The sequence below is a fragment of the Enterococcus larvae genome, from assembly GCF_017830045.1.
In the GTDB taxonomy this organism is placed as follows: domain Bacteria; phylum Bacillota; class Bacilli; order Lactobacillales; family Enterococcaceae; genus Enterococcus_L; species Enterococcus_L larvae.
The window spans coordinates 173015-288357 of record NZ_JAEDXU010000002.1; the positions used below are offsets into that span (position 1 = coordinate 173015).

The 115343-nt window shown below is 39.7% G+C and carries 122 protein-coding genes, 1 pseudogene and 2 riboswitches (2 of these 125 running past the window's edge); of the genes and pseudogenes, 94 read left to right on the forward strand and 29 right to left on the reverse strand.

The features are described from left to right. A protein-coding gene (locus I6N96_RS04845; RefSeq protein WP_209556386.1) for an Mbeg1-like protein crosses the window boundary here: on the forward strand, positions 1-896 show its 3' portion. 709 nt of this gene lie to the left of the window's left edge; only the last 896 of its 1605 coding nucleotides appear in the window; the start codon falls outside the window, past its left edge; it ends in the stop codon at positions 894-896. Positions 897-978: 82 nt separating this feature from the next. Here I6N96_RS04845 and hisC read toward each other — a convergent pair whose 3' ends face one another. Continuing rightward, positions 979-2025 (reverse strand): histidinol-phosphate transaminase, encoded by a 1047-nt coding sequence (gene hisC / locus I6N96_RS04850; RefSeq protein ID WP_209556387.1) that lies wholly within the window; start codon positions 2023-2025, stop codon positions 979-981. A gap of 470 nt (positions 2026-2495) precedes the next feature. Between hisC and I6N96_RS04855 the strand changes: the two genes are divergently transcribed. The 3 genes from I6N96_RS04855 (at position 2496) to I6N96_RS04865 (ending at position 5868) form a co-directional block, all read left to right on the forward strand. Then, a complete protein-coding gene (locus I6N96_RS04855) occupies positions 2496-3662 on the forward strand; it encodes a pyridoxal phosphate-dependent aminotransferase (protein WP_209556388.1) in 1167 nt (388 codons plus the stop codon). A 234-nt stretch (positions 3663-3896) separates the two neighbouring features. Further along, a complete protein-coding gene (locus tag I6N96_RS04860) occupies positions 3897-4784 on the forward strand; it encodes a phosphate ABC transporter substrate-binding protein PstS family protein (protein ID WP_209556389.1) in 888 nt (295 codons plus the stop codon). A 259-nt stretch (positions 4785-5043) separates the two neighbouring features. Further along, positions 5044-5868 carry a YwqG family protein gene (locus I6N96_RS04865; protein WP_209556390.1) on the forward strand — a complete coding sequence of 275 codons (825 nt, stop codon included), beginning with the start codon at positions 5044-5046 and terminating at the stop codon, positions 5866-5868. Positions 5869-5936: 68 nt separating this feature from the next. Here the strand turns inward: I6N96_RS04865 and I6N96_RS04870 are convergent, their stop codons facing one another. Together I6N96_RS04870 and I6N96_RS04875 are read right to left on the reverse strand one after the other, a co-directional pair. Next, the gene (locus tag I6N96_RS04870; RefSeq protein WP_209556391.1) at positions 5937-7697 is read right to left on the reverse strand and encodes a sensor histidine kinase; all 1761 of its coding nucleotides are present in this window, start codon (positions 7695-7697) and stop codon (positions 5937-5939) included. Continuing rightward, positions 7694-8407 carry a response regulator transcription factor gene (locus I6N96_RS04875; protein WP_209556392.1) on the reverse strand — a complete coding sequence of 238 codons (714 nt, stop codon included), beginning with the start codon at positions 8405-8407 and terminating at the stop codon, positions 7694-7696. The genes I6N96_RS04870 and I6N96_RS04875 overlap by 4 nt, the downstream gene beginning before the upstream one ends. A 524-nt stretch (positions 8408-8931) precedes the next feature. Here I6N96_RS04875 and I6N96_RS04880 point away from each other — a divergent pair. From I6N96_RS04880 to I6N96_RS04910, 7 genes are all read left to right on the forward strand, one after another. Continuing rightward, positions 8932-9393, forward strand: coding sequence for a 2-thiouracil desulfurase family protein (locus tag I6N96_RS04880; protein WP_209556393.1), 462 nt, complete (start codon positions 8932-8934; stop codon positions 9391-9393). A 7-nt stretch (positions 9394-9400) separates the two neighbouring features. Continuing rightward, the gene (locus I6N96_RS04885) at positions 9401-10045 is read left to right on the forward strand and encodes an NUDIX hydrolase (RefSeq protein WP_209556394.1); all 645 of its coding nucleotides are present in this window, start codon (positions 9401-9403) and stop codon (positions 10043-10045) included. A gap of 48 nt (positions 10046-10093) precedes the next feature. Continuing rightward, on the forward strand, positions 10094-10432 hold the full coding sequence (locus I6N96_RS04890; protein ID WP_209556395.1) for a putative DNA-binding protein: 339 nt from the start codon (positions 10094-10096) through the stop codon (positions 10430-10432). Between the two features lie 4 nt (positions 10433-10436). After that, positions 10437-11858, forward strand: a complete 1422-nt coding sequence (gene ffh / locus I6N96_RS04895; RefSeq protein WP_209556396.1) for a signal recognition particle protein — start codon at positions 10437-10439, stop codon at positions 11856-11858. Between the two features lie 70 nt (positions 11859-11928). Next, on the forward strand, positions 11929-12708 hold the full coding sequence (locus I6N96_RS04900; RefSeq protein WP_209556397.1) for a MurR/RpiR family transcriptional regulator: 780 nt from the start codon (positions 11929-11931) through the stop codon (positions 12706-12708). Positions 12709-12860: 152 nt separating this feature from the next. Continuing rightward, entirely contained in the window at positions 12861-14132 is a 1272-nt protein-coding gene (locus I6N96_RS04905; RefSeq protein WP_209556398.1) for a PTS sugar transporter subunit IIC, read from the forward strand. Between the two features lie 144 nt (positions 14133-14276). Then, complete coding sequence (locus I6N96_RS04910) at positions 14277-15716, forward strand: glycoside hydrolase family 1 protein (protein WP_209556399.1); 1440 nt, start codon at positions 14277-14279, stop codon at positions 15714-15716. Between the two features lie 204 nt (positions 15717-15920). On the opposite strand, the gene I6N96_RS04915 is transcribed toward I6N96_RS04910, so the two are convergent. Beyond that, complete coding sequence (locus tag I6N96_RS04915) at positions 15921-17219, reverse strand: MFS transporter (RefSeq protein WP_209556400.1); 1299 nt, start codon at positions 17217-17219, stop codon at positions 15921-15923. A 122-nt stretch (positions 17220-17341) separates the two neighbouring features. Between I6N96_RS04915 and I6N96_RS04920 the strand changes: the two genes are divergently transcribed. From I6N96_RS04920 to I6N96_RS04930, 3 genes are all read left to right on the forward strand, one after another. After that, complete coding sequence (locus tag I6N96_RS04920; protein ID WP_209556401.1) at positions 17342-18319, forward strand: Rgg/GadR/MutR family transcriptional regulator; 978 nt, start codon at positions 17342-17344, stop codon at positions 18317-18319. 52 nt (positions 18320-18371) lie between these two features. Next, entirely contained in the window at positions 18372-18932 is a 561-nt protein-coding gene (locus I6N96_RS04925) for a DNA-3-methyladenine glycosylase I (RefSeq protein WP_209556402.1), read from the forward strand. A 78-nt stretch (positions 18933-19010) separates the two neighbouring features. Then, a riboswitch (Fluoride riboswitch) is annotated at positions 19011-19089 on the forward strand. 42 nt (positions 19090-19131) lie between these two features. Beyond that, positions 19132-20325, forward strand: coding sequence for a cation:proton antiporter (locus I6N96_RS04930; RefSeq protein ID WP_209556403.1), 1194 nt, complete (start codon positions 19132-19134; stop codon positions 20323-20325). A gap of 210 nt (positions 20326-20535) precedes the next feature. Here I6N96_RS04930 and I6N96_RS04935 read toward each other — a convergent pair whose 3' ends face one another. Continuing rightward, complete coding sequence (locus I6N96_RS04935) at positions 20536-21093, reverse strand: NADPH-dependent FMN reductase (protein WP_209556404.1); 558 nt, start codon at positions 21091-21093, stop codon at positions 20536-20538. A 211-nt stretch (positions 21094-21304) separates the two neighbouring features. On the opposite strand from I6N96_RS04935, the gene I6N96_RS04940 reads away from it, so the two are divergent. The 5 genes from I6N96_RS04940 to I6N96_RS04960 all read left to right on the forward strand — a co-directional run bounded on the left by I6N96_RS04940 (position 21305) and on the right by I6N96_RS04960 (position 24580). After that, complete coding sequence (locus tag I6N96_RS04940; protein WP_209556405.1) at positions 21305-22111, forward strand: GNAT family N-acetyltransferase; 807 nt, start codon at positions 21305-21307, stop codon at positions 22109-22111. Positions 22112-22357: 246 nt separating this feature from the next. Then, the gene (locus I6N96_RS04945) at positions 22358-23257 is read left to right on the forward strand and encodes a metallophosphoesterase (protein ID WP_209556406.1); all 900 of its coding nucleotides are present in this window, start codon (positions 22358-22360) and stop codon (positions 23255-23257) included. A 150-nt stretch (positions 23258-23407) separates the two neighbouring features. After that, complete coding sequence (gene rpsP / locus I6N96_RS04950) at positions 23408-23683, forward strand: 30S ribosomal protein S16 (RefSeq protein WP_202057522.1); 276 nt, start codon at positions 23408-23410, stop codon at positions 23681-23683. 11 nt (positions 23684-23694) lie between these two features. Next, the gene (locus tag I6N96_RS04955; protein ID WP_202057524.1) at positions 23695-23940 is read left to right on the forward strand and encodes a KH domain-containing protein; all 246 of its coding nucleotides are present in this window, start codon (positions 23695-23697) and stop codon (positions 23938-23940) included. Between the two features lie 88 nt (positions 23941-24028). Beyond that, positions 24029-24580 carry a TIGR01440 family protein gene (locus I6N96_RS04960; RefSeq protein ID WP_209556407.1) on the forward strand — a complete coding sequence of 184 codons (552 nt, stop codon included), beginning with the start codon at positions 24029-24031 and terminating at the stop codon, positions 24578-24580. 131 nt (positions 24581-24711) lie between these two features. Here the strand turns inward: I6N96_RS04960 and I6N96_RS04965 are convergent, their stop codons facing one another. Together I6N96_RS04965 and I6N96_RS04970 are read right to left on the reverse strand one after the other, a co-directional pair. Beyond that, on the reverse strand, positions 24712-25050 hold the full coding sequence (locus I6N96_RS04965) for a hypothetical protein (RefSeq protein ID WP_209556408.1): 339 nt from the start codon (positions 25048-25050) through the stop codon (positions 24712-24714). Further along, the gene (locus I6N96_RS04970; protein ID WP_209556754.1) at positions 25016-26350 is read right to left on the reverse strand and encodes a DUF1576 domain-containing protein; all 1335 of its coding nucleotides are present in this window, start codon (positions 26348-26350) and stop codon (positions 25016-25018) included. The genes I6N96_RS04965 and I6N96_RS04970 overlap by 35 nt, the downstream gene beginning before the upstream one ends. Before the next feature lie 202 nt (positions 26351-26552). Between I6N96_RS04970 and I6N96_RS04975 the strand changes: the two genes are divergently transcribed. Together I6N96_RS04975 and I6N96_RS04980 are read left to right on the forward strand one after the other, a co-directional pair. Continuing rightward, entirely contained in the window at positions 26553-27101 is a 549-nt protein-coding gene (locus I6N96_RS04975; protein ID WP_209556409.1) for a TetR/AcrR family transcriptional regulator, read from the forward strand. Between the two features lie 99 nt (positions 27102-27200). Then, positions 27201-27683: a type II toxin-antitoxin system death-on-curing family toxin gene (locus tag I6N96_RS04980; protein WP_245186861.1), complete on the forward strand. Its 483-nt coding sequence runs from the start codon at positions 27201-27203 to the stop codon at positions 27681-27683. A 64-nt stretch (positions 27684-27747) separates the two neighbouring features. Here the strand turns inward: I6N96_RS04980 and I6N96_RS04985 are convergent, their stop codons facing one another. After that, positions 27748-28491: a peptidylprolyl isomerase gene (locus tag I6N96_RS04985; protein WP_209556411.1), complete on the reverse strand. Its 744-nt coding sequence runs from the start codon at positions 28489-28491 to the stop codon at positions 27748-27750. A 282-nt stretch (positions 28492-28773) separates the two neighbouring features. Here I6N96_RS04985 and I6N96_RS04990 point away from each other — a divergent pair, with 282 nt between their 5' ends. The 10 genes from I6N96_RS04990 to I6N96_RS05035 all read left to right on the forward strand — a co-directional run bounded on the left by I6N96_RS04990 (position 28774) and on the right by I6N96_RS05035 (position 36830). Further along, the gene (locus I6N96_RS04990; RefSeq protein ID WP_209556412.1) at positions 28774-29865 is read left to right on the forward strand and encodes a DUF871 domain-containing protein; all 1092 of its coding nucleotides are present in this window, start codon (positions 28774-28776) and stop codon (positions 29863-29865) included. 144 nt (positions 29866-30009) lie between these two features. Then, on the forward strand, positions 30010-30642 hold the full coding sequence (locus I6N96_RS04995) for an NUDIX hydrolase N-terminal domain-containing protein (protein ID WP_209556413.1): 633 nt from the start codon (positions 30010-30012) through the stop codon (positions 30640-30642). Positions 30643-30672: 30 nt separating this feature from the next. After that, on the forward strand, positions 30673-31596 hold the full coding sequence (locus tag I6N96_RS05000) for an alpha/beta hydrolase (protein ID WP_209556755.1): 924 nt from the start codon (positions 30673-30675) through the stop codon (positions 31594-31596). 105 nt (positions 31597-31701) lie between these two features. Beyond that, the gene (gene xerD / locus I6N96_RS05005; RefSeq protein WP_209556414.1) at positions 31702-32595 is read left to right on the forward strand and encodes a site-specific tyrosine recombinase XerD; all 894 of its coding nucleotides are present in this window, start codon (positions 31702-31704) and stop codon (positions 32593-32595) included. A gap of 16 nt (positions 32596-32611) precedes the next feature. Then, positions 32612-32980, forward strand: a complete 369-nt coding sequence (locus I6N96_RS05010) for a GNAT family N-acetyltransferase (protein WP_209556415.1) — start codon at positions 32612-32614, stop codon at positions 32978-32980. A gap of 19 nt (positions 32981-32999) precedes the next feature. Then, positions 33000-33779 (forward strand): segregation/condensation protein A, encoded by a 780-nt coding sequence (locus I6N96_RS05015; protein ID WP_209556416.1) that lies wholly within the window; start codon positions 33000-33002, stop codon positions 33777-33779. Beyond that, complete coding sequence (gene scpB / locus I6N96_RS05020) at positions 33776-34393, forward strand: SMC-Scp complex subunit ScpB (RefSeq protein WP_209556417.1); 618 nt, start codon at positions 33776-33778, stop codon at positions 34391-34393. Before I6N96_RS05015 ends, scpB begins: the two co-directional genes overlap by 4 nt. Continuing rightward, the gene (locus tag I6N96_RS05025; protein WP_209556418.1) at positions 34394-35110 is read left to right on the forward strand and encodes a pseudouridine synthase; all 717 of its coding nucleotides are present in this window, start codon (positions 34394-34396) and stop codon (positions 35108-35110) included. 31 nt (positions 35111-35141) lie between these two features. After that, positions 35142-35792 (forward strand): GNAT family N-acetyltransferase, encoded by a 651-nt coding sequence (locus I6N96_RS05030; protein ID WP_209556419.1) that lies wholly within the window; start codon positions 35142-35144, stop codon positions 35790-35792. A gap of 133 nt (positions 35793-35925) precedes the next feature. Next, positions 35926-36049, forward strand: a riboswitch (FMN riboswitch). A 184-nt stretch (positions 36050-36233) separates the two neighbouring features. Continuing rightward, positions 36234-36830 carry an ECF transporter S component gene (locus I6N96_RS05035; protein WP_209556420.1) on the forward strand — a complete coding sequence of 199 codons (597 nt, stop codon included), beginning with the start codon at positions 36234-36236 and terminating at the stop codon, positions 36828-36830. 90 nt (positions 36831-36920) lie between these two features. Here the strand turns inward: I6N96_RS05035 and I6N96_RS05040 are convergent, their stop codons facing one another. After that, entirely contained in the window at positions 36921-37745 is an 825-nt protein-coding gene (locus tag I6N96_RS05040; protein WP_209556421.1) for an Fpg/Nei family DNA glycosylase, read from the reverse strand. A gap of 274 nt (positions 37746-38019) precedes the next feature. On the opposite strand from I6N96_RS05040, the gene I6N96_RS05045 reads away from it, so the two are divergent. Both I6N96_RS05045 and I6N96_RS05050 read left to right on the forward strand, forming a co-directional pair. Next, a complete protein-coding gene (locus I6N96_RS05045) occupies positions 38020-38454 on the forward strand; it encodes a GNAT family N-acetyltransferase (protein ID WP_209556422.1) in 435 nt (144 codons plus the stop codon). 82 nt (positions 38455-38536) lie between these two features. After that, positions 38537-39265 (forward strand): alpha/beta hydrolase, encoded by a 729-nt coding sequence (locus I6N96_RS05050; protein ID WP_209556423.1) that lies wholly within the window; start codon positions 38537-38539, stop codon positions 39263-39265. Here the strand turns inward: I6N96_RS05050 and I6N96_RS05055 are convergent. From I6N96_RS05055 to I6N96_RS05105, 11 genes are all read right to left on the reverse strand, one after another. Further along, a complete protein-coding gene (locus I6N96_RS05055; protein ID WP_209556424.1) occupies positions 39250-39477 on the reverse strand; it encodes a ferredoxin in 228 nt (75 codons plus the stop codon). The genes I6N96_RS05050 and I6N96_RS05055 overlap by 16 nt on opposite strands. 92 nt (positions 39478-39569) lie before the next feature. Beyond that, positions 39570-41276 (reverse strand): recombinase family protein, encoded by a 1707-nt coding sequence (locus I6N96_RS05060; RefSeq protein WP_209556425.1) that lies wholly within the window; start codon positions 41274-41276, stop codon positions 39570-39572. 251 nt (positions 41277-41527) lie between these two features. Continuing rightward, a complete protein-coding gene (locus I6N96_RS05065) occupies positions 41528-42373 on the reverse strand; it encodes a replication-relaxation family protein (RefSeq protein WP_209556426.1) in 846 nt (281 codons plus the stop codon). Positions 42374-42523: 150 nt separating this feature from the next. Then, the gene (locus tag I6N96_RS05070; RefSeq protein ID WP_209556427.1) at positions 42524-44749 is read right to left on the reverse strand and encodes a type IV secretory system conjugative DNA transfer family protein; all 2226 of its coding nucleotides are present in this window, start codon (positions 44747-44749) and stop codon (positions 42524-42526) included. Position 44750: 1 nt separating this feature from the next. Then, the gene (locus tag I6N96_RS05075) at positions 44751-44963 is read right to left on the reverse strand and encodes a hypothetical protein (protein WP_209556428.1); all 213 of its coding nucleotides are present in this window, start codon (positions 44961-44963) and stop codon (positions 44751-44753) included. Between the two features lie 218 nt (positions 44964-45181). Further along, entirely contained in the window at positions 45182-45424 is a 243-nt protein-coding gene (locus tag I6N96_RS05080; protein WP_209556429.1) for a hypothetical protein, read from the reverse strand. Position 45425: 1 nt separating this feature from the next. Further along, the gene (locus I6N96_RS05085) at positions 45426-45737 is read right to left on the reverse strand and encodes a hypothetical protein (protein ID WP_209556430.1); all 312 of its coding nucleotides are present in this window, start codon (positions 45735-45737) and stop codon (positions 45426-45428) included. Positions 45738-45908: 171 nt separating this feature from the next. Beyond that, entirely contained in the window at positions 45909-46853 is a 945-nt protein-coding gene (locus tag I6N96_RS05090; protein WP_209556431.1) for a hypothetical protein, read from the reverse strand. 42 nt (positions 46854-46895) lie between these two features. After that, a complete protein-coding gene (locus I6N96_RS05095; RefSeq protein ID WP_209556432.1) occupies positions 46896-48179 on the reverse strand; it encodes a Ppx/GppA phosphatase family protein in 1284 nt (427 codons plus the stop codon). Beyond that, positions 48179-49432, reverse strand: coding sequence for a hypothetical protein (locus I6N96_RS05100; protein WP_209556433.1), 1254 nt, complete (start codon positions 49430-49432; stop codon positions 48179-48181). The genes I6N96_RS05095 and I6N96_RS05100 overlap by 1 nt, the downstream gene beginning before the upstream one ends. 15 nt (positions 49433-49447) lie before the next feature. After that, complete coding sequence (locus tag I6N96_RS05105) at positions 49448-50206, reverse strand: hypothetical protein (RefSeq protein WP_209556434.1); 759 nt, start codon at positions 50204-50206, stop codon at positions 49448-49450. Positions 50207-50429: 223 nt separating this feature from the next. On the opposite strand from I6N96_RS05105, the gene I6N96_RS05110 reads away from it, so the two are divergent. The 7 genes from I6N96_RS05110 to rpsA all read left to right on the forward strand — a co-directional run bounded on the left by I6N96_RS05110 (position 50430) and on the right by rpsA (position 56530). Further along, on the forward strand, positions 50430-50672 hold the full coding sequence (locus I6N96_RS05110) for a type II toxin-antitoxin system RelB/DinJ family antitoxin (RefSeq protein WP_209556435.1): 243 nt from the start codon (positions 50430-50432) through the stop codon (positions 50670-50672). Next, positions 50665-51015 (forward strand): hypothetical protein, encoded by a 351-nt coding sequence (locus I6N96_RS05115; RefSeq protein ID WP_209556436.1) that lies wholly within the window; start codon positions 50665-50667, stop codon positions 51013-51015. Before I6N96_RS05110 ends, I6N96_RS05115 begins: the two co-directional genes overlap by 8 nt. 212 nt (positions 51016-51227) lie before the next feature. Continuing rightward, the gene (locus I6N96_RS05120) at positions 51228-52265 is read left to right on the forward strand and encodes a helix-turn-helix domain-containing protein (RefSeq protein ID WP_209556437.1); all 1038 of its coding nucleotides are present in this window, start codon (positions 51228-51230) and stop codon (positions 52263-52265) included. 1 nt (position 52266) lies between these two features. Further along, the gene (locus I6N96_RS05125; RefSeq protein ID WP_209556438.1) at positions 52267-53700 is read left to right on the forward strand and encodes a RecQ family ATP-dependent DNA helicase; all 1434 of its coding nucleotides are present in this window, start codon (positions 52267-52269) and stop codon (positions 53698-53700) included. Between the two features lie 74 nt (positions 53701-53774). Continuing rightward, entirely contained in the window at positions 53775-54302 is a 528-nt protein-coding gene (locus tag I6N96_RS05130; RefSeq protein WP_209556439.1) for an SAG1386/EF1546 family surface-associated protein, read from the forward strand. Positions 54303-54525: 223 nt separating this feature from the next. Next, complete coding sequence (gene cmk / locus I6N96_RS05135; protein ID WP_209556440.1) at positions 54526-55203, forward strand: (d)CMP kinase; 678 nt, start codon at positions 54526-54528, stop codon at positions 55201-55203. Positions 55204-55318: 115 nt separating this feature from the next. Beyond that, a complete protein-coding gene (rpsA, locus tag I6N96_RS05140) occupies positions 55319-56530 on the forward strand; it encodes a 30S ribosomal protein S1 (RefSeq protein ID WP_209556441.1) in 1212 nt (403 codons plus the stop codon). Between the two features lie 221 nt (positions 56531-56751). Here the strand turns inward: rpsA and I6N96_RS05145 are convergent, their stop codons facing one another. Beyond that, entirely contained in the window at positions 56752-57198 is a 447-nt protein-coding gene (locus tag I6N96_RS05145) for a hypothetical protein (protein ID WP_209556442.1), read from the reverse strand. A 187-nt stretch (positions 57199-57385) separates the two neighbouring features. On the opposite strand from I6N96_RS05145, the gene I6N96_RS05150 reads away from it, so the two are divergent. The 4 genes from I6N96_RS05150 to I6N96_RS05165 all read left to right on the forward strand — a co-directional run bounded on the left by I6N96_RS05150 (position 57386) and on the right by I6N96_RS05165 (position 61284). Continuing rightward, entirely contained in the window at positions 57386-58897 is a 1512-nt protein-coding gene (locus I6N96_RS05150) for a helix-turn-helix domain-containing protein (protein WP_209556443.1), read from the forward strand. 3 nt (positions 58898-58900) lie between these two features. Beyond that, on the forward strand, positions 58901-59368 hold the full coding sequence (locus I6N96_RS05155) for a GNAT family N-acetyltransferase (RefSeq protein ID WP_209556444.1): 468 nt from the start codon (positions 58901-58903) through the stop codon (positions 59366-59368). A gap of 91 nt (positions 59369-59459) precedes the next feature. Continuing rightward, positions 59460-60770, forward strand: a complete 1311-nt coding sequence (gene der, locus I6N96_RS05160; protein ID WP_209556445.1) for a ribosome biogenesis GTPase Der — start codon at positions 59460-59462, stop codon at positions 60768-60770. Positions 60771-61008: 238 nt separating this feature from the next. Beyond that, positions 61009-61284, forward strand: coding sequence for an HU family DNA-binding protein (locus I6N96_RS05165; protein WP_202057569.1), 276 nt, complete (start codon positions 61009-61011; stop codon positions 61282-61284). Between the two features lie 246 nt (positions 61285-61530). Here the strand turns inward: I6N96_RS05165 and I6N96_RS05170 are convergent, their stop codons facing one another. After that, the gene (locus tag I6N96_RS05170) at positions 61531-61848 is read right to left on the reverse strand and encodes a hypothetical protein (RefSeq protein WP_209556446.1); all 318 of its coding nucleotides are present in this window, start codon (positions 61846-61848) and stop codon (positions 61531-61533) included. Positions 61849-62179: 331 nt separating this feature from the next. Here I6N96_RS05170 and I6N96_RS05175 point away from each other — a divergent pair, with 331 nt between their 5' ends. The 5 genes from I6N96_RS05175 to I6N96_RS05195 all read left to right on the forward strand — a co-directional run bounded on the left by I6N96_RS05175 (position 62180) and on the right by I6N96_RS05195 (position 67391). Beyond that, positions 62180-62695, forward strand: a complete 516-nt coding sequence (locus I6N96_RS05175) for an RNA polymerase sigma factor (RefSeq protein ID WP_209556447.1) — start codon at positions 62180-62182, stop codon at positions 62693-62695. Beyond that, on the forward strand, positions 62673-63944 hold the full coding sequence (locus I6N96_RS05180; RefSeq protein WP_209556448.1) for a hypothetical protein: 1272 nt from the start codon (positions 62673-62675) through the stop codon (positions 63942-63944). Before I6N96_RS05175 ends, I6N96_RS05180 begins: the two co-directional genes overlap by 23 nt. Before the next feature lie 585 nt (positions 63945-64529). Then, complete coding sequence (locus I6N96_RS05185; RefSeq protein WP_209556449.1) at positions 64530-65582, forward strand: hypothetical protein; 1053 nt, start codon at positions 64530-64532, stop codon at positions 65580-65582. Between the two features lie 4 nt (positions 65583-65586). Next, on the forward strand, positions 65587-66843 hold the full coding sequence (locus tag I6N96_RS05190; protein WP_209556450.1) for a tetratricopeptide repeat protein: 1257 nt from the start codon (positions 65587-65589) through the stop codon (positions 66841-66843). Positions 66844-66851: 8 nt separating this feature from the next. After that, complete coding sequence (locus I6N96_RS05195) at positions 66852-67391, forward strand: ReoY family proteolytic degradation factor (RefSeq protein WP_209556451.1); 540 nt, start codon at positions 66852-66854, stop codon at positions 67389-67391. A gap of 112 nt (positions 67392-67503) precedes the next feature. Here I6N96_RS05195 and I6N96_RS05200 read toward each other — a convergent pair whose 3' ends face one another. Continuing rightward, positions 67504-68394 (reverse strand): YitT family protein, encoded by an 891-nt coding sequence (locus I6N96_RS05200; protein WP_209556452.1) that lies wholly within the window; start codon positions 68392-68394, stop codon positions 67504-67506. 114 nt (positions 68395-68508) lie between these two features. On the opposite strand from I6N96_RS05200, the gene I6N96_RS05205 reads away from it, so the two are divergent. The 23 genes and pseudogenes from I6N96_RS05205 (at position 68509) to I6N96_RS05310 (ending at position 89280) form a co-directional block, all read left to right on the forward strand. Next, positions 68509-68853, forward strand: coding sequence for a nucleotide pyrophosphohydrolase (locus I6N96_RS05205; protein ID WP_430650120.1), 345 nt, complete (start codon positions 68509-68511; stop codon positions 68851-68853). Then, positions 68846-69631, forward strand: coding sequence for a 4-hydroxy-tetrahydrodipicolinate reductase (dapB, locus tag I6N96_RS05210; protein WP_209556454.1), 786 nt, complete (start codon positions 68846-68848; stop codon positions 69629-69631). Before I6N96_RS05205 ends, dapB begins: the two co-directional genes overlap by 8 nt. Continuing rightward, the gene (locus tag I6N96_RS05215; protein ID WP_209556455.1) at positions 69628-70839 is read left to right on the forward strand and encodes a CCA tRNA nucleotidyltransferase; all 1212 of its coding nucleotides are present in this window, start codon (positions 69628-69630) and stop codon (positions 70837-70839) included. Before dapB ends, I6N96_RS05215 begins: the two co-directional genes overlap by 4 nt. 5 nt (positions 70840-70844) lie before the next feature. Then, on the forward strand, positions 70845-71204 hold the full coding sequence (locus I6N96_RS05220) for a thioesterase family protein (protein ID WP_209556456.1): 360 nt from the start codon (positions 70845-70847) through the stop codon (positions 71202-71204). Positions 71205-71288: 84 nt separating this feature from the next. Continuing rightward, the gene (locus tag I6N96_RS05225; RefSeq protein ID WP_209556457.1) at positions 71289-71741 is read left to right on the forward strand and encodes a hypothetical protein; all 453 of its coding nucleotides are present in this window, start codon (positions 71289-71291) and stop codon (positions 71739-71741) included. Between the two features lie 270 nt (positions 71742-72011). Further along, positions 72012-72695 (forward strand): hypothetical protein, encoded by a 684-nt coding sequence (locus tag I6N96_RS05230; protein ID WP_209556458.1) that lies wholly within the window; start codon positions 72012-72014, stop codon positions 72693-72695. Positions 72696-73161: 466 nt separating this feature from the next. Further along, positions 73162-74031 (forward strand): shikimate dehydrogenase, encoded by an 870-nt coding sequence (gene aroE, locus I6N96_RS05235; protein WP_209556459.1) that lies wholly within the window; start codon positions 73162-73164, stop codon positions 74029-74031. A gap of 72 nt (positions 74032-74103) precedes the next feature. After that, a complete protein-coding gene (gene aroF, locus I6N96_RS05240) occupies positions 74104-75123 on the forward strand; it encodes a 3-deoxy-7-phosphoheptulonate synthase (protein ID WP_209556460.1) in 1020 nt (339 codons plus the stop codon). A 5-nt stretch (positions 75124-75128) separates the two neighbouring features. Continuing rightward, positions 75129-75542, forward strand: a pseudogene (locus I6N96_RS19860) (GNAT family N-acetyltransferase); the annotation flags it as partial. Positions 75543-75608: 66 nt separating this feature from the next. Beyond that, positions 75609-76673, forward strand: coding sequence for a 3-dehydroquinate synthase (aroB, locus tag I6N96_RS05245; protein ID WP_245186865.1), 1065 nt, complete (start codon positions 75609-75611; stop codon positions 76671-76673). Between the two features lie 5 nt (positions 76674-76678). After that, positions 76679-77845: a chorismate synthase gene (gene aroC / locus I6N96_RS05250; RefSeq protein WP_209556462.1), complete on the forward strand. Its 1167-nt coding sequence runs from the start codon at positions 76679-76681 to the stop codon at positions 77843-77845. 27 nt (positions 77846-77872) lie between these two features. After that, the gene (locus tag I6N96_RS05255; RefSeq protein WP_209556463.1) at positions 77873-78970 is read left to right on the forward strand and encodes a prephenate dehydrogenase; all 1098 of its coding nucleotides are present in this window, start codon (positions 77873-77875) and stop codon (positions 78968-78970) included. Positions 78971-79093: 123 nt separating this feature from the next. After that, positions 79094-80386 carry a 3-phosphoshikimate 1-carboxyvinyltransferase gene (gene aroA / locus I6N96_RS05260; protein ID WP_209556464.1) on the forward strand — a complete coding sequence of 431 codons (1293 nt, stop codon included), beginning with the start codon at positions 79094-79096 and terminating at the stop codon, positions 80384-80386. Further along, a complete protein-coding gene (locus I6N96_RS05265) occupies positions 80387-80887 on the forward strand; it encodes a shikimate kinase (protein ID WP_209556465.1) in 501 nt (166 codons plus the stop codon). Positions 80888-80900: 13 nt separating this feature from the next. Beyond that, a complete protein-coding gene (gene pheA, locus I6N96_RS05270; protein ID WP_209556466.1) occupies positions 80901-81752 on the forward strand; it encodes a prephenate dehydratase in 852 nt (283 codons plus the stop codon). A gap of 112 nt (positions 81753-81864) precedes the next feature. Continuing rightward, the gene (locus I6N96_RS05275) at positions 81865-82995 is read left to right on the forward strand and encodes an LCP family protein (RefSeq protein WP_209556467.1); all 1131 of its coding nucleotides are present in this window, start codon (positions 81865-81867) and stop codon (positions 82993-82995) included. An 80-nt stretch (positions 82996-83075) separates the two neighbouring features. Beyond that, complete coding sequence (locus I6N96_RS05280; RefSeq protein WP_209556468.1) at positions 83076-83924, forward strand: DegV family protein; 849 nt, start codon at positions 83076-83078, stop codon at positions 83922-83924. Between the two features lie 225 nt (positions 83925-84149). Beyond that, positions 84150-84359: a hypothetical protein gene (locus I6N96_RS05285; RefSeq protein WP_209556469.1), complete on the forward strand. Its 210-nt coding sequence runs from the start codon at positions 84150-84152 to the stop codon at positions 84357-84359. A 39-nt stretch (positions 84360-84398) separates the two neighbouring features. Next, on the forward strand, positions 84399-84869 hold the full coding sequence (locus tag I6N96_RS05290; RefSeq protein WP_209556470.1) for a hypothetical protein: 471 nt from the start codon (positions 84399-84401) through the stop codon (positions 84867-84869). A gap of 202 nt (positions 84870-85071) precedes the next feature. Beyond that, a complete protein-coding gene (locus I6N96_RS05295) occupies positions 85072-86958 on the forward strand; it encodes an ABC-F family ATP-binding cassette domain-containing protein (RefSeq protein ID WP_209556471.1) in 1887 nt (628 codons plus the stop codon). Positions 86959-86972: 14 nt separating this feature from the next. Beyond that, entirely contained in the window at positions 86973-87920 is a 948-nt protein-coding gene (locus I6N96_RS05300; RefSeq protein WP_209556472.1) for a thymidylate synthase, read from the forward strand. 22 nt (positions 87921-87942) lie between these two features. Further along, positions 87943-88437 (forward strand): dihydrofolate reductase, encoded by a 495-nt coding sequence (locus I6N96_RS05305; protein ID WP_209556473.1) that lies wholly within the window; start codon positions 87943-87945, stop codon positions 88435-88437. A 30-nt stretch (positions 88438-88467) separates the two neighbouring features. Then, a complete protein-coding gene (locus I6N96_RS05310; protein ID WP_209556474.1) occupies positions 88468-89280 on the forward strand; it encodes an alpha/beta fold hydrolase in 813 nt (270 codons plus the stop codon). A 182-nt stretch (positions 89281-89462) separates the two neighbouring features. Here I6N96_RS05310 and lexA read toward each other — a convergent pair whose 3' ends face one another. Further along, positions 89463-90083 (reverse strand): transcriptional repressor LexA, encoded by a 621-nt coding sequence (lexA, locus tag I6N96_RS05315; protein WP_209556475.1) that lies wholly within the window; start codon positions 90081-90083, stop codon positions 89463-89465. 252 nt (positions 90084-90335) lie between these two features. Here lexA and I6N96_RS05320 point away from each other — a divergent pair, with 252 nt between their 5' ends. The 3 genes from I6N96_RS05320 to I6N96_RS05330 all read left to right on the forward strand — a co-directional run bounded on the left by I6N96_RS05320 (position 90336) and on the right by I6N96_RS05330 (position 93821). Beyond that, positions 90336-90578: a DUF896 family protein gene (locus I6N96_RS05320; protein ID WP_209556476.1), complete on the forward strand. Its 243-nt coding sequence runs from the start codon at positions 90336-90338 to the stop codon at positions 90576-90578. A gap of 98 nt (positions 90579-90676) precedes the next feature. Beyond that, positions 90677-92671, forward strand: a complete 1995-nt coding sequence (gene tkt, locus I6N96_RS05325) for a transketolase (RefSeq protein WP_209556477.1) — start codon at positions 90677-90679, stop codon at positions 92669-92671. A 295-nt stretch (positions 92672-92966) separates the two neighbouring features. Further along, complete coding sequence (locus tag I6N96_RS05330) at positions 92967-93821, forward strand: glucosaminidase domain-containing protein (protein ID WP_209556478.1); 855 nt, start codon at positions 92967-92969, stop codon at positions 93819-93821. Positions 93822-93868: 47 nt separating this feature from the next. On the opposite strand, the gene I6N96_RS05335 is transcribed toward I6N96_RS05330, so the two are convergent. Further along, the gene (locus tag I6N96_RS05335; protein WP_209556479.1) at positions 93869-94867 is read right to left on the reverse strand and encodes a 4-hydroxy-3-methylbut-2-enyl diphosphate reductase; all 999 of its coding nucleotides are present in this window, start codon (positions 94865-94867) and stop codon (positions 93869-93871) included. A 162-nt stretch (positions 94868-95029) separates the two neighbouring features. Between I6N96_RS05335 and cysK the strand changes: the two genes are divergently transcribed. Then, the gene (cysK, locus tag I6N96_RS05340; RefSeq protein ID WP_209556480.1) at positions 95030-95959 is read left to right on the forward strand and encodes a cysteine synthase A; all 930 of its coding nucleotides are present in this window, start codon (positions 95030-95032) and stop codon (positions 95957-95959) included. Between the two features lie 176 nt (positions 95960-96135). Beyond that, complete coding sequence (locus I6N96_RS05345; RefSeq protein ID WP_209556481.1) at positions 96136-96783, forward strand: phage head-tail adapter protein; 648 nt, start codon at positions 96136-96138, stop codon at positions 96781-96783. Positions 96784-96899: 116 nt separating this feature from the next. Here the strand turns inward: I6N96_RS05345 and I6N96_RS05350 are convergent, their stop codons facing one another. Beyond that, positions 96900-97544, reverse strand: coding sequence for a DUF2238 domain-containing protein (locus I6N96_RS05350; protein ID WP_209556482.1), 645 nt, complete (start codon positions 97542-97544; stop codon positions 96900-96902). A gap of 414 nt (positions 97545-97958) precedes the next feature. Between I6N96_RS05350 and perR the strand changes: the two genes are divergently transcribed. The 9 genes from perR (at position 97959) to I6N96_RS05395 (ending at position 105881) form a co-directional block, all read left to right on the forward strand. Then, a complete protein-coding gene (gene perR, locus I6N96_RS05355; protein ID WP_209556483.1) occupies positions 97959-98399 on the forward strand; it encodes a peroxide-responsive transcriptional repressor PerR in 441 nt (146 codons plus the stop codon). A gap of 4 nt (positions 98400-98403) precedes the next feature. Next, a complete protein-coding gene (locus I6N96_RS05360) occupies positions 98404-98787 on the forward strand; it encodes a RidA family protein (RefSeq protein WP_209556484.1) in 384 nt (127 codons plus the stop codon). Between the two features lie 468 nt (positions 98788-99255). Next, positions 99256-100605: an NADH oxidase gene (locus tag I6N96_RS05365; RefSeq protein WP_209556485.1), complete on the forward strand. Its 1350-nt coding sequence runs from the start codon at positions 99256-99258 to the stop codon at positions 100603-100605. A gap of 225 nt (positions 100606-100830) precedes the next feature. Continuing rightward, complete coding sequence (locus tag I6N96_RS05370) at positions 100831-101487, forward strand: YczE/YyaS/YitT family protein (RefSeq protein ID WP_209556486.1); 657 nt, start codon at positions 100831-100833, stop codon at positions 101485-101487. A 123-nt stretch (positions 101488-101610) separates the two neighbouring features. After that, complete coding sequence (locus tag I6N96_RS05375) at positions 101611-102663, forward strand: helix-turn-helix domain-containing protein (protein WP_209556487.1); 1053 nt, start codon at positions 101611-101613, stop codon at positions 102661-102663. 220 nt (positions 102664-102883) lie between these two features. Further along, complete coding sequence (locus tag I6N96_RS05380; RefSeq protein ID WP_209556488.1) at positions 102884-103750, forward strand: YitT family protein; 867 nt, start codon at positions 102884-102886, stop codon at positions 103748-103750. A 162-nt stretch (positions 103751-103912) separates the two neighbouring features. Continuing rightward, positions 103913-104407, forward strand: coding sequence for a cysteine hydrolase family protein (locus I6N96_RS05385; protein ID WP_209556489.1), 495 nt, complete (start codon positions 103913-103915; stop codon positions 104405-104407). A gap of 70 nt (positions 104408-104477) precedes the next feature. Continuing rightward, the gene (locus I6N96_RS05390; protein ID WP_209556490.1) at positions 104478-105359 is read left to right on the forward strand and encodes an SPL family radical SAM protein; all 882 of its coding nucleotides are present in this window, start codon (positions 104478-104480) and stop codon (positions 105357-105359) included. 21 nt (positions 105360-105380) lie between these two features. Next, entirely contained in the window at positions 105381-105881 is a 501-nt protein-coding gene (locus I6N96_RS05395; protein WP_209556491.1) for a GNAT family N-acetyltransferase, read from the forward strand. A gap of 17 nt (positions 105882-105898) precedes the next feature. Here I6N96_RS05395 and I6N96_RS05400 read toward each other — a convergent pair whose 3' ends face one another. Beyond that, positions 105899-106441: a LysM peptidoglycan-binding domain-containing protein gene (locus I6N96_RS05400; protein ID WP_209556492.1), complete on the reverse strand. Its 543-nt coding sequence runs from the start codon at positions 106439-106441 to the stop codon at positions 105899-105901. A 289-nt stretch (positions 106442-106730) separates the two neighbouring features. Between I6N96_RS05400 and I6N96_RS05405 the strand changes: the two genes are divergently transcribed. Beyond that, positions 106731-107297: an HD domain-containing protein gene (locus I6N96_RS05405; protein WP_209556493.1), complete on the forward strand. Its 567-nt coding sequence runs from the start codon at positions 106731-106733 to the stop codon at positions 107295-107297. An 81-nt stretch (positions 107298-107378) separates the two neighbouring features. Here the strand turns inward: I6N96_RS05405 and I6N96_RS05410 are convergent, their stop codons facing one another. Next, on the reverse strand, positions 107379-108665 hold the full coding sequence (locus tag I6N96_RS05410) for an MFS transporter (RefSeq protein WP_209556494.1): 1287 nt from the start codon (positions 108663-108665) through the stop codon (positions 107379-107381). 321 nt (positions 108666-108986) lie between these two features. Between I6N96_RS05410 and I6N96_RS05415 the strand changes: the two genes are divergently transcribed. The 5 genes from I6N96_RS05415 (at position 108987) to I6N96_RS05435 (ending at position 113445) form a co-directional block, all read left to right on the forward strand. Next, on the forward strand, positions 108987-109763 hold the full coding sequence (locus tag I6N96_RS05415) for a DUF4097 family beta strand repeat-containing protein (RefSeq protein WP_209556495.1): 777 nt from the start codon (positions 108987-108989) through the stop codon (positions 109761-109763). 234 nt (positions 109764-109997) lie between these two features. After that, the gene (locus I6N96_RS05420; protein WP_209556496.1) at positions 109998-110417 is read left to right on the forward strand and encodes a cupin domain-containing protein; all 420 of its coding nucleotides are present in this window, start codon (positions 109998-110000) and stop codon (positions 110415-110417) included. Between the two features lie 288 nt (positions 110418-110705). Then, the gene (locus tag I6N96_RS05425; protein ID WP_209556497.1) at positions 110706-111680 is read left to right on the forward strand and encodes an ROK family protein; all 975 of its coding nucleotides are present in this window, start codon (positions 110706-110708) and stop codon (positions 111678-111680) included. Continuing rightward, positions 111677-112864: an MFS transporter gene (locus tag I6N96_RS05430; RefSeq protein ID WP_209556498.1), complete on the forward strand. Its 1188-nt coding sequence runs from the start codon at positions 111677-111679 to the stop codon at positions 112862-112864. The genes I6N96_RS05425 and I6N96_RS05430 overlap by 4 nt, the downstream gene beginning before the upstream one ends. Beyond that, positions 112861-113445, forward strand: coding sequence for a DUF1349 domain-containing protein (locus tag I6N96_RS05435; RefSeq protein WP_209556499.1), 585 nt, complete (start codon positions 112861-112863; stop codon positions 113443-113445). Before I6N96_RS05430 ends, I6N96_RS05435 begins: the two co-directional genes overlap by 4 nt. An 86-nt stretch (positions 113446-113531) precedes the next feature. On the opposite strand, the gene I6N96_RS05440 is transcribed toward I6N96_RS05435, so the two are convergent. Then, the gene (locus tag I6N96_RS05440; RefSeq protein ID WP_209556500.1) at positions 113532-113933 is read right to left on the reverse strand and encodes an organic hydroperoxide resistance protein; all 402 of its coding nucleotides are present in this window, start codon (positions 113931-113933) and stop codon (positions 113532-113534) included. A 314-nt stretch (positions 113934-114247) separates the two neighbouring features. Here I6N96_RS05440 and I6N96_RS05445 point away from each other — a divergent pair, with 314 nt between their 5' ends. After that, positions 114248-115027: a phosphotransferase enzyme family protein gene (locus tag I6N96_RS05445; RefSeq protein WP_209556501.1), complete on the forward strand. Its 780-nt coding sequence runs from the start codon at positions 114248-114250 to the stop codon at positions 115025-115027. Next, positions 115027-115343 carry the beginning of an HD domain-containing protein gene (locus I6N96_RS05450; RefSeq protein ID WP_209556502.1) on the forward strand. It continues 682 nt past the right edge of the window, so the window shows 317 of its 999 coding nt (coding positions 1-317); the start codon lies at positions 115027-115029; the stop codon falls past the right edge of the window. Before I6N96_RS05445 ends, I6N96_RS05450 begins: the two co-directional genes overlap by 1 nt.

The following is a 115343-nucleotide window of genomic DNA, read 5'->3' on the forward strand; positions in this document are numbered from 1 at the left end:
GCTGGGGAATCAGTGACGGCAGTTCTTTTGCTCTGAGTAAAAAAGATCAGGAAAAACTGCAGGAAATGGTGTTGAATGGTGCTGATAGTGGAGAGATTCTTCTTATGCTGTTAAAAACGTATGGTGGGAGTATGTTGATGCATAAAGCCGGAGCTTGGCATTCACCGTACTCGATGTTTGCGGTTGGAAAAGAGGGGGTGCTTTCTTTAGATGCTGAGGTTGGTCAAAGTGAGTTGATGAGTGAGGTTCAAGGCTTGTTTGCTCATTATGCCAAGTATATGAGAAAAGAAGACTGGCGGTATCTCTGTTATACATTGATGTCAGTGATGCAGACAGGAGAGATTCCTTACGGTGATGATTATTCTGAGATGCCGGAGGGCTTTACTGATCGACTCATGGCATTGACGAAAGGCTATCTACAAAAGAAAAAAGGCGTGGATGGTCAGGATATATTCTGGTTGGTCAGTTCCCTCTTTGGGTATAATATTCTTGGTCATGGTGTTGGTGCTTCTTTAGGTGTTGGGTATGAAATGGTAAGTGGAGATGGGTATACTGATACGACGCGTGATTTTACACAAGCAACCAAGGACCAGCTTTTAGCATTGGTTGAGGAAGTGGAGAGTGAACCATGGTGGGATGTGACGAAATGGGATGTCTTTTACCGCGTCGATAAATATCTGCTTGGAGGCGTTGATTTTCCTGCTAATAGTTCTGATTTGACTGATTATTATCGGAAGGTGATCGATATGCAGGGAACAAGTGCTTCTGAGATCCATCGCATATTCAATGATGTGTATAGCACGGAATCATCCTTTGCTTCAAAGGCAGCACAGAGAAAAGCCGAGGCCCAAGACCTGCTTCAACTTTTAACAGAAATATCTGAAAGTTTTGCTTAATATAGGCAGTGCTTATCAAGGAAAAAAAGCTGTAAATATATCCGGATTGGAATCAGGATATATCACGGCTTTTTTAGCAGCATTATTTCATGTACTGAGTGATTTTTTCGATGACTGCTTCCATTTCTTCTCGTGTTCCGATAGAGATACGCAGAAATTTGTTCAGACGCTCCGGCTTTGAAAAGTATCGGACGAAAATATTTTCAGAGGCTAGGTATTGATATAGCTCTTCCATGTTCAATTCATTATGTGTTGAAAGAATAAAATTGGTCTGAGAAGGGAGCGAGCGGAAGTCTAGGTCCGCCAATTTTTCACTAAACCAATCTCTTGTTATACAGATTTCATCTGTTATCTTTTGGTAATAGGCTTCATCTTCAACAGCCGCTGTTGCAAGCTGTTCTGCAAGTGTGTCAACTGAATATGGATTGAAGGAGGACTTGATGCTTTCTAGTACAGCAATATACTCAGGTGCACCGATAGCATAGCCCACTCGAAGTCCAGCTAGAGATTGGGATTTTGACAACGTCCGAACGATAATCAGGTTCGGGTGCTGTTCTAGCAGCGGCAGCATTGATTCCTCGGCAAATTCCACATAGGCTTCATCAACAATGACAATCACATCAGCGTGTTTTTGTAAAAATGAATGGATATTCTCGGCTGATTTGAAGAGTCCGGTTGGGGCATTTGGGTTGGCGATCACTATACCGCCATTTAGCTCTTCGTAATCAGAAAAATCAATGTCAAATGTGCTGTTTAAGGGGATTTCTTTAAACGGAATACGGAAAAGATCTGCCCAGACCTTGTAAAATCCATAAGTGATATCTGGAAAAAGGATAGGATCTTCACTGTTAAAAAATGCTAAAAAACTAAAGGCCAGTACTTCATCTGAGCCATTCCCAATCATCAGCTGTTCAGGATGTACATCATGTTTTCGGGCTAAAGCCTTTTTCAAAGCAAGATTATCTAGTGAGCTGTAACGTTTAAGCTGTTCACTATCAAAATTTTTCAACACATCCGCAACACTTGGTGAAGGCGGGTAGGGATTCTCATTTGTATTGATCTTGATCATTCCCGCAGTGCTTGGCTGAATACCGGGAATATAAGGTGCAATTTTTCTAATACCTTTCATACTAGTCCAGACCTTTCTTTGTCGATAATAGGTTTCGTACTTTCCTATAATAGTAGAGAAAGGAGATGTAAAAAGCAAGTGTAAAATGAGAAAATGAAGAGTGAATTCTCTTGTTTTTAAATAGTATTTTCATTTTTGACGAAATTATGATACGATAATGTCCAAGTAAATGAAGAGTCTCAGAAAGGGACAGTCCTATTTTTGGCTGTTTCTCATCAGGATACATAGCCTGAAAAAGATGGTAATGGCTTCTAACTTCTTTGTTATTGAGTTTGGACAAAGGTCACTTTTCGTATGATGAGTCTTTATTAAGGTCTATATGGTTGGAACGTTCAGTGATGAATGCTTTCAAAGATGGTTTAGTGTAGTGTTAATGTATAATTGATCATGAAATGACAGTGTCTGATAGATCGTCAAAGAATCGTACTGGTGATTTTTCAGATCGTTGGAATAGAATTGGAGGAATATGAATGGATTTAACAAACCGTTTCAACAAACAAGTGTATAAAATTGCTGTTTCGATGATTCGCAAATTTGATGAGCAGGTATCAGCGATTCCCGATATTTTGAAGCTGACATTGGGGGAGCCGGATTTCAACACGCCTGAGCATGTGAAAGAAGCTGGGCAAAGGGCAATCAAAGAAAACTTTTCCCATTATTCTGGAATGGCGGGACTGACAGATGTTCGAGAGGCTGCTGCTTATTTTATGAAAGAGAAGTATGGCGTATCTTATGATCCGACTTCTGAAGTTTTAGTAACGATTGGTGCAACAGAAGCAATCTCGGCAAGTTTATTGGCGATGCTTGAAGCTGGCGATAAGGTATTACTGCCTGCACCGATTTATCCGGGATATGAACCAGTCATTACTTTAGCAGGGGCGATCCCTGTCTATATAGATACGACCGAAAACGGCTTTGTCTTGACACCTGAGATGCTTGAAGAAGCAATGGCTAAGCATGGTGATACTGTCAAGGCAGTGATCCTTAACTATCCAAGCAACCCAACAGGGGTGACTTATAATCGAGAAGAGGTTCAGGCAATTGCAGAGGTTCTGAAAAAATATCCGGTTTTTGTTATCAGCGATGAAATATACAGTGAACTGACTTACGAGGAAGCCCATGTTTCACTTGCGGAATTTCTTCCTGAGCAGACGATCGTGATCAATGGCTTGTCGAAATCCCATGCAATGACTGGTTGGCGAATTGGGTTTATTTTTGCAAATAAGCTGTTGACTCGTGAAATCATCAAAGTACATCAATACCTTGTTACTGCAGCGTCAACGATTTCCCAAAAAGCAGCTGTTCGCGCTCTTGTTGAGGGGATCAATGATGGGGTCATCATGAGAGAGGAATACAAAAAACGTCGGGATTTTGTTTATGAAAGTATGTCTGGCTTAGGCTTCGACATCGCCCGCCCAAATGGTGCTTTTTATATCTTTGCGAAAATTCCGAGTGGCTTTGAACAGGACTCAATGAAGTTCTGTCTAGAGCTTGCGAATAAGCAGGCATTGGCAATTATTCCGGGAATTGCCTTTGGTCCTGAAGCAGAGGGTTACGTGCGTATCAGCTATGCAGCCGATATGGAGCGCTTGGAGGAAGCGATGAAGCGTTTGACACTATTTATGGAAGCAAACTAAGAAGAACTACTGAAATTATTCATAATTTGAGGCGTTCGCTCAAAAGAATCAATAAAATCAAAGAGCTTTGGTTGCCTATTTTCTTGATTTTAGGTGTTCGAGGCTCTTTGTTTTGGAAACGAGGGCGAAACAGAATTTTTACACTTCTTTACCAATTATTTACAGGAATTTGGATCAGGCTTAACACTAGGTTGATAAACTGTGCTTGTAACTAATTATGAAGGAAGTGTTGAAATGAAGAAAATGGTTTTGACAACATTAGTAGTCACAGTAGGAGTACTTTTAACTGGCTGCGGAAGCAGTTCAAACAGTAGTGAGGCTTCTGATAAGAAATCAAATGAACAAGTGAAAATAGTCGCTGTGGGATCAACCGCTTTGCAACCTCTTGTAGATGCAGCCAAGGATCAGTTCATTGCTGAAGAGCCGAACTATGCAATCTCTGTTCAAGGTGGCGGTAGCGGTACAGGCCTATCGCAAGTTGCTGATGGAGCAGTTACTATTGGAAATTCCGATGTTTTCGCAGAGGAAAAATCGGGTATTGATGCAGATAAATTAGTTGACCATAAGGTAGCAGTTGTAGGTATGGGACCAGTTGTTAACAAGGATGTAGGCGTGAAAGAAATTACCAAATCTGAGTTGATCGATATCTTCACAGGGAAAATCACGAACTGGAAGGAGATCGGTGGAAAAGATCAGGCAATCGAAGTAATCAATCGTCCTGAAGGCAGCGGAACTAGAGCAACCTTTGAAAAATGGGGACTGGATGGAGCGACTTCAGTGAAATCGCAAGAACAGGATTCATCTGGAACCGTTCGTCAAATCGTTGCTCAAACACCTGGGGCAATCAGCTACCTGGCATTTTCTTATATGGATGATTCCACTGAAGCGTTGAGTGTGGATGGCGTGAAACCAACAGAGGAAAATGTAGCAGATAATTCTTGGCCAATCTGGTCTTACGAGCATATGTACACAAATGGTGAACCAGATGCCGGAGTTAAGAAATTTTTAGACTACATTGTCAGTGATGACGTTCAAAAAGGAATCGTCAAGGAACTGGGCTATTTACCAATCACAGAGATGAAAATCGAGCGAAGCGTAGATGGTACGGTAACGAATAACTAGAACTGCTAGAGTAAATAATAACAAAATCCTAAAAGAGACACATGGAAGTTCATCATTTCCGTGTGTTTTTTTGATTAAAAAAGCTAGGCTCACAGAAAATAGACAAATAGACAAATAGACAAATAGACAAATAGACAAATAGACAAATAGACAAATAGACAAATAGACAAATAAACAAATAGAAATTGAGAAATTTTGTCAGCCGTCTTTACACCCCATAGCTAAAAGGATAAGATTAAATAAAAAGAGGAGGAGAGTAATGGAAGAGAAGCTGAAAGAATTATTGCCTGTTGAATGGCTAGAGCGATTTATAGAAACAAAGACGGAGTGTCTTAGACTATCCTGCAGCAATGAAGGAGAACTTGACTTGACGGCCAATAAGGCTGGTGGAATTGGTTATATTCCATCCACTATGGATTATCCGAGAAATCCTGAAAATGGTGTTCCCTTATTCTTGCTGGCACAGCTCAATTTTTCTGAGCTGCCGGCGCTACCTGATTATCCGGAAACAGGGATTTTAGCGTTTTATGTCGATTATGTTGATGATTTGATGGGGATGGATTTTGATTTACCAACAAAACAAACTGGTTTCAGAGTGTTGTTTTTCAAAGATTCTTCTGTACCCTCCTATACAAGAGAACAACAGCTTGAGCTTCAAGCAGAAATCAAGGATGAGCTGTATAAGGTCGTTGAAGGAGAATTCAAGTTGACTGCGAAAAAAGAAGCTCAATATGTCTGCAGCGACTGCTATGAATTCAAGAGATATTTTGGGAAGAATATGTATGATTGGGTCAATGATGTTTCGGATGACGATGAACAAAGAGAAAAAATCTATAACGGCTTATATGAAATCGCCATGGGCAGTAAAGTAGGAGGTTATCCTTATTTCACTCAGGAAGATCCCCGCATTTATGAGGAAACGACGAAATATGATACGCTTCTATTCCAACTTGATACTGAGAAGGTTGATGCAGATTGGCCAATCATGTGGGGAGATATGGGCGTTGGGAACTTTTTTATTAATAAGGAAGCATTGAAACAAAAAGATTTTACAGATATTCAGTATAATTGGGATTGTGGATAACACATAATAAAGAAAGAACATCCTCTGGTCAAAAGTAGTTTCACTCACTTCTGACTGGAGGATGTTCTTTAGTTTATAGGAATTCTAAGCGTGAAAGAAGAGCCGACACCAGGATAGCTTTCCAGAACCACTGTTCCACCTAAAATTTCTGAATAGTTTTGAACGATTGCAAGCCCCAGACCTGTTCCGCCTGAATAGCGTGCACGTGCTTTGTCTACACGATAAAAGCGTTCAAAAATTCGATTTTGATCTTCTAGAGGAATACCAATGCCATCATCTTTCACAGATAAAATCAATTCATGATTCTCCATTTCAAAATCAACAGTAATATTACCCTCTGCTTTTGAATACTGGACAGCATTTTCAATCAGATTCTTGATGATTGGGTAAAACAACTCGTAAGCTGTGGAGATGATCATTTCTTTATCTCCGTGTACAGATAGTGTCAGTTGTTTTTCATCCATCATTCTCTGATAAGAATGAACCACCTCGTTGATTAGCGGATATAAGGGAACCTGTTGTTTATCATAGGTATTTTTTGAATCTCTGGATAATAGGATGATTTCCTGGATCAGCCGCTGTAGTCGATAGGCGTCCTTTTGAATGATCCCTAAAAATTGTGTGAGGGTCTCCGGATCATCCTTTGCTCCATCCAGCAATGTTTCTGTGAAGCCAATCAAGGAGGTGATTGGTGTTTTTAATTCGTGAGAGACATTACCCACAAAATCCTTCTGCATTTTTTCAAGTCTGTGGACCTGTGTCAAGTCGTAAGCAACACCAAAGATTTGATGGTCGTTGAAATCATTGTTGAAATAATGCAAAGAAAGATCAACGATTCTTTCTTCTACATCTGAATGAAGTGTGATTTCCTGTTGAATAGAGATTTCTTCAGTGATTGCCTGATTGATCAGCTGAATCAGCAATGGATCGTTGATTGTCTGTTGGTAGCTTTCTGTTTGCGTTGGAACTGCATCAATTCCGAGAAACCTGCACATAACTGGGTTGATCAATTCAAGTGCACCATCTTTGTCTACAATAAAAATACCAATCATCAAATCATTCAGTAGGATGTGCAGCTGCTCTTCGGTTGAGAGATACGCTCGATAGGTTTCACTCATTTGACTACTGAGCTCGTTGGCTGTCTCATACAGTTCATGCCACTCAGAAGATTGTTGAATGATTGATCGCCCTTTTTGCGGGTTTTGAATCAATCGTTTCAAGAAGGGAAGTACGGTAAGTAATGGTTTGTTTTTTTGACGAATCATCAAAAGTAGAAAAATCGTGATCACCAAAAACAACAACCCAAAGATGAAGAATAGAAAATTTCGAAAGGCAGAAATACTCCCTGAAAACTTACTAGCTTCTTCTGAAATTCGAAGGACGCCAATCAGCTTTCCGTTTACGTTTACAGGAATGGCTAGATATAATAAATCGACACCAAGTGTACCGCTTGTCCTGTGGTCGGAGCCGTATGCGGCACCGGCAAGAACGGCTTTTATTTCCGGCCGACCCTTTCGAGAATCCGATAGGTTTTCATCATCTGTGTCATAAAAAATGTCACCGTTACTATTAAGCAGGCTGATTCGTTCATCGTTCATGCCTACATAGTCCTGTATAAAATCTTGCTCTGTTTGTGTTAAGCTCTCCTGCTCAAAGGCAGTATCAGAAAGCTGTTCAGCAAGAAAATCAGCCTTTTTCTGCAAATAATTCTCTTGTTGACTCAACAGTTCATTTCTAAAAAAGGAATTGACTGTAAACATACTGATAAAAAATAGGAACAGCATGATCAAGACCGTGATGAAGTATTCAAAACGTTGTCTGGTAATCATTTCTTAGGCTCCTGAAAGCGATAGCCAAAGCCTCTGACGGTCAAAAGGTAGGCTGGTCGTTTTGGATCTCTTTCTATTTTATCTCGTAGATGGCTGACATGAACATCCACGATCCTGCTTTGTCCGGAAAAGTCATATTGCCAGATGCGCTCTAAAAGCGTGTCACGATTGATCACACGATCTTTGCGCTTCATAAAATAGACTAACAGCTCAAACTCTTTTGGTGTAAGTTCAATTTTTTCCCCACGAACAAAGACCTCATAGTTATCTTCATCTACGTGGATTTCTCCAATTATCAACGGTGCTTTTTCTTCATTCTCCAATGTGTCATTAGTTTTCTTGGAGCCTTCAGTTCTTCTGAAAATCGCCTTCATGCGAGCTAGTACTTCTCTGGGGCTGAAGGGTTTTGTCAGGTAATCATCTGCACCAATTTCCAAACCAATGATTTTGTCAACTTGGTCATCTTTAGCAGTAAGTATCAGGATAGGTGTTTCTACTTTTTCTCTGCGGAGTGCTTTTGTTATATCCAGACCGTCCATGCCCGGCAGCATAACATCCAAAATGATAAAATCAAAGGATTGATCTAGAGCAAGCTCATAGGCCTCTATCCCGTTTTCAGCGGTAGTTACTTTATAGCCGTCTTTTTCCAAATTGAATTTCAGTAAGGTCAAAATTGATGGTTCATCATCTACAACTAGTACATGTTTCATGAATTCGCTCCTTTTTATGAGGTTGTGATAAATATCCTCCAAATTTCGAGGATCAGAATGAAAAGAGAATCGCAGATACAGAAGTAATTAAGTTATGAGAGCTTAATCGAGCTGCTGCTGTCGCTTTTTTGTTTAGGTTTTTCCGTGAAGGAGCCTAACTCTAAGTACTGCGGCATTTTAAGTTGATACTGTCGAACGAAGTGGAACAAGCAGTTCTTTTGTGATTGCTTGTCCTACTGGCAAGATGTCAAATCATGCTGAGCTCTTACTTCTAAATCACCGTTTCTTCGTTTTTTAGGAATTCTCCATATGTAAGTTACAACCCCATTCTTGTTTACTGTTTCCATTTTATCACATTTTAAAATTTTCAGAACAGGAATAACCTACAGAGAGCAATTAGAAAGTGGTATAATGGAAAGGCTTGAAGCAGCAAGGATGAACTAAAACGTTTTCATCCAGTCGAATAATCATGAAACATGAAATAAATGAAATTTTACTGAAAGAAAGTACAGGAGGGGATTAGAATGATAGGAATCAGTTCTTGTTTGGGTGGGATTTGCTGTCGGTATGACGGTCAGGCTAAAACAATTCCGCAGCTAGAGGCATTACTTGCGCAGGGAAAGGCTGTTTCTGTCTGTCCCGAGGTTTTAGGCGGACTTTCTGTACCACGTGAGCCAGCGGAGATAATCGGTGGAGACGGCAAAGATGTTTGGGCAAGTCGAGCTAAAGTGCTGACAGCTAGTGGGGAAGATGTATCTGAGGCATTCAAGCTGGGAGCTGTGTTGGCCTGTGAAAAGTTGAAGGAACAGCAGATCACAAAGCTAGTGATGAAGGAAAATAGTCCCTCTTGCGGCAGTCAAATGATTTACGACGGCAGTTTTTCAGGTGTTCGAAAATCCGGCAGTGGTGTGGCTGCTGCTTACTTTGCAGAGAACGGGATTGATGTGATTACAGAAAATGATTGGGCAGTATTATTGGAGGAATAGCTGGAAAATGGCAGAAAATGAGCGATTGAGAATATTCAACAAGAAATATGAGCCAATCGGTACAGCTCAACGGAATGAAGTACATAGTAAGGGGTTATGGCATGAAACGTTTCATTGCTGGTTCTATTCAATAGAGCAAGAGGATGTGACTATTTATTTTCAAAAGAGGTCAATGGAGAAAAAGGATTTTCCCGGACAGCTTGATATTACAGCGGCAGGGCATTTGCTTGAAGAGGAACGAGTAATTGATGGTTTTCGTGAAGTAAAGGAAGAGCTAGGTATTGATGTGCCGATCGATTCAGCAGAGAGCCTAGGTGTTTTTATTGTAGAAATCGATCTGGAGGACTTCTTTGACCATGAATTCACGAATGTCTTTTTAGTTCGAAAGACGCTGGAGGAAGGATCATTTCTGCTGCAAGAAGAAGAGGTAGAGGGGCTATTTCCGGTTCGCTTACAGCAGTTGAAGGAAATCTTCTACGAGCGAACGGAAACACTTACTTTGAAAGGTGTTTGTCAGAGAAACGGCAAACAGTATTCAGACCGTCAAACCTTCAGAAAAGAGGACTTTTGCGCCAACGCTTATACCTACTATGAGCGATTGATTGATTCTTTTGAAAAAATCCTTGAAAAAGAGAGGAAGACTCTTGACTAATGCAAGTGAAATCGGTAACCTAAAAGGGATTGAGATGGAGGAGAAAACATGGAAATAGAAAAGACAAATCGAATGAACGCCTTGTTTGAATTTTACTCCACATTACTGACTGAAAAGCAGATGAACTATATGGAATTGTATTATGCAGACGACTTTTCTCTCGGAGAAATTGCTGAGGAATATGAGGTTAGCCGTCAAGCCGTTTACGATAATATTAAACGGACAGAAAAGATCATTGAAGAATATGAAAGAAAGCTTCACTTATATTCTGATTATATTGTTAGAGGCGAGCTGCTTGATAAGCTCAAAACCTATTCTGCAGAAACATACCCGAAAGATGAAACACTTATCAGTTATATCGAACAAATTCAGGAAATAGAGGAATGATATTATGGCATTTGAGAGTTTGACAGAACGCCTCCAACAGGCGATGAGTAAATTACGCCGAAAAGGAAAGATATCCGAGGCAGATGTAAAAGAAATGATGAGAGAGATTCGTCTGGCTTTATTGGAAGCCGATGTCAATCTCCAAGTAGTAAAAGATTTTACAAAAAGAGTAAGAGAACGAGCTGTCGGGTCAGAGGTATTGGAAAGCCTTTCACCTGCACAACAAATCGTAAAAATCGTTGACGAAGAATTGACGCAGACTTTGGGGACGGAAACAGCTGAGCTGATCAAGTCGCCGAAGATTCCAACTGTTATCATGATGGTGGGTTTGCAAGGGGCTGGTAAAACAACCTTTGCCGGAAAACTAGCGAATCAGTTGATCAAGACTGAAAATGCCCGCCCGCTAATGATTGCAGCCGATGTCTATCGTCCAGCCGCAATCGATCAGTTGAAGGTCTTAGGGCAGCAGTTGGATGTACCTGTTTTCGATATGGGCACAGACACAAACCCTGTTGAAATCGTGAAACAAGGGATGGCGCTTGCAGAAGAGAAGAAGAATGATTATGTACTGATCGATACAGCCGGTCGCTTGCACATCGATGAAGCATTGATGGGCGAGCTGAAGCAGATCAAAGAAGTTGCACAACCAAATGAGATACTACTCGTTGTTGATGCGATGACAGGGCAGGACGCTGTGAATGTGGCAGATAGCTTCAATCAGCAGTTGGGGATCACTGGGGTTGTCATCACGAAGCTTGATGGTGATACTCGTGGTGGTGCGGCGTTGTCTATTCGTGCAGTCACAGGTGCACCGATCAAATTCATCGGTTCCGGTGAAAAACTGACAGACCTTGAAATCTTCCATCCGGATCGTATGTCCAGCCGTATCTTAGGTATGGGTGATATGCTGACGCTGATTGAAAAAGCGCAGCAGGAATATGATGAGAAAAAAGCTGAAGAGCTTGCTCAGAAGATGAAGGAAAACAGCTTTGACTTCAATGATTTCATTGAGCAGATGGATCAGGTAATGGGAATGGGCCCAATCGAGGATTTACTTAAAATGATCCCGGGAATGAGCCAGATGCCTGGCTTGGAAAATGTCCAGATCGATCCTAAGGATGTAGCACGTAAGAAGGCGATGGTACTTTCCATGACGCCTGCTGAGCGGGAAGACCCTGATTTGCTGAATCCAAGCCGCAGACGACGGATTGCTGCCGGATCAGGAAATAGTGTTGTTGAAGTCAACAAAATGATCAAGCAGTTCAAGGAATCTAAAAAAATGATGCAGCAGATGTCCAATGGCAACATGAATATTCCCGGCATGGAGCAAATGATGGGTGGCGGCATCAAAGGAAAACTTGGCAAAATGGCGATGAACCGGATGGTCAAGAAAAACAAAAAGAAAAAGAAGAAAAAGAAAAAATAGATAGCAGAGAGAGCAGTGCGAAGACAAGTAGTTTCGCTGCTCTCTTTTTTGAAAGGAATGGGGTGAAGCTGTGAATTTGCAAGCGAGTCGAGTGTACATACGTTTGACAGAATTCTTGTTTAAATGCGTCAAACAAGATGTTAATTACAGTATTGCCAAGCATTTGATCGATCATATCGATGATTTTCCGGACATCTATATTGAAGAAATCGCCTATTTATCTAATACGACGCCCGCCAGTGTTACAAAGTTCTGCAAACGAATCGGTTACAGCAGCTTCAAGGAGATGCGTACTGATATCGGCACTTATACAGAGGAGCTGTTTCTGGATAAAATCAGCAATGAAGCAGATGTTGGAGCAGCTGTTGCACAGTTTATCGATCAAGACCAATTGATTCAAAAGAAAATATTTTCCTTATTGGACCAAGAACAGTGTCAGCGAATTGCAAATCAGATCAAACCGATGCAGAAAATTGCGGTTCTGGGAAATACATATTCGTTTTCAGGCGTAAACCTATTTCGAGAGCTGTTAAGTCAGCAGGGATACACAGTTTATGAAGTGAATCGACGAGCCGCCAGTGATATTCTGACTGACTCTTTTAATGGAGTGGAAGCTGTATTTGTCATCAGCTTGACTGCTGACTGGGTTGAAAAAAATCAACAGTTCCTGCGAACATGCAACAAGCCATTGTTTATACTGACACAGTCAGAAAGCTTGGAGCCTAATGAATTTTTTGAAGAGATCATTGGTTTTCATCAATATGATTTTCTTCTTTCATCAAATTATTATTCGCAAAAAGTGATTCACTCATGGATCATCCTGTTATCTATTTATCTAAAGCTAATGTGAATGCAGCAATGTATGATCATTTTTTTTCCATAGATAAGCCGCAGCATAAAAATCATTTTCCAAATTTGGAAAATGATTTTTATTGTTTATGGGCATGACAGCGCTTATATTTTAACTAAGAGATCTCTTAAAAAAGAATTAGGAGGAAAAAAATGAATAATATCATGAGTTTTGTCGAAAACAAGGTAATGCCTCCGATGATGAAAGTGTCTAATCAACGACATCTAAGCGCTGTACGTGACGGATTGATTGCAACAATACCGATCACAGTCATCGGATCTATCTTCTTATTGATTCCATATATTCCCTGGCCGCAATCCTACGTTGATTTTATGGGTAGTAATCCGGACTTGGTCAATAAACTGATTTTACCATTCAATATGAGTATGGGACTTTTATCTATTTATTCTTCTTTTGGAATTGGTTCACGGTTGGCTCAAAGCTATGATTTAGATAGTCTGGCTGGTGGTGTTTCAGCAATTTTTACATTCTTTATGACATTGTCTTTTACTGTGACTGATGAAGGCTCATTTATCAGTACAAAATATTTGGGTGGGGAAGGGATGTTCACCAGTATTTTGACGGCGATTCTGGCAGTAGAAATGATGCGTATCTGTAAGAAATACAATATTGGAATACGCTTGCCTGAACAAGTGCCAAGCAATGTGAGCAGTAGTTTTGAAGTGTTGATTCCTGTCTTTTTCTCTATGACGATCGTCTGGCTGATCACGCATGTCTTGGGTTTCAATGTAAATGAGTTGATTGCGGATATCATTACACCGTTATTGAGTGTTTCCTCAAACTCTATTGCAGCTCCTTTGATGTATGTTCTGCTTACCTGTCTGATGTGGCTCTTTGGTATTCATCCTCAGATTTTGGCGACAGTTATGCTGCCGATCTGGTTATTGAATTCAGAGGCAAACATGGCTGCTGCTCAAGCAGGAACAGCCATTCCGAATATCGGTGTTCAACCGTTTATCTTTACTTTTTTATGGATTGGCGGCGGTGGAGGAACCTTAGCATTATGCGGCTTGATGTGTTTCTCAAAATCTAAGTTCTTAAAAAAATTAGGTCGCTTAAGTATTATTCCGGGATTTTTCAATATCAATGAGCCGTTGTTGTTTGGCTTGCCAATCGTATTGAATCCGGCATTGGCAATCCCGTTCGTCTTAGCACCAGTTGTTTGTACATTCATTACTTATTTTGCTTTTACTACAGGTATTGTGCCTGGTATGGGTTATCCGTTGGCAGCTGTTTGGACGGTACCTGGAGTATTTGCCGGAGTGATTGCAACAGCAAGTATTCGCGGCGGGCTACTCGTTGTGTTCAACTTCCTTGTTTATCTCGTGATCTACTATCCGTTTTTCAAGACCTATGAGCGAAAAATGGTACAGCAGGAGTTGGGAGAAGAGTTGGCAAAATAGTGAAATTGGCAAGAGTGACACTTCATAAAGGCATGTATGATGATGGAACATATCTTGTGGAGTGTTGCTGCTGGGCTAACTGCGGTTTTCTATTGCAGGATAGTTGTTTGATTGAATCAATAATTAGGATAGAGGAGCGTAATCATGAAGAAAAATCCAAATGTATTCCCAGAGAATTTCTTTTGGGGTGGTGCTGTAGCGGCAAACCAACTGGAAGGAGCTTATTTAGAAGGCGGTAAAGGATTGAGTGTTGCTGATATCAACCGCTTTAGAGACGATATCGATATTCGCAAAAAGGGAAATAAAGAAATTGCGTTAGAGGATATCGAATTCGCAGTAAATGACGAAGAAGGGATTTATCCCAAGAGAGAAGGGATTGATTTCTATCATACCTTCAAAGAGGATTTGAAGCTTCTCGCTGGTACAGGCATGAATTCCTTTCGAACGTCGATCAGCTGGGCAAGAATTTTTCCAAAGGGTGATGAGCTTGAACCAAATGAAGAAGGCTTGAAATTTTATGACGCCTTGATCGATGAAATTATTGCAAACGGAATGGAACCGCTGATAACACTTTCTCATTATGAGATGCCGTTATATCTGACAACAAAATACAATGGCTGGTATGATCGAAAAATGATTGATTTCTTTACTCGTTTTTCAGAGGTTCTGTTTAAGCGATATAAAGGGAAAGTCACTTACTGGATATTAGTGAACCAGATGAACTTGATTACCCATGAGTCGTTTAACCATTTAGGCATTCCATCAGATCGTGTAGAAAATCTGGTAGAGGCAAAGTATCAAGGGGTGCATAATGAGTTGATTGCTTGCGGACGAGCTGTGAAAATTGCGAAGGAAATCGATCCGTCATTTCAAATTGGGATGATGTCTTACTATGGCAATTCTTATCCGGCAACTTGTAAACCAGAAGATGTACTGGCGGCTTTGAAGAATAATCAGATGGAGTATTTCTATTCTGATGTTCTGGCAAGAGGGTACTATCCTAGCTATGCTTATCGATTCTTTGAAGATAAAGGGATCAACATTACGTTTGGCGAGAAGGATGAGGAGGATTTAAAGAATACAGTAGATTTTGTGACCTTCTCTTATTATTACACAAGAATCATTGATGCTGAAAGCAGTAAAAAGGAAGACCCAAGCTACGCCAATCCCCACTTGAAAGCAAATGATTGGGGCTGGGCAATCGATCCAATCGGCTTACGTATTGCACTAAACGAATATTATGATCGCTATCAGCTGCCATTGATGATCACTGAAAATGGTATGGGCTTTTATGAACAGTTGAATGAAAATAATACGATCGAAGATGATTACCGTATTGATTTTCTGCGCCAGCATATTGAAGCAATGAAGGAAGCAATTCATGACGGTGTGGAGCTGATAGGCTACTATCCTTGGGGACCAATCGATTTGGTCAGCTGCTCATCCTCAGAGATGAGCAAGCGTTACGGCTTCATTTATGTTGATCTGGACGATTATGGTAAAGGTAGCGGCAAGCGCTACAAAAAGAAAAGCTATGATTGGTACAGACAGGTTGTTGATTCAAATGGAGAGAATCTGACCTAAAGATAGCTGATAGGATTAAAAAAAGAGGCTGAGACAGAAGTGTTTAGCTACAAGCAATAAGCCGGAATTCACGAAAATTGTTTCACAAATTTTTGTTGAATTCCGGCTTATTGTCGTAGGAGCTGCTTCTGACTCGCCGTTTATTCGGATTTAGGGTATGGAAAAGAGTGGCAACAGATTATTGTCCCACTCTCGTTTTTTTGACTAAGACTCTTCCATGTTTACAGCCTCACTCTTTGGCGAAGGTTCTGCTTTAGGCTCAACCAGCTGTCGAGAAAAGATGAAAGCAGAAAGCCCGATAACAGCTGCTGTAAACAGGTAGAATTGCCAGCTGATAGTTATTGTCAATGCATTGGCAATACCAAGAAAGAACACCTGTCCAATGGGTCCGCCTAACAAAACGATGGTCGTGAAAATCCCGTTTGTAACAGCTAAACGTTCCTCATCAACTTCTCGCATCATGTAAGCAGACATCCGTGGGTTGATTTTGCCACTGGTGTAGCCAACAAAGAAGAGGCAGGCAAGCATTAGCCAAACATTTTTTAACCACAAAAAATTTAGTGCCAGAACAGCTAAGGTAGTCATTGTGCAGCTGACGATTCGCAAGGTGGTTGTGTTCTTAAAAAAGTCACCTGTTATCAATGAACCAAGGATTGTCCCGAAGGATACCGTAATACTAATAATGGCTAATGTGTTTCCGTAATTATTTAGAAGCAATTGAGAAATTTCTAAAAGACTGATATTCATCAACCCATCAATGCAAGCGCCTAACGTGTTTACTGCAAGTGCGAAAAGCATGATGATTTTCAAGAAACGGTTGCTGTATAGAAGCTTGATTGTTGTTTTAAGACTTGAACGAAAGCCTTCTGACGAGGTTGCCTCATTATCAGAAAAATTTGATCCCGGCTCAGCATGTTGTAGAATCGTTCTGTGGCGTAAAATCGAAAGTCCGGCGAACAACAAGGTTATCGCATTGATCAAGCCGAAAAGAGAGAAATCGTAGCCAAGTAAAACGATTGCCCAAGCACCAAGCCCTTGAAAGATGATTTGAACTAGCGTTTGTGTCGCCATCTGAAAGCCCATTGCTTCATCCAACGCTTCTTCAGGCAGTAAGCGTCGTAATAAAGGAAGTTGAAGACCTCCGCCATATGCCCCAAGACAATCAGAAACGATGTTTATCATAAGCAAAATCAGAAATAGCGGAACTGTTGCAGGGAGTCGAATGAGTAGTGTCAATGCGCCGAAAAGGGCAAATTGAGCAATTCTTGAAATAATCATCCAACGCGTTTTCTGCTTTGTTCGGTCTGCAAAGTAGCCAGTTAGAATATTCAAAAGGCTGGGGATAAGCAGCGCCATCGAAGCAAGTGAGACAGCAAGTGTTTTAAAGGGTGTTGTACTGGCATAAATAACAAAAACAATATTGAAAAGACTATTGCCGATTCCATTTAGCAAAGCAGCGTTAGTTAGGGCGCGATAGCCTTTGTTTGTAAGATATTCATTCATAAAGAATCTCCTTTAAGGTGTGATTTTTAGCGGCCAACTAATTTCAGTTTGTAACTTTACTATAGCCGAGGTAAGATAGCTATAAGTATAAAATCCACTATAGTAGAAAAAAGGTGATCATCATGAATGAAGGAGAATTATTTCGACAGCTTAGGAAGGATCGAGGCTTGAGTATTCGACAAGTATCGGATGAATTGAACAGTGTTTCCTTTATCAGTAAATTTGAAAAAGGAGATTCTCATATCAGTATCCATCGAATGGAGCGGCTTTTAGAGAACATCAATGTAACAATCGAAGAGTTCTACTATCTGCGTGCGCCAAAAGCTGAAATGGAAATGTTTATTGGTTTTTCTAGTATATTAAGCTATATGACCGGACCCTATTTTGCCTATTTGACTCGGATCGAGATAATCAACAATCAAAATAATCAGCAGGATTTCGAAAAAAAGATTGTGGAAATGAAAAAACTTTCCGCTGAATTGAACAAGGAAATACACTGGCAAAAATATTTGCAGATTTTTTGTCATCTGTTGATTGAATCTTATAAAGCGAACTTACTTGCTTCTGAGGAAGTTGACAGTCAAAAAATATTTGAACGATTTCGGGTGATCAGTCGTCCTGTTGTCAGTTATCTATACAGCGTGGAAAACTGGGGTGTGTTTGAAGTCTTGCTGTTTCGACTTTTTCAGTTTACTTTTCCCATAGAAACGATTCAGCAGCTACTGACTACTGCTGTTTCCAGAACAGAAAAGGAGATTGGGCTGCCTTTGATGAGAGAGCTTCGTGTAAGTCTGCTGTTCTCTGTTTTGACATCGTTTTTGAATTTTCGCTGCTTTAAGCAAAGCAAAGATACAATAGAGATGCTTGAAAAAATACTATATGATACGGAAGATTCAACAAACAGCATCTATATGCTTCTTTTTAAAGGATGGTATCAAATTATTACGGATTCTAAGGAAAAAGGAATAGAAAAATGTCAACAGGCGATTTCTATCTTTCACATCCTGAAGCAGCCGACACTTGCGAAGCATGCGGAATACCTACTGGAAGTCATTTTGCAGAATCGAGAAAACCCGCAAGAGTATATGATGTTTGTTTGAAGAAATAACGGGTTCAGTGAATGAAGCTGAAATTTATTGAAGGAGGAATACTATGGAAAAATGTGAATGGGCGAAAACCAGCGAAAATATGGAAAAGTATCATGATGAGGTGTGGGGTGTTCCGATTTATGAGGATCGTTTACTATTTCGTAAATTAGTCTTGGATATTAATCAAGCCGGGCTAAGCTGGCAGACGATTCTAAATAAAACACCTGCTTTCGATGAGGCATTCGATCATTTTGTTATTGAAAAGGTAGCTGCCTATGACGAAGAAAAAATTCAGGAATTATTGCAAAATCCTGCAATCATACGTAATCGCCGTAAGATCGAAGCAGCTATCCATAATGCGCAGGCGGTTCAAGCTATTCAAGCTGAATTTGGTAGTTTTTCTGATTATATATGGCATTTTACAAGCAACCAGACGATCAATACAAATAGACGGAAAGATGAACCGATGACACCGACAAGCGTGCTTTCAGATACGATCAGCAGCGAGATGAAGAAGAAGGGCTTCAAGTTTATTGGAAGTACGATCATCTATGCATATCTACAGGCTGTTGGGATCATTAATGATCATGAGTTGGAATGTTTCCGCCAACAAGAGCTATCTTAAAGACGCAATACTAATAAAGTATAAAGAATGCTCTAAATCAAAAGGACAGTTGACATTCTTCTGGTTTTTAGTAATAATAAATAGGAAGGGAATGAAGTTCTCCCTAGACAGTTTATGTCAAAACCGCAATTATTCTGCTGATGACTTCTACCACCATTTATTTGGTGTGTAGAGGTCATCTTTTTTTGGAGGTATTTTTATGTTGATCAGGGTTTCTATTGTTATTCTTTTGGGCTTGCTATTGGGGCGAGTGATGAAAAGCCTGCACTTGCCATCACTTGTAGGCTTTCTTTTAACAGGTATTATTTTGGGTCCATCGGTACTGAATGTTCTTTCACCACAATTTCTGGGGCTTTCAGCAGATTTAAGAGAGCTGGCTTTGATCGTGATTTTGACTCGAGCCGGTCTATCCTTGGATATTGAAGAATTGAAAAAAGTTGGCAGACCTGCTTTATTAATGTGCTTTGTTCCTGCAATGGCAGAGATTGGTGCAGCGGTGGTTTTTGCTCCTTTACTTTTTGATTTTTCATTTTCCGAAGCATTGCTATTGGGGAGTGTGATTGCAGCTGTATCTCCTGCTGTAGTTGTCCCAAGGATGTTGAAGTTGATTCAAGAGGGATATGGTGGGAAAAAGCATATTCCACAAATCATCCTGGCAGGTGCTTCTGTCGATGATGTTTTTGTACTGGTTCTTTTTACAGCATTTCTTGGAATCAATCAGGGCTCTGTTTTTACTGCTGGAACTTTATTACAAATTCCGACAGCTATTTTTTCCGGTCTGCTAATCGGAGCAATCATCGGCTGGCTGTTAGCCCAATTTTTTGGTGTCTATCATATGAGAGATTCTATAAAGGTGCTGCTCATTTTAAGTCTATCTTTTCTTTTGATGGGGCTAGAGGATCTGTTAGCGAATTCCTTTGCTTTTTCGGGTATGCTGAGCGTTATGAGTCTGAGCTTGATGCTGTATAGATTCAAAAAGCCTGTTGCAAAACGGCTGTCTGTTAAGTTCAATAAACTATGGCTGGCTGCAGAGATTTTTCTTTTTGTCCTTGTCGGTGCAAGCGTAAATTTATCTTTTGCCTATTCAGCAGGCTGGAAGCCATTTGTCTTGATCTTGCTAGTATCACTGGTGAGAATGCTTGGTGTTCTTTTAGCATTGGCAGGAACTGATCTGTCGGCGAAGGAAAAGCTCTTTTGTACAATCAGTTATCTTCCAAAGGCGACTGTTCAAGCAGCGATAGGCAGTATCCCTCTCGCACTGGGCATCAATAACGGTGAGATGATCCTGACGATTGCAGTCATTTCTATACTGACTACCGCGCCAATTGGTGCATTGGGGATCGATCTGTTTTATACAAGGCTTTTGTCTAAAGATAGTACTAAGGAAGGATAGTCTGGCAAATCCACCAAGTGAAAAAAAGAGGCTGAGACAGAAGTGTTTAGCTACAAGCAATAAGCCGGAATGCACGAAAATTGTTTCACAAATTTTTGTTGAATTCCGGCTTATTGTCGTAGGAGCTACTTCTGACTCGCCGTTTATTCGGATTTAGGGTATGGAAAAGAGTGGCAACAGATTATTGTCCCACTCTCGTTTATTTTTTGATTAGGCTTGGTAATTCGCTTCGGCAAATTTGATAAAGGCATCAACAATGGTTTGAAGGAAATTTTTCGTGCCATCAACGATTGCTCCGTTTTCATCAATTAAGCTAGTGATATTACCAATATATGCTTCAGGTTGTTGTAGGGTAGGGACATTTAAAAATACTAATGATTGTCTCAAATGCTGATTTGCACCAAAGCCGCTGATGGCTCCTGGAGAAACGCTGACAACAAGTCCAGGTTTTTTATCCCATACACTTTGCCCGTATGGTCGTGAACCGACATCTAAAGCATTTTTCAGTACTGCCGGAACTGAACGATTGTATTCCGGCGTGAAGAAAGCGACAGCATCGAGGCTTTTCACTTGTTCTCTAAAAGCTGTCCATGCAGCAGTAGGCGTCCCCTCGTCATCTAGATCCTGATTGTATATTTCTAATGGCGCTAAATCAACAAAGACAGCTTCATAGCCCTCAGGCAATAGCTCAGCTAGTGTTTTAGCTACCTTTTTATTGTAAGAATCCTTTCTTAAGCTGCCTACAAAGAAACCAATTTTTTTTGTCATAACTATTTCCTCCATTCTGATCAATATCTTATCTCAATCATAGGCTTGAAACGGGATAAATGCAAGGAAAACGCTAGGAAAAGGGAATTGTGTTCTTTTCCTGATTCAAGTATAATCAAAGGAACGACGTAACATGGCAAAAGGTGTTTTTAGCATGATTTGGATAAAAAGAATAACGAAGTATCTAAAAAAAGAAAAAGGGGAGTAGCCTTTGAAAAAATTTGATTGGAAAAATGTATTGAACGAGGATGAGAAAAAGCAGGTTCTCAGTTTACAAAAACAGCGGGAATCAGAGCAGTCGATCCATCATAAATTGGATCTTGGATTTGTCGATGGAGAGAAGAGCTATGCGAAGCATTTGCTTTATTGGGAGGATGACCAACTGGTTGGGTATGCTTGGGCGACCAGCTTTGATCCGACTGAGCTTGAACTAACATTGATTCTATCAGAATCAACTGAGGATTTGACTGCTGTTCTTGCGGAAATACAACGCTATGCAAAAGAGCAATCTGTGACGAATACTGTGTTGATTGCTGATCAGGCAAACAAGTTTTTAGCAGATGGGTTTGAGAAGCAAGCGATCGAGAAACAATTTTCTGAATATTTCATGCTGTTGGATTTGGATAAAAACGCATCAAATGAGCAGAAAACTGTTCCGTTAGTATCTCCGAGAGAGACTGATTTACCTGCGCTTGAGCAATTACTAGGTGGTAGTCCATTAGCAGAAGATTTGAAGAATACACGCGTTTATAAAGAAGCAGATCAGGTGCTTGCTTGTATTCGTTTAGATGAAGATCATGGGAATTGGGGAATTTTTGGTTTTGTTGTCCAGGAGGATCAGCGAGGGAAAGGACTTGGTAAACAAGTGCTTAATGGTGCGATTCAGCTTATATTGGAAAGTGATCCTAAAAGTATTTATCTGGAAGTTGAAACAGAAAATAAACCAGCCTATCATCTGTATTTGTCAACTGGGTTTGATGTCCGGAATCAGTATGACTATTATGATTTAAGTAAATAAAAAACCAAATAAAGGAGAGAGGGATCTGATGATTCCTCTTTCTTTATTTGGTTTAGGCAATAAACTGCCCCTGCCAAGGTAGGACTACTATACCATAACTGTTTATTAACAGGCAATACAGCTGAATTTTAAGGAGAATAAATGCTGTTTGTTTTGTTGAACTGGATCGAAAGTGAGAAGGGATGCAAGCTTTTTCATTTATTTCCCGCTGAGTTACGGTATACTTATACTTTGGAGGAATCAAACATGGGCAAGTTAGCAATCATCAGTGATTTACACGTAGATATCAATCAGTTGGGAGAACCCGAGTTGCTTCAGCTGGTTGAGGTATTGAAGACAAAAGAAATTACTCATCTTCACTTAGCTGGAGATATCGCCAATCATGTGACACGACTACTGGAAACCACCAGTTTTATTCGCAGCCATCACATTCCGCTCACTTACAATTTTGGCAATCATGAAATGCCAAGCTTGTCTGATCCAGAGGATATCGAAGCCTATTCAGATGCTTATTTTTTGAATCAGCAGTTCATTGAATTGAATGAACGAGTGGTATTATTGGCATTCAACGGCTGGTACGACTATAGCTTTTCCGATGAAACAGACATTAATAAAATCATTGCTGCAAAAAATCTTTACTGGTACGACCGGTTTATTCATAGAGGAGCAGCAGATCCTGCGGTAAATCAAGCCATCCTTGATAAACTGAGAGGTGTATTGGATCGCTTGCAGGAAGCAGATAAGCAGTTGATTATTGCGACGCACTTTGTACCAAAGCAGGCATTTATTGTTTATCAACAGGGGAAATATGCTCGATGGAATGAGTTGAATGCCTTTTTGGGCTCTGAAAAAACTGGTGCTTTACTGGATCATTATTCTAACATCCAGCAGGTTGTATTTGGTCATACACATCGAAGGTTTGATGAGCAGAAAATCAATGGAACAACATATAGCTGCCGTCCTTTCGGTTATTATTTTGAATGGCAGCTGACACGTGAGTTTGTATTAAGTCAAGGACTTGCAGAAGTGTTCAATCCTATGAAGGCCAGAGGATTGTTGAAGAAGCATCGCGAAGCGTTTCAGGAATTTCGGTCGAAGCATTTGAAGGAAGAGTTTTCAAGAGGGATGACGATCATTGACTATTAGCTGAGAACAGCTAATAGGGTGCGTCTACTGAAGCATAAATCGGCGGATATTCTGATTTTTTTAGGGTGTCAAGAAAAAACTCTTTACAGCTTATGATTAATCTGGTAAACTAGCATTTGTGATTAAGTTATATGGAGGTGTAATTAAAAAATGGCAGTTAAAATTCGTTTAAAACGTATGGGTTCTAAGAAGAAACCTTTTTACCGTATTGTAGTAGCTGATTCACGTTCTCCTCGTGATGGACGTTTCATCGAAACTGTAGGAACTTACAATCCTTTGAAAGATCCTGCAGAAGTAGTTTTAAAAGAAGATTTAGTGTTGAACTGGTTGTCTAAAGGTGCTCAGCCTTCTGATACTGTTCGTAACATCCTTTCAAAAGAAGGCTTGATGCAAAAACATCATGAAGCTAAATTCGTAAAGAAATAGGGTGATTGATTATGACTGATGTAAAAGAGTTAGTATTGACGATTGTTCGTCCGTTAGTTAGTCATCCGGAGGCTGTTTCTTTGGAAATCGAAGAATCTGACAGCTTCCTAGAATATAATTTGACTGTGTCGCAGGAAGATATTGGACGTGTCATTGGAAAACAAGGTCGAGTTGCGAAAGCTATTCGAACAATTGTCTACAGTGTACGCACAGATGGACCTAAAAAAGTTCGTTTGAATATCCTTGATGGACAATAGAAGAATTCAAAGCCGGCAAAACAATTGTTTTGCTGGCTTTTTCTGTCTAATTTGGCAATAATTGAAGTATTAGAGGAGGGGAACATAGATGGAGATGGAAATTCGTACATATAAACAACAATTAATAACGGGATTGACAAGCTATTTCCAGCAGAGCGAACTGCGTGAGGGCTCAGTATTTGTATTAGGCTGCAGCACCAGTGAAATCGTTGGCGAGAGGATTGGAAGCCACTCCACTTTAGCTGTTGGCGAACTGGTGGTTGCTGAGTTATTGGAAATGCTGAATAATAGAGCGTTGTTTTTAGCTGTTCAAGGATGTGAACATATAAATAGAGCCTTGGTGATTGAGCGTGAGGCAGCAGTTGCTTACGGATTTGAAATCGTGACAGTTATTCCTTCGTTACAAGCTGGTGGCGCTGCAGCGACAGCAGCCTATCGATTATTTAGAGATCCGGTTGTGGTAGAACATATCGTTGCAGCAGGCGGCATAGACATTGGGGATACGTCTATAGGCATGCATGTAAAGCATGTGCAAATACCTGTCAGAACTACAGTTAAGGAAATTGGAGCAGCCCACACAACATATTTAAAGTCCAGACCTAAACTGATTGGCGGACCTCGAGCAGTGTATGAATCATAATCGAGAACTGGAAGAGTTGCTAGTAAGCAGCATAGAAAAAAGCCTGAAGAACATGACCCTGCTCATAAGATGATATTGAATCATCCTATGAGCAGGATTCGGTTCTCCAGACTTCTTTTTATTTCCGGTAATCATCTTTTTCTGAATACCTTGATGTCAAAAATTGAAGAGTCAAAGGTGATCTCAGCCTCATCGATCATCAGTCCAAGGAGATGATAGTCTTCTTCTTCATGGTGGGTAATTCCCAAAAGCTCATCATAATAGGACTCGATGCTTGGATCTCTTGGTGTATTCAAAAGCTCCAGTAAATGAAGAACATCAGTTGGTTCTTCATCGATTTTTCCCTGCATTTCAATATAGAATCCTTCGTCAGTAAAGTCCAAACCGATTCGGATATCCTCTATATCATTGGAAAAGAAGTAGGTCAGCAGTTCGTCAATAATTCTTTTTGCTTTTTCTCTTTCCTGCATTCTGTTTCACCTTTCTAATTTGAAAAATATTATCAAGCAGCGGTACCATGATCGCTGCAACAAAACCTGTAGAAAATCCATTATTGTATAGATTCAAACCGCCATGTAAAAAATTGACGTTTGTTACAAGTGCCATATGGAAAAAACCGGCAATCAGTCCATAGAATGGTCCATAGAACCCTGCAATAGGCGCCAAGCTGGTACCGAAAATACCTGCTGTGATCACAACCGTTTGATCAACCTGAAAAACAGAGGATAGCTTAGCTGTAAAGAAAACGCCAATCAATATTGGAAGGCTGTTTAATGGATGGTTACCAAAGGCACTGAATCCAACAGCGCAAAAGATTGCTCCAATGATTGGTCCGTTCAGCGTTCCGTTGCTGATTAGTACATAAAGAACAAGTAAATAGCCCATCATAGCCATATTCATCAGAGTCGGTCCAACCGACGTGATTGAAATGAAGTCAGTAACCAGTTTTCCTGAGGCTTTACTGATGGCTTTCAATCCTTTGAAAGAAAAATGATTTAAAATAAAGCCTGTACAGAACATTAGTGTAAACAGAAACAGTAGGAAAATCAATAGCTTTCCGTTTGCCGATGTAGAAACGATATACTGAATGTCCACTTGCTTGTCAAACATTCTAAGACAGCTTGTAAACAACATGGCAACCAAGCCAGCCGTAAAACCGATGTTGTAAAGGGAAAAGCCTTGATGGAAAATCAGCACATGAGATGCTAACGGTGGTAAAATGATCCCCATAAAAATCCCTATCGCATAGCTTAGCGGAATTCCGATTATCAACGGTAATGATAGTCCAAAAGTGATGTAGCTGACGACTGGAGAGAGTGCGCTGCCGAACAAACTGACAACTATAACGGAAGAAAAAGGCTTTTTTGAGATTCTGGAGTAAATCAATCCTCCTATAATGATCGGAATGGAATTATAAAGATTTTTCCCAAAGAAAGAGCAGCCTGAAACAGTAAAGAGTGCGGCGATAACAGGTCCAGTAATCAACAGCTTGTGTCTTTTTGTCAGCAGCACACTAAGTAAGGTCAGTACACCACTATTAAAGAAAGCGCTGTTAAAGGAACCCAATTGAATATAGTCAGTCAACAGATGACTAGGTGAAGTCAAAATATTGAGTGTTCCGGTTATTAATTGGGGAATCGATCCACTAAAAAGCCCGATAAAAATAAGTAAAAGTGAATAAGAAATGAGAAGAATATAAGACAGGCGGCCGTTCTTTTCTCGAAACTTTTCTTTTTCTGTATGGAGTAGTGTAATACTCTCGTTTTTTATTTCCAAAAAATCCCCCCTTAAAATAAGCTTATACTGTTAATATACCTATAACAGGTAAGCAGGGTCAATAAGAATTATCCAAATTATCATGTTTTTTAATGATTTTCACAATTATTGAGAGAACGATGAGGAAAGAACAGTGTAAAATGGAAGTATACGAACGTCAGGGGATGGATAACTCTATAACCAGAAAGGACACAAAATGGTAAGAAGAAAAGTATATACAAAAGACCAGATTTTGAAGGCATCATACAACATCATCTTGAGAGAAGGCTTTTCGGGAATCACAGCAAGGAATGTTGCTGATAAAATGGGGATTTCTACACAGCCGATCTATTTGGAATTCAAGAACATGGAAGACTTGAAGGTTTCTTTATTACTTCAGATTTATGGCGAGCTGGAGAATCATTACTACAGCAGACAAGCCACAGGAGATCCGGTTATTGACATGGGATTGAATGTTGTTGAACTTGCAAAAAAAGATCGTAGACTGTTTATGTATTTATATATTGATTCTCATGGCTATGGGGACATGCTGCGAAAGCTGTCTTATGAAAAGTTGGAGAAGCAGACACAGCTGTCTGAGAAGTATCAGGAACTTTCAGAAGAGATATTGGCAGATATCTATGAAAAAATCTGGATCACAGCAGCGGGGATAGCTACGCTGTTGGCAACGGATGCCATAATGATGACGGATCAGGAAATAAGCGAAGCGTTGAAAGAATCGATTCAAAAGTACTCATTCTCATGAGTGTTGACCTACTATTGACTGTTTCAGATTGTTTCAAGCTGATCCAGTCAGTAGTATTTTTTATAACATAGGTAAAGAGGAGGCGTTGGAGTGAAAACGATGACAGAAAAAACCTTGATTGAAATCAACGATTTTTGCCAAAAAAAGACCGAAACTCATGTGAAGCCAATGTATGGTGTCAGAGAGAGTAGCGGGTTGGCAAGTATCGCTGTTTCTGTTGACCAGAATGTTTTTGGTGTAGCCGTCTATCCAACAGTATTTAGTAAAGCTGCTTTTCTATGGCGGTCGATCACTAATTATCATTGCTTTTATAATGGAAACAAACGAACAGGAATAGTTACTGCCTACGTATATTTAATGATGAACGGGTTTCGAGTAGCTATTGAGGAGCCGCTGTTTTATGATGCTGCACTACGTATTGCAGCTGGGCAAATGGGGGATGAGGCAATTGAGAATCTTTTGGAAAAATCAGCCCAGCCAGACAATAGCGGGATTGATAAAAGCCTTATTGATATTTTAGAGAAAAGCTATATAGATACGCCTCAGTTGAAAAAGCTGGTTGAACAACTTTCCTTAACTTAAAGATGAAAACAAGAGTGTGTGATAGAAGGCTGGTAAGCTTCTATCACACACTCTCTTTTATTGATTATTTTGCTTCTTGCAAAATATTGATTTTCTCAATTTTGATATCTTCTTTTGGTTTGTCGCTGTCATCTGTTTCTGCAGCGGCAATTTTATCTACTACATCCATTCCCTTGATTACTTGTCCAAAGACAGTGTGAGCACCATCTAAATGAGGTGTACCACCATTTTTGTAGGCATCAATAATATCCATTGGGTACTCATTTTTCAAAAGGCCGTCAGACATATCATCCGTGTTTTGAACGATGAAAAATTGGCTGCCGTTTGTTCCCGGTCCGGCGTTCGCCATTGAAAGAGCACCACGAAGGTTATATAGCTGATTACTGATTTCATCTTCAAACGGCTCTCCCCAGATGCTTTCGCCGCCAGTCCCATTGCCTTCAGGATCGCCGCCTTGAATCATGAAATTGTCGATGACGCGGTGGAAGGCTAAGCCGTCATAATAACCGTCTTTTGCATGAGTGATAAAGTTTTCCACTGTTTTTGGTGCAATTTCAGGAAACAGCTTGATTTCAATCGATCCCTCTGTTGTGACCATTTCAATCAAGTCCTCATTATCAGCGACTTCTGTTGATAGCTGAGGAAGCTCTAATGCATTTAGGTCAACAGACTCTTCAGTTGTTGATTTGGAAGTATCTGCTGATTTAGAGGAACTGCCTTCTGTTTTTGTGTTATCTCCACATGCCGCAAGCAAAACTACAGCAGCAGAAAGCGCGAAAATAGATGTTCCGAATTTTTTTAATTTCATATAAATAATACGCTCCTTTGACTTTAATCATACCTATATATGATAACAAAACATTGGCTCGACTACTAGTCCATTTCTTAAAAAATAGAAAATGAAAGGTGTAGACCATTTTCGGGGGTTCTGTTATAATAAATTTGACTATATATCAATCCTATTAATAAATGACAATTGCTGCTAATTGCTTTGCTGCATACTTTGTGCAAGGTTGCTTTTCGTGTAATGAATCTTTAATAGGATTCATATAGATTGTCAATAAAGACAGAAACTTAGGAGGCAATACGAATGGGAAAATTAGGGATTTCTATTTATCCTGAACGTTCGACTTTTGAAAAAGATAAGGCTTATTTGGATCTTGCACACAAATACGGATACAAACGTGTATTTACCAGCTTGCTTCAAATCGAAGACGACAAAGAGAAAGTTCTTGCAGGATTTAAGCAGGTCGTAGATTATGCAAACAGCTTGGAAATGGAAGTTATGGTTGACATCAACCCTGCATTATTTACGCAATTGGACATTTCCTATGATGACTTATCATTTTTCCATGAAATGGGTGCTTATGGCGTCCGTCTTGATATCGGGTTTACAGGAAGCGAAGAAGCGAAGATGACAAGAAACCCATATGGTATCAAAATAGAAATCAACATGAGTACTGGAACAAGCTATGTTGACAACATTATGAGCTATTCTCCAAATACCAATAATTTGCTGGGTTCTCATAACTTTTATCCACACCGCTATTCTGGTTTAGGCTACGACCACTTCGTTTATTGTTCAGAAAAGTTCAGAAAATATAATATCAATACAATGGCTTTCGTTAACTCTCAGACAGCTGATTTTGGTCCTTGGCCTACATCTGATGGTCTTTGTTCGTTAGAAGATCACCGTGATTTGGAAATCGCAACACAGGTAAAACACCTTGTGTTGACTGGTTTGATCGATGATGTATTGATTGGAAATGCCTACGCTTCTGAAGAAGAGCTGAAGGCTATGGCTGATGCATTCAATGCTGACTATCCAACCCTAAAAGTAGATGTAGAAGGCGACATTACTGAAAATGAGCGCGTTTGTCTGTTTGACAACCTGCACAGTTACCGTGGAGACCGCTCTGAATATATGCTGCGTTCAACGATGACTCGTGTATACTATAAAGACAAAGAGTTTCCGGCGCATGATACTCGTGACATGGTCAAAGGTGATGTATTGATCGATAACGTTGGTTACGGACAATACAAAGGGGAAACACAAATTGCTCTGAAAGAAATGAAAAACGACGGACGTGTAAACGTTGTTGGACGAATTTCAGAAGATGAGCTTTTCCTTCTGGATTTCCTGCGTCCTTGGTCAAATTTCAAACTGATTGAAAATAAATAAAGAACGAATCCGGCTGTTCGAATTATCTGATCAGCCGGTTTTTTATGCTCTTTTCTGTGTTTCAGCTTTACGCCTTGAGAAAAAAAGACTTTTTTCGAGACAAGTGGTAAAATATACTGATGACACTAAATGAGGTGATACAGGATGGAAAAAGAACTGGCTGTTTTGATTTCCAAATTACAGGGAATCGCTCAAACTGGAAAAGAATACGCAAAAGATCCATATGATCTGGAAAGGTATGAGGAGTTAACTCAGATTACCAGACAGCTGATCCAGCTGCTTTATTCTACTATGCCTGAAGAACAGCTGACCATCTATTTGTCAGAGGATGATGGCTATGCAACGCCTAAAGTGGATGTTCGAGCAGTGGTTTTTGATGAACAGGATCGCTTATTATTTGTTCAAGAAAAAAGTGATTCAAGCTGGGCATTGCCGGGTGGTTGGGCGGATATTGGGTACTCGCCAACAGAGATTGCAGAAAAAGAGACCTTTGAAGAAGCGGGGATCTACGTAAAAGCCGATCGATTGATTGCCCTCAGAGATAAAGCCAAGCATGACTATCCGCCGGCGCTGATTTATACATATAAGCTTTTTATTTCTTGTTTATTTATAGAGGGCGAGCTGCAGGCTGGTTTAGAGACTTCAGATGCACGCTTCTTCTCAAGGCAGGAGATACAAATGCTTGCTCTTTCTGAGGAACGAAATATACTTGGAGATATAGAACTACTGTTTGAGGATCATTTCTCATCAGCAAAAGGCAAAGTGATTTGCGATTGATTATAGGAAGTGGAGTTGAAATGGGAAACGATGTGGAAAAAAGTGATAATTGGTATAGTATTGATTCTATTTGTAGTATTACTTGGAGCAGGACTCTATTTTTATAATTATGCGGTAGTCCCATCAAAAAAATCCTTTATAGATGACGATACGCCGGGAACTGATGTAACTGTTTCACCTGAGGAAACGTGGTTTCAAGAGGAAGCAGATCGGGAAGAATGGGCATTGATTTCTGAAGACAGGCTGAAGCTTAAAGCGATTTATATACCTGCTGAGAAGCCGACAGATAAAAACGCGATTCTTGCTCATGGATACATGGGAACCGCAGAATCAATGGGGAAATATGCAAAAATGTACCATGATTGGGGTTATAATGTACTAGTACCTGATGCACGAGGGCATGGTAAAAGTGAAGGCGACTATATCGGCTTTGGCTGGCCGGAGCGTAAAGACTACGTTCAATGGATCGATACAATTCTTGAGAAAAACGACAGTGATAGTCAAATCACGTTATTCGGCATCAGCATGGGCGCGGCGACTGTCATGATGACCAGTGGAGAGAAATTGCCGGAAAACGTCAAAGCGATCGTAGAAGATTGCGGCTATACCTCAGCTGAGGATGAGCTGTCTTATCAGCTGAATGAGATGTTCGGTCTACCAAAGTTTCCTCTAGTCTATGTAACTAGCGGTATCACGAAATTGAGGGCCGGATACTTTTTTGGCGAGGCTAGTGCAGTAAAGCAGTTGAAAAAAAACACGACACCAATGATGTTTATTCACGGAAAGGCCGATGATTTTGTTCCATTTTATATGCTGGATGAAGTCTATGAGGCAACAGATGTTCCTAAGGAAAAATATGTAGTTGATACTGCCAAACACGGCGAGGCTTATACTAAAGATCCTGAGATGTATAAAGAACGGGTTGCTGCCTTTTTAGAAAAATATATGGATTAGTTAAGTGTATTGATTTTGTTCCAGCTCTCGATAGGCGTGTTAGTAAGACCGCTATCAAAAAGGAATAGTTACAACAAGTGTTCATACAGGAAATGAGGGGAAAAGATGGATGAGGACATAAAAGAATATCTCCACTACCTGCAAATCGAACGAGGGCTGTCCTTAAACACAAGGAAAAGCTATGAAAGAGATTTAGAGAAATACCTCATCTTTCTTACCGAGCAGGCGAAGGTTGCTTCATGGGAACAGATCGACCGTTTTGTCATTATGGAGTACTTACAGGAGCTTCATGAGCATAAAATTTCATCGGCTTCTGTTATTCGAATGATTTCAACATTAAGAGGATTTCATCAGTATCTGCGCCAAGAGAGAAAAACAACCCATGACCCTATGCAGCATATCGATTCTCCTAAAAAAGCTCAGAAGCTTCCTGACACACTGTCAATCGAGGAAGTGACTTCACTGATTGAAACTCCGGATATATCCAAGCCGTTAGGTATCAGGAATCGAGCGATTTTAGAAGTGATGTATGCAACAGGGCTTCGAGTGAGTGAACTGGTGGAATTGAAGCTGTCAGATCTTCATTTATCGATTGGATTGCTGCAAACGATCGGTAAGGGAGATAAGGAACGGATCATTCCTTTAGGTGACCATGCGATCCATTGGATAGAAAAATATCTGGATGAAGGCCGACCGAATCTGGTCAAACCGTCTGCAGATATCCCTCAGCTCTTTGTTAATCACCACGGCCGTTCGTTATCCAGACAGGGAATCTGGAAAAATCTGAAGCAGATTGTTTTGGAAGCTGGTATTCAAAAAAACATCACACCTCACACGTTGAGACATAGTTTTGCAACCCATTTATTAGAAAATGGTGCAGATCTAAGAATCGTACAGGAATTGCTGGGGCATGCGGATATTTCAACGACGCAGATTTATACACATATCACAAAACGCCGAATGGCGGATGTCTATAAGAAACATTTTCCGAGAGCTTAGAATTGGAGGGCGAACCATGCTGATACCGTATCGAAAAGAACATCAGAAAATTGCAGTAGGATTACTCAGCTTTCATGATAAAATGGAAAAGTATCATTCGTTGCTCAATGAGATCGGTATGTATGAGCAAAAGGAAAGTCTTGCATTATTTTTTTGGCTTCCAGAACAGGGAGCGAATATTCAAGGGCTTTTAGGAATCGAGTATGTGGGGAGCAGTCGGCTTATTTTGCATGATATCAGTCTTAATCCTTCATATCGAGGAGAAGGTCTGGGCTTTCAGTTACTGGATGAATTAAAAGCAAAACATGATGAGTTTGAAATTGTAGGCACTTCAGCGACAAAAGAATATCTGGAGAAGTGGCTGCAGTTGGGAAATAGATTTTGAGTAGAAAGTTGGAGACACCTTGCAGGAAATCAATATAAAATTGGACGTATTTGAAGGTCCACTAGATCTGCTGCTTCATTTGATAAAAAAATTGGAGATAGATGTTTACGATATCCCCATCTCAGCTGTTACAGAGCAGTATATGGGGTATATTCGAGCAATGCAGTCTCTAGAACTTGAAGTTGCCGGAGAATATCTGGTTATGGCTGCAACTCTGATGGCAATCAAGAGTAAGATGCTTCTGCCAAAGCAAGAGCTTGAGGTCGTTGACGATGAGGAGCTTGAGGGAGAAGATCCTAGAGAAGCTCTGGTGGCTCAGCTGTTGGAATATCGGAAGTTCAAATATGCTGCCGGGCTTCTTCATGAAAAGGAAGCAGAGCGCAGCCTGTATTATACAAAAGAACCAATGGATATTGATGAGTACAGAGAAGAACAGCCGCTGCTTGAGCCAAATAAGCTGAACACGATCGATCTGTTTCTCGCGTTCCATTCCATGCTTGAGAAAAGGAAAAGCAGACAGCCTATAGAAACGACTGTGGCGGGAGAGGATATATCGATTGAAATGAAGCTTGCAGAAATTACTGATACTATCAAGCTTCTGAAGAAAGATAGCCCAATCAAGCTGGAGTCCTTTTTCGTGACGTATTCAAAGCAAGAAATCGTTACAACTTTTATGGCTCTGCTTGAGCTGATGAAAAAGCATCTGGTGCGGGTGGAGCAGGAGTCCAATTATGGTTCTATCCTGCTGTATAACGATCATGATGAGGAAACAATGAAGGATTTGGAGGAAACACAGTGACAACTATGAGTCAAATGGAAGCTATTCTTTTTGTTGTTGGTGATGAGGGGATAAGCTTGGAGGAAATCTCTTATTTATTAGAGCTTCCGACCGCAAAATCCTATGAGATGCTGACGGCATTAAAGAAACGCTATGAAGAGGACGAGCATTCCGCTTTGAATATTTTAGAAATCGGTAATCAATTCGTTCTTTCAACCAAAAAGAGCTTTGCACCACTATTGAAAAAATATGCACAATCTCCGATTGCAAACAACCTTTCTCAAGCCGCTTTGGAAACCTTGTCAATCGTGGCATATAAACAGCCGATTTCACGAGTTGAAGTGGATGAAATTCGAGGCGTTCAATCAGCTGGTTCGATTCAAAAACTGGCAGCAAAGCAATTGATTGAAGAAAAAGGTCGTGTAGAAGGTCCGGGACGAGCGATTTTATATGGAACTACAGATTATTTTATGGACTATTTTGGTTTGAAGGCGCTGGATGAGTTGCCTGATATTCATCAAATGGAAGATGAAATCAATGAAGAACTTCCTTTAGATCTCTTTTTTGATCGCTACAAAGATGAAGAACTGATGCCATCAACAGATGAAAAAACAGAGATCGAGGAGGAAAAATAGATGGAAAGATTACAAAAAATTATCGCACATGCAGGGGTAGCTTCCCGCCGAAAGGCAGAGGAATATATTCAGCAAGGTAGAGTAAAGGTAAACGGCAAAGTGACCAAAGAGCTGGGAACGAAAGTTGGACGGAATGATTTGATCGAGGTTGACGATGTTCCAATTTATCAAGAGGAGTATGTCTACTACTTGTTCTATAAGCCAAAAGGAGTGATTTCTTCTGTTTCTGATGATAAGGGAAGAAAGGTAGTGACAGACTTTTTCCCTAGTGTGGTCGAGCGGATTTATCCTGTTGGCCGTCTGGACTATGATACCTCAGGGATTTTATTGTTGACGAATGACGGTGATTTTTCTCAAAAGCTGACGCATCCGAGCCACGAGGTAAACAAGGTTTATGTAGCTAAGGTTAAGGGCGTGCCGAAGAAGCATGATTTACAACCATTGCGAAAAGGGGTAAGGGTCGATGGCTATAAGACAGCTCCAGCGGAATTTCAAATTCTTTCAGTCGACCTAAAAACCGGAACAGGGATCATTGAGCTGACCATCCATGAAGGAAAAAATCATCAGGTGAAAAATATGCTTCAAGCAGTAGGCTATCCTGTTCAGAAACTGAAACGCGAGCGTTTCGGTAATCTGACACTACAAGGCTTAAGGCCAGGGGAGTACCGCAGCCTTAACAAAAAGGAAATCAGCAGCTTATTGAATGAAGTAAAATAATTTTCATGTTGAATCATTTAGGAGGAAAATAATGACAATCAACATCAGACTTGAAGAAGAAAAAGATTATAGAAGAGTTGAAGAGATTACTCGAGAAGCATTCTGGAATCTTTATTTACCAGGAGCTGTTGAGCATCTTGTCGCTCATAATATTAGAAAATATCCTGATTTTATACCGGAGCTGACATTTGTTATCGAACTGGACGGAGAAATCATTGGGAGTATCATGTATACTCGAGCGAAGGTTATTGATAAAGAAGGCGTGGAACATCCAGTCATTTCATTTGGGCCAGTGAGTATTTTACCGGAATATCATAGACAGGGATATGGCCGGATGCTGATCCAGCACTCTATCGATGAAGCGAAGAGACTGGGATTCAACGCAATCATCATTGGTGGTTATCCCTATCACTATCATCCGTATGGCTTTGTAGGAACGAAAAAGTACGACATATCCATGCCGGATGGTAATTTTTATACAGGAATCATGGCTCTTCCCTTAACTGAAGGCGCATTAGATGGAATAAGCGGCAGTATTCATTTTTCAGAATCAATGTATCCGGATGAATCGGTATTAGAGGAATTTGATCAAACTTTTCCTCCAAAAAAGAAGGAAGTAAAGGCAAGCCATCTGGAATTCGAGAAGGCGGTTAGTGAGATAGATACCAATATTTACGAATAAAAAGAAAGCAGAAAGGTCGAGACGAAGAGATGTTTCGGTCTTTTTATTTTGGCTATTTCTATTGTGAAAGTCGTAACTATTGCATTCTGAAAAGAATAATGTATAATTACTTTTGTAACATAATTTAATAAAGGTTCGTCTTCAGGGGCAGGGTGTAATTCCCGACCGGTGGTATAGTCCACGACCTACTTTTTTAAAAGTAGTTGAATTGGTGAAATTCCAATACCGACAGTATAGTCTGGATAAAGAAGATAGGGCTTATTTGAACAGCATTTTTTCAGATAAGATAACTCTAACTCTATTTTTCCCTGCAGAAAAATAGAGTTTTTTTCTGCAGTAAGAGTGAAGTGATCTTGCGGATTCAAGGGCTTGTCCGTTATGAAAAAACAGCTTGTTTGGATGGTTCGTTTGAAGATGGATCCTTGTCAGGAGGATTTCATAATGAGAAACAGTAAGGTACAAAAAATGGTGGGCGTAGCAATGTTGGCCGCTCTAGGCGCAGCGTTGCAGTTTGTAGGATTTCCACTATTACCGGCAGTTCCCTTTTTAAAGGTGGATTTCAGTGATATTCCGGTAATGATCAGTATGTTTTTGTACGGTCCGCTAGCCGGTATCGTCACAGCATTCATTCGTTCTATTTTGCATTTGGTATTAACAGGCCCATCACCACAAAACATGGTGGGGGATGTTGCCAGCTTTTTAGCAACAACGTTGTTTACATTACCAATGTATTATTTCTTCAAGAGAGGCTCGCATAAGATGATCAACAAGGTATCTGGTATTGTAACGGGTATTTTGGCGATGACGATCTTTATGAGTGTTGCAAATTATTTTGTGATCACACCTCTGTACCTAAGCTTGTATGGTGTGACAGCACAATCATTTTTAGGTCGGTCAATGAAAAGCTATATTGCAGTGGGGATCGTTCCATTCAATCTGCTCAAAGGCGTGATCATCAGCGTCGTATTCATGGTCTTCTATGCGAAAATACTTCCATGGTTAAGCAGAAAGCAAAGTAGTGTTGGAAATACCCTATAAAATAAAAAATAAAAGCTTCTTCCGCTGTTCGGGTGTGAAGAAGCTTTTTTCATTAAAAAATGTATAGTTATACTTATTCTGGATGCCTACTTACTTTTGGCATTCCGGACAGTAATAGATGGTTCCGCCTAAGTAGTTTTCTTTTACAATATCCGTACCACAGACTTTACAGCCGTTTTTATAAGTGTTTCTGGAAAGGATCGTCTGGTAACCGCCGGCACTTCCGTCAATATTTTTTTCAGTATCTCTTCCACCTAACTCCTTCATTTTTTCCAAGGTTTGAACAGTTTGCTGGTATAGGTTCAACAACTCCTTATCATCTAAAGAAGCAACGGGTCTTTTGGGGTGCAGACCAGATAAAAAGAAAATATCCTGCATACAGCCGTTACCAACTCCGGGGATTCGTTGTTCTGTTCCTAAGAAGGCTTTGACTGACATTTTTTTTGGATTTTCGGGAAGCAGTGATTTGAAATAGGGAAAATCAAATGCGTCGTCATAGGGTACAGGTTTTTCTGCAGCAACCCTGTAGTATTGATCCGCTGGATGTTCTTTTCCATGGTAAAGCAGCATCGCTCCATACATCGCAACGGAACAGGCTAGATACGTATCGTCTGTAAAACCTAAAAGTAATTGATGCTTCTTTGGCAATTCTCCTTGATTTTCGGCATAATAAAAGCGGATGCCATCTCTAAAGACGAGGCGCAGCTGATTTGTACATTCAATGACAATATAAGCAGCCACTGGGTAGATATCTATTATTGTCTGGTTCTCCAATAATAGAGAATAATCGCTGTCTTCACTGAAAAAGGCAAATTTGTGTGGAGAGCTCTGTCGTAGGACAGAGCTGATTTCTTTTCCCTTCAGCAATGTCTGGAGCTGCTGAGAAAGAGCATATGTTTCTGGGATTTCCAACATTTTAGTTCCTCCTGACTGTTTCACTTCTTTTTTTCAGTGTATCTGATAAAATAGGAAAAGACAATGAGAGAAGAGACAGAAATGCTTCTTCGCTTTTTTATGTAATTCCAGAAGAATCAATGAAAATGGTTGAGGGAAAAGGAGTACGCAGTAAAATTTTATTTTTTTGTCAGAAAAAAGTGAACGATCATTTAAATAGAAGCCCTCAAACATAGAAAACATATGTTTTTGCGTAAACTAACTAGAGAGAAACGAAGATTTATGGAGGAAGACAATGGAACATATCAGAGCTGTTCAGGAGAAGGATAGGGATTTTTGGTTTACATTGGATAATCATTTGCCAGAGGCTGAGTTTGAGAAGAAGGTTAGAGACGGGATGGGTTATGTACTAGTCAAAGATGGAGTACCTATAGGGTTATTGAGGTACAATTTGTTTTGGGACAGTATCCCCTTTTGTACCATGCTTTTCATAGGTTCAACGAGTCAACAGCAAGGATATGGCAAGGCATTGATGGCATTTTGGGAGAAAGAGATGAAGCAATTGGGTCATGGGCTGGTAATGACCTCTACTCAAGTGGATGAAGAAGCGCAGCATTTTTACAGAAAAATCGGGTATCAAGATGCTGGTGGACTGCTTATCACGACTCCTGAATATGAACAGCCAATGGAGATGTTTTTCACTAAAGAGCTAAAAGGACAGTTCAGCTGAGAAGGTGGTCACTATGGGCGAAAGAACATAGAAAATAAGAAATCACTGTATTCATTTTGAAGCAGACGCGGAGGACTAAGACATGAAAAAATGGAAAAAGATCAGTATTTACATAGGAATATTCATTATTGCAGTATTTGGTGCCGGTTTCTTTTATGTGCAAGCCAGTACCTATCATCCGACAGCAGATGCTGTCGAAGCTTCTAAGACTGCTGAAAAAGAGCAAGACGTTTTGTTCTTTGAAGGGAGCTCAGAGAACCCGACGATTCTTTTCTATCAGGGAGCATTTGTTGAGAATGCCAGCTACAGTATCTGGGCAGAGCAGGTCGCTGCTGCGGGTTTCAGCGTCTATTTATTAAGGGAACCGTTGAATTTGGCTGTTTTAGGCCAGAATGCTGCAGGAAAATTGATTGAGGAGAAACAAATCCAATCGTATATTATTGGAGGACATTCTTTAGGCGGAGTCATGGGCAGTCGATTTGCTCACGACCATCTAGAGGATCAAGCGTTGAAGGGTGTTTTCTTTTTAGCCAGTTACCCGGACGAAAAAGGCAGCCTGGCAGATTTTGAAGGGTCAGTACTATCGATCACAGGTGAAAATGATGATGTGTTGAATAAAGAGAAGTTTATTGAAGCGAAAAGCTATCTTCCTAATGATACACAGTTCGTTGATATTCCAGGTGGAAACCATGCCGGCTTTGGCAGCTACGGCAGACAAAAAGGAGATGGTCAGGCGACAATCTCCAATGAAAAACAGCAGAAGCTGGTCAGTGATACAATCATCCAATGGGCCTCTCAGCTGTCTGTTTGATCGTTTTTTACTATTTCTATTGCACGAACCGGACATTTACGGTAGGCTGTTGTCACAGCATCATCATCTTGGCTGTTGACAGTGACTATCAATGCGTGAGGGTCATTTTTAAAAAGAACGATACCTTCCTCCGTGTAGTCGAATATATCTGGGGCGTATACCTGACAGAGTCCGCAGGCGATACACTTTTCTGGAATAATTTGACATTCCATGACAAGCAGCTCCTATCTATTTTATTTATGAAAGGTTTATTCTAAGTCTACCTTCCATAAAACATAAAGATTGTTAATTTAATATAATGAGCCTACACAAGAGAAATAGGCTTTAAACTGGTTAAAAGTTGTTGTTCCTCTTGTGTGGCGTTTGTTTGTTCTAAGTCTCCGACAAGTCCTATAAAATTGTAATGAATTGAAATTGCTTGTGTGCGCTTGCCATCAATTTTTTCAGGTTTACACACGTCAATCCGTTCAATAAATTCAATCACCATTTTGTTGGTCAACTTGTCAGGAGATAAATAGTTTTTTGCAATTTTCATGAATTTATCTAAGCCCTCAGATTGAGCTTCTTGCTCTTCTAGGGCGTTTTTAGATTCTTCAATCAATTGCTCCAGCTCCGTTTGTTCCATTTCGTAAGTGGTTATCAGTTTAGAAAAGCGTTCATCTGACAAATTTCCGCTTATCTTATCCTCATAAAGATGTTGGATAATCACATCCAAATTCTTATAGCGTTTTTCGGCTTTTTTGAGCTGTTTATCAAGCTTTAAAACGGTCGCTTCACTCTGGATATCGTCCCTCATCTTTACATACTCGGCAAACTCTTTTTCGTGCTTCTTGATATGGTTTGTCAGTCGCTTAATATCTGTTAAAACGATTGTTTCTAATTTCGCTTGATTGATATAATGCGTGTGGTTACAGTTTATTTTGTGGTTGCGAAAGCCAGAACAAGCATAGTGCTTGGTTGGTGCAACAGAAAAATAGAGTTTGTGTCCACAATCTGCACAAAAGATTAAGCCAGAAAACAAGCCTTTTTCATTATTTTTGGTATGGCGACGTTTATGCTGTAAATTCCGCTGAACAATCTCAAAAGTATGTTCGTCGATAATTGGCTGATGGGTATCTTTAATGATTTGCCACTTTTCTTTAGGCGTAAAAGAAACTTTTTTACTGCGAAAATTCTTTTTGTAAGTCTTAAAATTCGCTGTATGTCCTAAATATTCCATACGCTCTAAAATCCCTCGAACGGTTCCAAATTGCCAATGGTAAGGAAAGTCAATTATCCGTTGGTCTTTCTTTCGTCGGAATTTCATTTTGTGAGCAGTTGGGTTTAGAATTTTCTGCTCCTCAAGCATTTTAGCAATGCGAGTAAGGCCATGCCCTTCAATAGAATAAGCGAAAATCTGTTTGACAATCTCCGCCGCTTCTTCGTCAATTATCCACTTTACATCATCTTCTGGGTCTTTTCTGTAGCCATATGGAACAACAAAAGATAATGATTCGCCACGCTGGCTCTTCGTTTTAAATGCGTTCTTAATTTTTTCGGAAGTTTCTTCTGGGTAAATATGATTTAAAAGTAGTCGAAAAAGCATGTTTATGTCAATGCCGTGGTCACTATCCACATTGTCATTAATCGCTAAAAAATGAATATCATTTTCAGGAAAAACATTTTGAATTAAATTCAAACTCCCCATAAGATCACGCCCTAAACGGGATAAATCTTTGACGATAAACGTTTTTACTTGACTAGCATTAATTAGTGCCATGATTTGCTGAATAGCTGGACGAAAAAAGTTCGTGCCAGAATAACCATCATCTACAAAAAATATACAGTTTTTTAGCCCTCGTCTTTCGGCTTCATAGGCTAGCAACTGCTTCTGATTGGCAATTGAGTTGCTTTCACCTTCTTTATCATCTTCTTGCGATAAACGAGCATAAAGAACAGTGATATCTTTCATCTTCTCAAATGGAATTTCGGTGCTGTCTTTAATTTTCAATGTGCAAGGTTGTTTGTTCATATCGGTTCGCTCCTTTTTAAGCAAAACCGAACACCTGCCACTATTATACCATTTTTTGATGGTAAATAGTGGCAGAATATCCGATAAGTCAAGCTCAATCGTTCGTTTTATGGGTATTTATCAAGCGCAAAATGATATTCGCTAATCCCGTTTTGCTGTCAATTTTATAGTGTGAATGAACGATATAAACCGTATTGCCTAAAGTTATTCTTGTTGTATTTGGTTGCGTTGTTTTTTCTTGATTTTCGTTGTTAATCTTCCTTTCTTTCTGTTTGGTCGCCAGTTAGTAGCGTTTCAAATTCGTCTATCGTTATCACACGAAAAAGCATTTCGGCTTTTGGTAAATATTCATGAATATACCTTGTAAGCTGTTCTCGGCGTTTTTCGTTTACTGTTATCCATACCACATATGGAAAAACACCATTCGAGCGTTGTTCAATTCCAGAATTGTAGTAAGAAATATAGAATTTACATTTTTTCACTACTCGGCTCGGCGCTTCGGTCGCTTGGTCGAGTTCAAGAAAGTAAAACTCCTCATATTCGTCAGTTTGAGCGAACCTTGCGAATAAATCAGGCTTTAGGAAGGTTGGAGTGTTCTTTAGTGAGAACGTCCGCCAACATCTTGGCTCATGCTGGACTTCTAACAGTTCAATTTTCTTTTGTTGGTCAAGTTCTTTCAATCTCGCAAAAGCTTCTGAGATTGCCAGCGTATGTTCTAAGAATAAGATGTTCGGTTCATATAGTTTCTTTCTTGTGCCTTTCATTGACTTAATTTCATCTAGTCTTAGAAGTTGAAAACCCGCACTTGAAATTGTCCAAATAGTTGAACCCGATCCCGCACGTTTTCCGCCGATTCGTTGTTCTAAGCTAGCGATTAAACCATATTTCTTTAATTTGTTTACTTGTCTGTTGCAAGCTCGCAAATTCGTTGCTTGATTCTCATTTTTTGTAAAAAAGATTCGTTGCAATTGGTTGGCAGTAATAAATTTTACATTGTTAATTGTCTGCAAAATTTCAATTTCGCGCGAGTCCAGTAGCGCCGACAGGCGACGAAGTTCGGGTTTAGATATTCGTTTTTGTTCTTGTTTGTCGTTCATGGTAAGTCCCCCTCGGGAGAGTTTTATTTATACATTAAATTAGAAAAATTTATAAATAAAAGTCATCTCCCTTATTTTAGATTTTTGTTGATTTACCGCCTTTAATACACCGTGCTTCGTTTACACGGTCAGACAGTCCCTCAGACAAATTTATTCGTCTGAGTTTTTCGTTTTTTTAGTCAATCTGCCGACAGAAAAATCAATTTCATCAGGCAAATTTTCAGTTTCTTCTTTATCATTTGAACTCATTAGCTCAATATATTCTTTTTCAATGTCGTCAATATCTCGTCCGTAAGTTTCGGCACTTCTGGCAAAAACTTCGGCGGGCAGTCGCAGGCTTGGTTTTGGTGGAAAAGTTTTTCCAGATAACCAAACATTAGCAATTTTCTTTTCAATTAAAGTGGTATACACTTGATATTGAGGTAGGCTCATAAAATCTATCTCAGTCAATTCGGGCGCAAGGTCGGCAAACACTTTCGCGTCCGTTTTGCTTGTTGAGAAGATTATTTTTGATTTTGTATTACTCATCACGGATTCTTTTAACTCGTTATTTAGCTGTCCTAAATGTTGGTGAGCGCAGATGAAGGCAAGTCCTAATCCTCGGGCCATTGCCAGAATTTCGCCAAAATCCGAACCGCTTTTTTTGACGTAGTTCTGAAACTCGTCAATATAAAGCATGACAGGCTTTCTTTTTTCTTCAGGAATTTCCGCACGCCTCAAAGCAATATTCCAAATGGAATTGATTAACAAACTGGCGCATAACTCCGCAACGGTATTTCCGACCATTCCAGAATTGAGTGGAACAAGCAGAATTTTATTCTTAGTGAACACATCTTCTAAATTAAATTTCGGCTGAGTTTGTCCTAAAGTTCCACGAAAAGCTGAACGCATTAGCAACACGTTTAAGCGCCTTAGAAGCGGAGCAAGCTGTTGGTTGCGGTCTTTTTCGGATTGCGCTTCAAAATTCGCCCAGAAACTTTTTAAATACATATCATCTAATGTTGATGTTAGTTTGTGGCGAAAGTCGGAATTTGTAAAAATCAGTGGTAGATGAAGCAATGTCATATTTTTATTTCGTGCCAGCGTCAGGAGTCCGCAGGTCAGCAGTTCTTCCGTGTAAATGCCATAATCTGGAAAGATTGTCCGCAAACTGGAAAGCACTGTTTCCGCCACCAGTTCTGGACTTTTCCCGTCGATATAAGATAGAACATTGATTCCTAACGGTCGATTGGAACTAATATCCCAAATAACCACATCTTTTAAGCGGTGTTCTGATATTTTCTGGACAACTGAATCAATCAAACTGAATTTTGGATCAATTACGATGACGCCATATTGATCTTTTTCATCTTCAACAGCTAAATCCGCCAAAATCAAATTTTCTAAAACCACCGATTTCCCTGAGCCTTGTGGTCCGCAGATGTGTAAATGCCGTAAATTGTTTTTTGGAGATAAGTGAAGCAGTTTCTTATCTTCTGGATTCTCGTTTAAAGTTTCACCGAACGCACGGATATTTTTTGTTGGATTCTTCAAGGCTTTAGGTGGCAATAATACTTTTGGGTGAAGTGGTGCAACTCCTAGGAAATCTAGTTCACCAAGTGGCAATAAGAACAGGTTTGCCAGTTCTTTGACGTTTAGCCTTAGTGGGTATCTAAACATAGTCTTAGCTTGATTTAAGTAAAGCGGTTGTTCTGCTTGTAAAGAAATACGTATGCCACGAGATTCTAAGCTTCTAAGCGAAGATAAGACGTTTAAAATGTAACTTTTGACTTTGGCTTCCTCTTTTGCATAAGCACCGATTCTAATTACACATGGCAAGCGGTGAGAGCTGACTTTATCTTTTATGGAACTTCTAATATCGCTTGAAGCGTTCGGCACATTGCCAGCGATTACGTTCCACCAACTTACTTCTGGAGAAGGTAAATTTTTGGGCAAGTTCTCGGGTTGGAGGGTATTTGTTCCTATTACAATTTGAACTGCGATTTGGTCGCCAGTTGCCACCTGAGCCATACCAGCAAGCGTAGTGCGGGCTAGACTCTCTGCATTGTCCGTTTTGAGTGAAAGTATAGGTTTGGTCATGTGGAGCTTTCTAGCAACTTTTACAGGCTTTCTAAGCGTGGTATCTGCTCGCAGTTCTTGTCCGAAATCAATAGTGCCGTGCGATTTGAATAGTTGCATGATGTTTTTCACTTCGGATTTTTCCATTCCTAGAAAGTAATTGATTTTTCCACCATCTGAACGTATTTCAAACACTAGCGGTCGGATTTTAGCTTCACTCGTGGCAATGTGGCTAACCAATGAAATGATATTGTCAAAAGTAAACGGTCGTTGCCAAATCATTTTATGCCAAACCAACTCATTTATTTTGTGTTTCATTTTATTCTCTCCATTTCTGTGCTTTCCTGATTCGCCAGCCGACTGTAAGCAGGATCACGAAGATTCCTAAAAACAGCAACGGCAACCACACGGCAGACAGTAGCCGTATACCGTAATTGATTAAGGCACAACCGACAGCGAACAATACAGCATAACTGAACAGCTTTTTCACTGGGTTCACGTCCTTTTCTTTGTCTTGATTTTGTTTTGTCATTCATTTTTCCTCCTTTTCGTTTAGAATAACTTTCCCATTGCATCACACAAAAGTGAATTTGAAAATGGTAAGATTTGGCAACTTTTTGAGCGACAAGACAAGCGTTACTAAAGAGAAAACTGCATTTAAGGGTAGCCAAAACACGATGTTGTAAAATTTACGTCAAACGTATTTTTTGAGAAAAAGGGCGCAAAATTGATGTTTACACCCTAATTTAGTTACTCTCTATGCCGTAAAGCCTCTTCTAACATGGCTTTTCTAGCCGCAAAGGCATCTGCATCTAAATCTGACTTAGTTTGTAGGAGTGAAGCATAAAACTCTTCTTCTGGTGTATATTCTGGTTCGTTGGCTTTACGAATTTTTTCGGCTTGTTCTTCTTTGTGGACTTCCCAGCCTAGCCAAATAAAAAAGATAATACTTAATGCGCCGATAAAGGCTAATGCGAATACAAGTATGTTCATATTAATTTCCTCCTTGAAGTCTATTATTTGCCCGAATAGCGTATTCATCTACAATCATTTTTAGTCGTGGTTCGGCAGTTGGCGACATATCAGAAAGCTGTTGTTCTAACATGGATAAATTAGCGATATTATTCATTGCCGTGTTGGTGATGAGCGCCATACCATTTTCAATCATGTTCTTTCTGACTACGGCACGCACCACCTCGCAAGAATCTTTGTGAATTTGACGTTTGGTTACAGTTGGCATATGATCGGTTGAAAAATTGCTGGGACTAAGTGCAGCGGAATAATCGTTTTGTTCTTGGTTGTTCATGAGAAAAACTTCCTTTCGTGATTTATTTTTAAGTATTCGCGAATTACTTGAGGTAAGCATAAAACAAAAAAATCACTTTCGGAGAGAAACGGAACAGAAACGGAATTTTGTAATAGTTGAGCACAACAAAAAAACGCCCTGAAAAGGCGTTTAACTGGCGCATATTCGATTTTACCATTCCCAAGCAATACCAGAACGCAAACCGCCGTATAACTGCTTTAAATCGATTTCTATAGCTCCATTTTTATCAATATCAAGTCTATTCTTAGAGGTCGGTTTTCCAGGGCGCTCAATATCTGAAAGATTTTTATAATACCAAACTTTTTTTGGGATTTTACCTTTGAAAATTATTTGTTGCTTATATTCTAAAGTGGGTGTTTCAAAAGATTGTCCAGCAAAATTATTTTCTATTTTACTGATTGAATCCTTCGCAATAATTTCCTCAAAAGCAAATTTATAGGCTCTATTTCTTTGAAGTGGTTCAGAGAAAACAAGCGTATGAAGAGAGCCATTTTCTACATGTTCTGTTCTGACTTCTGATATTCCAAAGAGTGGTTTCACATTAGTCTTACTTCTAGAGTGATAAGCGAATCCGTCTTTCTTGCCCTGTGGTGTATCAACAAGAGAAATAATTCGTCGCTCTTGTGTATGCTTTTTAAAGTCTCCGTCTACAATGATGGTTATTACATGCAAATATTCCATGAGTAGTCCCATGTGAGGAATTGCAAAATCAGCAGAAAGAGGAGCGCCCGCATAATAAGCATTTAATAGAATAGGAGCTAAATCAGCAATCGCCATTCTTTCGCGTTTGTTTAGAGTATCTTGTTTGCGACGGGCAACTTTTTCATATTTTTCACGTCGTTCTTTTAACGTAGGGATATTTTCATATCCTCTTAGTAAACCATATGAAGCAAGTAAACACTCTGCTAGACCTTTATCTGATATAACATCTATAGCAGAAATAAAGCGACGTTTCACTATTTGAAAATCTTGATTAGCTCCGCCCATAACTTGTAAGAGAGTGGGCATGTCTAAAGCACGTGATGGAGTGAAACCTTTTTCTTTACGGAGCAATAATAGCTCGTCTGTTACGCTTTCAATTAGACTATTGTTCATGATGCGTTCCTTTCATCATTCTTGAAAGAATAAAATATACAGTTAAGCCAACAATCCTATTTCCTTTGGAAAACACAGGTCAAAGTCAATATCTTTAGAGTTAGTAAAAACTATTCTTTTATTGAAAGCGATACAAGCTCCAATTTCTGTGATAGTGCTATGTCCTATATAGCCATCTGGATTGCAAAATAAAACAGCGTCTGCTTCTTCTATTGCTTTAATATGTTCCAACTCAATTTTGAAACTTTCTTCTGGTTTTGAAATTTCTTGACCAGAAAATACTACAAATTCTCCATTAAAAAGTTTGGGATTTTTGATACACTTTGGGCTTAAGATATCTATATTCTTGTTTTTTAAGAAATTCATTAACTCATTAATGTCGTCTAAATGTTTCCTCATGCTTCCACAAATAACAACTTTAGAAAATTGTTGTTTTGTCACGCCAGACAGAAGATTGGCATCAGATGGAACAATATTATTAATTCCATATTTTTCAAAAATAGTTTGCGCTAATAAAGAACATGCTCGGGCGCCATTCATCCATTGAGGGTTTTCTGGCATAAAGCTTTGTAATTCTTCAAGAGTAGTATTGTGAACAACTTCTGAATTTCTATACTTGAAATCTTGGAATGTGATAAGTTTTCTCAAATCTGAATGATTAAATAGACTGTTATCTTGTAAATTATAGGAAGCTAATTCCATATAATTTAACTCTCCACCAGTATAAATCGCAAAATTTGACTTTTCCGAATTTTCTGGAAGCTTTTTTAAGACAAAATCCTTAATCTCTTTGGCATATTCTTTGGTTACATCCATATTTATATCTGGAAATGCTTTCAAAATACTGCCAACGCCAATGTCAATATTTATTTTCTTTGAGGTAATGCCGTGATTAAAGTAAACAATCTCAGTAGTTTTACCGCCAATGTTCAAAACCGCGTACTCCTTGTCGTAGTCAGTAACTGAGATAGCTTTTTCTAGATAGAAATTTTCTAGTTCATGAGAAATAACCTCAAAATCTACGCCAACATTTTCAAACAATCGAACTTTTATTTTCGACATTTGGCCTTCTGTCAATTTTCTGAATATCCCAGTTGCAAATATTTTCACTTCTGAAACGGAAACACTGCTATTTTTGATATTTTCCAGCAAAAATTGTTCTAATTCCTGCATGTTATCTTTATCTATTCCATATTCTGATGAATCGTCCTTAGTAAAGAAAATTGTTTTTTGAGAAAATGGTACTAATTTTCCTTTTTCAAACAATTCCGCCTTTAAAGTGCTCGAACCGATGTCAAATAACAAATTTTTATCTTGAATTATCACTATAAAATCTCCTTTATACTTTCTTTATCTAATACATCATGAGGCATGTGTTTCATCCTATAAAGAGAATCATTCGAGTTAGAGGATTCAACTTCTTTCAGGAATAAAATCCGCTTCATTAATGCCGAAGCATAATATATATGGCAAGAAGTAGCTTGACCTATTCTTTTATCTTTATTACACACATACAGTATATCACATTCTTCAATGGCTTTTAAATGTTCGTATTCACTTCCTTGTGTTATATCGCTACTTTTATTTAAGTTCTTCATAGGGCCTAGGATCTCTAATTTAGCATTTTCACATGCTTGTATTTCTTCCATTAAGAATTCTTTGTATTTATTTACACTGCCACAAACAGTTATTTTTTTGTCAGGATTAATAGTGGTACTTTGTATTGGATTCTCATTTCTGGGAATGATTTGAGTCACTCCCAGAAATTCAAATATTGCTTCCATGAGTAAATGACCATACTGAAAATCTCTATTTTCGTCTTTTTGGTTTGAAGTTTCTAAAAAAATATCAATGTTTCTTTTTTTATATTGATTCAAATTTATGCTAATCACGTCGTCTTCGAACTCCAAAGGGTAGCAATTTTCTTCCATATAAGATAGTTCATTTTTTAGAATTATAGCTTTTCGAAAATTGCTATTTTTTGGCAATTCGTTTTCAAATTTTTTAATAACTTCCTTTTTACATTCCTCATATTCATCGCTAGTTTGAATACCTTTCCCCCAAACTGATGCATGCCTTGCTCCTAATTCTATACACTTATACATATATTCGTCGTTATGTTTATAATACATTTCAAAAAAAAGATCTCCCACATTTACGACTATAGTGTCATTTTCCGTTGTAGAAGGAAATAGATTTTGGACATTTTTTGTAAGTGAATCACTATCAAGAAAATTCAATAATAGCTTAGTAGTGTTATAGAACTCTCGAATTATACTCCTACGCAAAATGTCATTTTCTAAATCTTTTCTAAATCTCTTCTCGATAGTAGGTTCAACAAATACTTCAAAATAAATATTTTCATTTGCCATTAATTCTGCTTTTTTACGCTTTATTCCTTGGGCAAGATTTTGAAAATAATCATTAACTGTTATGTTATCGTCAATATTTGCAGGGCTTAGATATCCCGGGGTGGAATTGTTATCTCTGTATAGCTTAAAATTTGATAAAATAGAAAATACTTTAATTTTAGTTGCACTAGCAGAGAGGTAGTAGCCTTTTATTTCTTCTGTGTTCAAAAAATATCACTTCCTTTATTTTCCGTTGTTTTCTAGTTGTTTTATACTGTCTAATTGGTTGATTACCCTAGTAAGAATTGTGTCGCTATTATCCTCAAATAATTTATTCGAAATAGTGTCTTCAATAAAAGATAAGTCATCTTTTATTTGAAAAAGACGGCTTTTTAATTGCTCTATTTCTTTGTTTGTCGTAATTTCTGTATCGTGCATAACTCTTTTAAGAGCTTGCATCATGACATCTCTCATGTTTTCTTCTTTGAGGATAGCCTTAGGAGCTTTGCCTGTCTGTTTGATATTAGGAATTTGAGAAAAATCATCCTTGTCTTCTTCATATTTTTCCCATAAAGATTTTACGCCTTCAACCAGTCTAATTTTCCATTTTTCCATTTCGATTAGCCTCAAACTTTGTGGATACTTAATATAATGGACATCCTTAATATCAAATAGATAATTTGATTTGTCATCCATAATGAAAAAAATCGGTTTCCTAAGTATCATCCTCAAACCAGCCTCGTATAGAACATTCGGATTAGAAGTACTCAAATCACAAATAACTATATCGTCCTCATAAATTTCCTGAAATATTGTATTCGTTATAAGATGACCACCAGTACCTTCCCATACTCCCTCACACTCCCAGTCTGAAAAATACCCTTCCTGAAAAGATTGTTTTATTATTGCTAATACATCGTCCCATTGACAGTCAGGATATCCTTCTATTTGTGCAGGAGATATCGGCATAACTATGCCAATTTTTTTTATTTTATCAGTCATAAAGTTTCCCACCACCTTCACTATTTTAACTAATTATAACATTCGTTCGCATTATAATGAAAGCGCTATTTGTCCTGCTTGTTGAAAAATCAACGTTTTCGTGCTATAATGTCGTTCAGAGATGTAGCAATTTAACAAAAATCTCTCACTCTTACTAGTGCAAAAGGTGCATTCACCTCACTAGTAAGGGCGGGTGAAATATATAGAAAAGGGGTTGATAGCTTTGGATATCCATTTACCAGAGAAAGAATCGGAGCAAGCGGAAAAGTTATTTGCTGAGTTCGGTTTAACTGTCGAACAAGCAGTTGAGCTGTTCATTGCTCAAAGTCTAGAAAATGGCACATTGCCTTTTATTCCAAAGATTAAGCCCAAAAATAAGCTTAAACTCGATTCTAATGGAAAAGGCGGTTTTATTGTTCCAGATGATGCCCCAGAAGATTTCAAGGAATGGGTAAGGCATGGCTGATTATGCAGTTTACTTTACTTGGTTTGAATTTGAAGAAAACAACGAGGAAGGCAAAGAAAGACCTGTAGTTGTTATTGACTATGACGAGGAAACCTTTGTTTATGAAATAATGGGTATTTATTCGGAAAAGTCAAAATATGACTATCCTCCCCTAACTGAAAAATTCTATAAAATCAAGGATTGGGAAAGTGCTGGTCTAAAAGTTCCGTCATATATTGATGTATCTAGAAGTGTTGAGGTATCTTTTAATGGATTATTTCAATCACCGTATAGAGGTCAATTATCTAAACGTGACGTTGTAGGCTTACTAGCAAAAATCGCTATTTACAACATTAATCACTAAACACATCTTCGCACCTTTTACACTCTCGTTTGCGCGAGAGTGTTTTTAATTATCCCTATTTTATGATTATAGGTGATTTAAACAAGTAAATGTATACATAAATAAAAACAAGGCGTTTAACATAAGTTAAATACCTTGTTTGTTAGGTGTTCGATTTTACAATTATAGTTTAAGTATAGTTTTAATTTTTATGTCTTATGGGTGATTGTCATATGAAGACGTTATTCATTTTATCGTTATTCAAACAGGGTTACAAGGTAAAAGTGTCCACACTCTATCACTTGCTGAAGGGAAAGCGAACAGTTTCAGTCTTGATGAGTGGATTTCTATTTGATAATTTTTTCTGTTTCCAATTATTCCCTGAGTTGAGAGAAGAAGCGTTTTATCAAATACTTCAACAGCTGATAAAGGATGGCTGCTTGGATTTTTATGAGGAATCATTGGAAGCAAGACTCACAGATAAGGGGAGACAACGGCTGCAGAAAAACAGCCTGCACATTGATTCGTATACCAATCATTTGAATGGATACAAGTATGGAAAAACAGAAATGGAAATGTGGCGCATTCTTCAATTTTTAGTGCAGGTGACCTCTCACTTGTCTTATCAAAATAATCGCTATATCCCTTTAGAAGCTTCGCCCAAGTATCAATTGAAAATAAAAAAACTTTTGACTGAGATAGATAGGAAAAATGTTGGTTCTTTGATGAAAAATGAATGGTCTCTGATTTTTGATCGGCTGTCAGAGGAGGAAAGCAGCTTTCTTGTACAGCAGTTTTCCGGCTATCAGTGGAATGGGAAAGCCGAACAACAATTATTGCCTGATTTTTCAGCTTTCCAAAAAGCAGTATACCGAAAAAACATCTATCATCATCTTTTCAGCTGCATTGAAGAGTTAGAAGAAAATGCGGTGTTGAAGAGAGCTGTGGGAGAAAGCATAGAAAAAAATAAGAATCAAAGCATGCTTCGGACGCGTGAGTTGTGGTCAGAAGGACACTCGCCTGCGGAGATTGCTGGAATAAGAAGGATGAAGCCCAGTACCGTTAATGACCATTTTCTGGAACTGGCAATGAGCGAGCGAGGATACGCGTTCGATCAGTTTATTCCTTCAGAACAGATTCGCTGCTTTCAGGAAATCAGCCTTCCTTGTCAGGAATGGCGATATGCTGAGTTGAGACAGCAATTTGAGGTGGATTATTTTTCTTTTCGAATGTATCAAATAGAGCAAATCAAAAGAGAACGTGGGAAGTAATATGGATTTAAAAAAGATACTGCTTGATCATTTTGGTTATTCCTCATTTCGAGAGGGACAGCAGGAAATCATAGAAGCATTGTTAAGTAATAAGGATACATTGGCGGTATTGCCGACTGGGACAGGGAAATCGTTGACGTACCAATTTGCCGGAAAGGTTCTTTCGGGATCTGTGCTGGTCGTTTCTCCGCTGCTTTCCTTGATGGAGGATCAGGTCAGACAGCTGCAAAAACAGGGGGAACGCAGAGTTATTGCATTTAACAGCTTTTTGTCCTATGATGAAAAGCAGTACATTTTAACACATTTACATACGTACAAATTCATTTTTATCAGTCCGGAATCATTGATGAAAGAAGCTGTTTTGAGTAAGCTTCAGGAAATGAACCTCTCACTCTTTGTTATTGATGAGGCTCATTGTGTTTCTCAGTGGGGAGTGGATTTTAGACCGGAGTATGTTAAAATAAAAGACGTGCTGCAAAAATTGGATTTCCCCTTGACCTTGGCATTGACAGCAACTGCCTCAGCAAGCGTAGAAAATGAAATAAAAGAGTACCTTTTCAAAGAGCCTGCCAATGTCTGTGTATTTGTCTATTCGGTCAACAGGAAGAACCTTGTGTTGGCTGTTGAACAAACACAGGAAAAGGAGCAGCGGCTTTTTGATTACTTGGCAGTAATGAACAGAAAAGGGATTGTTTATTGTACAGCGAGAAAGACGACAGAAATGCTGTGTCGCAAAGTACGGATGCAGACGTCACTGCGTGTCGCATTTTATCATGGTGGGTTGTCAGCAGGGGAGCGCAATAAAATCCAGCAACAGTTTATTGATAACGATCTTGATGTATTATTTGCGACAAATGCCTTTGGGATGGGAATCGACAAACCAGATATTCGCTTTGTGGTTCATTATGATTGCCCTGCCAGCTTAGAAAACTATGTGCAGGAAATCGGCAGAGCAGGAAGAGATGGACTGTCGGCAAAAGCGGTTCTGTTGTATAGAGACGGAGACGAAATCATTCATCGTTTTTTTAGGGATGAAGTAAAAGAGGATCTGAATGCGCTGCAGAGGCTGATAGAAGGCCATAGCGAGTTTTCTCCAGAGCTTATTGAATCAATGAGTGAGATTCAGCAGAAATGGTTACAGGGCTATCTGGATGGCTCCTACACGCTTGAGACATTAAACGAGCGGCTTCAAAAAAAAGATCAAGAAAAATATTATCAGCTGGAGCAGATGCTGGAATACATTCATACAAACACTTGCCGCAGGGGATTTATCATGAACTATTTTTCTGAGGAACCATTGACGGAAAAAGAAGAACTCTGCTGTGATAATTGCGGCTCTGTCGCAGAAATAATGATTGAAAGTGAAAAGACAGTTGAGATGCCTGAAGAATCTTGGCAGGAAATATTAATAAGATTATTTAAAGATAAAAAATAATCTTATTTTTATCTCTGCACATCTAGGCAAGCTATGTTATAATATCAAACGATACGATTTTAGGAGGAAAGACAGTGAGTAAAAGAGATAAAAATAAACCAACTGAGGCACATGAACCTTGGGAACAATCAATTTATGATACTAAGGATGATGCCGGACACTCAAGAATCGAAAAACGACAATACAAAAAAGGAAATACCGTCTTTTTGACAATTCTGGTTATCTTATTACTATTGATCATTGCCTTACCTATAGGGACCTTCTGGTGGGTAGCAAGAGATAAGCCGAACGATGGTAAAGCAGGTACTGCGACAACGTCTTCGTCGATTGCTGCATCGTCTACACAATCCAGTTCAGATCCTGCTTCATCAACACAGGAATCATCAACATCGGTAGAAAATCCGGAAGATCCTGAGACGCCTGTAGAAGATCCAAATGCAGAGCCGGAAGCAACAGAGCCAGTATATGCCGAAGTGCAAGCCGGTGAAGGATTCAGACAGGTTGCTGAAAGATATGGTGTAACGGTAGAGCAAATTCTAGAATTGAACGGATTGAGCGCAGATGCTGTTCTACATCCGGGAGATTCACTACGAGTTCAATAAGAAATTTAAACAGGGCTGGGTCAACGCAATATAGCGATGGCTCAGTCCTTAAAAATGGATATAGAGTAAATCAGAGCTGTGAAAAGGGAGAAAACTTCTTATTCATATTTTGTAAAGGCGGCCTCTAGGGCAGTTTTTCTCGTCTGATAATGAAAAATAAAAGAATAGATAGTCGGATCAGGTCTGTGTTAGATTTGACATCCGGAAGAGAGTGGAGAGAATAATGAAGAAGATAAGTATTGCAATTGATGGACCAGCATCTTCGGGGAAGAGCACCGTCGCTAAAATATTGGCAGAAAAACTGAGCTACATCTACTGTGATACTGGAGCGATGTATCGTGCGCTGACCTATCTGGCGATAACTGCCGGAGTAGATATGGAGGATGGTTCAGCCCTTTGCAGACTTCTTTCACAGCATTCGATTACCTTTAAGCAGCAAAGCGAGGGTCAATTGGTCTTTGTTGATAAGGAAGATGTGACTGAAGCCATTCGTCAAGGAGATGTGACGAATACGGTCTCAGTAGTAGCTGCTCATGGGGAAGTTCGTGAAAAACTAGTTGAGCTGCAGCAGCAAATCGGCAAACAAGGCGGTATCGTTATGGATGGACGCGATATTGGAACAACCGTGTTGCCGGATGCAGAGGTAAAAATATTTTTGGTTGCCAGTGTTGAAGAGCGTGCTGAGCGACGATATAAAGAAAATCTGTCTAAAGGTATCAATACAGATTTTGAAACACTAAAGCAGGAAATCGAAAGACGAGATCGAATTGATTCAACTAGAGAAGTATCTCCGTTGGTACAGGCAGAGGATGCTGTTCGGATCGATACAACCGGAATGACGATTTTAGCAGTTGTTGAAGCAATTGAGGCAGTGATTTCGGAAAAATTAGGTTTAGATTAAATAAAATGTGATATTTTAAGAGAAATCGCTTTATTTTTTGCTCCAAATCCCTTAATATTAAAGAAACAAGTCATTATTAACGAATTTTTGTTGGTGTATAGGAGGATAAGTGTTCATGACAGAAGAGAAGCAAGTAGAAAACAGCAATGTAACAATGGAAGATGCGTTGAACAGCTTTCAAGAAGTGAATGTTGGCGATATCGTTAAGGGCGAGGTTCTTGCAATTGAAGACAAGCAAGTTGTTGTCGGGATTGTAGGCGCCGGTGTTGAGGGTGTTGTACCAGCGAAGGAATTATCTACTTCCCAAGTCGAAGATATCAACGATTTTGTGAAGCTGCATGATGTTCTGGATTTGGTAGTGATCACGTCTATCGGTAAAGACAAAGAAAACGGCAGCTATCTGCTGTCTAAACGCCGTCTTGATGCGAAAAAAGTTTGGGAAGATATCGAAAAAGATTTCCAAGCCGGCAAAATCATTGAAGCGCCAGTTACAAATGTTGTAAAAGGCGGTTTAGTTGTGGATGTTGGTGTGCGTGGATTCGTTCCTGCATCAATGGTCGAAGACCATTTTGTTGATGATTTTTCTGAATATAAAGGTCAAACGATGACATTTAAGATCATCGAGATCGAACCTTCTGAGAATCGTTTGATTTTATCTCATAAAGCAGTTGTGGAAGCAGAAAAAGAAGAACACAAGAAAGAGATTCTTGCGGATCTGCATGACGGAGATATCGTTGAAGGAAAAGTAGCAAGATTGACTGATTTTGGTGCTTTTGTAGACTTAGGTGGTATTGATGGACTGGTACACGTTTCAGAAATCGGTCATCAGCATGTTGATAAACCAGGAGATGTTCTTAGTGTCGGAGACGATGTGAAGGTCAAGATCCTGTCTATCAATCCTGAGGAAGAACGTATCTCACTTTCTATCAAGGAAACATTGCCTGGGCCATGGTCTGATATTGCAGAAAAGGCGCCGGCTGGTACAGTTCTTGATGGTACAGTGAAACGTTTGACTAGTTTTGGTGCTTTTGTGGAAGTGTTCCCTGGAGTGGAAGGACTTGTTCATATTTCACAAATCTCTCATAAGCACATTGCAACACCTCATGAAGTTCTTCATGAAGGAGATGAGATCAAAGTCAAGGTATTGGAAGTCAATGAAGGAGAACACCGAATTGCTTTAAGTATCAAAGCTTTGGAGGCGAAGCCGGAAGTGCAGGAACAGCCAAAAGAAGAGACTGAAACCTATGAAATGCCTGAAGAAAGCACTGGATTCACAATGGGTGATATTCTGGGCGATCAATTAAAGGGTCAAGGTTCTGACGACTAGAAAAAGAAAGCGGGGCAGAAGAATATTCTGTCCCGCTGCTTATTTTAAAGCAGTGATTGCTTATGTTTATGCTTAGCTTTATGGGAAGTAGGAAGATTTTTACTTCTGTCGCTATTTGATGCAGCAGGTTACTGGTTATGAGTCCGATTACCTTTGAAACAATGTTTATTTAATTTTAAAAAGCGGCTGGGGTCTTCTTTTCCCAACCGCTTTTTCATTTATTATAAATCTTTATGTGAAGCTTCTTGATAAAATGTTAAAATAGAGCCATCGATAGTAGTCAGGTTCGCATATAAATTTCCATTATAGGCTTTTTGAATACTTATCTTTTCTTTACTGTTTTTATTGGCAAGAGCAACTAGCTTTTCCAGCTTTGTTGTTGGAATAATAGAAACCATGTCTTTACGAGGAGTCCCTTGAAGGATATGGACCTTTATTTTCGGCTGCATGTCAGCTGGACTGATAAATTGCTGGTAGGGAACAGTGTAGGCTGAAGCATAAACTATAGTCTGATCATCATCTTTTAATTCAATTCTTGTCAGCCAGCCCAAGGTTGTGCTGAACCAGGATAATGTTTTTTCAATATCATTAGAGTAGTAAACAGATTCCATACCCATAGAAAGCGGGCCTTCAGGAATGAACTGAGTAGTAGTGTGGGAATAGATCATAGTTGGTCCTCCTTTTCCATAAATGTCTAAGTCCAATTATAAGGAATAAATAATCATTTTTCAATTAAGGAGAAAAAATTCTCTTTTTTTAAAAACCTGTTAAAAATACTGATTACTCAACAGTTCTGCAAAACAATCGATAGGAAATGTCAAAATAGGAAAATTTTTTTTTGAAAGTTGGTAAAAAATGATTTATAAAACGATGTTGAATAAGAGCGATCGCGAAAAAATTGAGGTATATGCATTGCTCGTTTCCTTACCGGAAGGTCTTTACAGTAAAAATGGAATCGTCGGTGAGTTTTCTTTTTCTTATAATCGACTCTGTGCAATCTTAGATGAGATCCATCAGGATATTTGTGAAATAACTAAAAAAAGTGCCGGTATTTTAAATGATGGAAAAGTAGCAATCTCTTCTACTATGATTCTGTTGGACTACTATGCTACACATATTTTGAAGAATAGTGTCAGCTATAAATTTCTGTTGTCTTTACTTTCAGAAAGCGAAGAGACAATTGAAATATTTTGTGAGAAGTATGGTGTTAGTGAATCCTACACAAGAAGGAATATCAAAAAAATGGTTTCATATTTGGCTCAGTTTGGGGTGCATGTTACTATTTCTTCTGTTCGTTTGAGTGGGGATGAGCGGTTGATTCGAATTTTATTTACTTACTTTATTTGGAACTGTACTTTTGGTAATGAATTTGAGGAGGTTTGTTGTTCCATTGAGGAAACAGCTCAGGCCTTTGATCCAATACTGAAGCTTCCGCCTAAAACATCTGATTCTTACCGATATAGCGATAAGCTGCGCCAGCTTCATGCAGAAATCATGCGAAGAAGGCTTAAGAACCAGCATGTGGTTGAAGACACGGCAGAGTATGATATTTTGATTGGCGAAAATTATACAGGGTGCTTTCAACCGCTGCAGAAAATGTTTGGTACAACAGAGGAAATTGCACAAAAAGAAGCTCGTTTTCTGGCATTTTTAGCTTTTTATGGTCCAACATATTCCTTTGAAAACGATCCTTTGTTTGATGTGCCCAGGGAAGAACTGAGCATTCGATCCAGTGAAATATTTGATTTTTTTGCCGAATTTAATCAGAAGGTGCTGCATCCTCTGCTTGAAAATTACCCTAATCCCGGTCGTATTGTACTACTTGAAGCAAATCTGGTGAATATTCTTTTTAATTACATGATTTTCAAGCAGAAAATCCCTTTTTTCAGCTTGATGCAGCGGGAGGACATAACAGCAGATGGCGTCATTTTTCCTATTATTTATAGTAGAATTTATGACTTCATCAAAGATTATCCATTCAGCAGCAGCTGGCAGGTGGAATGCCTGAATGATATCAGCTTGATCATGGCCCATTTGATTTTACCAACATTAAAGGAACACCAAAAAAGTATCAAATTGAATGTTGCCATTCTTTCCGAGGACAATTATGTGTATATCAATAACGTAAAAAGCATGCTTGCGGACTTTACCTTTGTTGAACTGATTCCTTATACACTGGAAAATCGGGAAAAAATTGATTTACTGATTTATCCTTCTAAACTCTTTCATCTCAAAAACGAAGAAATCCAAACACTGACACTTTCTCTGACTTCATTAAGAGATGATTTCTTTGGTGTCTACACTACGATGAAAACAGTTTATGAAGAAAAGCTGCAGCGATATTTTCTTGATATTTTGGAGGCATAAAAAATGATAAATATGAGAAGAAGCACGGAGGATGATCTGGAACAGCTTGCTCATTTAAGACTGCTGTTTTTTGCGGAAAATTACCTGTTTACTGAAGAAGAAACGAGGACATTCGAAGAAAAGACAACGGAGTTTCTTACGGTCCATTTGAATAGTACATTGATCAGCTGGCATGCTGAAATTGAAGATGAAATAGTTGCTGTCGCTTTTTTGGAAATTGCTGAACGGCTGCCTCATCCGGATCGTAAGTATGGCAAAATCGGTACGATCCTCAATGTGTATACGAAAAAAGGTTTTCGGAAACAAGGAATCGCCAGCCAATTAGTCCAAAGGTTAGTCAAAGAAGCAGAAAAACATCAACTTGATAAAATTGAGTTGATGGCTACAGAGCTTGGGTATCCAGTATATGAGAAAATCGGGTTTAAAGAAGTTGCCTTATTAGATAAGAGAATGGAGAAAAAGCTGGATTAATGTTTTGTTTTCCTTGAGTTTTTCTTGCATATTCACTGAATTATGAGGTAAACTAGACAAGATTGAAAACTGTCAAGGAGGTAGTTTTAGAATGGCAAATCCAACAATAGCAATTGTCGGTCGTCCAAATGTTGGGAAATCGACAATTTTTAACCGTATTGCCGGTGAGCGTATTTCAATTGTAGAAGATACGCCTGGTGTTACAAGAGATAGAATATATGCAAAAGGTGAATGGTTGGGTCGAGAGTTCAGTATCATTGATACTGGCGGGATCGATTTAGGTGATGAACCTTTTATGGATCAAATCAAGCATCAAGCAGAAATTGCGATTGATGAAGCAGATGTTATTATTCTAGTTACTAGTGGACGTGAAGGTGTAACAGATGCAGATGAGATGGTGGCTAGAATTTTATACCGAAGCAAAAAACCGGTAATCTTGGCAGTAAACAAAGTAGATAATCCTGAGATGCGTGCAGATGTCTATGAGTTCTATTCTTTAGGGTTAGGCGAGCCGTTTCCAATTTCAGGAAGTCATGGGTTAGGTATTGGGGATGTTTTAGACGAGGCAGTCAAGCATTTTTCTACGGAAGTAGAGGAAGAAGAAGAAGGGCTGATCAAGTTCAGTCTGATTGGTCGACCAAATGTTGGGAAATCTTCATTGATCAATGCAATATTGGGAGAAGATCGAGTGATTGTTTCTGAAGTAGAGGGAACGACTCGAGATGCGATCGATACTTATTTTGAATCAAGTGACGGTCAGAAATTCCTAATGATTGATACTGCCGGAATGCGTAAGCGCGGGAAGGTCTATGAGACGACAGAAAAATATAGTGTGATGCGTGCCATGCGCGCGATTGAACGCTCAGACATTGTTTTAATGGTCCTGAATGCTGAAGAAGGAATCAGAGAGCAGGATAAGAAGGTTGCCGGCTATGCTCATGAAGCAGGTAGAGGTGTGATCATCGTTGTCAACAAATGGGACACGATCAAAAAAGAAACAAATACGATGCGCGAATTTGAACAGGAAATTCGAGATGAATTCCGTTATCTGGACTATGCGCCGATCGTCTTCGTTTCGGCTCTTACAAAGCAGCGCTTGAACAAGCTTCCTGAAATGATCGAGACTGTTAGTATGAATCAAAATCTGCGGGTACCGTCAGCGGTGTTGAATGATGTGATCATGGATGCCGTGGCAATCAATCCGACACCAACAGATAAAGGCAAGCGTTTGAAGATTTTCTATGCAACACAGGTAGCGATAAAACCGCCGACCTTCGTTGTTTTTGTGAACGAAGAAGAGCTTATGCATTTTTCTTATGCTCGCTTTTTAGAGAATCAAGTTCGAAATGCATTTACATTTGAAGGAACACCAATCAAAATTATCCCAAGAAGACGGAAATAGCGCATTCTACCACACTTTTGGTAAATGTTCAAACATATTGAGAGAAAACACACTTTTATCAAAAAATCTGCTTAAAACGTGTTAAAACCCTTGCTATTGCTAGCTTCCTATGATATCTTTGTTAAAGAATATTGATCCAATTCAATATTTATATTTTATTCTTTGGACCACTCAAAGATAGAATACATTTGATGTCTAAATCAGGCATCCTATCCTTATGGAGGAGGTGAAATAATCCATGGCAAACAAAGCAGAATTAATCGAAAGCGTTGCATCTTCAACTGGTTTAACTAAAAAAGACGCAACTGCAGCGGTAGATGCTGTATTTTCAACAATCCAAGAAACACTTGCTAAAGGTGAAAAAGTTCAATTAATCGGTTTTGGTAACTTTGAAGTCCGCGAACGTGCTGCACGTAAAGGACGCAACCCACAAACTGGTAAAGAAATCCAAATCGCTGCAAGTAAAGTACCTGCGTTCAAACCAGGTAAAGCGTTGAAAGATGCTGTTAAATAGGACAGTTATGGGAACCCTTGAGTATCAAGGGTTCTTTTTTGTATTCATACATATTCTGCAAAATGGCAGTAGAAGGGGAGCGAGTTTTGTAAAATAAAGCACAGATCAAAAGACTTCTTTTCATTTCTCCAGCTCTTTTGACATACTGTCACTTTTGAAGGTCCATGCTGCCTGCTTATCCGTATGAACTACTCACTAAAAAGCTATGTAAAGTAAAAAAAGGCAAAAAAATAAAATTCGGTAATGCTACCAAATTTTTACTACTTTGCCGAATATGTTTTTGCGTTTGACCCATCCGTTGATAAAGCCATGGTTATTGGAAATCTGGTACTCTATTTGACTGTTTCTTGTTCGAATAGCAGAAATCAGGTGCGTGTAATAATTTCCTTTGACTTTACAAAAGACGATATCCTTTACCTTTAAATCAGTTGCATCGGTGATAGGATCAAGGCTAACCGGTTGATTTGATTTTAAGATCGGCAGCATAGAATTACCTGCTTCTTTATACTTTTCAACAAATTTTCCTTGTTGCAGTAATGAAGCAATAAAGCTTGCTTTAGACATTTTGTTCCTCCTTTCTTTCATTCAAGGATAGCATAGGTTAAGCAGCAGCGCAATAAATCACATAAGTACGACTCAAAATGAGGGTAAGAGAATGCTCTGTGAGCTATTTTAACAGATAGAAGCTGATACTTGATTGGCTTGCTGAAATTTTTACTCATTAAAAAAAATCCTATGAAATCATGTATAATTTTAGTGTCGACGTATTCTGTTGACACTCTTTTTTTGTTTCTCTATGTCATGATTTTGACAGAATTAAAAACTTGAATAAAAAGGTCGATTTCTTGTGACCTTTTTGTTGTTCAGTCGTATATAAGGTAAAAGGAGGTTTGTGATGAATGGGGCTAATGAGAAGTTTGCTGTTGGGTTTGAAAAGTATTATCAAGAGTTGTTTCGTTATGCAGTCTATTTGACTAAGAATCAGGAGCAGGCAAATGATCTGGTTGGAAATGCAGTTTATAAGCTTCTTTTGACGATTGAAAAGGTTCCTGAATCACAGCAGAAATTTTGGTTGTTGCGGGTGATTCGTAATGAATTCATTGATGGAGAAAGGCGAAGAAAAAGGTGGCGTATTCTTCCTCTTCACAATGTGAAAGAAGAGTTCTTGAGTGCAGCGAATGTGGAGAAAGAGCTTGAAGTAAAGCAGGAAAAGGAGCAGTTGTTGGTAATCGTAGCAGAGCTTCCTTCTCCCTATAAAGAAGTGATCTTTCATTTCTATTATTCAGAAATGTCAATCAAGGAGATACAGTCCTATTTTGGGATGAGTCTCAGTCAGGTGAAAACGATACTCTACCGAGGTAGAAATAAAATAAAGGAGAGGCTGCTCAATGAAGGAATCAGGGGAATTTAGGAAATTATTGGAAAAATATAAATGGGGACAGGCAACGGCTGAGGAAAAAGCAGTTGTAGAAAAGGAGCTTGAGAAAGCTGAAGCGATTCAGGAATACTTGTTTGAGTTGGAGGAGCTTCCTGTGCCGGAGCATTTTGAACAACAAGAAGAGGAGGCATCTGCATCACATGTCCGAAGGTTGGTACGGCGTCGTTGGCTAAAGCACGGTGTGATTACCGGAGTCCTCATTTTTCTTGTATTGATTGGCGGTTGGAGTATTGGCAGACCTTTATTGGATAAACTGTTTTTTGATCCAACAGAAGGAAGAACAGAGAAGACATATAGTGAATATGAGCTGTATAAAATGATTGAAAACAACATTTCAATTGGAGGGTATGCGCTAGAAGCTGTCCATATTGAGCAGATGGGTATTGGTACCTATGTGTTAAGCGATAGCTATTATGATGTTTTGAAAAACGAGACGCGTGTTCAGGTAACGACACTGAAAAAAGGAAAAATAGAAAGTCAGCCATTATCAGTGACCTATGAAAATCCTATGTTTTCATACATGGGAATATCGACAGAAGAGATGTTTGGACCTAGCCGAAATCAGGAGTTGGATGACCTAAAGGAAAAGGTCAGCAAGCTGCCTGAAACAGCAGTTATGAAAGTAAAGCTCTATTTCGATTCCTATAAAGAGGTCAACTTAGAGACTGTAAAAGAACTGGTGCTTGATCAAAAGCTTAGTCATGTCCTGACAGCCGGGATTGCCTCGTCGTCTCTTGAAAGTGGTTTTCAGTCCTCCTTTGGCATTCGCTTTAATGGTAGTTATGCAGGGTATGGAGACGGCAGACATTTTACCAATATGGCGCAAGTCAGCCAACTGAACAAGGAATATCCCAGTTTGCTGCAAAATGGAAATGTGATGATTAATTCTGCTCCGGAAAAGCTGGAACAGCATTATCGGTCTATGCTGAATTATCTGTTGGATAATAAAGAATTGGGGGAAGAAATTGAACGTATATTTAATCCTATGGTTTATACCTCCCAATCTAGTGAGAGCCAAGGAGAGCTGAGTACTTTTGTTCAAATGGAGACATACAATCAACAATTAGAGGCAGCTAAAAGATATGTTGAAGAACATGGTGTGGTCGTAGCAGATCTCACTGTGCTGATTCATCCAGATGAGTTCAATGCATTAATTGAAAATGAGCTTGTTTCAATGATAGGAATAGAGGGTGTTGAGCTGATTAACAGTAATTTATGGTAATTAATAAAGAGCAGCACAAACAAATGAATATATTTTGATAGTAGCGCTATAAATAGGCTGTGATAGCTATTCGTGAGAGTGATTATTCTCATGAATAGCTATCACACTTTTTATGGCTGCTGCTTTTATAGAGAACCTCTTTTTTTGATTTAATCTATATAAGCATCGAATCATTCGTGTAATAGTTAAAATAATAGTAAAATAGATAATAAAACATTTTTGTTTTACAAAAAGTTCTTTTTGTTATGATTAACAATCTTGTGGTTTTTGTTTCAGGTGTACTTATCGCTCTTTATCTTTGATAGTTATTTATAGTTCTTCCATACCCCTTGATTTTTTCTGATTTTACGCTATAGTTGAGTGTCCCGATAGAGAGAATGACAGTGTTTCGGGACAAATGGGCAAACAAGATTTTTATTCTAAGTAAGCTAGTTAACACCCACAGGTTTTCACAAGAGGTGCTGCTCTTTACTTTTACCTAAAATCATCCTTTGTCAGTAGTTATCTATAGTTGTTCTTTATTTTTAGGACGTTACAATGTTTGCTCTAATAAAAAAATGGTAAAATAGAGCAAGGAGGTGCTGCATGGAATTTGTTTATGAGAAAAAGGATCATCAGAGTAGTGTTATCTATGGCGAAACTGTTGCTTCTCTTTTAAAAAATGAACCGTTGGAAGAAAGACATATTCTTTTGGTGACGAATCAAAGGTATTATGATCTGTTTTCTGATAAACTGATCCAGCTGTTCAACGAGCGACAAAATCTTGATTGGTACATTTGTAAAAATGATACCCATTGCAATAATTTTTCTGAGCTGGAAGCGTTGTTGACATTTGTTGCCGCTTTCCCTGCAAAGGAGGATTATCTGTTGATCGGCCTAGGGAATGAAGGGGTCATGTACCTCTCTGCATTTATCAATCAAACAGCAGTTTTGACAACGGAATTATGGCTGCTTCCGCTTTCCTTACAGGCACTTAGTGAATCATTAACTGGTAATGGTTTGATAGAGCTGAATCATAAAAATGCGTTATCGGTTCCCTCCCTTGCAACTCGTATCGTGTATGATCAGACAATGATCAAGAAGGATGGCGATCGACAGCTGATCGATTTTCTGGTGTTCATTCAATGTGGATTAGTATGCAGTCATGAATTTTTACGTGACCTGTATAAAAATTTTACTGATCGAAGTCGCTTGAATCAGCAGTCCTTCAATGGTTTGATGGAGCCGATGCTAGGCTACTATCAAAAAGATGAGGCAGCAATCCATAAGTTTGGTCAATTGTTTGAAACAGCCTTTTATACGGTCGATGGCGGACACTTGCTTTCCGTTTATATGAAAAGTCTGTTGGGCAGTCTGCTTCAACTGGTTTGGTCACAACAAAAAAATGGCTTTTCCTTTCATATAAAAAACTTTTTGGTTTGGCTGATTCGTTTAGGCTATCCAATTGAGTTTCCTGAGCAGATTTTTGTCAGTGATTATGTACAGGAGTTGCTGACCTGCAGTGAAGAATTTGGAGAGGCATCATGCTTGTTGGATATCGGTGTGCTGGGAGATAAAGAATTTTTTGAGGCAGAAGAGTTGATTCAGGCAGTAGAAGAATATAAAAATTTGATAGAGAAGATAAAAAGAGGACAGTGAAGAGATGACGTATAGTGAAAAAATGCTTGAAGCATTACATAATGAAAATTTGGCAGAAGCACAGCTGATGCTTGCAGAGGCATTACGACAAGATGATGGCGACACATTAGCTGATCTTGGCGAAGAATTACTCTCCATTGGCTTTTTGGAAGAGGCGCAGCAAATATTCAAGAAGCTGCTTATTGATTTTCCAGATGCCGATGGTTTGAACCTTCCCTTAGCGGAAATTGCGATTGAAAATGCTCAGTTTGATGAAGCGCTGGATTATTTGGGCTTGGTTTCTAAAGATAGCCCGAGCTATGTGCAGAGTCTTTTGGTTTTAGCGGATTTGTATCAGGTCATGGGGATTCCGGAAGTCAGCGAAGCGAAGCTGAAGGAGGCAGAGCTGCTGCTGCCGGGTGAACCATTGATCATATTCGCTCGAGGAGAGTTATACTTTGTCAACGGTCAGTTTGCTGAAGCGGTTGAGCAGTATACGCGTTTATTAGACGAAGGGACAACAGCGATTTCAAGTGTATCAATTAACGAACGCTTAGGGACCAGCTATAGTATGATGGGGCATTTCGAGGAAGCAGTACCATTTTTAGAAAACAGCTTAAAAGAAGAGCAGACTGATGACCGTCTGTTCCAGTTGGCATTTACGTACATTCAAATGCATGAAAATCAAAAGGCAATCATTTTGTTCCAACAACTGAGAGCATTGAATCCTCAGTATCAGTCTTTATACCTGTATTTAGGTGAAGCCCTACAGGAAGAAGAGCTCTTGGAGGAGGCGCAAGAAGTAATTGAAGAAGGGATAAAAGAAAATCCGTTTCAAGTTGATTTGTATCAGCTGGCTTCTGAAAATGCCTATCGACTGCATGATGCAGAAAAGGCCGAAAAGTTATTGCAAGAAGCCGTAGCACTTGGCGAGAAGGTTGATGAGAGTTTGTTGACACTAAGCAACCTGTATCGAACAGAAGAGCGGTTTGAAGATGTGATTGATGCTTTAGGGAAGATGGAAGAGACAGGGCATCCTTATGCAGAGTGGAATCTGGCGAATGCTTATAACGAGCTGGAGGAATTTGATCAAGCAAAGCTTTACTATAAGCAGGCGTATCAAGAATTAGCTCATGAACCGGATTTTTTGAAGGAATATGGGATTTTTCTAAGAGAAGAAGGACAATTGAAAGAGGCAAAAGAAGTACTGCAGCATTATCTGGCTCATGAACCGGGCGATAATGAAGCGGCATCCTTACTTGATGATTTACAGGAAGGCTAGGTGATCGTATGGACATCAATGTTGCTGATAAGAAAAACTTTCTTGTTTGGCTAGTCAATAATATTTCCTTCAGCAAACGGGAAATCATTTGGATTTTGAACTATTTGATCAATCACGAGGTTATTTTGAATAATGTGACCTTTGTTGAGCAAGCTGAAAAAACAGAGCGAGGGATACAAATTGCTTCTTCTGAGATGGAGGAGGAACCGATCGTTCTCTTTATAAAGGGCAAAATGTTTACAGATACAGACCAGATTTTTCACGAGATTCGCATGAATTGGAAGGATACTCTTTACCTAGAGTGCTTCTTCAGTGAAGCTTTTCAGAATGCAGAGTACCTGTCGATTCTTGAAGATAATCCTTTTGCGCCATGGAAGGATAACGTCAGTGAAGAAACAGTTCAGGAAATCGAGGCTTATTTTGAACGAGAAGAGCAACTTGCTCGAATGAACCTGCTTCGAAATCAAATTGATCGTTCTCTTGAAGATGGCGATTATGAGTCATTTTTGGAGCTTTCAGATGAATTGAATCGGATGAAGACTAGATAAAGGAACTGTAAAAACTTGTTTGTCATCCCTGACAGTCAAAAATAGACCTACCGGAAGAAGCAGAGTAATTTCTGACTTTTCCGATAGGTCTGTATTCTTTCTATCTACGGATTTAAGTAACGGCTCGACTTTTTTTGAAAAGCCTTTTAGAAGGTTTCGCATAGGTAAACCCTTCGCCAATAGCCTCATGAACGTTGATCACTGAAAGAAAGGCTTTCGGGTCAAGCTCGTGAACAATTCGCTTAACTTCAATGATTTCACTTGGGCTGACAACAACATACAAGATTTTTTTATCTACTTGGGAATAACCGCCCTGGCCTGAAAGATAGGTGACACCACGTTCCAGCAAGTGCATGACCACTTCGCCGATATCCTCTGAATGGTTGGAGATGACTAGGATCCCCTTAGCTGAATAAGCACCATCCAGAACAGAATCAACGATTTTGCTGAAAACAAAAGAAACAATCAAGGTGTACATCATCCGCTTTACATCCAGATAGCTTAATGACAATGTTAGAACAAGGATATCGAACAGCAGCAGCGAGCGGCCCATGCTGACACCGTATTTCTTTTCTAGTATACGAGCGATCACATCACTTCCGCCTGTTGTACCACCAACACGATAAATCAGTCCGCTGCCGACACCGCCAGCCAAACCGGCAAGTAAAGAGGCAATCAATAGATCATGATCTAGATTGATTTCTACAGGCATTCGTTGGAAAATCCATAAAAAGGCTGAAAGAGAAACTGTTCCGATAATGGTATAATAAAACACATGCTTTCCAAGGATTTTTCCGCCAATCAAAATTAGCGGGATATTGATCAACAAGGTAGAATAGGCGGGATTTATCTTAAATAATGCCAGTAGGATCAAGGTGATCCCGGTAACACCGCCTTCCGCCAAATCATTGGCGATGTTGATATTTACAAGCCCGAATGCATAGAGGGCTGTTCCAATCAAAATAATAATAATATCTTTTACATAAAAGCTTTTTTCTTCCATACAAACGCCTCCTTTTCCTTCACCACTTTATCACTCAAAATAAAAAACGACAAGAAGAATCTTTTCAATAGAAAAAGTTTTTGTTAAGATGTGAAGGAAGGAAGGTTGAGCAGAATGGAAAAAACAGAATCACTCCGAGCGATGCAGACAGAAGTAGATGCCTATATTCGCCAATTCAAAGCAGGTTATTTTTCGCCCTTGAGTCAGATGGCTCGATTGACAGAAGAGGTAGGCGAGTTAGCCAGAGAAATCAATCATTATTATGGAGAAAAACCAAAAAAAACAGATGAAAAGCCAAAAACAGTGGAAGAGGAAATCGGGGATGTCCTGTTTGTGACTATGATCATGGCGAATTCACTTGAAATTGATTTGACAGAAGTGTTTAATAAAAATATGGAAAAATTCAATCAGCGGGACAAATACCGCTTCGAACGAAAGGATGGAAAAACACATGATTAAGGTAACGATTGCCGGATTTAAAGGAAAGATGGGCAGTACCGCAGTAAACATGGTTCTTAAACACGCAGAACTGGAGCTTGTCAGTGTACTTGATCCTTTTGCAAAAGAGACTAACTTGAATGAGCTTTCAGGCTATGAAGCTGATGTACCTGTTTTTCGCTCAAAAGAAGAGGTATTAACGACTAAGCCCGATGTTTGGATCGATTTTACAATCCCATCTGTCGCTTATGAAAACACTAGCTTTGCCATTGAACATAGAATAGCACCAGTAGTTGGAACAACTGGTTTTACAGAAGAACAGCTTGCTGAGCTCAAAAAAAGATCAGGAGAATTGAAAATCGGCGGACTGATTGCACCAAACTTTGCAGTGGGTGCTGTTTTGATGATGCAGTTTGCGAAAAAAGCAGCAGAGTATTTTCCAGATGTTGAAATCATTGAGCTGCATCACGACAACAAACTGGATGCACCGAGTGGAACAGCATTAAAAACGGCAGAAATGATGGCTGAGGTAAGAGATGCGAAGAAACAGGGGCACCCGGAGGAAGAGGAATTGATAGAGGGTGCTCGTGGTGCTGATTTCGAGGGGATGAAAATCCACAGTGTTCGATTGCCTGGTTTGATTGCACACCAGCAAGTACAATTCGGCGGTATTGGCGAAGGATTAACGATTCGCCACGATTCCTATGATCGCAGCTCATTTATGACAGGTGTAGCTCTTGCTTGTCAGAAGGTTGTTGCATTGGATCAGCTAGTTTATGGATTGGAAAATCTGCTATGAGGCTGGAGCACTTACCGGAGGAATTCATCAAAGCATCTGCGGTGATAGATGAGATAGAGCGGCATGGGTTTGAGGCTTATTTTGTCGGCGGCAGTGTTCGGGATACCTTGCTTGGCAAGAAGAGCCATGATGTGGATATAGCAACCAGTGCTTATCCGGAAGAAATCAAGCAGATCTTCAAGCGTACAGTGGATGTTGGTATCGATCATGGAACCGTTTTGGTCTTATACGAAGAGGATCAATATGAGATCACTACATTTCGAACAGAATCAACCTATCAGGATTATAGACGACCGGATACAGTTACCTTTGTACGTTCGCTGGAGGAGGACCTAAAGCGTCGAGACTTTACGATCAATGCATTAGCATTAGAAAAAAATGGAACAATCATTGATTTATTCGACGGGTTGGCTGATTTAAAAAATGGTGTCATTCGAGCGGTTGGCGACCCAAAGGAACGATTTCATGAGGATGCGTTGCGGATGATGAGAGGGCTGCGTTTTGCCAGTCAGCTGGATTTTGACATTGAAAAAGAGACAATGGGAGCAATCTACCAGTTCCACTCTCTTCTATCCAAAATATCTGTTGAACGGATCACGATTGAGTTTGTGAAGCTGCTGTTAGGCGAAAATCGCCAAAAAGGGCTGCTTCCCTTCATTGAGACAGAATGCTATCAGAGCTGTCCTGGTTTAAAAGAGAAAACAATGGCTCTTCTTCGCTTTTCAGAGCTGCCAAACAAAATGATTGAGGAAGAGCGGATGGTTTGGGCGATGCTGCTTAGGGAACTGGCTATTCCAATCACAGAGAGTAGAGATTTCTTGAAACTATGGAAGCTTTCCAATCATTTGATCCATGATGTGACGGAGCTTTCTTATGGATTGGGGCAACGCTTAGAGGCCGACTGGCAGCCGAAGGATCTCTTTCGAATGGGATTAGAAAAAGTATTGATTGTAGAAAAAATGCTGTTCTTTTATGGTCAAGAGGTCAAGCTTGAGGAAGCAGAGAAGCTGTTTTCAGGTTTGCCCATTACAGATCGAAAACAGCTGAAGGTAACGGGTAATGATTTGTTAGCTGAAATCGATCAGAAGCCGGGAAAATGGTTGGGACGATTGATCGATCAGCTGGAAGAGGCTGTTATCAATGGTGTACTCGTGAACGAAAAACAAGCATTGATTGCGTATGCCAAAGAGTTTGTGAAAAAGGAGTGACAGTAATGACTACTTATTCAAAGCAATTTACAGTTGAGCCGGAAAACACTGCACAAATGGTTGGATCAGGTGATTTGGAAGTATTGGCTACGCCTGCTCTGATTGCTATGGTGGAAAACACTGCAAGGGATTTTTTGAGACAGGAGTTAACTGAAGGGGAAACAAGTGTCGGTACAAAAATTGATACGAAGCATCTGAGACCATCCAAAGTGGGGGCTGAAATCACTGTCAAAATCACCCAAGAAGCTCGTATAAAAGCAAAAGCCGACTTTTCTTTTGAGGTATATGATGGAGCAGAGCTGATTGCAGTCGGTACTCATCAGCGTGTTGTAGTAGCAACAGAAATCTTTTTAAGTAAGCTTTGATTACAGGCGTATTTTTAGGCAGCTTTCACAAAGTGTGCTACACTTGAAGGTGTTAAGAATTTATTTATTAAGGAGAAAAATACTATGGCGAGAGAAATGACAGGGTTAAAATTTTATTTCAGAAATGGCGAAACTTGGACGATCGGTCGTCGTTATATTGGCGACTTGTGGATCAAGCAAATCACAACAAGCTTCGGACGTATCAACGGTAGTGAATTTGTAGAAATTCATCCATGCGCAGGATTCAAAATCGAGATTTTCCAAGAAGGTGATCATGTTCAAACACATGACATCAACATGGGCGGTTTGGAATCAGGCATGTTTGCTCGTGCGCTGAAATATGAAGATATTGAGCGTATGGAAATCCTTTATAAGAGCGGGACACCTGATTTGGTTTATTTCCCATACAAAGATAAAAGTGATGAAGGTTTGGACAATACGTATCAATCTACTAAGATCAGCGAGAAGACAAACAGCTTGTATATCGTGATCGACCCGAACCAAACAGTAGATGATGTGTATGCATCTGAATTTTAACCAATAGTATAGCAATCTGTTGTGCCGGATATTCTACTCCCTAAGAGGTAGTTGAATAGTAAGCATGATATTATCAATTCGCATAATTAAGTCTGCAGTATTGTCTTAATGACAAACGCAGGCTTTTTTGTTGTATGTAGGGGATCTAAGTTCAATAGCGATAGGTATGTTATTTTGAAATTTCTGTAATCAATTTGTTGTGATTTAGTAAACAATCATCAATCGTCATGTTATGCAATACCATTACAATGATTTCAAGGAGGTTCAAAAATGATTATGGATGCTGGAATCAAGCTGTACTATATAGCAATCAACGCTCTCCAATCTCTTGGAAGACGGAAGGGTTATTTCACCTCCTTCGTGATGATCGGATTGTTGTTCTTTCTCTTTTTCTTCACTTGGAATTGGATTGGTTTCTTCTCAGCATGGATTGATTTGGAAAATATATTCTTTGAAAAAGCTGTTGAAGCTGGCGAGAGTGGAACATTCCAATCATTGATCATGCTGCTGACAATTTTGAAATTTGGTGCATCAATTATTTGTTTCTTTCTATTTCTCGCAACGTTACTTTATATAAAGAGCTTTTATAGGCAGAAGGCGGCTATCGAGGAAGAAGAAATCCTTATCAAAAGATTGCTTGGTGAGTGTTCTTCAATTATTGCACTGGAATTTACTTTAGAAGGCTTTTACGTTCTGACTGCTATAGGAGGAATTGCTATTGCTCTTTCATCTGCCGTTTTCAAAAGGTTGATTTCAGATTTTCAGAAAATCGGGGTATTCAAAGGTGTTGGTGAGGCATTCACGCTGGATCTGCTCAGTGAGGGTTTCCTGCTTGTCATGCTTTTAAGCTTGGCTTTGTTTTTAGTATTTCATTCTGTGAATCGGCAAGCAGATAGCGAACAGCTGCAGTCGTCGGTGGGAAAAGCGAGTGAGAGAGAGCAATTAGAAAGCTGAAAGTATGGAGAAAAATGACACTATTTACGGAGGCTGATTGTCTGTGGAAAAATAATTTTTACATTTTTTTCATAAAACTGTTGACAATCTGTTGAGCGTGGGAGTATACTTGGTTAAATTCTTAAAACAGTAGTGGAGTGATTGATATGAAAACAACGATCCAGAAACATACACAACTGAATAAGTATTACTTTAGCTATTTTAGGTGAGTTTGTATTCATGATTATCATGGGTGCAAACAATGCATAACGCAAGTTTGTATCTATGATGGCTAAGGGATTTCAACATGACTTTCAAGCCGCGTAGATGAAAATCTATAGTGGCTTTTTATTTTATCTTTTTTGCAAGGTATTCACTGTAGATTTTCTGTAAATTTACTGTGAATACCTTGCTTTTTGTTTTGATTCTATATAAATCCTGTTCATTGATTCATTTAACAAGATTTATAAACTATGGAGGTTGAATAATGGAAAACACGATTACAGGTCACACAAGACTGATTGGACTGTTCGCAGATCCGATTCGTCACAGCGTTTCACCTATGATTCAAAACACAGCATTACAAGCATTGGAAATCGATGCAGTATATCTGGCTTTCGAATTAGGGGAAGAACGTCTGACGCAAGCAATCGACTCGATCCGAGCACTGGATATGCTGGGTGCAAACCTATCTATGCCGCATAAAATGGCGGCTGTTCCAATGATGGATGAGTTGAGTGAGGCTGCCAAGTTGGTAGGAGCGATCAATACGATCGTTAATGAAAATGGCAAGCTCACTGGCTATACCACTGATGGAACTGGCTTTATGAGAAGCCTTAAGGATCAGGAAATCGACATTATCGGGAAAAAAATGACGATTATCGGAGCCGGTGGTGCGGCAACAGCAATTATTGTACAAGCGGCACTGGATGGTGTGAAGGAGATTGCTGTCTATAATCGTAGAGATGAATTTTTTGAGAAAGTAAAAGAAAAGCTAATCTATATCGAGAAAAATACCGACTGCAGCATTCATTTACATGATCTGACAGAGCAGGAAGAGCTGACAAAGGATATATTAGAAAGCGGCCTATTGGTAAATGCAACTGGTGTAGGGATGAAACCGAATCTGGATGCTTCGCCAATCGAGGATTTCACAATGCTTAGAGCAGATTTGCCGGTTTATGATGTGATTTATACACCGAGAGAAACAAGACTTTTAAAAGAGGCAAAAGCTAGAGGTGCAAAAACTATGAATGGTCTGGGTATGCTGCTTTATCAAGGGGCTGCAGCCTTTGAACTATGGACCGGCAAGGAAATGCCGATTGAAAAAGTAAAACCTATTATCGAAAACAACTAGGGCGTGGCTGGAAAATACAGACATGACCTAATCAACTAAAAATAAACGGACAACATTCAGGAGGAAATTATTATGATCGTAATTATGAAAGCAAACGCAACGAAAGAGCAAGTGGATTCAATTATAAAAAGAGTGAAAAAAGAAGGTTTGGATGTCCAAATCAATCAAGGTAAGGATCATGTAGTTATCGGCTTGTTGGGCGATACACGTAAAATGCAGGATGTAGCCTTCAACAGTTACGAAGGAGTGGAAAATACAGTTCGCATCTCAAACACTTACAAGCTGACTTCAAGAGAGTTTCATCCTCAAGATACTGTTGTTGATGTAGATGGTGTAAAAATCGGGAATGGTGAATTCGTTACAATGGCAGGTCCTTGTTCCATTGAAGGCTTAGACCAAATCAGAGAATGTGCACGTATTGCGAAAGCAGGCGGTGCCCAAATCCTACGAGGCGGTGCATTCAAACCTAGAACATCACCATACGCTTTCCAGGGACTTGAAGAAGAAGGTTTGAAATACATTCGTCAGGCAGCTGACGAGCTGGGAATGAAGGTTATCACAGAAGTCATGGATGAAGGTCACATCGATATGGTTGCTGAATACAGCGACATCCTGCAAATCGGGGCAAGAAATATGCAGAACTTCAAACTATTAGCGTCTGTTGGGAAGACAGGAAAACCTATCGGATTGAAGCGAGGAATTTCCGGTACGATCGATGAATGGTTGAATGCAGCAGAATACATCGCTGTTCAAAATAACAATAATGTTATCTTTATCGAACGAGGCATCCGCACTTACGAAACAGCGACTAGAAATACGTTTGACTTAAGTGCTGTACCATTGATCAAAAAGCTAAGTCATTTCCCAATCATTGTTGACCCAAGCCACGGAACAGGAATCTGGGATTTGGTACCGCCAATGGCTCGTGCCGGAGTGGCAGCAGGTGCTGATGGGATGATCGTAGAAATCCATCCTGATCCAGCGAATGCATGGTCAGATGGTCCTCAATCATTGAACGAGAAGACATACATGAAAATGATGAAGGAAGTACAAATCATGGAGAAAGCAATGAAGGAAATCAATTCATTATAGGAGGGATGACCCTTGGGGTATCACTTCGATCGATAGCTCTTGAAGAGCTTCCCAAACTGCAAGAAATATATCAAAAAGCATTTACGGACATATTGGAAAAATATAAGGATAGCGGCTCTAATCCTGCATCAGTCACTATGGAACAGCTATATAGGATATACCAGAGTTCAACTCATTCATTGTATTTTATCTTATCAGATGGCGAGATTGCAGGAAGCATTAGACTTTCTCATCTATCAAAAGAGACAATCAAGCTAGGGCCGATTGCTGTTTCTCCGGTATATCAAAAACGAGGTATTGGGAAAACGGCATTGGAACTAATCGAGGCTGAGTACCCTGCTTGCAGGAATTGGCTGTTGGATACTATAGAACAGGAAGAGTATCTAGTTGATTTTTATAAGTCAATAGGTTATGTGCCCACTGGCAGAACTGAAGCCGTTCAGCCAAACATGACAATCATTTTTTTCAAAAAGGAGGTCAGTGAAATGCTGACAGTTCAATTACCTACACATGAATATCAAATCATCATTGAGAAAAACAGTCTTACTGAAATTGGCAAATGGGCGGCGAAGCTGTGGAAACCGCAAAAAGTAGCAATAGTTACTGATACGACCGTTGATGAGCTGTATGGCTCGCTTGTATTAAATCAGCTGACTGCAAACGGCTTTGAAACAACAAAGATTGTTGTTCCAGCCGGTGAAACAAGCAAATCACTAGAAAATACAGAAAAAATTTATGAGCATCTAGCTGAAAATCAGTTTACCCGTAGTGATGGGATTCTGGCTTTAGGCGGTGGTGTGATTGGCGATCTGGCAGGTTTTGCTGCTGCTACGTATATGAGAGGAATTCATTTCTTGCAGGTCCCTACAACACTTCTAGCACAAGTTGACAGCAGTATTGGTGGAAAAACGGGTGTGAATACTAAGAATGCAAAGAATCTCGTAGGGGCTTTCTGGCAGCCTGATGGCGTACTGATCGATCCAAATACGTTGAATACATTGGAGCCGCGCCGTTTGAAGGAGGGAATCGCAGAAATTGTCAAATCTGCTGCGATTGCAGACAAAGAGCTATGGGAAAAGCTGGAAAATTTGAAGGATGAGCAGGATCTTTTAGCTCATGCTCCTGAAATCATTACTGCCTGTCTGAAAATAAAGAGAGCTGTAGTGCAGGAGGATGAATTGGATAATGGTATTCGATTGATTCTCAATTTTGGACATACGATTGGTCATGCAATAGAAAATACTGCGGGTTATGGTGTTGTCAGTCATGGCGAAGCGGTGGCAATCGGTATGGTTCAAATCAATCGAATTGCAGAGCAAAAGGGGTTAACGCCGGAAGATACAACTGAACAGCTTATAACAATGTTGAAGAAATTCGGATTGCCGATTTCTTATGATAATTGGAACGAGGAAACACTGTACCAAGCCTTGACGCACGATAAGAAAACGAGAGGTACCGCTATAAAGATCATCTTGCTTGAAGAGATCGGTAAAGCAAAAATCGTACCTACAGAAATAGAAGAGATGAAGGAATACTTAAAGAGGAGTTGAGTCAATTGAGATTTATTACAGCTGGGGAATCCCATGGCCCCGAATTAACAGCAATTATTGAAGGCTTACCGGCAGGATTACCGCTAAGTGCTGAGGATATCAACCATGAGCTTGCCCGTAGACAAACTGGATACGGTCGAGGCGGAAGAATGAAAATCGAAACAGACAGAGTACGCATCACTTCAGGAATCCGACATGGAAAAACATTAGGCTCGCCTGTAACAATGATTGTTGAAAACAATGATTGGAAAAATTGGCAGTCAGTGATGTCAGTTGAAGAGGTTTCTGAAAAAGAAAAAAACATCCGTCGTGTGAATAAACCACGTCCCGGTCACGCGGACTTAGTTGGCGGAATCAAATACGGACATACAGATTTAAGAAATGTGTTGGAGCGTTCTTCAGCGAGAGAGACAACGATGCGGGTAGCTATCGGCGCAGTTGCTAAGAAGCTGTTGAAGGAATTGGCTATTGATGTTGCCGGTCATGTAGTTGTTCTTGGAGGCATTCAGGCAACTATCCCGGAAAACTTGACTGTTAAAGAAATCCAGGAAAAATCGGAACAATCAGAGGTACGAGTGGTCGATCCTGCGGTAGAGGAAAAAATCAAAGCATTGATCGATGATACGAAGAAAAACGGTGATACGATCGGCGGTGTTGTGGAAGTCGTTGTGGGTGGAGTACCTGTCGGTTTAGGCAGCTATGTTCAATGGGATCGTAAGCTGGATGCGAAAATAGCACAGGCGGTTGTCAGCATCAATGCCTTTAAGGGCGTGGAATTTGGTATCGGCTTTGAAATGGCCAATAAGCCTGGTAGTAAAGTCATGGATGAAATCGTTTGGGATGAGCAAACTGGTTACACAAGAACTTCTAATAATCTAGGCGGATTTGAAGGAGGAATGACCAACGGGATGCCGGTGATTGTTCGAGGCGTGATGAAGCCGATCCCAACGCTATATAAACCATTGCAAAGTGTGAACATTGATACAAAAGAGACATACAAAGCCAGTGTGGAACGTTCGGATAGTACCGCAGTACCTGCTGCCAGCGTCGTTTGTGAAGCAGTCGTTGCAACAGAAATAGCACAGGCTGTTTTAGATAAGTTCGACAGTGATTCCTTTGAGCAAATGAAATCGGATATCGAAACCTATCGCCGCTACACTCAACAATTCTAAAAACAACTAATTGGAGTGTGGAAAATAATGACAAAGAAAATAGTGATTGTAGGCTTAGGTTTAATAGGAAGCTCTTTGGCTTTGGCTGTGAAAAAGGAACACCCGAAAGTAACTATTATCGGAATAGATATTCAAGAGGCATCTGAAGAATTTGCTTTAAAAAGAGGCATTATTGATGAAAGAGGGGCTGAGCTGCAGGAAGCTGCAGCTGAAGCGGATGTAATTTTACTGTGTTCACCTGTGGAAGTGGTGAAGAAACAGCTGACTGAATTGAGCAGCTGCATCTTGAAACCGGATGTGATCATCAGTGACGTAGGAAGTACGAAAAAGGAAATCGTGGAGGCGGCAGAGCAGCTGAGGCTGGATTCATTTATTGGTGGTCATCCAATGGCTGGCTCCCACAAATCCGGCGTCACTGCCGGTGATGAACGATTGTTTGAAAATGCATACTACATCCTGACCCCGAACCAGAATGCAGATTCAAAAAAGGTCAACGCTCTTAAAGAGTTGTTGAAGGGAACACAGGCGAAGTTCGTTACCTTGGAGCCGGAAGAGCACGACCAAATCACTGGTATGCTGAGTCATTTACCCCATGTGATTGCTGCCGGACTGGTCAATCAAAGTAAAGTGTTCAATGAAAAGCATCCTCGGGCAAGACAATTAGCTGCTGGAGGCTTTCGGGACATCACTCGAATTGCTTCATCTGATCCTGAAATGTGGACAGACATCCTTTTGAACAATAAAGAGATTTTGCTGGATTTGATCACAGGCTGGCAAAATGAAATGGATCAGGTCTCACAATGGCTGAAAAACGGCAATCAGGAAGCGATTTTTCAATTCTTCTACGAAGCGAAAGAAACAAGAAATCAAATGCCGATCCATAAAGAAGGAGCTATTCCTGCATTTTATGATCTGTTTGTTGATATTCCTGACGTTCCGGGGGTAATTGCTGAAGTAACAGGGATTTTAGGAAAAAGAGAATTGTCCCTGATCAATTTAAAAATTCTTGAAACACGGGAAGATATTTTTGGTATTTTACAGCTTACCTTCAAACGCAAGGAAGATTTAGAAAAGGCAAAGGAAACATTGGAAAAGGAAACAGCGTACTTGTGCTATGAAAAATAAAGTGGCGGAGATATTTCTTCTCCTATGAACAAGCTCAGATTTTCAAAGAAATGAACAAGGGCCGATTTATAAGCGAATGACATTTTTCACTATAAAAGATAAGTAAGAAGGAGGCGGGATCATTTGAAACTGGCGACAAATAAACAGCAATTATCAGGAACGATTCATGTACCAAGTGATAAATCTATCTCTCATAGAAGCATCATGTTCGGATCGATTGCACATGGGAAAACAACAATCAAAAATTTTCTTCGGGGAGAGGACTGCTTAAGTACACTTGCAGCTTTTCGAGCTCTTGGAGTTTCCATTGAGGACGATGGTGAGACAATCACTGTTCACGGCACAGGTTTTGAAGGATTAAAGCCTTCAAAAGAAGCAATTGATGTTGGGAATTCAGGAACAACGATTCGTTTGATCAGCGGTATTCTTGCTGGAAGACCCTTTACAACAAAATTGTTCGGCGATGCTTCAATCGCCAAGCGTCCAATGGCTCGTGTGATGAATCCATTGAACGAGATGGGCGCAGATTGTACAGGACGTGAAGGTAGTGAGTTTCCGCCATTGACAATCAATGGAAACAAAGAACTCAAGCCATTGCACTACAACATGCCGGTGGCAAGTGCTCAGGTAAAATCAGCTATTCTGTTTGCTGCGTTACAGGCAGAGGGAGAAACAGTCGTTATTGAAAAAGAAAAGACACGTGATCATACCGAAGATATGATTCGTCAGTTTGGCGGGAGAGTTGATGTTTCTGGAAAAGAAATCCATCTTCAAGGTCCGCAGACCTTTACTGGACAAGAGGTCAACGTTCCGGGAGATATTTCTTCTGCGGCTTTCTTTCTCGTAGCGGGGTTGATTTTACCGAACAGTAGAATTGTTTTGGAAAATGTTGGTTTGAATCCTACTCGAACTGGAATTATCGATGTTATCAAGCAAATGGGCGGGAAAATAATCGTTGAAGAAGTGGATAAAGAAAATAGATCTGGTCGGATTACAGTAGAAACAAGTGACCTCAAAGGAACTGAAATCAAGGGAGAGATAATTCCTCGACTGATTGATGAACTGCCGATTATTGCATTGATGGCAACCCAAGCTGAAGGGACGACAGTGATTCGCGATGCAGAAGAGTTGAAGGTCAAAGAAACCAATCGAATTGATGCTGTTGCTAATGAGCTGAATCATTTAGGTGCTGAAATCACACCCACAGATGACGGGTTGATCATTCAAGGGAAGACGGCATTAAATGGCGGCAAGGTAACCAGCTATGGCGATCATCGAATTGGAATGATGCTGCAAATTGCTGCATTATTGGTGGAAGAAGGAGAAGTGGAGCTGGAGAAAGCAGATGCGATTGCTGTATCTTATCCAAACTTCTTTGAAGATCTGGAAAACTTATATGGAGCAGGAGGAAAATAGATGAAGGGCATTACTCTGATAGGATTTATGGGAGCGGGGAAAACAACTGTCGGAAAACTCCTTTCCGCAGAAACTGGTATGGAACATATCGATTTTGATGATAAAATAGTAGAAGAAATCGGGATGACGATTCAGGAGTACTTTGATTTATATGGAGAAGCAGCTTTTCGGGAAAAAGAAACAAAAGTGCTGAAGAAATATATCGATCATAACTTTGTGATCTCGACAGGCGGCGGTATCGTCATGCGACCAGAGAACCGTGAACTGTTGAAAGCTATGGCACCTGTTGTCTATCTTGAAACAACACCTGAAGTCTTTATTCCTAGGCTGAAAAATGACCACACAACGGTTCGACCTTTGGTGGTATCGAAATCTCCGGAAGAAATCAAGGATGTTTTTGAGCCTCGTATTTTGTATTATAAAGAAACAGCAAGTATGATCGTCAGTACGGATAAGCAGACACCGGAAGAGGTCACAAAAGAAATATTAGCAAATTTATAGGGTAGGTGACGATATGAAGGTTGGTTATCTTGGGCCGGAGAGCTCATTCACACATACAGCAACAAGAACGGCATTCCCAGAAGATACATTGGTTCCGTTTCATTCAATACCAGCTTGCATCAAGGCAGTTGAATTCAATGAAGTGGATTTAGGTGTTGTCCCAATTGAAAACACTCTGGAAGGCTCTGTTAATACTACAGTGGATTACCTATTCCACCAAAGCAGCATTCCTGTAGGAGCAGAAATTGTGCTGCCGATTTTTCAACAGCTGATGGTAAGCAAAGAAAATAAAGAGAATTGGAAAGAGATTCGTCGTATTCTTTCTCATCCTCAGGCATTGGCTCAATCACAGGAATTTATTAATTGTCATTTTCCTGATGCAGATCTGGAACAGACGCCTTCTACTGCATATGCAGCCAGTTTTGTCGCAGAACACCCAACACAAAAAATAGCGGCAATTGCACCGAAGCTTTCAGCAGAAAAGTATGATTTAGCGATTGTTCAAGAGAACATTCAGGATGTGGCGATCAACCGTACTCGATTCTGGGTAATTGGCTCAGATCAGGTGGAATTACCTCATATCCCTGTTGAGCGGCAGAAAATGACTTTGGCAGTCACTATGCCCAACAACATGCCTGGGGCGCTTCATAAAGCATTATCAGCCTTTAGCTGGCGGGAAATCGATTTGAGTAAAATTGAATCTCGTCCTTTAAAGACTACATTAGGAGAATACTTCTTTCTAATCGACCTAGTGGCAGACAAGTCGCCGGAATTGATCCAATTTGCTTTACAGGAGATTCAGCAGATGGGTGGAGAAGTCAAAGTTTTTGGAAATTATAAGGTTCATCCAATTCATGGAATATAAAGATCTGAAAAGGTCTTTTTATTTTTCCTTAAAATCTCTGTCTATAAAAGACTTTTTTCAGGAAATAGGGTATGCTTATTTCTGAGCGAAATAAAAAAGGTGGCGTGAATCTATGAGTCGAATGGATCGATACAAAGATATACATAAAGAATCTGAAAAAGAAGAGCAGGCTGGTTTCAATCCAAGAAGAACAAAGGGAACGGAACAACAGTCGGAGGAATATAATAAAGCATACGAGCAGCAGATGCCAGAAGATAGAAATAGCGCTTATCAGAGTAGTATCCCTGAAAGCGGAGGTTCCTCTGTTCCTCCCAGAAAACCGAAAAAACCGAAGAAAATCAAAAAGCGCGGAAAACGAAGATGGCTTAAATGGCTGATGCTGGCTCTGTTTTTATTGATTGTTCTTCCTGTTGTCTTTTTCTTTAAAGGAAAATATGCAGCGGAGCACGATACTTCTTTACCGGCGGAAGAGGCAGAAACCTTCAATGGGGTGAAGAGTGCAGATGGATCAAATAACATTCTGCTGCTGGGAAGTGACACCCGTGGTGAAGACTCAGGTAGAGCAGATACGATCATGGTTCTCCAGCTGGATGGTCCTTCCGGAAAACCAAAGCTGATTTCCTTCATGCGGGATACTTTCGTAGATATTCCCGGCTATGATGCAAATAAAATCAATGCTTCTTATGCATATGGCGGAGCCGAACTGGTTCGTCAGACCTTGGCGCAAAATTTCGGAATTGAATGCAAATACTATGCTAAGGTTGATTTTCAAAGTTTTGAGAAAGTAATCGATTCTCTTTTTCCAAGCGGTGTAGAAATTGATGCTGAAAAGGATATAAATCTTGATGGTGTTGATATTGCACAAGGAAATCAAAAAATGGACGGTCATGTGCTTTTGCAATATGCTCGTTTCCGAATGGATGAGGAAGCTGACTTCGGTCGTGTAAGAAGACAGCAGCAAGTAATGTCAGCCGTTATTTCACAACTGAAGAATCCTCTTGTTTTATTGAGAACACCTGAATCAGCAGGAAAACTCGTTGGGTATATGGCGAATAATATTCCAAGCACATTTCTTTTGATGAATGGTCCTTCTCTGGCTCTCAAAGGCGCATCAGGTATTGATCGTTTGACTGTTCCTGTTGATGATTCATGGGCGAATGGCTATTACGACTATGCAGGAAGCGTGTTGGAAATCGATCTTGGGATGAATCAGCAGGCGATTCAAAGTTTTTTAGCCAACTAGCATGAAAAATAGAGTTTTCATCTATTTGAGAGTATGTTATATTTAATAAAGTTTAGAAAAATGAAACGAGGGTTTTTTATATGAAACTTGCTGTTGTTACAGATAGTACAGCTTATTTGCCGGATCGAATCAAAACACATGAAGATTTATTCATCATTCCAATCCCTGTAATTCTGGATGGAAAGATTTATAATGAGGGCGTTGATATTGAGGCAGACGAATATTATGGTTTATTGAATAGCAGTTCAGAATTTCCTACAACTTCTCAACCGGCTTTGGGAGAAGTGATTGAGTTATATGAATCAATAGCAGCAAAGGGCTATGACACGATTTTGAGCATTCATCTTTCAGCTGGTATTTCAGGATTTGTCAGCACATTATTTTCTTTGAAGGGAAATATCAAGGGTGTTGACCTATATCCTTATGACTCAAAGATTACCAGTATGCCAATGGGTCATATGGTAGAAGTTGCCTTGGAAGGTACCGAGACTGAGGGATCGATCGAAACGATTCTTGAGAAGCTGGACATTATCAGAGACAATACTTATGCATACTTGGTTGTTGAGGATTTAAATAATCTTGTAAGAGGCGGACGATTGACAAATGGTGCCGCGCTGATTGCAGGGCTATTGAAGATAAAACCGATTTTAACCTTTGAAGACGGCAAAATCGTGTTGTTTGAAAAAATTCGTTCAACGAAAAAGGCATTCACACGTTCAGAGCAGGTGATTGGCCAACGAAATATTGAGATTGACCACCCTGTAAAGCTGTATGTGATCCATGCTAATAATCTAGCAGTAGCTGAGGAAGAAAAACAAAAGCTTCAGGCACAGTATCCTGAAGCAGAGATCGAAATCGGTCATTTTGGTCCTGTTATCGGCACTCATTTAGGTGAAAAAGCCATTGGGATAGCTATTTCAGCACAATAATAGGCTTATGAGAAATTATTTTTAGTTATTTGACTGACTGTGGCACGCAGGCATACAACTGCAAGCCAGAGTCTTTCTTTTTTGCTGATAAAGAGTTCTGTAAGCTGTGGTCATCTATTGGTTTTTTCTGTAAAGCAGAAATTATTCAACAGACGGATAGATGTGTGTTAAAATATTACAGTACATTAATTTTTCAGTAAATAGTTCATTGAAGGAGACTGATCGATGAAACTCACAGAAGATAGACTGCAGAAGGAAAAGATGAAGCAAGTCCAACTGCTGGCAGCCTACTATCAAGTGGTCAACCGTTTGCCTAAGGGCGAAAAACGGGATCAGATGATTCGAGATATCTTGATTTCTAAAGATAAAATAAAAAAAATAAATCAGCATTTAACTATGCTGGATCAGCAAAAAGCTGCTGCGAAGGATCAATAAAGAATCAAGTCATAGACTTAAAAGGAGGCTTTTCTTATTTTGGATTTCTTTACAATTATTTTGACGCTATTTGTTATTATACTGTATGCCTATCTGATTCTTGTCAGAAGGAGTGTACAGATTTTTGCAAAACGTTCACCGGCACCGGCAATTATCGGCGTGGGGCTGGGAGTTATATTCCTCCTGTTTGGGTTATTGACTCCACAAACCTTAAATGACAAATTACAAGATATTATGACTGCTTGTCTGTTGTTCAGCTTCTTGTTGGACTGCAAGGGGATGGCTGATAACCGAATCATTACCAATTCATTTGATAATAGAGGTATCAGATATTCAGAGTTAGAGAAAATCGTCCTGCAGGTTAAGGATGAGGATATCAAAGTGAATTATTTTAGAAACGGTCGCAGAGGACCAATCCTTCAGTATAAAATTCCATTGGAGAAATTTTTAGCTTTTTTATCTGATAAGGTAGCGAAGGATTTGGAAATAGACATTGTGATTGAGGAATAAACGAAATAGAGGAAGCTCTTTAGCCATGGTCGATAGAGGATCATTGGCTGAGAGCTTTTTTGTTGAATATGGCGTATCATCAGAAGACTAGGCTGCATAGAGAAAGAGAAGCCAGTTAATTTTACACCTGCAGCGAGAAATGCAACTTCTTTTTTCAGCATTTTTTTGTTACAATGAATCAGGACGAAAAGGATGTGAACCTGTGAAGGAATTAAGAGTTGAAAACTTGACCAAAACATTTGGAGAAAAAACGTTGTTTGATGATCTTTCGTTTTTGATTCACGAGAAGGATCGGATTGGGTTGATCGGGATCAATGGAACAGGTAAAACAAGCTTATTGAATATATTAGCCGGAAAGGATTTTGGTGATGGCGACCTCAATCCGGTAAAACAGGCGAAGGACTATCGTATCGGGTATTTGTCTCAGGCAAATACGTTTGATCCGGGGTCAACAGTGGTAGAAGCTGTTTTCCAAGGAGATACACCTATCATTCGTGCGGTAAAGGAATATGAGCTGGCTCTAATTGCCTTGAACCAGAACGGTATGGATGAATCTGCTCAAAAGCAATATACGCGTGCGGAAGAAAATATGAATAAAGAAGACGCTTGGTCTGCAGATACCAATGCTAAAATCATCCTGCAAAAGCTGGGGATCGATACTCTGGATAAGAAGATCGGTGCATTATCTGGTGGTCAACAGAAAAGAGTCAGTCTGGCTCAGACCTTGATAGAGGCACCTGATTTGCTGCTGTTGGATGAACCGACGAACCATCTGGATTATGAAGCAATCAGCTGGTTGGAGAAATATCTAAAGGGGTATTCGGGAGCGTTGATTATGGTTACCCATGATCGCTATTTTCTGGATCGTATCACGAATCGGATCTTTGAGCTGTCCTTTGGAAAGCTGCATGAATATATCGGCAATTATGAAGCGTATATTTCTGAAAAAGCAGAGCGTGAACGGGTAGAGGTTGAGCAGGAAACGAAGAGAAAACAGCTTTTCAAGCAAGAACTGGAATGGATGCGAGCTGGGGTTCAGGCAAGAGGAACTAAGCAGCAGGCACGTCAGGATCGCTTTCATGAGCTGAAAGAAAATCTGCATCAGGTCAAAACAAAGGAATCGATTGAGTTGAACCTGGCTACTCAACGCTTGGGGAAAAAAGTGTTGGAAGTAGAACATGGTTTTTATAGTATAGAAGGAAAGCAATTACTGAATGATTTTTCTTTACTTATCCAAGCAGGTGACCGAATCGGGATTACTGGAAAGAATGGTGCTGGAAAATCAACCTTACTAAATATACTTTCAGGGAGATTATCTTTAGAAAGCGGGAGCTATGCAATCGGCGAGACTGTTCGACTGGCATACTATACCCAGCAAAATGAAGAGATGGACCCAGAAAAACGAATGATCGCTTACTTACAGGAAGCCGCTGAGGAAACAAGGACAGCCGACGGGCAAACAATTGGTGTTGCTGAGCTGTTGGAACGATTTTTGTTTCCACGCTTTATGCATGGGACAAAAATTGGGAAGCTTTCCGGAGGAGAAAAACGCAGACTTTATTTACTAAAGCTGTTGATTGGGCAGCCGAATGTCCTGTTATTGGATGAACCAACCAATGACTTAGATATTGATACACTAACTGTACTAGAAGACTATATCCGCCAATTCAACGGAACAGTCATTGCTGTTTCCCATGACCGTTACTTCCTTGATAAGACTGCTGAAAAGCTGCTTGTTTTTAAAGGAAATACTGAAATAGCTACTTACTATGGTGCAATGAGCGATTATCTAGAAAACGAGTCAGAGGAAAAGGCAGAGGTAAAAAAAGAGAAACCAGTTGTCGCAAAACCTTCTGAGAAGAAGGAAAAAACGAAACTGACTTACATGGAACAAAAAGAGTGGACAGTGATTGAAGATGAAATAGCTGCCCTTGAACAGGAGCAGGAAACAGTTACAGAAGAAATGAATCATCAAGGAAATGACTTTACCCGATTACAGGAATTACAGAAGCGTTTAGAGGAAATAGAACAAGAGTTGGAAAATAAAATTGAGCGTTGGGATTATCTAAGTCAATTTGTTGACGAATAGCGGGAGGAAATAGTATGGAAAATGCGTATCTTGATCTAGGGAGAAAAATTTTAAATGAAGGTCACTTCAAAGGCGATCGAACAGGAACAGGGACAAAAAGTATCTTTGGCTATCAAATGCGCTTTGATTTATCTGAGGGCTTTCCTCTGTTAACAACCAAAAGAGTTCCTTTGGGATTGATCAAAAGTGAATTACTCTGGTTCATCAAGGGAGATACCAACATTCGCTACTTATTAGAGCATAACAACCATATCTGGGATGAGTGGGCATTTGAACGCTATATCCAAAGCGATGATTACACTGGTCCTGATATGACTGATTTTGGTCGTCGTGTGTTGACGGACGAAGACTTCAAAGCGGATTATGAAGAGCAGCATACCATTTTTTGTGAAAAAATCCTAAAGGATCGTGAGTTTGCCGACAAGCATGGTGAACTGGGGAATATTTACGGTGCGCAATGGCGGCACTGGGAGACGAAAGATGGTTCCTTCATCGATCAACTGCAAAATGTTATTGACATGATCAAAACTTCTCCGGATTCTCGTCGGCTGATCGTATCTGCGTGGAATCCTGAAGATGTTCCAACAATGGCGCTGCCTCCTTGCCATACAATGTTTCAGTTTTATGTTAATGATGGAAAGTTGAGCTGTCAGCTCTATCAAAGAAGTGCCGATGTCTTTCTTGGTGTGCCCTTTAACATTGCCAGTTACGCTTTGCTGACACATTTAATTGCACATGAAACAGGCTTGGAAGTTGGCGAATTTGTTCATACTTTAGGAGATGCTCATTTGTACACTAACCATATCGAACAAATGGAAGAACAGTTATCCAGAGATGTGCGAAAGGCTCCAAAACTAATTTTGAATCAGGAAAAGGAATCTGTTTTTGATTTTGAAATGGATGATATCAAAATAGAAGGTTATGATCCTCATCCGTCAATTAAGGCGCCAATCGCAGTTTAAGGTTTGAAAGGGGTTAATGTGTATGTTAGCAGCTATATGGGCTCAAGATGAGCAGGGATTGATCGGTAAGGGGAATGTTCTTCCGTGGCATTTGCCTAACGATTTGAAATTTTTCAAAAAAATGACAGAAAACAACACGATCGTTATGGGAAGAAAGACGTTCGAGGGGATGGGCGGTAAGGCTCTTCCGAATAGAAAAACGATTGTATTAACAAGAGATCACACGTATCAAGCAGAGGGTGTCGAGGTTATGCATAGTATAGAGGCTGTTCTTCGCTATGCTGAGGAATTTACCGGCATCACATTCATCGCCGGAGGGGCAAACATTTATCAGGATTTCCTGCCCTATTGTGATGTATTGTATCGAACAGTGATTCACGAAGTTTTTGATGGTGATACGGTGTTTCCTGAAATCAATTGGGATGAGTGGACATTGATCAACACCAGCGAAGGTGAAGTAGATGAGAAAAACAGTTATCCTCATGATTATGAAACCTATCAGCGTAAATCAGCATAGATAGTTCATTCATTGTTAGGAGGAAGCTAAATGAAAATCGAAATAAATGGTTGCTCCATTCACTACAAAATTAGAGGAATGGGTCAACCCATATTATGCATTCACGGTTTTCCTGAGGATCATGAAGTAATGCTTAACTGTGTTGAACCAATGTTTGAAAAAGTTGATGGGTATCAACGAGTATATATCGATCTTCCTGGAATGGGTAAGTCAACAACTTCAGAAGCCATTCAAACAGCTGATGACATGTTGGCTGTTGTTCAGCAATTTGCTGCACAAATTTTTAAAACAGAAAAATACCTGCTTGTTGGTCAATCCTATGGCGGATATCTATCTTTAGGAATGACTGTTGTTGATCCGAATCGTGTACGAGGACTGTTTCTGTTATGTCCCTGTGTGAAGGCTGATCGGCGAACCAGAACACTTCCCAAAAGAGAGCTTAGACAAAAGACCAATTTTTTCATCAATGATGAAGAAAAGGAAAGCTTTTCTGATTTTCTGGAAATGGCTGTTCTTGCAAATGAAGATACCTGGAGCAGATACAAGAAAGATATCCTGCCGGGGTTATTGAGAGCGGATTCTGATTTTGTGGATACATATCAAACAAATGGCTACGAACTTTCTTTTGAATCAGATTTTGAAAAGTTTACTTATGATAAGCCAACAACCTTCTTAACAGGGAAACAGGATGATTGTGTCGGTTATCAGGATGCATTTCAATTGCTTCATTCGTTTTCACACGCATCATTTCTAATTATTGATGACGCTGGGCACAACCTGCAAATTGAACAGCCTGAGCTATTTCAAGATATTTTTAGAAAGTGGTTGGCAAAAGTTGAGTAAAACAAGAGAACTGCTTTTGCATCTAAGGTGTTTACCATGCTCCGATCCTCGAAGCATGGTGGAGCTTTGACATACAGTTTATTCGGCTTTAAGGGATTGAGGCAGACTTCTGTCACAGTCCTTTTTTATATGCAAAAGGGTTAGGTTCTTTTGAAGGAACCTAACCCTTTTATTGTTAGTAGTTAAATATGATTTCTATAAAGTCCTACTACTTTTCCTAAAATACTTACATTGTTCAAAATAATTGGTTCTAATGCGTCATTCTCAGGCTGTAAGCGAATGTAACTACTTTCTTTAAAGAAACGTTTACAAGTAGCTTCATCTTCATCAGTCATTGCAATAACAATATCCCCATTAGCAGCTGATTGCTGTTTTCTGACAATAACTTGATCACCGTCTAAAATCCCGGCGTTGATCATGCTTTCCCCACGGATCGTCAACATGAATAGAGCATTTTCCTCTGAACGCAAATCAGGAGGAAGCGGGAAGAAATCAGAGGCTTCTTCTACCGCAAGGATAGGTTCGCCGGCTGTTACCACACCAAGCATTGGGATCGTTGTCGGCTGAACACCGATTTTTTCAAGCCCTTCTGCTGTCAGCTCGATTGCTCTTGGTTTTGTTGGATCTCTTAAAATCAGCCCTTTTTTTTCTAAACGAGCTAAATGACCATGCACGGTAGAGGTCGATGAAAGATCAACAGCTTTTCCAATCTCTCGAACAGTTGGTGGATATCCTTTAAGTTCGACTTGTTCATATATATATTTCAATACTTCGACTTGTCTTGTTTCAGTACGCTTTGCCAATATCCGCACCCTCTTTCAGTTTTATAGATACAGTCTATCATACTTGATAATTTAAATCAAACAAGCGTTCGTGTTTTTCTTTCATGGAATTTAGTTGTTTTTTTTCGCTTCTTCTTATACTATTAGAGTGTTGATAAAGTAGTGGACTCATGCGAATATTTTTATTATTGGCGACTGCTGCTTGCCCACGATAGTCGTAGTAGAGCGACTGATTATTTTTCTCGTTTGTAAGAGAAGAGGGAGGAAAGAACTGTGCTGTCAAAGGAAAAGCTTGCCCGTATCAATGAACTATCAAAGAAATCAAAAGAATCAGAATTGACTGCGGCTGAAAAGAAGGAGCAGAAAGTGCTTCGTGAAGAGTATATCAAGACATTCAGAAAAGGGATGCGTCATCATATAGAAGGGATGAAGGTCGTTGATCCTGAAGGAAATGATGTGACTCCTGATAAGCTGAAGCAGATTCAGAAGGAAAAAGGATTACATGATCGTAAATAATTATAGTGGATTTTACTGAAATTCATTGCTTTCGACCATGAAATGGGTTACAATATTGTCAATAAAGGTAAAAAAAACCTAAATAGGAGATGATTTTTTTGTTCGACAAAACTGATCAACTTAGTGTGAATACGGTACGTACACTGAGCATCGAAGCAATTCAAAAAGCTAACTCAGGACATCCGGGATTACCAATGGGTGCTGCGCCAATGGCCTATGCATTATGGACAAAACACTTGAAAGTAAATCCTACAACTTCTAGAAACTGGGCGGATCGTGACCGTTTTGTATTATCTGCAGGACATGGTTCTGCATTATTGTACAGTCTGCTTCATTTATCCGGCTACAATGTTACTTTAGATGATTTGAAATCATTCCGTCAATGGGACAGCAAGACACCGGGACATCCGGAAGTAGACCATACAGACGGCGTGGAAGCAACGACTGGGCCTTTGGGACAAGGGATTGCTATGGCTGTGGGTATGGCGATGTCAGAAGCTCACCTGTCTGCTGTATATAACAGAGACAGCTTCTCTGTTGTCGATCACTATACGTATTCTCTATGTGGAGACGGCGACTTGATGGAAGGTGTTTCACAAGAAGCGGCTTCAATGGCTGGTCATATGAAATTAGGTAAGTTGATCGTATTATATGATTCAAATGATATCTCCTTAGATGGACCAACATCAAAAGCCTTTACTGAAAATGTCGGCGCACGCTTTGAAGCTTATAACTGGCAGCATATCCTTGTAAAAGACGGAAATGATCTGGAAGCTATCTCAAAAGCGATCGAAGAAGCGAAAGCTGAAACAGATAAGCCGACATTGATCGAAGTGAAAACTGTGATTGGTTTTGGTGCACCGAATGAGGGAACTTCTGCTGTCCATGGCGCACCATTAGGACAAGAGGGTATTGATGCAGCAAAAGCAGTTTATGGTTGGGAATACCCTGACTTTACAGTTCCGGAAGAAGTTGCAGAACGCTTCCGTCAAGAAATGGTCGAAAAAGGCGAAAAAGCTGAAGCAGAATGGAATGAGTTATTTGCAAACTACAGCAACGCTCATCCAGAGCTTGCAAAACAGTTTAAAGATGCTTTTGCCAATAAACTACCTGAAAACTGGGACAAAGAATTACCAGTATATGAAGTTGGCAGCAGTGCAGCCAGTCGTGTAACAAGTAAAGAAACGATCCAAGCGATTTCTAAAGCTGTTCCTAGCTTCTGGGGCGGATCAGCTGACTTATCTGCTTCAAATAACACAATGGTTGCTGCTGAGAAGGACTTTGAGCCTGGTCAATATGAAGGCCGCAACATTTGGTTTGGTGTTCGTGAATTCGCTATGGCAGCCGCTATGAACGGCATCCAGCTTCATGGAGGAACAAAAGTATACGGAGGAACATTCTTCGTCTTTACTGATTATCTGCGTCCAGCAATTCGTTTGGCGGCTATTCAGAAGACACCGGTTACGTATGTGCTTACTCATGATTCAGTAGCTGTTGGGGAAGATGGCCCAACACATGAACCAATCGAGCAGCTAGCAAGCGTTCGTTGTATGCCTGGGGTACAAGTCATTCGTCCGGCTGACGGAAATGAAACAGTTGCAGCGTGGAAATTAGCAATGACTTCAACAGATAAGCCAACGATCCTTGTATTGAGTCGTCAAAATCTTCCGGTTATCGAAGGAACAAAAGCGATGGCAGAAGAGTTTGTTGGAAAAGGTGCATATGTCATCTCACCACAAAAAGGTGACAAACCTGAAGGAATCCTTATTGCTACAGGTTCAGAAGTAAACTTGGCAATTGACACGCAAAAAGCTTTGGTTGAGCAAGGAAAAGATGTATCTGTTGTTTCAATGCCAAGTATGGAGCTATTCGAAGAGCAGTCTGAGGAATACAAAGAATCTGTTCTGCCGAAAGATGTGAAAAAGCGTGTAGCAATCGAAGCAGCTTCATCATTCGGATGGGATCGCTATGTTGGATTTGAAGGAACAACAGTAACAATCAATCATTTTGGTGCATCTGCACCTGGTGACACCGTGCTGAGAGAATTCGGATTTACAGTTGAAAATGTTACAGAAAAGTTTAATAGTCTTTAATTTTTTCATCTATCAATAATAAAAGCAGGTAGGGATTTCGAATGAAATTCCTACCTGCTCTTTTTTTCAGGAGGAAAAATGATAACTGACCGCTATAAAAGTTATCGATAATTTTCTGCATGTAAAGTATATATTATATTAATAAATATAATATTGTCTTTCTTTTTCATTAATTATATTTCGAACAAATTTCAGTTAGATTAAATTTGCATATATGAGAAACTATATTGTTGTTTCTTTTTTTTAATTATCATACACTATTATCATGATAATTATTTAAGGAGGAACAAAGTGAATGGAGAAACGTGAAACACGCAGCAGCAGACATATAGAAAAAGCTATCAAACATAAGAAAAATGCGAATCGTTTTGCTTCAAGTGTAGGGGTTGCCTTATTGTCTGTTCCAATTGCAAGTGGAACAGCACTTTTTTCTGATGAGACAGAAGCGTATGCATACGAAGAAGTATCCTCTGTTTCCCCAGTGGACTTTATCGAATCTATTGGCTATTCTGCGTCTACTGTAGCCAGTGCCAACGATTTATATGCCTCTGTGATGATTGCGCAAGCATTGTTGGAAAGCAGCTACGGAAATTCTCAATTAGCCAGTGCACCGAACTATAATCTTTTTGGGGTAAAAGGCAGTTACTATGGACAGTCGGTTTACATGTCAACGACAGAATACATGAATGGTGAATGGTTGATTACTTCTGAACCGTTTCGTGTCTATTCATCTTATTATGAATCATTTATGGATCATGCTAATGTGATTTTGTCTGCCGTTTCTGGTTATGGCAGCTATTATTATTCTAGTGTCTGGAAGAGCAACACAATGAGCTATATGGACGCTACAGCAGCCTTGACAGGGACTTATGCAACAGATCCTGATTATGCACAGAAGCTGAACTGGTTGATCGAAGCCTACGGTCTGACTAGATTTGATACAGGCAGCTCAGGCTACAGCTATTATTCTGATACTGAAAATCAAGCTGTTATCTATTCAGAATCTGGACTGACAAATTATACTGTAAATGCAGGTGATACCTTATGGGGAATTGCTCAGTCATATGGAACTTCCGTTGACCAGCTAATGGCTCTCAATGGCCTTACAGCTGATTTGATTACCGTAGGACAGGTTATACAGGTAAGATAAAAATAGCAAAAGCAGAAATCATTTATGATTTCTGCTTTTTTGTATTTCTAACGCTTTCCGTTACGCAATTCCTCTAATCGTCGTTCACGATTTTTTGAGATATCCTTTTTACGGGGTCTAGGCAGAATAGCTTCCTCTGCTACGTTGCTTTCTTGAACGTGGGTAGTTGGATCGGCGTAGTCAAAATTTTGCAAATAACCGATTACTTCTCTTACAATTGGAGTAGGAGTAGAAGCGCCGGCAGTTACCGCGATTCTATTCACAGATTTCAGCCATTCAGGCTGAATATCCGAAACATCTGAGACTCTATAGGCTTTGACACCTGCCTGCTGTTCAGATACTTGGGCTAGCCGATTACTGTTGTTGCTCTTAGGATCGCCGACAACGATTGTCAGGTCACAGCCCTTTGCTTGTTCAACAACTGCTTCCTGTCGTACCTGAGTGGCTTTACAGATATCCTGGTGGATTTCCACCAACGGATATTTTTCTTTGATCTGCTCAATCAATTCTAAGACATCCCATTGACTCATAGTTGTCTGGTTCGTCAGAAACAGCTTCTTATCCTGAGGAAAATCAAGCTTCTCGATATCATCTGAGGAGGCAATCAGATGTACATGCTCAGGTGAAACGCCAAGTGCACCTTCCGGCTCCGGGTGATTTCTTTTTCCAATATAAAGTACATCGAAGTCTTCTTTTACTTTATTCTCGATAATTTCATGTGTGATCATCACATCCGGACAGGTGGCATCGACAACAGCTAATCCTTTTGCAACAGCAATCTCTCTGATTTTCGGGGAAACACCATGGGCAGTAAAGATGACTGTTCCTGAATTTGCTTGTTTCAAAATTTCTTCACGATTTTCTCCATCAAGAGTATGTATTCCAATGCTTTCAAATGCCTCGGTCACATGTTCATTGTGAACAATCATTCCCAATATGTAGATGGGCCTTGGTAATGATTCATCTAAGGAAACATTTCTTGCGATGACCATTGCATCAACAACGCCGTAGCAATAACCTCTGGGACTGATATTTACGATCTCCATATAAATAAACTCCTATTTTTGTTTTTTCTACTATACAACATTTTCATTAAGAATGTATAAAGTTCTATGTCCAACCGTTTAACTATAGCAAATTAATAGCGTGATTTCAAAAAATGAGCTATTATTAGAGAAAGATTAAGAAATATAGATGGGGGAAATAGTATGACGAAAATTGTTAAATCTGTTACTGAGTTGATTGGAAGCACACCAATCGTTCAACTTCAAAACATTGTTCCAAAAGACGCAGCAGAAGTTTTTGTTAAGCTTGAATTTTTCAATCCGGGAGGAAGCGTCAAAGATCGGATTGCGTTGAGTATGATTGAAAAGGCAGAAGAAGAAGGTAAATTATCTGCAGGAGGCACTATCATTGAGCCGACAAGCGGAAATACCGGCATCGGCTTAGCGATGGTAGGTGCTGCTAAAGGCTATAAGGTAAAGATTGTGATGCCTGATACAATGAGTATGGAGCGCCGTCAATTGATGAAAGCCTATGGTGCTGAGCTGATCTTGACTCCTGGGGCAGAAGGAATGAAGGGAGCGATTGCTAAAGCGACGGTATTAGCAGAGGAAAACGGCTACTTCATGCCTTTGCAGTTTGATAATCCGGCGAACCCCTCTATTCACGAAAAGACAACTGGGAAAGAAATTCTGGAAGCTTTTGGTTCAGATGGAGTGGATGCCTTTGTAGCAGGAATCGGTACAGGTGGAACGATTACTGGTGTAGGACATGTGCTGAAGCAGGCCAATCCGGAAGTAGCAATCATTGCTGTTGAACCAACAGAATCGCCAGTCTTAGAAGGCGGAGCTCCCGGTCCTCATAAAATTCAAGGGATTGGTGCCGGCTTTGTTCCTAAGGTTTTAGATACAGAGGTTTATGGAGAAGTGCTTGCGGTTTCAAGTGATGATGCGATGGAAACTGCGCGTCAGGCTGCTGAGAAAGAAGGCTTACTAGTGGGAATCTCTGCTGGTGCGGCAATCAAAGCGGCAATTGAAACAGCGAAAAAGCTGGGCAAAGGCAAGAAAGTACTAACAGTTATTCCAGATAATGGCGAACGCTACTTATCTACTGCCCTTTACAAAACAGAAGAATAGTCGCTTAAGAGTCTTGTTTTGCTCTTACAAGCGAATTAAATCAGCAAATAACAATAGAGTCAGTACTCAGAACGTGGGTGCCGGCTCTATTTTTTCAAAGCTATTAAAATGCGGTTCATCAAGTCTATAAGTTTGATCTAATGAAGAAAAGCATCAGTCTGGAGCTGGAGGTGTCTATGAACAAGGAATGGTCAGAGCTGAATAAAAGTATGCAGAATCAAATAAAAAAAGAAGAAACATTTGAACAAGGGATAGAAACATTACTGCTTTTACGAAAAAAGCTGATGGAGCAGATTAGTAGCTTCAAAATGGAACTGGATGGTGCTGCATTTCATGCACAACCGTTTTTAAATGCAAAAGGCTATCATAATAAAACAATCGCATATTCTATTTATCATATTTTCAGGATTGAAGACATTGTTGCTCAAAGTCTGATAAAAAAACAGGAGCAGCTGTTTGTCAAAGAAAATTTTCAGGAGCGTATGGGTGCGTCAATCTGCACCACTGGGAATGAGCTAGTAAAAGAAGAAATTGCGGAGTTTTCTCGCCAATTGGATTTGAAAGAACTCTATCACTATATCTTGGCAGTAGATCTTGCTACGACAAGGCTGTTGAAGGAGCTCAGCTATTCAGACTTAAAAATCAGGATGACAGAGGCTGATAAGAGAGTCCTTCTTAAAACGAAATCTGTTGCCGATTCGGAGGATTGGCTTATTGACTACTGGTGTGGTAAAGATATTTCCGGCTTGCTTCGAATGCCCTTGTCAAGACATTGGATTATGCATGTAGAAGCCAGTTTAAGAATCCAAAAGAAAATCCTATAAGAAAAATCGGATAGTTGTATAGTAACCTAAAAACTCGTCACAAGACATGATCATGTATGTCTGTGGCGAGCTTGTTATTGTAGAAATTTGGCATTATGAATACGGGAGTCTAGGAGTTAGTTTTTCAATATCGTGAAACGGAGAAGGTAATTTTCTTGAGTAGAATGTTGGATAAAAGTTACCACGGCAACTAGTAAAGCCCCTAGAAAATCAGCTAAAAGATCAAGCATTGTATCCATCAGGGCAATTTGTCCGATTTTGGGTATCTGCTTTGGTCCGTTAAACTGTTGAAGATTCATACCCAAAAAACAATCACAGAAGAACTCCCAAAATTCCCATAAGACACCGACAGCTAAAGAAAAGCAAAAGCCGAAGAGCACAAAGTGCAGGATGGATTGAGTATTTGTCATGTCTACCAGCAGAGTGAGTAGACTATAGCCTAGGAGACTAAAAAGAATACCGCATAGAATGTGAAGCCCCTTGTCCCAATGAGGAATTTTATTGACAAAATTGAGACCAGTTCCAATGAAAACTGAGAGAATCAGAAATAGCTGGTAGAAGTTAAGAAGCGAGTTTGGGAAAGAAATATGGAAAAACTTTTGAAGGATTGTTGGCAGAAAGATCAAAAGCATACCAATAAACAATTGAAAGAGCAGAAAAAGGTTGATTTTTCCGACACTGCGCCCTTGAAGATAGACATATAAGCTGGTAGTCAGCCATGCAGCGATTGAAAGTATTGGAAGCGAAAGAGTTTTAATCATGTAAAATTACCTCCTTTAAACTATCATGAAATCATTAGGAGCAGAAGCCGCATGAAAAGGGACCCAAGTCCTATACATAAAGATGACAAACGAGCAGGTTTTTCTTCGAATAGTAGGTAAGAGTACTGAGTTGAAAATGTTCTTTTCTTTTATGGTAGCACAAACGAAAGAAGGAATTTATAAGCATCGTGGAAGAGGTGGTAAAGTAAACGGCTGAAGAAGCGGTAGGATCACGCTTTGTGTTTATTTGAATCAATAAAGAGATTTTTCATTCTTAATTTGTATTATTTCTTATTTAATAAGAAAAAGGGGTGGAATTTCTTGGATTTTCCTATATTTCCCGCTTTATTGGCTATTATTTCTTGTAATGCTTGATTAGAAATAGTATTATTTAATAAAAGGAGGGATTTATCAATGGATAATGTATTAGTCAAAAATGCAATGGCAGAATTGAAAGAAGCCAATATTCGGATTACTCCCCAACGTTATGCGATTTTAGAATACCTGATTGAAAATCACACACACCCGACAGCAGATGAGATTTACCGATCATTAGAAAGTCGTTTTCCTAATATGAGTGTTGCCACTGTCTACAATAATTTAAGATTGTTCACTGAAATCGGATTTGTTCAGGAGATGAATTATGGAGATGCGTCCAGTCGTTTTGATTTCAGCTCGAAGAAGCATTACCATGCGATTTGTCAGAACTGCGGCAAAATCGTTGATTTCCATTACCCTGGTTTAGAGGATGTTGAGATGGCAGCCAGCCGTTTGACTGGATTTGAAATCAATGAACATCGTCTGGAACTGTACGGACTATGTCCGGATTGTCAAAAACTGAAAGAACAGGAGTAGGCGTATGATCAAAAAGGTACATACAGAAAGTGCACCAAAAGCAATTGGACCTTATGTTCAAGGGAATATTGTAAACGGTCTATTGTTTGCTTCGGGGCAAGTACCGCTTCATCCGGAAACGGGAGAGATAGTTGGTACAACAATCAAGGAACAGACGGAACAGGTATTGAAAAATGTCGCAGCAATTTTGGCAGAGGCCGGCAGTTCTTTTGATCAAGTAGTCAAAACTACTTGCTTTTTGAAGAATATGGAGGATTTCGCAGCATTTAATGAAGTGTACGCCGGAGCCTTTACGGATCATCTTCCGGCAAGATCTGCTGTAGAGGTTGCTCGGTTGCCAAAAGATGTTCTAATTGAGATTGAAGTTATTGCTTCAGTTCATGCGTAACAAGGAATTTCACAAGTGTTTGTCAGTAAACGTCAGAGAGCTTGCGATCAGTTGAGAAGCCAATGCTTCCTTAGCTTGAAAGAGTTCTTCAGACAATCTGCTGCTTTTAATTCTAGGAATACCGCGATTTTTAGTAGATTGAAAAGCGATCCGGGCATTTGATGCTCGGATCGCTTTTTTTGATTTGTATAGAGAGTGAACCTATTTCACTTATAAATAATAAGTGTATTGCGAAAGTTTGTGAAAAAATATTTTTGAATTCACAAGCATGATAATCGAATAATGATTCTTAGTTTGCTATAGTTCTAATTGTAAGCTAGTTAGAGATGAATCCTATGAAAGAAAAGAGCTTGTGAGAGTGATTCCTTTGTTTATACAAAGGGTAAAAATCACTGTTTGGGCATAGAATCTTTTATAAGATTTATATAGCTGCATATTAAGAAATCGTTGAAAGAAGGGGAACACATAATGAAAGTTGTAGTTGTAGGTTGCACTCATGCTGGAACAGCTGCTGTAAAGAACATTTTGGCTAATCATCCGGAGGCAGAAGTAACTGTCTATGAAAGAAACGATAATGTGTCGTTTTTATCATGCGGAATTGCGTTATATGTTGGAGGCGTTGTGAAAGATCCTGCAGGTTTGTTCTATTCTAATCCAGAAGAGCTGGCATCACTTGGTGCTAAAGTAAACATGGAGCATGAAGTTCAATCTATTGATGTTGACAACAAAAACGTTGTTGCAAAAGACCTGAAAACTGGTGAGGTTGAAACAGTGTCTTACGATAAACTGGTAATGACAACTGGTTCTTGGCCAATCATTCCACCAATTCCAGGTATCGACTCTGAAAATATCCTATTGTGTAAAAACTACAATCAGGCAAATGTAATCATTGAAAAAGCAAAAGATGCGAAAAAAGTGGTGGTTGTCGGCGGAGGCTATATCGGAATCGAATTGGTTGAGGCTTTTGTTGAATCCGGTAAAGAAGTTACGCTGATTGATGGACTGGATCGTATTCTTAATAAATATCTAGATAAAACTTTCACAGATGTTTTAGAAAAAGAGTTAGTTGATCGTGGTGTACAGCTTGCTTTAGGTGAGAATGTAAAAGAATTCAAGGCAGATGAAGCTGGTGTTGTGAAGAAAGTCATTACTCCTAGTCAGGAGTTCGATGCAGATATGGTTATCATGTGTGTAGGCTTCAGACCAAACACAACCCTTCTTGAAGGAAAAGTTGATATGCTGCCGAACGGTGCGTTGATCGTGGATGATTACATGCATACAAGCAATCCAGATATCCTAGCTGCTGGAGATAGTGCAGTCGTACACTATAACCCAAGCGGAACGAACAACTATATTCCATTAGCAACAAATGCAGTGCGTCAAGGAATGCTCGTTGGTTACAACTTAACTGAAAACAAATTGGCGTATCGAGGTACACAAGGTACATCCGGGCTTTACTTATTTGGCTGGAAAATCGGTTCTACTGGTGTGACAATGGAAAGCGGTAAATTGAATGGTTTAGATGTTGAAGCAACTTACTTCGAGGATAATTATCGTCCTGAATTCATGCCGACAACAGAAAATGTTATGATGGAATTAGTCTATGAAAAAGGAACGAATAGAATCGTTGGTGGACAACTGATGTCTAAATACGATATTACTCAATCCGCTAATACCTTATCATTGGCTGTTCAAAACAAAATGACTGTTGAAGATCTTGCTATTTCAGATTTCTTCTTCCAACCTCATTTTGACAGACCTTGGAACTATCTGAACCTGCTGGCTCAAGCAGCATTAGCTGACATCAATAATAAATAATCTGATTTACCTGATGTTGGAGGTTTGCAGCAAAGTAGTATTGGATACCTATTTTAGAAGTAAATGCAAGTGCGGGAAGAGTATTCCTGTGCTTGTTTTTTTTTGATAACGAATGGCTTCAGCTCTATTCTATGTCGTTTTTTCTACAGCTGTATTAAGGTGTATATTTTGCCTTTTTTTATTATTTTTGAGATGCTTATACTGTAAGAAAAAAGGGGTGGAGGAATGACTAAAGAAATAAAAGAAAAGATAATTCGTTCGCTTTTTGCATTTATCGGTGTGGGCATTTTAGCACTGGGAGCAGCGACGTTGCGGATTGGGCAGGTTGGTCTTGACCCTTATACAGCGGCAAACATTGGTGTGGGCAACACCCTCGGACTGTCTTTGGGTGTCTATCAGCTAGGGATCAATATAGTTATTCTGATTCTAGTCTTCATTTTTGGAAGAAAGTATATCGGGATAGGGACGATCATCAATATGGTTTTGACAGGCTTCTTTATTGATTTTTTCACATGGATGTACACTGATATATTTACGATTAAGCTGACACTTGTGATTCGAGGTCTTTTATTGATTGCCGGGGTGCTGATTTTTACCTTTGGTGCATCTTTTTATATGTCAGCGAAGCTTGGCAATGCACCCTATGATGCGATTGCTCCTATCATCGTTGATCGAACGCATTTCAGCTATCGAAGTGTGCGGGTCACTCAGGATATTGGTTTCGTACTGTTGGCATTTCTGTTCGGCGGGCCCGTAGGTATCGGAACGGTCATCAATGCTTTTTTCACAGGTCCGTTGATCGAGTTCTGGAATCAAAAGGTCAGCGAACCGCTGATTGAAGAACAGGTTATGAAAGTGAATACAATGAATAAAGGCAGGTGATCAAACAGATCCCTGCTTTTTTGTGCGTGTGAGTTAAGTTTTAAAGAGCTTTCTTTCCTAGTGTTCCATTGTTCACTTTAAGGTTACATGGTATGGTTTAAGAGAGGACAGGAGGGAATGAAAATGACTATAGGTACAAAGATTCGAACCTATCGGAAGGAGCGACAGCTGACACAGGAAAATCTTGCGAAGCAGTTGAATGTTTCAGCAGGTGCTGTCAGTAAATGGGAAACAGGGACAACGCTTCCGGATACAGAGCTATTGGTTCCATTGGCAAATGCACTTCAGGTGAGTTTGGATGAACTGTTTGATTTTTCATTAAAGCTGTCAGAGTTGAGAGTGAAGGAAATAGGAGAAGAGATTGTTGGTTGCTTTGAAAAGGACTATTTTTCAAAAGGACTGCTCTTAATAGAAAGGTACACACAAGAATTTCCCCACTCGGAGGAGCTGATTTTTCAAGCGGCTCACTTGGTTTGGAAGTATAGTCTTCTTACTCCCTTTAAAGATGAAGAAGAGGTAAGAGGAAGGCGAAGAAAAGCCTTAGAGCTATACAGACGATTGTTCAACTCTGATGATGAGCTTATGAGGCTGCATGCTATGTATAGCGGCGCTGTGATTTTGATGACTGAAAATAACATAGAAGAATTGGAAGTCTTGCTTGAGCAAATTCCATCAGCAGATTATGATACGTTTTATATGCACCTGCATGTGCTGGAAAGTAAAAAGGAATATTTGCAGGCACAAACGCTCTCTATCAATAAGTTGTTTAGTAGAACGAATGAGGTAAGCTCTTTATTAGCAATCGTTGGAAGAATATATGAAGAAATCGGTGATAACAAACAGGCCGCTGTTTGCTTTACCTTGCTGGAGCAGTTGGAACAGCTTTTCCAGCTTATTTCCCCTTCAATGACTGCTCATAGAAAAATAAAACAGTTGATGAAAGATGATCACACTGAACAAGCTGCTTTATTGCTGGAACAGCAAGTGTTAGAGCTGGTTAAAAAGCCTCTGAACTGGGAACAGCATTTTCTGTTTTCTTCCATCAAACTTTCTGCTGCTGATCAGGAGCAAAAGAAGATTAGACGATTGTACCTACAGGAAATGTTGGAGGAGTTCAATGAATTGGCAGATTACCCCGCCTATCAGAAAGCTATAGAGCTTGCGGAGATATTTTAGTTCATGCATTGAGTTTGTCTGTGATGGAAATGTAGTATTGCTGTCTTTACAGGAGTAGAAATGTTACGTGTTATATATGGCTGGGATTAGTTGATCTCAGCCTTTTTTCGTTGTCTCAAGTTTTTTTCTTATCTTTATTAAAATGTTTCTCATTTTTACTACAGAAAATGAAAATCCATGATAGTATAACGAAGGATAGAAATGAGAGAGGAGACCATAGATGAAAACAATTATTATGAAAAACTCAGTTCGTGATGCTCTTTATGTGACCGTAGGGTCTTTTTTATTGGCTGCAGCAATCAATAGTATTTTACTGCCTATGTCGATTGTTTCAGGTGGGGTATCAGGACTTAGTATTGTACTCAATCACTTTTTCGGGTGGAATCCTGCCCTTACATTGTATGCAATCAATATTCCCTTGCTTGTTCTTTGCTTTATTTTTTTAGGGAAGGAAAATGGGTTTAAAACATTATACGGCAGCTTGATTTTTCCTTTTTTTGTAGGAATCACTGCCAATATTCCGGCTCTTACAGATAACCTATTCCTGGCTTCTATTTATGGCGGTATTGGTGTAGGAATTGGGCTAGGTCTAGTCTTTCGAGGAAATGCATCGACGGGCGGCACGGCAATTCCGGCTCAAATCATTCACAAATATTTTAAGGTACCCCTTGGCTTATCTGTATCAATTGTAGACGGATTTATTATTTTATCAGGTTTATTGGCATTTGATGTGGATCGCATTCTATTTTCAATGATTTGTCTCTTTTTAACAGGAAGAGTGATCGACATCATTCAAGTAGGTGTTGTTCGTTCGAAAAATGTATTTATTGTCTCTCCAAAATATGCAGAGATGAAGCAGGAGCTCTTGAAGAATCTGGATAAAGGTGTGACCTTGATCCCGATAGAAAGCGGTTATCATGGGAAAAATAGTATGATGATCATGACAGTCATTAAAGAAAAAGACTTTCCAAGTCTAAAAGAGAATTTATTGCAGATCGATGAGCATGCCTTCATTGTATCTATGGCGGCCAGTGAAGTATTTGGACGAGGCTTCAGTTTGCAGCGAATTTTTGAATATATGGAATAAAAAAATATGCAGCAGACAAGATGCAGTCGGAAAATCCGGCTGTTTTTTTCATAAAAATTTGCTTATTTCTTATAGAAACTGCTCTGCTGATAGAAATTATTGGTATAATAAAACAATAAATTTTTACCGATGAATGTACGGATAAAAGAAAAGAGGACAGCTATGGGAAATAGAGGATTGTTGATCATTGATTTGCAAAAAGGATTGGAGTCAGAGGAAGAGAAGCTTTATCAGCTTGACGAGGTGCTTGCGCAAACCAACGAACGAATCGATGACTATAGAAAAAAATCATTGCCGATCATTTTTGTTCAGCATGAGGATGAAGAACTGATTGTAAATTCAGAAGGCTGGCAGCTTTTTCCAGCGCTTCATGCAGAAAAAGAAGACATTTATATCGGGAAGACCCATGCAAATTCATTTTATCAGACAGATCTGTTAAAACACCTGCAGCTTTTATCAATTGAAGAGCTTGAAATTTGTGGTGCTCAAACAGAGTATTGTGTGGATACAACGATTCGGATGGCTCATGGCTTGGGTTACCAGTTGTATATGAAAAAGGGAACTGTGACGACGTTGGATAATGGTCGATTGGCGGCGGCTGAAATCATCGCTCATCACGAAGCGATATGGGATCAACGATTTTTGACATTCCTCTAATGTTCTCTTGACACTCTCCTTAGGTCAGGGTGTATCCTTGAGATGATCATAGTAGAAGGAGGGGAATTGTATGAAGTCGATCCAGGCAAAAAAAATCCTGACGAAAACCAAAAACAGAAACTGGTTTGGCACTGATTACAATATGAATATTTACCGTGGGTGTCACCATGGCTGTATCTATTGCGATTCAAGAAGCGAGTGTTATCAGATAGATGATTTTGATCAGGTCAGCTATAAGGAAAATGCCTTAGAGCTGTTGAATCAGGAGCTGCAGGGAAAAAGAAGCAAAGGCGTCATAGGATTCGGAGCGATGTCTGATGCATACAATCATTTGGAAAAAAAGCAATTATTGACTGTAAAAGCACTTGGTTTGATTGATGCACATGGTTTTGGTGTTTCTTTAGCGACTAAGAGCAGATTAGTGGAAAGAGATATAGAACAATTTAAATCAATCCAGCAGCATTCTCCTGTAAATATCGGTTTTTCCTTCTGTACCTCTCATGATCGACTTGCAAGTAAGATTGAACGTAATGTTTCTCTACCTAGTGAACGGTTTGAGGCACTGGCTAAATGCAAAGAGAGCGGCTTGTACAGCGGTGTTTTGCTGATGCCGGTATTGCCTTATATTACAGATAATTGGAAGCTGTTAGCTGATTTAGTCTTAAAAGCAAAGAATGCAGGGGCAGATTACATCTATCCATTATTTGGTATGACCTTAAGAGACAGACAAAAAAATCATTACTTTGATTCTTTAGAAAAGCTTTCACCGGAAATTGCTGAGAAGTACCGAAAAAATTTCAAGGATACTTATTTTTTCCCAGCTGAGAATTATGAGTATCTCAATGACAGCTTTAAAAATATGTGTACAAAATTGAGTATTTCCTATGAAATGACAGATATTATAGAGGGATATCAAAAAAGCTATCAGATGGAGCAGGGAAGTCTGTTCTAAAATGAAAGGGTGACGAGAAAGATGATTGTTCGATCAATTGCAAGAGGCGATGGTGCCGATTTTTTGGCGATGCAGTATCAATTGGATAAGGAAAGTCAGTACATGCTGTTGATGCCGGAGGAAAGAACAACGACTGTTGAAGAAATGGAAAGGCATATTGCTGATACATTGCTTCTAAGTGATTTCCTGTTTGTCGCTCTTGACGATGATGGACGAATCAGCGGCTATATACAGGCAGAAAGAAATAGACCAAAAAAAATAAAACATTCTGCTTATATTGTGATTGGCTTATTGGAAAAGATGCAGAGAAAAGGGATTGGAACAGCTTTTTTTGAGGAGCTGGTGCGCTGGGCGGAGAAGGAGCAGGTTACTCGTCTTGAACTAACAGTGATCACAGAAAATACTGGGGCAGTTGCTTTGTATGAAAAAGCAGGTTTCGAAATTGAAGGAACAAAAAGACGCGCCATTTTTCAAAATGGCGCTTATCTGAACGAATACTATATGGCTAAATTATTGAACTGATTCAATGGGATTGGCTGTTATCGAACACTTAGAACGGCTCCAACCAAGACTGTTGTATCTGTCAGATTGTTTTTAAGCATCAGCTCTTCAAGAGATAATCCATGCTGCTCAGCAATAAGTGACAAGGAGTCGCCGGCTTGAACAACGTAAGTATCAGCTTGCTCTTGACTCTCTGCAGGCGAATCAGCTTGCGCTGCCTGCTGTTCTGGATTCTGTGCAGCAGCAGGGTCCTGATTCTCAGCAGAGGATTCTTGTGTAGTCTCTTCTTGAGAAGCCGCAGCTTCACTAGAAGTGGATGACGGCTGTGTTGTACTAGATGGTGTAGTTGTATTCTGAGCGGTAGAGACTGTTGAATTGCTCTTACTAAGTTTATCTACCTCATTTTCAAGTCTTGAGACCTGACCAGTGAATTTATCTTGATTTTTCTCGGATTGATATGCGTGATAACCTAAGTATCCAAGAACAATTGTATTTATGAACAGTAAGATAAGAAGAAGTATAGATATTCCTGAAGAACCAGCACCTCTTCTTGCAGACCGACTATTTTGTTTTTCTCCCATGTTAACGCTCCCCTTTGCTTGATTCTCAAATGTTAGTATAGCATATTTACAAAAAAATAACTTGTGTTTTTCTAAAAGTTTGTTATTTAACTAAAACAGAAAGGTACAAAAACACCTATTTTGATAGAAAACTTTGTCAATTATATGTTACCAGTCTTTCTGTATGGTCGTCAATAGCAGATAGAAAAAAGGAGGGATTCAACTGGAACAATCAATCGAAGAAAATCAATTAAAGAAAATTGAAGCGTATGCAGCGGCAGTTCTTGCTGATGATTTAAGCGGTCATGACATGGATCATGTAAAGCGTGTTGTTCAATTGGCAGAAGAGATTGCTGCGCATGAAACCTGTTCTTTGTTTGTTGTAAAGGCTGGAGCGTATCTACATGACGTAATTGATGATAAGCTAGTAGTCAATGAAGAAGAGGCTTGTCAAAAAGCAGCGATTTTCCTAAGGGATATAGGCGTGACTTCAGGAATAACAAAAGAAATTCTTCATGTAATGACAAATGTTTCTTATAGTAAAGAAGTATTGCAAGGCAGAAATAGACTGCTTACTATTGAAGCTGAAATCGTTCAAGATGCCGATCGATTGGATGCACTAGGGGCAATGGGGATTATTCGCACCGCCTATTATGGAGGGAAAAAGGGACATAAAATCCATGACCCGCAAAAGCCGGTTCAAAGGTTTGAAACAAAGGAGGCCTATCGTGAAGGCAGTACAGTGATCAATCACTTCTATGAGAAGCTGCTGAAGCTTCAAGAGGGTCTTCATACCGAACATGCAAGGAAACTAGGCAAAAAAAAGCATGATTTTCTTTTACTGTTTTTAGAACAATTTTTAGAAGAATGGGGATAAAATAAAACGTTTGAAATACCACGGATTTTCCGCGGACTTCAAACGTTTCTAATTAGAATCTATTTTTGTCAAACAAACACCTCAGCCTAAGGCTCTCATTTTCTTCAAAGAGCTGAAGTACACGCAAATCAATGTACCTGCTATGCCTAAAATGAATAGGAGGAATGCTGCTCCGGCACCTTTTCCTTCGCCGAAGAGCAGCAGAATAGCTGTTGGCTGTTTCATCAGCGGTTCAAACCATTTATCGATCAAGATACCTGCAAGCAAGTGACCAAGAGGGATCGTAAAGAATTGAAGGGCATTTCTTACGGAATAGACTCGTCCCTGCATGTTTAATGGGATATTTTCCCGAAGAAGTACATCCATATTTGCACTCATGAATGGGATCGGCAACCAGCCTAACACAGCACCGATACACCAGATAGGGATCGAATCAGTGAATGCCAAAATGAAATTCTCTGTTGCCATTGAGATAAAGAGAGCGGTGCAAATGACCTTGATTCGATTTTTTGGTGCCATTCTAACTGAGACAATGATACTCCCAATCAAGCTGGCTAAGCCTGTAAAGCCGTTGACTAATCCAAGAACTGTTTCTCTGTCAGGATATTTAGCTAAAACAAGTGCCGGCAAAGCAGTATCTGACATAGAAGCAATAAGATTGATTGCTGATAGAAAAAGAATCAATTCGAGGATGCCTCTGTTGTCCTTTAAAAATCCGATGCCGTCTCTTATCAAATCCATCACGGGAACCTTATTGTCTGTGTCTTCACCAGTCAAATCAGAAGGCTCTTTCAGTGGAATAAAAAAAAGCAGAGCAATGAACGCTGTACAAAAGGCCAAGATATCGATCAGTAGAACAACTTTGATGCTGAAAAACGACAGCAGCATTGTTGCGATGACTGGCGTCAGCATTGTCACAAGAGAATTAGAGAAGGAACGCATACCGCTTGTTCTCTGAAAATACTCTTTGGGGACCAATAATGTGATTGCAACATCCGATGCAGGGGATTGGAAAGCCCCCATAATGCCATTGATACTATTGATCACATATAAGTGCCAAATCATCAACTGTCCGTTCTGCAATAGGAAGAATGCTGCTATAGTCCCAAGAGCAGCGATACTATCACAAAACAGCATCGTTCGTTTCTTATTCCATTTGTCACTGAAGGCACCGGCAAACATACTTAAAAGTACATAAGGTGCATATGAACAAACGGTCAATAACCCCATGGTCAGAGCAGAGCCCTGCTGCTGATAGATCCAGATAATCAAGGCATAACTGGTCATTGAGCTTCCAAAGGTAGAGAATGTCTGTGTTGTCCATAAAATAATAAAGCTTTTCAAATCTTTTTTTTGTTGTTTCATCATGACTTTGCTCCTTAATAAACATAATTGTGTTATTAAAAATGCAAAGTCGTTTGGAACAGTTGACTACTTTATTCTCCATGCAAGTTGTTCCAAAGACTTTGCATGGAGTTTTTTGATGCAAATAACCATAGTCATTTCCTCCTCAATCGTTGAATGTTCTTTTATTATAGCGAATTTTCCAACAGCTGGCAGTAATTTTTCGGAATTAGTTGATTTTCTCAGTCATTTGTCCCATGCAAAATACGTCGCGGGACTTATAGGAGAATTGGAATCTCTGATATATACTAAATGTATAAATAAGATTAGTGAGGGGAAAATAAAATGAAAAAGATAGGATTAATGATGTTAGGGATCACAGGCTGCTTTGTATTGGCTGGTTGTCAGTCTTGGGGGAATTCATCGTACGAGGAGAAGCAGTATGAGAACACAGGAAATGTGCAATCACTTGAAATCAATGATGATAATATGAAAATAAATGTAGTTGGTGTCGATGATGATCAGCCGTTAACAATCAATTATCACGAGAGTGAATATGAAACCTATAAAATTAGTGAACAAGGAAATAAGGTATCAATGAAGAAGCAGAATCGTTCCAGAGGCTGGAATATCTTTTCATTTTTTAACTGGAATTTTGATGATATTGAACTCACGGTAGAGGTTCCGAAGGATCAGCTGAAAAATTTGAACATTACAACAAAAAACGGCAAGATAGTAGTAGAAGGTTTAACAGTCAAAGAAAGCAGACTGAAAACGACAAATGGCAGCTTATTGGTGGAAGATTTTCGGGCAACAGACATACTTAAGCTGGAAACAACGAATGGTAAGGTAGAACTATCTGATGTTCAGGTCAAAGAAGGGCAAATTGAAACAACAAATGCGAAGATCAATTTCGATCAGCTGGTGATTGAAGATTCTTTTAAAGCAGAAACGACGAATGGTAAAATCAGAGGAACAATTGAAGGCAGCCAGAAGGACTTTGAAATTGAATCTAAAACGACGAATGGCGATAACAATTTAGAAAATTCTGGAACTGGGTCTAAAAAATTAAAGCTGAAAACAACAAATGGTTCTGTTCGTGTTGACTTCAGCAAAGATTGATTCAATAAAATAATAAGTAGTTTTAAATCTGAAGAGTGTGTGGGCATATTTACTGGCTTGCATGCTCTTTTATCTATAAACTAAGCCTGAGCTTTGGTAAAATAAGAAAAAGGATCTTCTCAAGATGCGATGAGGAAGTGAAACTAAGCAGTTTCGCCTGAATCTGCATAGTAAAGAAAGTAGAATCAGCTATTATTTATCTGCTGATCCATGTACCTTTGAAAGGAGAAGCACATGTCAGAAGAATCAATCAATATCCAAAGACTTGAGGAAGCTATTTTTGTGAAAAAAGCTGAAGGAACGGAGGTAAATTACTTTCTTTATCCCGAATTTGAGGTCCATAGAAATAGGCTGTCGCCGGGTGTCATTCAGGGATGGCATGCTCATCAGATCGTTGAAGAAGTACTCACATGTACCGACGGAACGTTTACAGTAGAAGTGATAGAGAACGGCAGTCTTATTTCAATTGTGGTGGAACAGGGAGATGTTGTTCGTGTAAAGAAGAGCATTCATCGGTTGGTAAATCAGAGTAACACTGCTGCTGAGTTTATTGTTTTCCGCTTTGTTCCAACTGGAAAAAGCCAGCAAGAGAAGATCAAGCTGGATAAACGTGAATATACAAAGGAAGAAATAGCTGAATTACTCAACAGGTAACGAGACGATGGTAAGAGGGAATACTTATACGAAAGAGCACATAGTGAAGTGAGTGGGACAATAATCTGTTGCCACTCTTTTCCATACTCTAAATCCGAATAAACGGCTTATTGCTTGTAGCTAAACACTTCTGTCTCAGCCTCTTTTTTTGCTAACAGGAATTTTGGGAAATTCTTGATGCTATCACACATGATCCTTGTTTTTTTTTAAAATTGTTTGATTAATAGTTAGGCTATGATAAACTTATAGAAGATACTTTCGAAAGAGTGTTTTAAAAGGGGCGGAGAAATGAAAAGTGTGCAACCTAAAAATATGAAATGGCACAATGAACGGTTGATCATTGAGTATTTATTGAAAAAGTCTGTTGCTGCAAAATCAGAAATTGCCGAGGCAACAGGGATGAGCGTTACGACAGTTCGAACGCAACTGAAATCCTTGATTGAAAGAAAAGCTGTTTGTACTTTTGGCGATCCTGAGTCATTGGGGGGAAGACCAGCTGAAAAATATACACTGACTGATTCTTTCGCACCAATACTTTATGTGGCTTTCGGCTTTGAAAAAACTGAATTAACTATTCTATCTATGACAGGAAAGTTACTGTTGGAAAAAACGATTCCTACAGAGCTATTGGATGAAGAGGTAGCAGCTTTGTTGAGCAATAAACCTCAAATTGACTTAGTAGAGATTTCCGTGCCGGGAATTCCAATCAAGAAGGGGTTCCTTTATGGAGAAAATTTGGAGGAGGGCAATTCGTATTCCTTTGGTTTCCTTGATGATCTACCCTCTAATATATTTATTGAAATATTAAATGATTTGAATTTATGTGCAATCGGTGAGTTGAAAAATTATCCTGAGGTCAATCACTTGGTCTATCTCTCCTTCAGCGGCTGTGCGGGGACGGGGATCATCATTGATCGAAAATTATATACAGGTCATCAGGCATTTGCTGGGGAGCTGGGCATGCTGAGCTATGAAGGTAAGCTGATTGATGAGTGGCTAAATAGTCCTGATGAAAAAGAAAGAAGTAAGGTGATCCAGTTTGTGCTGGAGCTTATTTCATTGACCCTCAGCCCTGAAGTACTTGTTTTTTCGGAAAGTAAGCTGCCTCAAGAAAAGATTCTGCAGATAGTCAGCAATCTTCAAAATAAATTATGGGCTGAACCAAAGATTGTTTTCAAAGATTCTAAAAAGCAGAATGGCTTATCGGGCGCCCATCATCAGGCAATTGATTTGTTTCTTAAGAAAGGATGGGAAGAGGCATGAAAAAAGGTAAAGTCCTTCTCTTTTTATTAGTTATCTATTTGACATTCATCAGTCTGGGTTTACCAGATTCAGTTTTGGGAACAGCTTGGCCAGTCATTCATGAGGAGTTTAGGGTATCCTCCGGCTCAGCCGGCTGGATTGCTATGGTGATTTCAATATGTACAGTTATTTCCAGCCTACAAACAGCGACTCTTGTTCGTCGATTTGGAACAGCTCGTTTAGTGATTCTCAGTGTGTTCTTGACGCTGATCGGTTTGATTGGCTTTGGATTAACTCAATCCTACAGTTTTTTTATCGTTTTTGCCATCCCGTTAGGACTTGGGGCCGGAGCGATCGATACAGCTTTGAACGACTATGTTGCTCTTCATTTTAAAGCACATCATATGAACTGGCTTCATGGCTTCTGGGGGATTGGAGCGACCTTGGGCCCAGTGATCATGGGAGCAGTTCTTTTGAACAAATGGAGCTGGCGTTCAGGCTATTTCGCTATTGGAGGCCTTCAGCTGGCAGTTGTTATTGTTTTGATTTTCAGCCTTCCCCTCTGGAAAAGAGAAACGAGAGTTGAAGAAGCAACGATAGTAAAAGAAAAGTCAGGACCAACTATACTTGATACACTGAAGATTCCAGGAGTTCTGTACTCTGTTCTATCTTTTATATTTTACGTGGGAATCGAGGCCTCTATTGGTTTATGGGGAAGCAGTTTCCTAATCGCCATGAAAGGAATTGATATTGGTCATGCCGGCTTTATTGTTTCTACATTTTATGGCAGCCTAACCGTCGGGCGTATGGTATCAGGATTTTTGACCTTTCGGTGGTCAAATAGATTCATCCTCTATGGAAGTGAGATACTGTTGCTTCTTGGTATTCTAACTATTTATTTAGCCGATAGTGATGTGGTGATACTGGGATTTGCTTTGACAGGGTTGGGTAGTGCAGCCATTTTTCCAACCATGCTGCATGAGACACCAAAACGCTTTGGTACATCCAATTCTGGAGCGGTCATGGGTGTACAGATTGGATTAGCTTATGTAGGGACAGCAGGATTGCCGTTTGTTCTTGGATTATTCGCAGAAGCTGTTTCGATGATTGCTTTTCCAATCGCCTTAGTAGTATTTAGCTTGATCCTGTTGATTTCAACCATCAGAATAGAAAAAATTACAGGAAAGGATGAGGAGAAAATATGATAGTAGTTGATACACATGAATTTCATTGGCAGTTCAAATCTTCTTGTGTTGCGAAAGGAAATCAGCTGGAAATAGATGCAACTGAAAAATCTGATTATTTTATTGACCCTGCTTCAGGGAAAAAATCAATCAACGCACCGTTTTTATATACTGAAATTGTTGGAGATTTCACCGTAAATGCAAAGGTCTCAACTGATTTTAAAGACGTTTATGATGCGTGTACGCTATTATTTTGGGACCATGAACAGCTATGGGGGAAGCTCTGCTTTGAGTATACAGACATTGGAGCAAATGCTGTTGTCAGCGTGGTGACTCAAGGCACTTCGGATGATGCGAATGGTCAGTCGATTACTACCAGTCATGTCTGGCTTCAAATTTCAAGACAGGGACAGCTTTTTTCTATGCACTATTCACTTAATGGCAGGGACTATCGGATGGTTCGTTACTTTTCCCTTCCGTGCAGTGAAAAGCTGAAGGTTGGCTTCTCTGCTCAATCGCCTCTAGGTAATGGTGGAACTGCGAAATTTAAGGAAATAACCATACGCAACAGCAGCTTAACAGATATGAGGGCAGGCAGCTAAGCAAAAAAACAAGCACTGGGCATCTTAGATGCCTGAAGTGCTTGTTTTTTATTGTTCCTAGTTGAAAGGCTTTATTCAGCATTTAGCTAAACAAGCGCTAGTTCTACTTCAATATTGCCGCGTGTTGCTTTAGAATATGGGCAAAAATCATGAGCCTTTTCCAAATATTCTTTTGCTGTCGTTTCGTCTAATCCATCCACATGAACATCCAATACGACTCCGATTTGATAACCGCCGTCATCAGTTGTATATAAAGACACACGTGCTTTGACTGTTGTTTCAGCTTCAAGGTTATCTGCTTTCAGTACGTGCTGCAATGCTCCGTTAAAGCAGGAAGCATAGCCCGCAGCAAATAGCTGTTCAGGATTGGTTCCTTCAGCATGTAGTCCAGGGGGTGTAATCTTCAAATGCATTGCTCCATTTGGTGCTTCCACATAACCATCTCTACCGCCGTGATTTGTCATCGCTGTTTCATACATTTTTTTCATTATTTGTTCCTCCGTTCATACTACTTAATTCCATTCTAGGACTTTAAAGGATTTCATTCAATTAATTCGACTTGTGAAGAGTATGGTAAAATGGAGAGAGAAAACTGAAAAAGTAGTTAAAATAACATTTGTTATTTAGTGGTGATCGACTCTATCATATGTCCATCTTGAGGATTTGGCAATCAAATAAAGTCAAAGAAGAACAGCTATAGCAGTTGGATGACTCGTGGGAAAAGTACAAAAGTTAATGCCTCAATAGGAGCTGATTTGATCACTGAAAACGACAAGTTAAAGGGCGAAGGGAATTAGTGAAAATGAAAAATACATTATCCGGCGGACGCTCGGGAAAGATTTTTAAGATAAAAAATACGGTCGTACGTCCAGCAAATCCTTGGACAAAGAATGTTCACGGTTTTTTAGCCTATCTAAAAAATAAACAGATTGATTTTGTTCCAACGCCTATTGCGTTCTCTGATTCTGAGGAGATTGTTTCATTTATGGATGGCGCAGTCTATAATGAGCCTTTACCTGAAATGATGCTTACTGATGAGATGATTATTTCAGCAGCGCGACTGCTCCGACAATTCCATGAGGCAGGCAGCAGTTATTTGAGCAGTCTGACAGGGCGGGAGGTATGGATGCTTGATTCCGCAGCTCAGCCGGAAGTGATGTGCCACGGGGATTTTGCACCGTATAATGTGACGATCATGGACGGGGTTGCCAAAAACTTGTTTGATTTTGATACGCTTCATCCTGGTAGTCGTTTAGAGGACATTTCCTATGCGGTGTACCGATGGGTTCCATTCTACTCAACGACTGAAGAGGGGGCGTTAGAGGAAAGGCAGCAATTAGAACGGTTAAGGCTGTTTTTGGATACATACGATCTTTCTATGGCAGAAAGAGAAAGGCTTCCTGAAGCAATGATCAATCGATTGGAACAGCTAGTTCATTTTATGCAGGTACAGGCTGAAAACGGGAATAGAGACTTTCAAAAAAATATTGATGATGGGCATCTTGGAAAATATCTTAATGATATTACCTATATCATTGGAATGAAGGATAAGATACGTTCAGCTATTATGGAGGAATGTTAATGAGAATTTCTGATGCACTTTACGGAGAATATATGTTAGAGGATGTCTTATCAGCATTGATAGAAAGTAAGGAAATTCAAAGATTGAAGGACGTTCATATGGCTGGGGCAGCCTATCTCGTCGACTCCTGTTGGAATGAAACGAGATACGAGCATTCTGTGGGAGTTATGCTGCTGATTCGCCGTTTGGGCGGCTCATTAGAGGAACAAATAGCCGGCTTACTTCATGATGTGTCTCACACTGCCTTTTCTCATTTGATTGACTTCGTCATGAAAAATACCAAAGAAGATTTTCACGAAGAAATCAAAGAGCAGCA

Excerpts from the sequence above, each read along its gene's own strand:
- I6N96_RS05430 (WP_209556498.1), top strand. The coding sequence starts at position 111,677 with ATGAAAAAAGGTAAAGTCCTTCTCTTTTTATTAGTTATCTATTTGACA.
- I6N96_RS05220 (WP_209556456.1), top strand. The coding sequence starts at position 70,845 with ATGACTACTTATTCAAAGCAATTTACAGTTGAGCCGGAAAACACTGCA.
- I6N96_RS04890 (WP_209556395.1), top strand. The coding sequence starts at position 10,094 with ATGGAAATAGAAAAGACAAATCGAATGAACGCCTTGTTTGAATTTTAC.
- I6N96_RS05115 (WP_209556436.1), top strand. The coding sequence starts at position 50,665 with ATGGCTGATTATGCAGTTTACTTTACTTGGTTTGAATTTGAAGAAAAC.
- I6N96_RS05205 (WP_430650120.1), top strand. The coding sequence starts at position 68,509 with ATGGAAAAAACAGAATCACTCCGAGCGATGCAGACAGAAGTAGATGCC.
- I6N96_RS05225 (WP_209556457.1), top strand. The coding sequence starts at position 71,289 with ATGGCGAGAGAAATGACAGGGTTAAAATTTTATTTCAGAAATGGCGAA.
- I6N96_RS05165 (WP_202057569.1), top strand. The coding sequence starts at position 61,009 with ATGGCAAACAAAGCAGAATTAATCGAAAGCGTTGCATCTTCAACTGGT.
- rpsA (WP_209556441.1), top strand. The coding sequence starts at position 55,319 with ATGACAGAAGAGAAGCAAGTAGAAAACAGCAATGTAACAATGGAAGAT.
- I6N96_RS05440 (WP_209556500.1), bottom strand. The coding sequence starts at position 113,933 with ATGAAAAAAATGTATGAAACAGCGATGACAAATCACGGCGGTAGAGAT.
- I6N96_RS04995 (WP_209556413.1), top strand. The coding sequence starts at position 30,010 with ATGGAAAAAGAACTGGCTGTTTTGATTTCCAAATTACAGGGAATCGCT.
- I6N96_RS05025 (WP_209556418.1), top strand. The coding sequence starts at position 34,394 with ATGGAAAGATTACAAAAAATTATCGCACATGCAGGGGTAGCTTCCCGC.
- I6N96_RS05385 (WP_209556489.1), top strand. The coding sequence starts at position 103,913 with ATGGGAAATAGAGGATTGTTGATCATTGATTTGCAAAAAGGATTGGAG.
- cysK (WP_209556480.1), top strand. The coding sequence starts at position 95,030 with ATGACGAAAATTGTTAAATCTGTTACTGAGTTGATTGGAAGCACACCA.
- I6N96_RS04980 (WP_245186861.1), top strand. The coding sequence starts at position 27,201 with ATGACAGAAAAAACCTTGATTGAAATCAACGATTTTTGCCAAAAAAAG.
- I6N96_RS04930 (WP_209556403.1), top strand. The coding sequence starts at position 19,132 with ATGTTGATCAGGGTTTCTATTGTTATTCTTTTGGGCTTGCTATTGGGG.
- cmk (WP_209556440.1), top strand. The coding sequence starts at position 54,526 with ATGAAGAAGATAAGTATTGCAATTGATGGACCAGCATCTTCGGGGAAG.
- I6N96_RS05030 (WP_209556419.1), top strand. The coding sequence starts at position 35,142 with ATGACAATCAACATCAGACTTGAAGAAGAAAAAGATTATAGAAGAGTT.
- I6N96_RS04905 (WP_209556398.1), top strand. The coding sequence starts at position 12,861 with ATGAATAATATCATGAGTTTTGTCGAAAACAAGGTAATGCCTCCGATG.
- I6N96_RS05330 (WP_209556478.1), top strand. The coding sequence starts at position 92,967 with ATGGAGAAACGTGAAACACGCAGCAGCAGACATATAGAAAAAGCTATC.
- I6N96_RS05300 (WP_209556472.1), top strand. The coding sequence starts at position 86,973 with ATGGAAAATGCGTATCTTGATCTAGGGAGAAAAATTTTAAATGAAGGT.
- I6N96_RS04960 (WP_209556407.1), top strand. The coding sequence starts at position 24,029 with ATGGAGATGGAAATTCGTACATATAAACAACAATTAATAACGGGATTG.
- I6N96_RS05445 (WP_209556501.1), top strand. The coding sequence starts at position 114,248 with ATGAAAAATACATTATCCGGCGGACGCTCGGGAAAGATTTTTAAGATA.
- I6N96_RS05070 (WP_209556427.1), bottom strand. The coding sequence starts at position 44,749 with ATGAAACACAAAATAAATGAGTTGGTTTGGCATAAAATGATTTGGCAA.
- I6N96_RS05435 (WP_209556499.1), top strand. The coding sequence starts at position 112,861 with ATGATAGTAGTTGATACACATGAATTTCATTGGCAGTTCAAATCTTCT.
- I6N96_RS05105 (WP_209556434.1), bottom strand. The coding sequence starts at position 50,206 with ATGACTGATAAAATAAAAAAAATTGGCATAGTTATGCCGATATCTCCT.
- I6N96_RS05255 (WP_209556463.1), top strand. The coding sequence starts at position 77,873 with ATGACAAAGAAAATAGTGATTGTAGGCTTAGGTTTAATAGGAAGCTCT.
- I6N96_RS05145 (WP_209556442.1), bottom strand. The coding sequence starts at position 57,198 with ATGATCTATTCCCACACTACTACTCAGTTCATTCCTGAAGGCCCGCTT.
- I6N96_RS05170 (WP_209556446.1), bottom strand. The coding sequence starts at position 61,848 with ATGTCTAAAGCAAGCTTTATTGCTTCATTACTGCAACAAGGAAAATTT.
- I6N96_RS05380 (WP_209556488.1), top strand. The coding sequence starts at position 102,884 with ATGAAAACAATTATTATGAAAAACTCAGTTCGTGATGCTCTTTATGTG.
- I6N96_RS05395 (WP_209556491.1), top strand. The coding sequence starts at position 105,381 with ATGATTGTTCGATCAATTGCAAGAGGCGATGGTGCCGATTTTTTGGCG.
- I6N96_RS05060 (WP_209556425.1), bottom strand. The coding sequence starts at position 41,276 with ATGAACAAACAACCTTGCACATTGAAAATTAAAGACAGCACCGAAATT.
- I6N96_RS04865 (WP_209556390.1), top strand. The coding sequence starts at position 5,044 with ATGGAAGAGAAGCTGAAAGAATTATTGCCTGTTGAATGGCTAGAGCGA.
- pheA (WP_209556466.1), top strand. The coding sequence starts at position 80,901 with ATGAAGGTTGGTTATCTTGGGCCGGAGAGCTCATTCACACATACAGCA.
- I6N96_RS05180 (WP_209556448.1), top strand. The coding sequence starts at position 62,673 with ATGAAGGAATCAGGGGAATTTAGGAAATTATTGGAAAAATATAAATGG.
- I6N96_RS05415 (WP_209556495.1), top strand. The coding sequence starts at position 108,987 with ATGAAAAAGATAGGATTAATGATGTTAGGGATCACAGGCTGCTTTGTA.
- hisC (WP_209556387.1), bottom strand. The coding sequence starts at position 2,025 with ATGAAAGGTATTAGAAAAATTGCACCTTATATTCCCGGTATTCAGCCA.
- I6N96_RS05370 (WP_209556486.1), top strand. The coding sequence starts at position 100,831 with ATGACTAAAGAAATAAAAGAAAAGATAATTCGTTCGCTTTTTGCATTT.
- der (WP_209556445.1), top strand. The coding sequence starts at position 59,460 with ATGGCAAATCCAACAATAGCAATTGTCGGTCGTCCAAATGTTGGGAAA.
- I6N96_RS05035 (WP_209556420.1), top strand. The coding sequence starts at position 36,234 with ATGAGAAACAGTAAGGTACAAAAAATGGTGGGCGTAGCAATGTTGGCC.
- I6N96_RS05400 (WP_209556492.1), bottom strand. The coding sequence starts at position 106,441 with ATGGGAGAAAAACAAAATAGTCGGTCTGCAAGAAGAGGTGCTGGTTCT.
- I6N96_RS05010 (WP_209556415.1), top strand. The coding sequence starts at position 32,612 with ATGCTGATACCGTATCGAAAAGAACATCAGAAAATTGCAGTAGGATTA.
- I6N96_RS05190 (WP_209556450.1), top strand. The coding sequence starts at position 65,587 with ATGACGTATAGTGAAAAAATGCTTGAAGCATTACATAATGAAAATTTG.
- I6N96_RS05280 (WP_209556468.1), top strand. The coding sequence starts at position 83,076 with ATGAAACTTGCTGTTGTTACAGATAGTACAGCTTATTTGCCGGATCGA.
- aroF (WP_209556460.1), top strand. The coding sequence starts at position 74,104 with ATGATCGTAATTATGAAAGCAAACGCAACGAAAGAGCAAGTGGATTCA.
- I6N96_RS04910 (WP_209556399.1), top strand. The coding sequence starts at position 14,277 with ATGAAGAAAAATCCAAATGTATTCCCAGAGAATTTCTTTTGGGGTGGT.
- I6N96_RS04855 (WP_209556388.1), top strand. The coding sequence starts at position 2,496 with ATGGATTTAACAAACCGTTTCAACAAACAAGTGTATAAAATTGCTGTT.
- ffh (WP_209556396.1), top strand. The coding sequence starts at position 10,437 with ATGGCATTTGAGAGTTTGACAGAACGCCTCCAACAGGCGATGAGTAAA.
- I6N96_RS05360 (WP_209556484.1), top strand. The coding sequence starts at position 98,404 with ATGATCAAAAAGGTACATACAGAAAGTGCACCAAAAGCAATTGGACCT.
- I6N96_RS05150 (WP_209556443.1), top strand. The coding sequence starts at position 57,386 with ATGATTTATAAAACGATGTTGAATAAGAGCGATCGCGAAAAAATTGAG.
- I6N96_RS04885 (WP_209556394.1), top strand. The coding sequence starts at position 9,401 with ATGGCAGAAAATGAGCGATTGAGAATATTCAACAAGAAATATGAGCCA.
- aroE (WP_209556459.1), top strand. The coding sequence starts at position 73,162 with ATGGAAAACACGATTACAGGTCACACAAGACTGATTGGACTGTTCGCA.
- I6N96_RS05085 (WP_209556430.1), bottom strand. The coding sequence starts at position 45,737 with ATGAACAACCAAGAACAAAACGATTATTCCGCTGCACTTAGTCCCAGC.
- I6N96_RS05425 (WP_209556497.1), top strand. The coding sequence starts at position 110,706 with ATGAAAAGTGTGCAACCTAAAAATATGAAATGGCACAATGAACGGTTG.
- I6N96_RS05065 (WP_209556426.1), bottom strand. The coding sequence starts at position 42,373 with ATGAACGACAAACAAGAACAAAAACGAATATCTAAACCCGAACTTCGT.
- dapB (WP_209556454.1), top strand. The coding sequence starts at position 68,846 with ATGATTAAGGTAACGATTGCCGGATTTAAAGGAAAGATGGGCAGTACC.
- I6N96_RS05155 (WP_209556444.1), top strand. The coding sequence starts at position 58,901 with ATGATAAATATGAGAAGAAGCACGGAGGATGATCTGGAACAGCTTGCT.
- I6N96_RS05075 (WP_209556428.1), bottom strand. The coding sequence starts at position 44,963 with ATGACAAAACAAAATCAAGACAAAGAAAAGGACGTGAACCCAGTGAAA.
- I6N96_RS05090 (WP_209556431.1), bottom strand. The coding sequence starts at position 46,853 with ATGAACAATAGTCTAATTGAAAGCGTAACAGACGAGCTATTATTGCTC.
- I6N96_RS05310 (WP_209556474.1), top strand. The coding sequence starts at position 88,468 with ATGAAAATCGAAATAAATGGTTGCTCCATTCACTACAAAATTAGAGGA.
- I6N96_RS05050 (WP_209556423.1), top strand. The coding sequence starts at position 38,537 with ATGAAAAAATGGAAAAAGATCAGTATTTACATAGGAATATTCATTATT.
- I6N96_RS05375 (WP_209556487.1), top strand. The coding sequence starts at position 101,611 with ATGACTATAGGTACAAAGATTCGAACCTATCGGAAGGAGCGACAGCTG.
- I6N96_RS05185 (WP_209556449.1), top strand. The coding sequence starts at position 64,530 with ATGGAATTTGTTTATGAGAAAAAGGATCATCAGAGTAGTGTTATCTAT.
- I6N96_RS05120 (WP_209556437.1), top strand. The coding sequence starts at position 51,228 with ATGAAGACGTTATTCATTTTATCGTTATTCAAACAGGGTTACAAGGTA.
- I6N96_RS05345 (WP_209556481.1), top strand. The coding sequence starts at position 96,136 with ATGAACAAGGAATGGTCAGAGCTGAATAAAAGTATGCAGAATCAAATA.
- perR (WP_209556483.1), top strand. The coding sequence starts at position 97,959 with ATGGATAATGTATTAGTCAAAAATGCAATGGCAGAATTGAAAGAAGCC.
- I6N96_RS04990 (WP_209556412.1), top strand. The coding sequence starts at position 28,774 with ATGGGAAAATTAGGGATTTCTATTTATCCTGAACGTTCGACTTTTGAA.
- I6N96_RS05405 (WP_209556493.1), top strand. The coding sequence starts at position 106,731 with ATGGATCATGTAAAGCGTGTTGTTCAATTGGCAGAAGAGATTGCTGCG.
- I6N96_RS05350 (WP_209556482.1), bottom strand. The coding sequence starts at position 97,544 with ATGATTAAAACTCTTTCGCTTCCAATACTTTCAATCGCTGCATGGCTG.
- I6N96_RS05045 (WP_209556422.1), top strand. The coding sequence starts at position 38,020 with ATGGAACATATCAGAGCTGTTCAGGAGAAGGATAGGGATTTTTGGTTT.
- I6N96_RS04875 (WP_209556392.1), bottom strand. The coding sequence starts at position 8,407 with ATGAAACATGTACTAGTTGTAGATGATGAACCATCAATTTTGACCTTA.
- I6N96_RS04925 (WP_209556402.1), top strand. The coding sequence starts at position 18,372 with ATGGAAAAATGTGAATGGGCGAAAACCAGCGAAAATATGGAAAAGTAT.
- I6N96_RS05230 (WP_209556458.1), top strand. The coding sequence starts at position 72,012 with ATGATTATGGATGCTGGAATCAAGCTGTACTATATAGCAATCAACGCT.
- I6N96_RS05000 (WP_209556755.1), top strand. The coding sequence starts at position 30,673 with ATGTGGAAAAAAGTGATAATTGGTATAGTATTGATTCTATTTGTAGTA.
- I6N96_RS05195 (WP_209556451.1), top strand. The coding sequence starts at position 66,852 with ATGGACATCAATGTTGCTGATAAGAAAAACTTTCTTGTTTGGCTAGTC.
- I6N96_RS05265 (WP_209556465.1), top strand. The coding sequence starts at position 80,387 with ATGAAGGGCATTACTCTGATAGGATTTATGGGAGCGGGGAAAACAACT.
- I6N96_RS05335 (WP_209556479.1), bottom strand. The coding sequence starts at position 94,867 with ATGGAGATCGTAAATATCAGTCCCAGAGGTTATTGCTACGGCGTTGTT.
- I6N96_RS05125 (WP_209556438.1), top strand. The coding sequence starts at position 52,267 with ATGGATTTAAAAAAGATACTGCTTGATCATTTTGGTTATTCCTCATTT.
- I6N96_RS04915 (WP_209556400.1), bottom strand. The coding sequence starts at position 17,219 with ATGAATGAATATCTTACAAACAAAGGCTATCGCGCCCTAACTAACGCT.
- rpsP (WP_202057522.1), top strand. The coding sequence starts at position 23,408 with ATGGCAGTTAAAATTCGTTTAAAACGTATGGGTTCTAAGAAGAAACCT.
- I6N96_RS05285 (WP_209556469.1), top strand. The coding sequence starts at position 84,150 with ATGAAACTCACAGAAGATAGACTGCAGAAGGAAAAGATGAAGCAAGTC.
- I6N96_RS05305 (WP_209556473.1), top strand. The coding sequence starts at position 87,943 with ATGTTAGCAGCTATATGGGCTCAAGATGAGCAGGGATTGATCGGTAAG.
- I6N96_RS04880 (WP_209556393.1), top strand. The coding sequence starts at position 8,932 with ATGATAGGAATCAGTTCTTGTTTGGGTGGGATTTGCTGTCGGTATGAC.
- I6N96_RS05175 (WP_209556447.1), top strand. The coding sequence starts at position 62,180 with ATGAATGGGGCTAATGAGAAGTTTGCTGTTGGGTTTGAAAAGTATTAT.
- I6N96_RS04955 (WP_202057524.1), top strand. The coding sequence starts at position 23,695 with ATGACTGATGTAAAAGAGTTAGTATTGACGATTGTTCGTCCGTTAGTT.
- I6N96_RS04965 (WP_209556408.1), bottom strand. The coding sequence starts at position 25,050 with ATGCAGGAAAGAGAAAAAGCAAAAAGAATTATTGACGAACTGCTGACC.
- I6N96_RS04870 (WP_209556391.1), bottom strand. The coding sequence starts at position 7,697 with ATGATTACCAGACAACGTTTTGAATACTTCATCACGGTCTTGATCATG.
- I6N96_RS05040 (WP_209556421.1), bottom strand. The coding sequence starts at position 37,745 with ATGTTGGAAATCCCAGAAACATATGCTCTTTCTCAGCAGCTCCAGACA.
- I6N96_RS05200 (WP_209556452.1), bottom strand. The coding sequence starts at position 68,394 with ATGGAAGAAAAAAGCTTTTATGTAAAAGATATTATTATTATTTTGATT.
- I6N96_RS04935 (WP_209556404.1), bottom strand. The coding sequence starts at position 21,093 with ATGACAAAAAAAATTGGTTTCTTTGTAGGCAGCTTAAGAAAGGATTCT.
- I6N96_RS05055 (WP_209556424.1), bottom strand. The coding sequence starts at position 39,477 with ATGGAATGTCAAATTATTCCAGAAAAGTGTATCGCCTGCGGACTCTGT.
- I6N96_RS04975 (WP_209556409.1), top strand. The coding sequence starts at position 26,553 with ATGGTAAGAAGAAAAGTATATACAAAAGACCAGATTTTGAAGGCATCA.
- I6N96_RS05275 (WP_209556467.1), top strand. The coding sequence starts at position 81,865 with ATGAGTCGAATGGATCGATACAAAGATATACATAAAGAATCTGAAAAA.
- aroB (WP_245186865.1), top strand. The coding sequence starts at position 75,609 with ATGCTGACAGTTCAATTACCTACACATGAATATCAAATCATCATTGAG.
- I6N96_RS05390 (WP_209556490.1), top strand. The coding sequence starts at position 104,478 with ATGAAGTCGATCCAGGCAAAAAAAATCCTGACGAAAACCAAAAACAGA.
- I6N96_RS04985 (WP_209556411.1), bottom strand. The coding sequence starts at position 28,491 with ATGAAATTAAAAAAATTCGGAACATCTATTTTCGCGCTTTCTGCTGCT.
- I6N96_RS05080 (WP_209556429.1), bottom strand. The coding sequence starts at position 45,424 with ATGAACATACTTGTATTCGCATTAGCCTTTATCGGCGCATTAAGTATT.
- I6N96_RS04920 (WP_209556401.1), top strand. The coding sequence starts at position 17,342 with ATGAATGAAGGAGAATTATTTCGACAGCTTAGGAAGGATCGAGGCTTG.
- I6N96_RS04945 (WP_209556406.1), top strand. The coding sequence starts at position 22,358 with ATGGGCAAGTTAGCAATCATCAGTGATTTACACGTAGATATCAATCAG.
- I6N96_RS04860 (WP_209556389.1), top strand. The coding sequence starts at position 3,897 with ATGAAGAAAATGGTTTTGACAACATTAGTAGTCACAGTAGGAGTACTT.
- xerD (WP_209556414.1), top strand. The coding sequence starts at position 31,702 with ATGGATGAGGACATAAAAGAATATCTCCACTACCTGCAAATCGAACGA.
- I6N96_RS05215 (WP_209556455.1), top strand. The coding sequence starts at position 69,628 with ATGAGGCTGGAGCACTTACCGGAGGAATTCATCAAAGCATCTGCGGTG.
- I6N96_RS05410 (WP_209556494.1), bottom strand. The coding sequence starts at position 108,665 with ATGATGAAACAACAAAAAAAAGATTTGAAAAGCTTTATTATTTTATGG.
- I6N96_RS05420 (WP_209556496.1), top strand. The coding sequence starts at position 109,998 with ATGTCAGAAGAATCAATCAATATCCAAAGACTTGAGGAAGCTATTTTT.
- I6N96_RS05365 (WP_209556485.1), top strand. The coding sequence starts at position 99,256 with ATGAAAGTTGTAGTTGTAGGTTGCACTCATGCTGGAACAGCTGCTGTA.